A 114,268-nucleotide genomic window follows, 5' to 3' on the forward strand; every position below is an offset into this window, starting at 1 on the left:
CGCTGCAGGAAGTAATCGTAGCCGTCCGCCATGCCGTAATCGAACTCGCTCCACGTCTTCGGCAGCGGCGTCGGGTTCGGTTCCTCCGTGAATGCGGCATAGAAGTCGAAGTTGGCCGCCAGCATGAAGGCGCCGCCATGGTAGGCGTCGTCGCCCATGTACAGGTCGGTCACCGGCGCCTGCGGCGACGCGGCCTTGATGGCCGGGTGCGAATCGATGATGCTTGCCGACGTGTAGAAGCCGGGGTAGCTGATGCCGAGGATGCCCACCTTGCCGTTATTGTTCGGCACGTTCTTCAGCAGCCAGTCGACGGTGTCGTGCATGTCCTGCGATTCGTTGCCTTCGCCCGCCAACCGCTGTGCCTTCACGTGCGGCGTCATTTCCTGCCACTTTCCTTCGGACATGAAACGGCCCCGTACATCCTGCTTGACGAAGATGTAGCCGCTGTCCTCGAATTGCTTCGACGGGCCGATCTGCTTCGGCATGAAGTTCACGCCATAGCGCAATTGCTCATCCGCATACACGCCGGCGCTGTAAGGCGTGCGCTGCATCAGGAACGGGTAATTGCGGCTCGTATCCTTCGGCACATAGACGACCGTGAACAGCTTCACGCCATCGCGCATCGGCACCTGGAATTCGTATTTCGTGTAGCGCTCGCGCAGGTCGCTTTCGGCTTCCTCGGCTGCCGGTTCGTCATCGTGGACGGCCAGGCCGGCGGCATGGGTGCCGCCGCATGCAAGGAGGAGGGATAGGGCAAGGGCGCTGATTGGCCGGGGTAGGGGGCGGGACATCGTTTCCTTCGATCGGTTAACACTTGAGCATGCAAGTGTAGCCGAAGCGCCAGCGTGTCCCGTGCGCGAAGAGCCTCCGGAATGGCCGGAGTGCCCGATGTGTCCTAGTCGTCCAGCGCGCGCGGATCGACGGGCTTGCCCTGCGCATCGAAGCGCGCGGCCACGGCCACGTCATCGACGCCCAGCGTGGCCAGCGCATCGCGCACGTCGTCCACTTCCACGGCGAGGTCGCTGCCCAGTTCCAGCGGCCGCTCGCCAGTGCCGAGCAGGGGGGCGTCCGATTGCGCGCCGGCGTACAGCTGCACGCGCAGCACCATGTCGCCTTTCACGTCCGCCGGGCCGACCACGGCGCGGACCGGGCCGTCGTGGCCGTCGAGCGCCGCGCCCAGCGTGGCCATCAGCGCGAGCATCGCCTGTTCGGCCAGGCCCTGCTCGCGGGCGCCGAAGAACAGGTCCTGGTACAGGAAGTTCAGTTGCAGGTCGCGGCCGGCTGGCGCGAACAGGCGCTTCACCAGCGGCGCGGCCTCCTCGGTCCAGCGGCGGTAGCGTTCCATCCGCGCCTCGAACCAGTCTTCGGCCGCCTTCTCGCCCTCCGGCACGGCATAGAACGGATCCTCGGCGCGCTTTTGCGAGAAGCCGACGAGGAAGCGCAGTTCCACGGCCGTATCGTCGGGGCCGAACGTGGCGCCGGTCCAGCCGGCGATGCTGCGTTCCAGGGCTGGCGCCTCGGCCACCTTCTTGTTGCCGAGCATGGCGGATGCTTCGCGCGCCATCGCATGCAGCTGGGTATAGGTGATGCGGCTGGCTTCGGCGGCATCGTATGCGTGGCGCACCAGGACCAGCTTCGCGTGCGGGCTTTCCAGGCCGGCGGCCTTCATGCTGTCGAGCAGGGCGTCATAGGCGGCATCGTCCTGGAATCCCTCGGCTTCCACGAGGCCGCCGGTGCTGCCGACAAAGACGGGAATGGCAAAGGCGTCGATTTCCAGCGTGGGCGCATTCTCGCGGCGGATCTGCAGGCTGGCCGCCGCTTCCTCGACGGCGCCGCGCAGCAGGCGCCAGGCGCCGATGTCCTCGTGGCTGGCCTGGTCGATGGCGCCGTACAGCATGTCGTCGTGGTTGCCGTTCAGGTAGCGCCGCACCAGGCGGTTGAAATCGGCTTCCTTCTGGCGCAGCGCGTCGCCCAGCGTGTCGCTGTCTTCCTGCTCGGCCAGTTCGAGCGCGAGCGCGCACAGGGCGGCGATCTGCACTTCCTCCTTTTCTTCGGCGGGGAGGGCGGACTTGCGGGGGACAGGCTTTTTATTCTTGGGCATATTTTCCAATGCCCGGAAAGGGCATCGTCAGTGATCGATGTGGAAGGTGTCGTGCAATTCCTCGAGCAGGTCTTCGGCTTCCCCGGCATCCAGGCCCAGGTGGCGGCAGGCCGGCTCGCCGCCTTTTTCCCACTCCAGCGAATCGCGGTTGCCATGGTAGCGCGCAATGCCCCGTTCGGCCAGCACCGACGCCGCCACCAGCGAGCGGATCGCGTCATCGGTGGCGTCGTCGTCCAGCACCGCGTAGTCGTGGTGGTGCAGGATCGCCCACGAAACATCCGGCGACAGGCCCCAGTTGCGTGCCAGCAGGCAGCCGATGGCGGTGTGGTTGGTGCTGTGGCGCGCATCTTCCACTTCCGTGAAGCTGCGCCCCATGTCGCTGCCGGCGAGCGCGAGGGTGTCGCCATAGTCGGCGAAGCGGTCCATCAGCAAGGGCACGCCGATGTCGCAGAACAGGCCGAACGTGTGGGCGATGTCGGACGGCGCGATGCGCAGCCGGCGGGCGATGAACACCAGCGATTCGGCGCGCCGCGCGCTCGTGTCCCAGAACTGGTTGAGATCGCCGCCGCCACCGTCGATGGCCTGCCGCGCCAGCAGGCCCGTGAGCAGGGCGGCGCACTGGTTCAGGCCCAGAAAATTGATCGCCTGCTCGACCGACTTAGCCTTGCGGGCGGCACCGAAGAATGGCGAGTTGGCCAGCTTCAGCAGCGCGCCCGACATGCCCACGTCGTTGCCGATGATGCGGGCGATGCGGCGCGGCGAAGGATCGTCCTCGGCCAGCTCGGCCTGCAGGTCCACCAGCAGGCTCGGGCGCGGCGGGATGCGGATCGACCGCAGCAGGGCATCTTCTACGGTGGCTTCCTTGGCGTGAGCGGTGGCGGTGGTCATGGTTGTATACAAAAGCGGAAACAGCGACGTGGCATTATCGCTCGTTTCTGTGGAGCAATATCATCATGCGCCGTTTTTTTGTTCAGGAAGGGTGCCGCTGTTGCCGATGCGCGCCGCTTCGATAGCGAAATGGCCAGATTGCCGTTGGCGGATTGGCAAGTCTGGCGACCCCGGCGCTGACTCGCGTGCGCCGGCGCTACAATTTGCGCATGACGACTTATCTTGCAGGAATCGATTTCAATGCGCCGTCGCACGAAGTGGCACGGCTGCTGATCGGGGTGACGGTGCTGGTCGATGGCGTGGGTGGTCGCATCGTCGAAACCGAAGCCTACGACCGCGAAGACCCCGCTTCGCATACCTATAACGGTCCCACCGAGCGCAACGCCGCCATGTTCGGCCCGCCCGCGCATGCCTATGTGTACCGCTCGTATGGCATCCACTGGTGCCTGAACTTCGTGTGCCGCGAAGAAGGCCACGGTGCCGGTGTGCTGATCCGCGCGATCGAACCATTGCACGGCCTGGAGCGGATGGCCGTGCGCCGCGGGCTCCAGGACCCGCGGCTGCTGGCGTCCGGCCCGGGCCGCGTGTGCCAGGCGCTGGGCATCACGCGCGAGCACAACGGCAAGCCGCTGGCGCTGCCACCGTTCCACCTGTTGCCGCGCGACGCCGTGGCAATGGAATTGCCGGTGGTGGCCGGCCCCCGCATCGGCATCTCGAAGGCCATGGACACGCCATGGCGTTTCGGCGTGGCCCGGTCGCCTTACCTGAGCAAGCCGTTCCGCTGAGCGCGGCCTCGACCGGGCGGCGTTCGTGCCCGGGGCGCCGTCGCCGGTCAGCCACGGCGTTCGCGGCGGGTGCCGCCGGGTGCCGGCGGTTCCAGCCGCAACCCGCGCATCGGGCTGCCCTGCGCGCGGCGCTCGGCCAGCGCCAGTTCCTCGGCCGCCCGGCCCAGGTGGGCCGACCCGTCGATGGCTGCATCCAGTTCGAACACGGCGACCGCGCGCGACAGGTTCACGGCTTGCTCCTGCAGGCTTTCCGCCGCCGCCGCGGCCTCTTCGACGAGGGCGGCATTCTGCTGTGTGACGTCGTCGATCTGGCCCACCGCCTGGTTCACTTCCGAGATGCCTTGCGCCTGTTCGGCACTGGCGGCACTGATGCGGCCGATGATGTGGTTGACCTGCTGCACCGAGGAGACGATGTCGCCCATGCTGCTGCCGGCCAGGCTGACCGATGCCGCGCCATTGTCGATCGTGGAGACGGATGCGGCGATCAGTTCCTTGATTTCCTTCGCGGCGGCGGCCGAGCGCGCCGCCAGCACGCGCACCTCGCCGGCCACCACGGCGAAGCCGCGGCCCTGTTCGCCGGCGCGCGCCGCTTCGACGGCCGCGTTCAGCGCGAGGATATTAGTCTGGAACGAGATGCTGTCGATCACGCCGGTGATTTCCACGATCTTGCGCGAACTGGCACGGATCGATTCCATCGTCGTCACCGCCTGGGCGACGGCGGCGCCGCCTTTTTCCGCCATCGCGGTGGCGGTGGCCGCAAGCTGGCACGCTTCGCGGGCGCTGTCGGCGTTGTGCCGCACGGCCTTGGTGAGGGTGGCCATGGCGCTGGCCGTTTCTTCCAGCGAGCCGGCCTGGAGCTCGGTACGGCTGGACAGGTCGAAGTTGCCGACGGCGATTTCATGCGATGCCGTGTCGATCGACTGCACCGCGCCGCGGATCGTGCGCAGCGTCTGGTTCAGGTTGGCGATGCTCTGGTCCAGCACACGGGCCGTTTCCGCGATCTCCTCGCGGCCGGCGTTCGGCCTGGCCGACGTCAGCCGGCCGGCGGCCAGGCTGCGCACCACGTCGGCGATCGAGCGGATGTCGCGCAGCAGCGCCGCGCGCACCAGCATCGATACCAGCAGCGACAGCGCCACCGACAGCACGCACAGGGCCGCCATCGCGATCCCCAGCTGGCGGAACTCGGCCTTGGCCGCGGCGTGGGCCGTTTCCGACAGTGATTTTTCCAGTGCGGCCAGCCGCTGCAATTCGCCTTCCAGCTGCACGAACTGGCGCTCGGCCTGCTGCATCGCATTGGTGGCGATCGACTGGTCCATCTGCGCCATCTCGATGGTTTCCAGCACGCCCTTGCGGTAGGCGATCAGCGCCTGGCTGGACGCGTCGACCAGCTGGCGTTCTTCCGGATCCGACACGCGCGCCAGTTGCACCAGTTGCTGTTCGATGCCGCGGTGGCGCGCGTGGATGCGGTCGGTCAGCTCATCGAGCCGGTTGCGCGCAAAGCTGCCGTTGACCCATGCCAGCAGCTGGTAGATGTTGGCATGGGCGTACTTGGCCTCGCCGGCAATGTCGGCCGCGGCCTTCAGCCGGGCGGCGCGCACCTGCACGAGGTTTTCCATCGATGCGTTCTGCCGCACCATGCCGACCCACGCGCAGGCGGTGATGGCCACCAGCAGGATCAACACGATGCTGGGTGCCAGCAACAGTTTGGGACCGATACGTAATTTGTTCAGCATGACAACTCCCGCCAGGGATAAATGAATGGTTTGTACGACTGGATGGTGGGCGACGCGCGGCGGCGTGCCGCTGGTTCAAGCGCCTGGTTCGCGCTGTTAATTCTTGTAGATGCCGGCTTCCAGCACGACGTCGCCGACGCGCAGGATGTAGGTGGTCTTCGGCTCGATCTTGCCGCTGACCGGGTTCTTGTACATGTAGTCGACCCAGCCCTTGCCCTGCCTGGCGGCCAGTTCGATGATCTCGCGCCGGTACACCTTGCCGCCGGCATCGGGCACGTCCGTCAGGTTCTTGCCCACGATCGACGGATTGATCGGGTGGGCGAGCACGATGCCTGTCTTGATGTCGCGCATGTCCACATACAGCTCGCCTTGCACGAATTCCGGATCCTTCGCGGCCAGCTTCTTCATCAGCGCTTCCTTGCCGTTCGCCTTCATGAAGGCGGCACCCCGCTCGGCCATGGCGATTGCGTCTTTCTCGGTCGGTTCCGGATTGGCGAACGCGGCCGCACCGACCGTGGCAAAGGCAAGGCATGCCATGCTTCGAATCAATATTTGTTTCATGGTGGACTCCAATGGTTGGTCAAGGTCAAACCATTGTGTGCCGACGCTGCCTGGAAGAAATTGCGCTAGCGCAAGGTGTCAAGAATCACGACGAAAAATTTCCACAGGGATATTGAGATATGGCAACACGCCCTGTTGGCGCATGTCTACGATGTGCTGACCCCTTCGTTTCCTTTGATCAGGAGCAACCAAATGACCAACGACCTCGCCCCGCAAAAATTCAAGCCCTACACCCGCCAGAGCATTCGCCAGGCGCGCCAGTGGCAATGGCTGCCGCCGGACCAGCAGGAAGCCGTGCAGGTGGTCTCCCACGTACTGCCGTTCCGCACCAATGAATACGTGCTCGAGAACCTGATCGACTGGCGTAACGTGCCGGACGATCCCATCTACCGCCTGGTGTTCCCGCACCGCGACATGCTGCCGGTCGACGAGTACCGCCAGTTGCGCGACCTGGTGATGGTGAAACACGACGACGCGGCCATTGCCGCCCTCGTGCACAAGATCCGCATGCGCATGAACCCGCACCCGGCCGGCCAGATGACGCACAACGTGCCGCGCGTGAACGACCACGTGCTCAAGGGCCTGCAGCACAAGTACAAGGAAACGGTGCTGTTCTTCCCCAGCGCCGGCCAGACGTGCCACGCCTATTGCACGTTCTGCTTCCGCTGGCCGCAGTTCGTGGGCATGGATGACATGAAGTTCGATGCCCGCGAAACCACGGAGCTCGTGTCGTACCTGAAATCGCACGAGGAAGTGACGGACGTGCTGATCACCGGCGGCGACCCGATGGTCATGAATACCCGCTCGCTGGCAGAATTCATCGAACCGTTGCTGGGCCCCGACATGGCCCATATCCAGAACATCCGCATCGGCACGAAGTCCGTCGCCTACTGGCCACAGCGCTTCGTGACCGACAAGGATGCGGACGACCTGCTGCGGCTGTTCGAGAAGGTGGTCGCAAGCGGCAAGAACCTGGCGATCATGGGCCACTACAACCACGCGGTCGAACTGCGCCAGGACATCGCGCAGAAGGCCGTCAAGCGCATCGTCGGCACGGGCGCCACCCTGCGCATGCAAGGGCCGCTGATCCGCCACATCAACGAGGACCCGCACAGCTGGGCCGAACTGTGGCGCACCGGCGTGCGCCTGGGCGCGATCCCGTACTACATGTTCGTCGAGCGTGACACGGGCCCGAGCGAATACTTCCAGCTGCCGCTGGCGCGCGCGCACGAGATCTTCCAGCAGGCTTACCAGATGGTGTCCGGCCTGGCGCGCACGGTGCGCGGCCCGTCGATGAGCGCATTCCCCGGCAAGGTCGCCATCGATGGCGTGGTCACGATCAACGGCGAGAAGCTGTTCGCGCTGCAGTTCCTGCAGGCCCGCAATCCGGACTGGGTAAGGAAGCCGTTCTTTGCAAAGTACGATGAGAAAGCCACGTGGCTTGATCACCTGAAGCCCGCCTTCGGCAAGGAAAAATTCTTCTTCGAGACCGATGAGGACAGCCACGCACCGAAGGAACGCAAGGTGATCCCGATCGCCAGCGCGCGCGATTACGCATCGCGCGGCAACGCCGCCTGACGATGAAGCCGCCCGCGCCCGCGCCTGGATCCGCGCCTGTCGCCGCGCCATCCCTGCTGTCGGGCGGCGGGTTGCGCGTGCCGGGCCGGTTGTCCGGACCGGCCTTGCTGTGCCTTGTGTTCCTGCCATTCGCGCTGGGGCATTACCTGTCATGCCTGCTGCGCACGGTGAACGCGGTGCTGGCGCCGCAGCTGGTCGAAGCGGCGGCGCTGACGCCGGGCGACCTGGGCGTGCTCACCAGCGCCTACTTCCTGGCCTTCGCGGTGGCCCAGCTGCCGGTCGGCATCGCGCTGGACCGTTTCGGCCCGCGCCTGGTGCAGTTCCCCATGCTGCTGCTGGCGGCCGTGGGCACGATGGCCTTTGCGTTCAGCAGCGACTTCGCCCAGATGCTGGCCGCGCGCACGGTGATGGGGCTGGGCCTGGGCGGCTGCTTCATGGCGGCCGTGAAGGCGCTTTCCACGTGGATGCCGGCCGCCAGGCTGCCGTCGGTGCAGGGTTACCTGATCGCCGTCGGCGGGCTGGGCGCCGCGTCGTCCACGCTGCCGGTGCGTGTGTTCCTGCACCATGCTCAATGGCGCTCGCTGTTCATCGCGCTGGCGCTGGCCTGCGTGGTCGCGGCGCTGCTGGTGCTGCTGCTGGCGCCCACGCCGGCCACGCCCGAAGGGCCGGACGGGATGAACGAGCCGAAGCCGCCGGTCCGCATGGCGGTCTACGCCGAGGTGTTCCGCCACGCGGCTTTTCGCGAAACGGCCGCGGTGGTGCTGGTACCCCACACGGTGTTCTTCGGCCTGCAAGGCCTGTGGATCGGGCGCTGGCTGACGGACGCAGGCCGCTTTCCGGAGCAGGACGTGGCATGGCTGCTGGCCATCGGCATGGCGGCCGTGATCGCCGGCGCCATCGCCGTGGGCAAGGTGACGGAATGGGCGGCAAGGCGCGGCGTCGACGCGATCACCGTGGCTGCAGTGGGCGTATCGCTGTTCATCCTCGTGCAGTGCGGTTTCGCGCTGGGCTGGCAGCCCGGCTTTCCGATGCTGGCCGTGCTGTTCACGCTGGTGGGCACGATCACCGGCATCGAATACACGATCGTGGCACAGGCGCTGCCGCCAGCGCTGACGGGACGCGCTTCCACGTGCCTGAACCTGCTGATCTTTACCGGCGCGTTCATCGTGCAGGCGGGTTTCGGCCTCCTCATCGGACTGTGGCAGCCGGATGCCGCGCAGCGCTATCCCGCCGCGGCTTACCAGGCCGCGTTCTTCGTGCTCTTGCTGCTGCAGATGCCCGGCATCGCGTGGTTCGCGTGGCGCCGGCGCAGGCTGCCTTGCGCGAACCCTGTAGAATCCGTTCTTTGACTGGAAGCTCCGGCTTCCGCCGCATCATCAGCAGGAGAGAAAATGAAACTGGTTCGTTATGGCCGCATCGGCAAGGAAAAGCCTGGCCTGATCGATGAAGAGGGCAGGCTGCGCGACCTGTCCGGCGTGATCGGCGACCTCGCCGGCGCCAACCTGTCGGACAAGGTATTGAAGAAGGTCGCGAAGATCCCTTACGACACGCTGCCGCTGGTGCGCGGCAATCCGCGCTTCGGCGTGCCGGTGGGGAAGGTGGGCAAGTTCATCGGCATCGGCCTCAATTACGCCGACCATGCGGCCGAATCGAACCTGCCGGTGCCCACCGAGCCGATCGTGTTCATGAAGGCCGTCACGAGCCTGTCGGGCGCGGACGATCCGGTGATGCTGCCGAAAGGCTCGAAGAAGACGGACTGGGAAGTGGAACTCGGTGTCGTCATCGGCACGCGCGCCCGCTATGTCAGCGAAGCCGATGCCGAGAAATACGTGGCCGGCTACTGCGTGGTGAACGACATCTCCGAACGCGAGTACCAGCTCGAGCGCGGCGGCCAGTGGGACAAGGGCAAGGGCTGCGATACCTTCGGCCCCGTCGGCCCCTGGCTCGTCACGCGCGACGAAGTGTGGAACGTCGATGACCTCGACCTGTACCTGGAACTGAACGGCAAGCGCATGCAGACCGGGAACACGGCGACGATGATCTTCAAGGTGCCGCAGATCGTTTCCTACCTGTCGCAGTTCATGACGCTGGAACCGGGCGACATCATCGCCACCGGCACGCCGCCCGGCGTGGGCATGGCACGCAAGCGCTTCCTCAAGAAGGGCGATTTCCTGCGCCTCGGCATCGCCGGGCTGGGCGAGCAGCAGCAGGATGTGATCGGGTTCCAGGAGTTTTGATTCGAGTCGCTTGCTGACGATTGCATGCGTATCGATTGCTTCGACCGATAGCTGCTGGCAGCGGAACACCGGTGTCTGACACCATTTCTGGGTGAATCTTCCAGAAATGGTGTCAGACACCGGTTTTTTCATGCGCCAACGACTTGCTCAACCCGGCCGGATCGCCGTCAACGCCTGCCCCAGCGCATCCGACAGGCGCATGACGATCTGCGCAAGATCGGCCTCGCTGGCGATGAACGGCGGCGCCAGCAGGATATGGTCGCCGCGCTTGCCATCGGCCGTGCCTCCCATCGGATACACCATCAGGCCGCAGCCCATCGCCTTTTCCCGGACCGCCGCGAACAGCTTCAGGTCCGGATCGAACGGGCGCCTGGTGTCGCGGTCCTGCACCAGTTCCAGCCCCACCATCAGGCCACGGCCGCGGATGTCCCCCACATGCGGGTGGGCCCCCAGCGCATCGCGCAGCATGCGGCGCAGCGTGGTGCCGCGCACCGTGGCCGCGCCCAGCAGGCAGTCGCGCTTGATCACTTTCTGCACCGCGAGCGCTGCCGCCGCCGCCACGGGATGCGCGTTGTAGGTGTGCCCATGCTGGAAGGTGCCGCTGCCGTTTCTCAGGCGCTCCACCACGTGGTCGCGCGCCAGCACGGCGCCGATCGGCTGGTAGCCGGCCGCCAGGCCCTTGCCCAGCGCTACAAGATCCGGCACCACGCCATCCTGCTCGATCGCATACAGCGTGCCCGTGCGGCCCATGCCGCACATGACTTCGTCGGCGATGAACAGGATGCCGTACTTGTCGCACAGTGCGCGCACACCCTTGAAGTAGCCGGGCGTGGGCGGCACGGCGCCCAGCGTGGCGCCCACAACGGGCTCGGCGCAAAAGCCGATGATGTTCTGCGGGCCCACGTCCAGGATCTTCTGTTCCAGCTCGGCGATCAGGCTGGCGGTGTAGTCGTTCACGTCCTGGCCGGCCAGGCGATGCCGATATTCATAGCATGGCGACACGCGCGCCACGTCCATCAGCAATGGCTCGAACTGCTTGCGGCGCGCCTCGTTGCCGCCCAGGGCCAGCGCGCCCAGGGTATTGCCGTGGTAGCTCTGCTGGCGGGCGATGAACACGCGCCGCTCGGGTTCGCCGTTTTCCACGAAGTACTGGCGCGCCATCTTCAGCGCCGATTCCACCGCCTCCGACCCGCCGGACACGAGGTACACATTGTTCAGGTCGCCCGGCGCATCGGTGGCCAGGCGCTGCGCCAGTTCCTCGGCCACGTCGGTGGTGAAAAAGCCCGAATGGGCATAGGCCGTCGTCTTCATTTGCGCACCCATGGCGGACAGCACGTCCGGGTGGCTGTGACCGAGCGACGACACGGCGGCGCCGCCGCTCGCATCCAGGTAGGTGTTGCCATTGCTGTCGCGCAGGTACATGCCGAACGCGCACACGGCGGTTGGCGGCGTCTGGCGCAGGTTCCGGTGGATCAGTTGGCTCATGATGTCCTCGTTGTGGTTGCTTGTCGGGTCGACAGTAGCCCGCAGGAAACACGAAGACGTTGATTTTTATCTTGCCCCTGGTGAGTTTTTCTCAAATACCAGAGCGCATGCTGCTTACCCGCGCAGGCATATGACGCCGGAACAACAGGTCCCGCGCATTGGCCTGAGCTCTGCAGAAATAGAAAAACCGGTGACAGACACCAGTAATTCCGGAATAGTCGTTCCAGGAAAAAGGGTGTCTGTCACCGTACATGGACGCCCCCGGTATGCCAAGCTTTCTTTTCATGACGGCTTTAGGTAAAGATTGCACCCGTACATTCGGACTTTGATGTGGCCGATGCCACTGTCCCTGATGGGATTTGCTGGTCGACGCCCCGGCGGTTTAACGCACTCGAAGTGCTTGGTGACAGACGGGCTTAGCCAACCACGGTCTTACCTGGTTTGCCATCACTGCTTGATCGCTTGTGCAATCGGTGGAATGTACCGGCACTGCTTCCAAAAACTGTTTGCCTCCCTTCGACAAGGGACCCTTAACCGGGTCGATTACGCGGCAGCGTAATCGACCCGGAACTCTCTGTCATGTGCTAACAACGCCCACACTGTTCTTGCATTTTTGTTGGCCAAGGCCACGGCAGCGATATTCTTGTGTCGCCGGCTAAGTAGCGAATGAAGCCAGTCTTGCTTGATCTTGTTGGCTGCGTGCCGGATTACTGCTCGGGCGCCATGAATGAGCAACGTCCGCAGATACGTATCGCCTCGTTTGCTGATGCCAAGAAGGTTGGTTCGGCCGCCCGTTGAATGCTGTTTCGGCACCAGGCCAAGCCATGCAGCGAGCTGTCGGCCGTTGGCGAAGTGCTTGGCGTTACCGATCGCTGCCACCAATGCGCTCGCTGTAATCGGACCAATGCCCGGTATCTTCTCTAGTCGCTGAGACATCGAATTCGAGCGATGCCAATTCTGGATCTCCAGCTCGAATTGCTTAACTCGCTTGTCCAATACGTTCAAGTGATCAAGAAGTTCGAGGATGGTCTGGCGGAACGCGCCGGGCAGTTCATCCTTCGCTTCATCGAGCAATGTCGGCACCCGCTCCTTAAGCAGGGCCAGGCCCTTTGGCACGATCAATCCAAACTCCGCCAATAGCCCGCGAATCTGATTAGCCTGCGCCGTGCGCTGCTTGACGAATCCTGCCCGGGCCGTGTGGACAGCAAGGATCGCCTGCTGTTCGATATTCTTGATCGGCACGAAACGCATGCTTGGTCGTTGTACTGCTTCGCAGATCGCTTCTGCATCTGCTGCATCGTGCTTGTTGGTCTTCACGTACGGCTTGACGAACTGCGGAGCTATCAGCTTGACCGTGTGCCCCAGGCTTTGTAACTGCCGCGCCCAGTAATGCGCGCTCCCACATGCCTCCATCCCGATCAGGCACGGTGCCATGTTGGCGAAAAATTCCATTACCTTGCCACGCCTCAGCTGGATACGCTTCTCCACCTTGCCAGCCGCATTCACACCGTGGAATTGGAAAACTTCCTTTGCCAAATCAACACCGCATACCGTAATCTTCATGGTGACGCCCCCCTCTAGTTAAGTGGTTTCTCGACAACTCCACTTTGGCACATTGATGCCGTTTTAGGGTGGGGGCGTCCATCCCATTGGTTTTGAACTTGCATGCGTGCACCCAAAAGCAATGGCTGGGGTCAGACCCGGCGGGTCTGACCCCGGAATCTGCCTTTGGGTGTCTGTCACCCGTTTTACTTGAGCACCTTGTGCAGCCAGCCGGAGATGTCGTTGACTTCTTCCGGGCAGACGGAGTGCTGCATGTAGTAGTCGTGCCACTCGACCTGGTAGCCCAGGTTCTGCAGCAGGTCGCGCGATGCGGTGGCGCGGGCGATGGGGATCACCTGGTCGAGCCGGCCGTGGACGAGGAAGATCGGCGTGTCCTGGTTGGCGGGGTTGCGCTCGGCGGCCACCTTGTCGGCCAGCGGCACGTAGCCGGACAGGCACAGCAGCCCGCCCAGCTTTTCCTTGTAGCGCAGGCCCGTCTGCAACGTCATCGCGCAGCCTTGCGAGAAGCCGCCCAGGATGATCCGGCTGGCCGGGATGCCGCGGGATTTTTCGCGCTCGATCAGCGCTTCCACCTGCAGCTGCGAGGCACGCAAGCCTTTTTCGTCTTCCTGCCGGCCCAGGTCGGTGTGAACGATGTCGTACCAGGCGCGCATCGTGTAGCCGCCATTGATCGTCACCGGCATCGTGTTCGCATGCGGGAAGATGAAGCGGATGCCCGGCAGGCCGGACAGGTTCAGCTCGTTCACGAACGGCACGAAGTCGTTACCGTCCGCGCCCAGGCCGTGCATCCAGATGATCGCGACCTGCGGATTGTCGTTGGTGGAAACTTCGATGTTCGGTAAGACGTCGATCATGGATTCCTCGTCATTGCAGTGGGGTGGCCGCCGCCTTGTTGTCGGGTGAACTGCGGACCGCCGATTTCGGCCGGAACGCCTTGCACACGGCACCGTCGGTTTCGATGTAGGGGCCGCCGATCAGGTCGATGCAGTAGGGCACAGCGGCAAAGATGCCGGCGGCGACCACATTGCCCGCATCGTCCTTCAGGCCTTCCAGCGTTTCCCTGATGGACTTCGGCTGGCCGGGCAGGTTCATCACCAGCGCCGCATGGGCTGGCGAAGCGTCCGGCGTCTCGCGGATCACGGCCACCTGGCGCGACAGGATCGCGGTGGGCACGAAGTGCAGGCTGATCTGTCGCATCTGCTCGCCGAAGCCCGGCATTTCCTTCGTGCCGATGGCCAGCGTGGCTTCGGGCGTCACGTCGCGCCGGGCGGGGCCGGTGCCGCCGGTGGTCAGCACCAGGTGGCATTTCACGGTGTCGACCAGCTCGACCAGCGTTGCCTCGATCGTTGCGCGGTCGTCCGGAATCAGGCGCGTCTCCACGCGGAATGGCGTGGAGATCGCGCTGCCGAGCCATTCTTCCAGCGCGGGAATGCCCTGGTCCTGGTAGACGCCGCCGCTGGCACGGTCGGAGACCGACACCAGGCCGATCACCAGCTCAGCGGGCTCCGGGGTGGCATTGTTATTCGTCGCGGTCTTCATCGTCATCGTCACCTTCCTCGGCGTCGGCATCCGTGGACGCCTTGGCCGCAGCGCGCGCCTTCGCGTCCAGGTCCTTCAGGATCTGGAAGATTTCGCGGTAAGCCTTCGGCGGCTTGCTCTCGGCCTGTTCCTTGCGCGCATTGCGGATCAGCGTGCGCAGGTGCTGGCCGTCCAGTTCCTGGTGCTCGGCCAGCAGCACGGTCAGTGCCTGGTCGTCGGCCAGCAGCTTGTCGCGGCGGCGCTCCAGCGCGTGCAGCGCGGCCGTATCGGCCTTCGACGCGCCTTTCCAGCCTTCGATCGTGCGCTGGATGATGGTCACTTCCTCTTCCGACAGCGTGCGCATCTTCTTGCCGACGAACTGCAGCTGGCGGCGGCGGCCTTCGTGGTTCTTGATGTTCTGGCATTCCAGGATGGCATCCCGCACGTCTTCCGGCATCGGTACGCGCTTTACGCGGTCGCGCGGCTGGTCGATCAGTTCCTGCCCCAGCGCCTGCAGTGCGTCGGCCTGGCGCTTCATTTCGGTCTTGGAAGGCCGCTCGTATTTTTCCTGGAATTCGGAGGAATCGAAGCCGACGGCCCCGCGGTTTGCATTTGGCATGATGAAGAACGCGCCACTTCAGGCGCGCCTGTAAAAACGGTAAACGGCTGCTATGATAACTGTTTTAAAGTCCAGCCGACCAAAACACCCTATGAGCGAATCGCATTTCACCCACAGCCAGGACCAGTTGAAACAGATCGCGCGAGATGTACTGGGCTTTGCGCGCGAGACCGGCGGCACCGATGCGGCCGTCGAGATCAGCGAAGGCAGCGGGCTGTCGGTGTCGGTTCGCAAGGGCAAGATCGAAACGATCGAACAGAACAAGGACAAGGGGCTCGGCGTCACGGTCTTCGTCGGCAAGAAGCGCGGCAATGCATCGACGTCCGATTTTTCGGCCGAGTCGCTGCGCGCCACGGTGGAAGCAGCCTTCAACATCGCCCGCTTCACGGCGGACGACGAAGCGGCCGGGCTGGCCGAGGAACATCTGCTCGAGCGCGATCCCCGCGACCTGCAACTGTTCTATCCGTGGCCGATCAGCACCGAGGAAGCGGTGGTCCTGGCGCAGCGCGCCGAAGCGGCCGCGTTCCAGGTCGATCCCCGCGTGACCAATAGCGAAGGCGCCGGCGTGCACGTGCAGCAGTCGCATTTCGTGTCGGCCAATTCGCGCGGCTTCATCGGCGGCTATCCGTATTCGCGCCACACGATCTCGGCCACGCCGATCGCCGGCAAGGGTGCCCACATGCAGCGCGACGACTGGTACAGCTCGGTGCGCGATCCAAAGAGGCTGGCCACGCCCGAAGCGATCGGCCGCTATGCCGCGGAGCGCGCGCTGGCCCGCCTGCATGCGCGCCAGATCACCACGCGCACCTGCCCCGTGCTGTTCGAGGCGCCGCTGGCCGCCGGGCTGCTGGGCGCGTTCGTGCAGGCCACGTCCGGCGGCGCGCTGTACCGCAAGTCCACGTTCCTGCTCGATACGCTGGGCAAGCAGGTCTTCCCGGAGCACGTGCAGGTCAGCGAAGACCCGCACGTGGTGGGCGGCATCGGTTCGGCGCCGTTCGACGAGGAAGGCGTGCGCACCCAGTACCGCGACGTGGTCAAGGACGGCATCCTGCAAGGCTATTTCCTGTCCACCTACACGGCCCGCAAGCTGGGCATGCAGACCACCGGCAATGCCGGCGGCTCGCACAACCTGTCGCTCACGTCCACGCTCACGCGGCCGGAAGACGACTTCGCCGGCATGCTCAAGAAGATGGGCACGGGCCTGCTGGTCACGGAACTGATGGGCCAGGGCACGAACTACGTGACCGGGGATTACTCGCGCGGCGCCTCCGGCTTCTGGGTCGAGAACGGCGTCATCCAGTACCCGGTCGAGGAAATCACGATCGCCGGCAACATGAAGGAAATGTTCCGCCAGATCGTCGGCATCGGCAACGACGTGCTGATCCGTGGTACGAAACAGACGGGTTCCATCCTGATCGAAAAGATGGTGGTCGCCGGTAACTGAACCGTTGCCACGCCACCGGCGTTTCCCTACACTGTCCTGAGCAGTAGCCGTTTTTCCCTACGCTATAAAAACCTCAGGAGACCGTATGGAACGTCGACGCTTCATCGCAAAGGCCGCGGCGGGCGCGGGCGCGGGCATCATTGCCGCACCGGCCCTGGCGCAGTCCCAGCCCACCATCACCTGGCGCCTCGCCTCCAGCTTTCCCAAGTCGCTGGACACGATCTTCGGTGCCTCGGATACCCTCACGCGCCGCATCGCCCAGCTCACCAACAACAAGTTCACCATCCGCTCGTTCGCGGCCGGCGAGATCGTGCCCGGCCTGCAGGTGCTCGATGCCGTGCAGGCCGGCACCGTCGAGTGCGGCCACAGTGCCTCGTACTATTACTTCGGCAAGGATGCCACGTTCTCGTTCGACTGCGCCGTGCCGTTCGGCCTCACGTCGCGTCAGCACACGGCCTGGTATGACCAGGGCGGCGGCCGCGAACTGATGCGCGCGTTCTTCAAGGACTACAACATCGTCAATTTCCTCGGCGGGAATTCCGGCACGCAGATGGGCGGCTGGTTCCGCAAGGAGATCAAGACGGTGGCCGACCTGAAAGGCACCAAGATGCGCGTGGCCGGTTTCGCCGGCAAGGTGCTCGAGCGCCTGGGCGTGGTGCCGCAGCAGCTGGCCGGCGGCGACATCTATCCGGCACTGGAGAAGGGCACGATCGACGCGGCCGAATGGGTGGGCCCGTACGACGATGAAAAGCTCGGCTTCTTCAAGGTGGCGCCGTTCTACTACGCGCCCGGCTGGTGGGAGCCGTCCGCCTCGTTCTCGTTCTACGTGAACGTCAAGGATTGGGAAAAACTGCCCAAGGATTACCAGGCCGCGTTCGAGGTCGCAACCTACGAAGCGCACGTCGCCATGCAGGCCGAATACGACGTGAAGAATCCCACCGCGCTGGCCCGGCTGCTGAAGAATGGTGTGAAGCTGCGCACCTATCCGCGCGATGCGATGGACGCCTGCTACAAGACCGCCACTGCCGTGATGGAAGAAGAAGCGTCGAAGAACGCCAAGTTCCGCAAGATATATGACCCGTGGAAAAGGTTCCGGCAAGACCAGAACCAGTGGGCGTCGGTGGCCGAGGCGCCGATCCAGAATTACCTGATCAACGCGGGGCGGGGCAAATAAGCCGCAAGTGAGCCGTGAATCAGGATTGAATGCGACAGGCCGGCAAGATAAAACTTGCCGGCTTTTTTTATCGCCGACGTATATCGGATCGATATAGCAAATAATCATTCTGGAATAGCTGGCACGGTACAAAGAAATCATATGCATGGACGGCTTTGGTTTAATACAACACGCATCATTGCGGCCATGCGGATGGATGCTGCACTGCAAAATAACCGCGTTTCAATCAAATTCCTGAGCGATCGCTCACGTTAATGCGCATTCGCGCGCTGCATAACGATTCCACTTTGCTCATTCGCTCACGCGCCGGAAGCGGTTGCGGCCGCCGATGCTGCGCATGCGATGGATGGCATTCGATCAACTTGCTGAGCAATGGCATGTCTTGGAATTAATTCTCTACATATGCCGGTTAAATATACCCACGTTGTCAAAAGCAAGAATTCGATTAAAAGTGGAGAGAGAATGCACAGTTTTACAAAGCCCATGCGGCTCAGCACGCTGAGCGCCGCCGTGTCGCTGGCGCTGGCCTCGATGGCGGGCAGCACGCCGGCCGTGGCGCAGCAGGCAGCCGCCGAATCCGCCGAACCGATCCAGAAGGTGCAAGTGATCGCCACGCGCGCATCCCAGCAATCGGGCATCGAGCGCAAGAAGAACGCCGCCACGGCGATGGACTCGATCGTGGCCGAGGACGTGGGGGCGTTCCCCGACCGTAACGTGGCCGAGGCCATTTCGCGCATCGCCGGCGTTGCTGTGGACCGCGGCGATTTCGGCGAAGGCGTCAATGTGACCGTGCGTGGCAATGCGCCGGACCTGACCCGTGTGGAAATCGACGGCCAGGGCGTGCAGGCTGGCGGCGGCACCGACCTGAATGGTGGCGGCAGCGGCCGCGGCGTGGAGCTGCGCGAGATTTCGGCCGACCTGATCAAGAGCGTGGACATCGTCAAGGGGGCCACCGCCGATCAGACCGAAGGCGGGCTGGGTGGCAGCATCATCATCAAGACCCGCACCGGCCTCGACTTCAAGAAGCCGTTCTATTCGCTGCGCCTGTCCGGCGCGCAAAACTCGCTGAACAAGGACTGGACACCGGACGGCAACCTGGTGATCGCCCGGCAGTTCATGGACGGCCGCCTGGGCATGGTGGTGAACGGCTCCGCTTCGCAAGTGCGCAACGAGGGTCACTCCGCCCAGGTGGCCACCGGTGCCCGGCAAGGCTACGCCCGCGCGATCGACTTCGACAACTCGCCCGAGAAGACGTTTGCCTTCAATCCCGCCACCGTGTCCACGACCGATGCGACCGCCACGGAGCCGGCGCTGCGTAGCGCGCTGACCAATGGCGGCTTCTTTGACGCTTCCTCGCCACTGGACGTGGTGACGCGTTCCGCCGCGGCGCAGACCAAGGCCGACTGCGATGCAGCGTTCCCCGACCTGACGCAGGCGGAAATCAATGCGATCAAGGAAGGCAATACGCGCACCGGTGCGATCAACCACCGCGGCAACGAACGGCTCAGCTGCCTGAACCAGTGGAACGACTACACACCGTCGCTGGTGCGCTATGTGCAGAAACGGCAAATCGACAAGCGCCGCTCGCTCGACCTGCGGCTCGATTTCAAGGTGAACAATGAACTGACCGTCTACGGCAAGGGCAGTTACCAGCGCCGCCGCGTGGATGACAACTTCCTCACCTATAACCTGGGCGGCATGGCCGTCAACCCGGCATCGACCGCCGGCCCCACCTATGCCGGCGCGGCATTCACCGAAGACGTTCCAAACAATCGCCTCGTGCCGGTAGCCGGTTCCGGCTACCACAGCTACGCCACGCCCTCGTGGCGCCGGGAAAACGCACCATGGTCGAACTCGGTGGTGAACGTCGATCCCGCCTCGGTCGTGGTCGACGAGAACCACCACGTGACCAAGTTCACGATCTCCGATGGCAACGTGGGCACGGACCAGATCCACAACGTGATGGAAACCTCGGCCCGTTACCTGCAGCTGGGCGGCAGTTATCGCAAGGGTGGCCTGTTCGCCGAATTCATGGCGGGCGACGCGAAATCGGACTTCACGCGCGGCGACAAGCGTACCAGCTGGAACTACAACTACGGCCCGGCCACCATGTCCGTGCTGCCGAACGGCCTGTGGACGTACGCGTTCCCGCAGGGCGGTGGCCCGTCGGCCGTGACGCCGGCGCAGTATGCGACGTTGCGCCCCGCATCGGCGCCGCTGACCGAAGTGAAGGCTGCCAACAATGCGTATGTCGGGGTGCCGGCCTATTCGATCGCACAGCAGCCGCTGACGACATTGGCGCCACAGATCGTCTGGACGCCAAAGATCAACGAAACCGGCGAACGCACCGCAAAGCTGGACTTGACGTATGCACTACCCGAATCGATCCCGTTCCTGACCCGTTTCAAGTCCGGCTTCAATCTCCGGGATACGCGTGGTAACAGCTGGGGCGCCGGCGGCTTCGAAGCCAGGTCGATGGTGGGCGAATACGGCAAGCCCGGTTACGAGCGCTCCGTGCTGGTGCCCTCGGCCAATGTGCGCAGCACATTCGTCGGCTGCCAGGATACGCCGGGCTCGCTGGGCGCCGGCGGCAAGCCGTGCCAGTATGGCTACGTGCCGAGCAATTCGCATGCGGCCGCCTCGATCCAGTCCGGCCAGACCACGTTTACGCAGGCGCAGTTCCAGGACATCATCGCCCAGTCGATGCACACGGCCACCACGAATTTCTTCAACGGTGCCAAGGACCGTCCGGCCGAGCTGATCAACGGATGGACCGAGATCGACGTGGAGAAAGTGTTCGGCATGGTGGGTGCGCCGAACGTGAACTTCGACTGCGTGAAGGAATGCACGGGCACCGATGGCCAGGTCTACCAGCAGCCGGTGAACACGTTCCGCGAGCGCACGAAGTCCGGCTACCTGATGACCGACTTCGCGCTGGACCATGTGCCATTCTCCAATCGTCCGCTGCCGTTTGGCATGGAACTGGAAGGCAATGCCGGCGTGCGCATCGTCAACACCCGGGTCGAAGCGACGGGGCGCATGAACTTCACGTCGATCATCCCCACGGCGAACTTCGACCCGCTGCGGCCGAATGCCCCCGGTGGCACGGTCACGGCCACCGTATCGAAGCTGACTACGCTGGAGTCGAGCGAAACGGACTACCTGCCGATCTGGAACCTGGCGCTGTGGATGGTGCCGAACGAATGGGTGGTTCGCTACAACCAGGGCAAGTCGGTGGCCCGGCCGGGCATTAACCAGCTGGTGCCGTCCGGCACCTGCACGTTCGACGCTACCCAGCTGAGCTCCAACGGCGACGATGCCGACATGCGCTGCTCCGGCACGGTGGGCAATCCGGCCCTGCGGCCACAGTCGAATGTCAACCAGAACGTGACGCTGGAATGGTATCCGAACGCCGACTCGCAATTCTCGCTGGCCACGTTCCGCCAGCGCGGCAAGATCGGCCCGTCGCGCACCACGGGCGTCAGCGGCGTCAAGGTGTTCCAGGGTTCCAACCTGGTCGACCCGCAAACCGGCACGCCGCTCGATGACGTGGACTTCAGCTACAACACGTACGAGAACGGTGCCGCCACCACGCGCAAGGGCTTTGAATTCTCGTCCAAGACGGCGTTCACGTTCCTGCCATGGCGCCTGCGCTACCTGGGCCTGGACGTCAACTACACGCGGGTGCGTTCGGCCATGTCGGCGGTCAACGTGGTGGACCTGATCACCGGCGATCCGCTGCCGCCGGCGCGCGAATCGAAGTATTCGTACAACTGGTCGCTGTGGTACGACGATGGCAAGCTGTCGGCGCGCGTGGCGGTGCAGGCCGATACCGGCTACTTCACCTGCATCGCCGCATGTGGTGACACGGGGGTGAACAACTTCCCCAACGCCGCCGGTGGCCGCACCACGGTACTGCCATACAACCCCGGCTCGCCGAACTTCAAGGATGCTTCGCGCTTCATCGACGCCAAGGTCGCGTATCGCTTCAACGACAACATTGAAGTGTTCGCCGAAGCCCGCAACCTGGGTAAGGAAACCACGTCGAACAGCCAGGGCGCCTATTCAACCTTTGCCGACGGCACGCCGAGCCTGCTCGACTACGCGTACGCGGGCCGCAAGCTGATGTTCGGCATCAACCTGCGCAATTGATCGAGGAAACGTCCCAGGAAAACCGGTGACAGACACCGGTTTTTTTCGATCTGTCAGCCTTGCCGCATCAGGCCGGGCCATGCGCACTTATTCGACCCTGATCACCTTGGCCGCCGGATCCGTGTTCTGCACGAAGCGCACGATCGCCTCGGTGGTGATGGTGTCGATCTGCCCGAGCATGCGCCGGTCGAACGGGTGGTCGTCGAACGCCACGTTGGCGCGGAACATGCGTCCGCCCAGCCGCTTCACGCTGGGCACGTAGACGGTGATCGGCGCGAAGCCCGTCTGCTTCAGCCAGGCCTGCGCTTCCTCGCGCGTTTCCACCTGGCCGGCCGGCGCGCTGGCCGCCGCATAGGTTTCAAGCACCCACTGGTTCGAGTTCTGGTAGCGCGTCGAAAAAGCGTAGGACAGCATGTTGTAGTCCGCGTCGTGCAGGCGGCGCGCGGTGCGCGTCGTCACGAGCTGGGCCAGCCGCGCCTGCGCTTCGGGGCCGGGAATGAGCACCTGCGCCTCGTAGCGGAACAGGCCGGACAGGAAGAAGTTGCCCAGGCCTTCGTTGTACAGCGCCGACGAAGCCGTGCCGCATTCGTTCAGCTCGTGCACGACGGTCCAGCGCCCGGACGGGTGGTCGCGCACCACGATGCCCATGTGGGAGTAGCGCAGCCCGTACTTGCTCAGATCCTGCCCGGCACGCGAGATGAGCGCGACCTGGCTGCCGCTGGCGTCGAGCGCCTCGAACGTGCGTTGCGCGAGGTCCAGCGATTTCACCGTATCGTCCACCGCCATCGGCGCTTCCTCGCACGACCGGCCGGCCCATGCGGGGGCGGCCAGTACCAGGCAGGCGGCCAGCGCCAGCCGCCGTATCGTCTTCGCTGCCATTACGTCACCTTCTCGTGATGCAGCAGCGCCTTGCCCAATTCGTTCGGAATGAACGCCAGCACCTTGCCGGACAGGACGAGCATGTGGCCCGTCGACGTGGCCACCACGTCGAGCGTCGTGCCGGCCGCCACCGACAGCTGCTGCGCGGCCTTGCCGGACAGGCGCACCGTGGCCTTGCTCGCGTTGGACGTGTTCGTCAGCACCAGCTCCACGCCATCGCCGACCTTCTGCACGCTCTCGACGATGGTGGCGCCTGACGCCCCTGCCACGAAGACGGAGCCCAGCACGACGTAGCCGGACAGCAGGGCGCTGCCGTACGAGGCTTCGGAAGGTGCGGCGTGAATGACGGGCGTCGTGCCCAGCAGCGACGCGACCAGCGCGAGGGACAACAGGGGTTTCATCGTAACGACTCCATGGTGGTGGCCGGGTAGCCATGATGGCCGACCCGGGGGACTGCATGCAAACGTTGGAATGACTACAGAGTAGTAAGTCAGGAAGCCTTGGCACTGCGCAGCAGCGCCTTGCCCGCCTCGTTCGGGATGAAGGCGATGACCTTGCCGGATGCGACGAGCACGTGGCCGGTGGCCGTCGCCGACACGTTCACCGCCGTACCGGCAGCCACCGACAGGCCCTCGGCCGCCTTGCCCGCCAGGCGCACCGTGGCCCGGCTGCCATCGGCCGCGCTTTCCAGCAGCAGGTCGATGCCTTCGCCAGCCTTTTCCACGGCAACGACAACGATGCTGCCGCCGATGACCAGCGGTGCCAGCGAACCGGCGACGACGATGACCGACACGTCGCCACTGGCCCGGGACGGGCTGGAGGCATCGGTGGCAAGCGCCGGCACGTGGGCGGTGGCGCAGGCAAACGACAGCAGGGTGGTGAGCAGCAGGCGTTTCATGATTCGTTCCGTATAAGTGAATGTGAAGGTGCACGCATCATCCATCGACCTGGGCCGGCGGGCAACCGGTATCCGGGCAGTTGCACGGCCGCGCTGGTAAAGTATCGGAAAACGATACTTTTCAAGGGAAACTCATGACAAGCAGCGTGATGCTGGTCAACGGCCTGAAACGCGAACTGAAGGCGCGCGGCGTGACCTACGCGGAGCTGGCGCGGCGCATCGGCATGTCCGAGGCCAGCGTGAAGCGCATGTTCGCGCAGCGCAGCCTGACCTTGCAGCGGCTGGACGAGATCCTGGCTGCCGCCGGCATCGACCTGCTCGACCTCACGCGCTCGGCGCTGGACGCGCCGAAGCTGGTGGCCCAGCTGACCCACGCGCAGGAAGAGGAACTGATCGGCGACCCGAAGCTGCTGCTGGTCGCCGTGGCCGCGCTCAATGGCTTGCCGGTCGACGAAATCGTGGCCACGTTCACGCTGACGGAGGCGCAAACGGTGAAGTACCTGCTGCGGCTCGACAGGATCGGTTTCCTGGTACTCAAGCCGAACAACCGGGTCAAGCTGCTGGTGGCGCGCACGTTCGACTGGATCCCGAACGGCCCGATCCAGACCTGGTTCCGGCGCGAGGCGGCCGGCGATTACCTCGATGCGCGCTTCGATGGCGAAGGCGAGGCGTTGCGGCTGGTGAGCGTGATGCTGTCGCCGGCATCCACCGGCGCACTGCTGGCGCGGCTGCGCCAGGTGGCGGACGACTTTTCGCAGCAGCACCAGGCCGATGCCCGGCTGCCCTATGCGGAGCGGCAGTCGGTCACGTTCCTGCTGGCCGCGCGGCCGTGGATGCCGGAAGCCTTCGCCGCGCTCCAGCGGGGCAGGGAATCTGTCGTGGAAACTGCCGGCGAATTTTCCAGCACTCTTACCGGCGCAGCGCCTGCAGCACCGGCTGCAGCACCGCGGCGCCGAGCTTCATCGAGCGGGCGCCGTTCCAGCCGTTGACCGGGTCCGGATCGTTGGCGTTGTCCTTGAACGGTAGTTCCAGCGTCAGCGACAGGCAGCCGAACAGGTGGGTGATATGGGGTGAACCCATCGTCAGCACTTCCGGCGTGAATGGCGCGTCCGCGTAGCCGAACTCGCTCTGGAAGTCGGGGCTGGCGACCTTGAAGTCGGCGATGAAGGCATCCTGCGCGGCCTTCTGTTCGGGCGTGAAGTTTTCCAGCGAATCGCTGCCGGCCACGAACACGTAAGGCAGACCTTCGTCGCCATGCACGTCCAGGAACAGGTCGCAGCCCGTTTCCTGCATCGCTTCCTTCACGAGGTAGACCTCGGGGCTGCGCTCCATCGTCGGCGTGTTCCATTCGCGGTTCAGGTTCGCGCCGGCCGCGTTCGTGCGCAGGTTGCCGCGCACGGAGCCGTCCGGGTTCATGTTCGGCACCACGTAGAACACGGCTTCCTTCAGGCACTGGCTGGCGAACGGATCGGCCGGGTCGAGCAGCGCCTCGACCATGCCTTCGACGAACCACTCGGCCATCGTTTCGCCCGGGTGCTGGCGCGCGATGACCCACACCTTCTTCGGCGCATCCGGGTCGCCGATGACCAGCATGTTCAGGTCGCGGCCATCCACGGTGGAACCCAGGTCGACCAGCTCGGCCAGCGGCGACAGCTGGGCATTGTCCAGCAGCGACAGGTGGCGTTCCCACGAATACGGCTCGAAGTAGGCGTAATACACGCTGTCGTACTCCGGCGCGTGCTCGATCGTCATCACTTCGCCATCGAAGCTGGTGGGCACGCGGAACCATGTATCGCGATCGTAGCTGGCCACGGCCTGGTAATCCTTCCAGCCATCGGGGTAGGCGGCCTTGCCGGCGTTCAGGAAGCGGATCGTGAGCGGCATGCCGCTTGCGCCCTGCACGCGGAAATAAAACCACTGGGTGATGTCGGCATGGGAATCCTTGCGGATGTTCAGGTCGATATCGCCAACGCTGGTGGCGCTGACGAAATCGATGGCGCCAGCGTCGAACTGGCTGCTGATCTTGATAGACATTGTGTGTCCCTGTTATGGATTGGAGCGCCGTGGCGCGAGGTCGCCATGATAACGGCTTTGCCCGGGGCTCGTCACCGAACGGCTACAATGCCTCATCCATTCCTAGGAGACCGACGATGCAGCGCCGTTCCTTCCTCACCCGCTCCGCCGCCGCGGCGGGCACCGCCACCGTGGCCGCGCCGGCCTTCGCGCAGGCCCAGCCAGCCGTCAGCTGGCGGCTGGCCTCGAGTTTTCCCAAGACGCTCGACACGATCTACGGCTCGGCCGACGGTTTCGTGAAACGGGTGGCCCAGCTCACCAACGACAAGTTCCAGATCCGCCAGTTCGCCGCCGGCGAAATCGTGCCCGGCCTGCAGGTGATGGACGCCGTGCAGGCCGGCACCGTGGAGATCGGCCACACGCCGGCCTACTACTATTTCGGCAAGGACCCCACGTTCGCCTTCGACTGCGCGGTGCCGTTCGGCCTCACGTCGCGCCAGCAGACAGCCTGGTTCGACCAGGGCGGCGGCCGCGAACTGCTGCGCGAGTTCTACCGCGGCTATGGCATCGTCAACTTCATGGGCGGGAATACCGGCGTGCAGATGGGCGGCTGGTACCGCAAGGAGATCCGCTCGGTGGCCGACCTGAAGGGCCTCAAGATGCGCGTGGCCGGCTTCGCGGGCCGCGTGATGGAGCGCATGGGCGTGGTGCCGCAGCAGATCCCCGCCGGCGACGTGTATGCCGCGCTGGAAAAGGGCACGATCGACGCGGCCGAATGGGTGGGGCCCTACGACGATGAAAAGCTGGGCCTCGTGCGCGTGGCGCCCCATTACTATTCGCCGGGCTGGTGGGAAACGGGCCCGCAGCTGTCGTTTTACGTGAACAGCAAGCACTGGGACAAGCTGCCGAAGCAGTACCAGGCCGCGCTCGAGGCGGCAACGTACGAATGCCACGTGCGCATGCAGGCCGACTACGATGCGAAGAACCCCGGCGCGCTGGCCCGGCTGCTGAAGAACGGCGCCAAGCTGCACAATTTCAGCAAGGACGTGATGGATGCCGCCTACAGGCAATCCACGGCCGTGATGGAAGAGGAAGCGGCGAAGAACGCGAAGTTCAGGAAGATCTACGAGCCCTGGAAGCGGTTCCGGCATGACCAGAACCAGTGGGCTTCGGTGGCCGAGGCGGCCATGCAGAATTACCTGATCGCGGCAGGGCGGCGCTGAGCGGTGCTTGGTGATCAGCGCGGGCGGCGCATCACCTTCGCGACATGGGTCGGCAGGTCCCATGTGCCGTCGAGTCCCACCGGCTGGCATATGCCCGTGTCGGAGACGAGCGTCGGCACGAAACGGTTGCCATCCCACACCCACTCCCTGGTTTCCCGGCAACTGCCCATGCCGTGGCCGGCGGAGATCTTGCCGGCTTCATGATCGCTGCCGTCGGTCGTCACCAGCACCGGCTTGAACGGCGCAGTGTTATTGGCGACCCAGTAGGCAGTGCCTGTGCCTGCGGCGCCGGCCCAGCATTGGCCGTAGACCAGCAGCCTGGCGGTCGTGAGCCGCCGTATCGACAGGTCGTCCGGCACCAGGGCTTCGCAGTCGCCTTCGCCAAGCGTGCCGCGCAGCTCGCGCAACAGCGCGGCTCGGGCAGCCGGCGGCAGGTTCACCTCGGCATTCCCGGCCGGTGCCGCCAGTACCTCGGGCATCGGCGGTGCTGCCGGCACGCTGTTCTCGGCCCGGGCGCCCTTGCGCAGCAACGCGCCCGGGGTGCCGAGGCGGCCCTGGAATTCATCCATCTTCAGCAGCACGGCGGCCGCACCGGCGCCGGACAGCGCCCATGCACGCGCGCCATCACGCCATTGCACGGCCCCGGTGCCGGCAACCGTCGCCACCAGGGCCTGTATCTGCGCGGGGGAGAGCTCGCCTGTCAGGTATTCGCTGCCGATCGCTACGTGGCCCAGCGCGCGGCCGTCGACATGCATCGTCACGCCCGTTTTCGGCACCCATTCCTTTTCATCGCGGATGCCGAGCCTCAGCGTTGCCTTCACGGGCTGGCCCGGCCCGGCCGCGCGTTCCAGCACCACGGAAACCTCCGGCGTATCGTCATCCTCGCCACGATGATGGTAGCCGGCGGCGCGGCAGGTGCGCGTGTTGTCGCAGGCAATTTCCCAATCGTGATGGGCGAAATGGAAGCCGGCCGGCGCACCGGCAAAGGCGGCGAGGGCGCAGGCGCCGAGCAGCGCGGTGACAAGGATCTTCATGCCGTGACGATAACAAAATCCTGCGCTCGCCGCAGCGCAAGAAGTGGCTTCAAGCATGCCGAGCCGGCGGCTGCGCTATAGTGCGAGCCACATCGAATTACCAATCAACTGTCACCGATCAACCGTGAACCAAGTGACCCGATGACGATGCCTGCCCTGCTTCGATATGCCTCCCTCGCCGCAGCCCTGTCGGCACCACTCCTCTGCGCCGCGCAGGAATACGAAGACTGGACCGTGCAGTGCGATAACGTCAACCACTGCGAGGCGGTCGGTTACGGACCGGATCGCGAGACCGCGCGATGGCTTGCCGTGCAACTGGTGCGCGATGCGGGGCCGGGGACAGCGGTGCGGGCCAGGATCGTCCTCGCCGAAGACGGGCCTGCAAAGCCCGTCGACCTCACCCTGACGTTGGACAGGCACCCGCCAGCCACGTTTCGCGCAAACCAGCCGCTGCCGCGGGCAGCGGCACAGGTGCTGCTGGACAGGATGATCGACGGCAGGGAAGGACAGGCCAGCGACGGCCAGCAGCAATGGCCCCTGCCGCTCGCGGGTATGAAGGCGGCGCTGTTGCGGATGGATGTCCTGCAAGGGCGGATCGGCACTCCCGGCGCACTGGTACGGCGCGGCAGCCGTGCGGAATCTTCCGTTCCGCCAGCGCCGGCCATGCCGGTGCTGCGCGCGGTGCAGCCCGCGAAGCGGATCAACGATCGCGTCATCGAGGCGGCATTGCTCGCGGAGATCGGCCCGCCGCAGGAAGAATGGATCGACCGCCATGACCTGTATCGCCTCTCGAATGGCCGGCTGCTGTTCCTGTTCGAATCGAGCCGCGGCCCGACGGCGAGTTTCTACGAAGCCTGGCTCGCCAACGGGCGGCCTCCGTACCGGCCGCGCCGGCTCGAACTTCCCACCAACGGCTTGCCGGCCGATGTCCTCGTCAACGCCGATTTCGATGGCCAGGTGCTGGCTTCCTACAGCGGGCGCACCCTGGCCGATTGCGGCCATGCCACCAGGTGGCTGTGGACGGGTGAGAAATTCGAGTTGCTGGCGATGAGCCATGCCGATCACTGCCGCGGCATGCTGGACCTGATCGACCACCGCAAGTGGGTGGGGCGCAAGGTTCCCTAGCTCCGGCGGAGCCAGGCTGACACAGGCGCCAGCGCACGGATTTCATGCCACCGCCGCGACGCCGCGCTTGCGGTGATGCGGTTGCAGGAACGGGGTCGTTGCCACCATGATGCCGATGACGGCCACGAGCAGCCACAGCGAGGAAGCGAAGTCGCCGCTGGCATCGCGCAACTGGCCCATCGCCAGCGGACCGGTGGCAGCGACCGTGTAGCTGACCAGCATCACGAACGCATTCCAGGCGCCCGCTTCCTCCGGCCCCCGCGTATTGTCGAGGGGGAGCGTCATCGACAAGGTGAACGAGCCCCCGGTGCCGAATGCGAGAACCGCCACCGCCACGAAGGGCGACACCGTCGGTGCGAGCGCGATCGCCAGCATGCCCGCCAGGGCGGTAGCGGCGCCGAGCGCGAGGGGCAGGCGACGGTCTTCGTCGCGGCTCAGGAAGCCGAACACCGGATTGGCCACCATGAATGCCAGGGTGAACGTCGCCAGCAGCAGCCCGGCATGCGCGGGTGTCCAGCCGGCTTCCACGTACATCGGCGCCAGCCAGGAGATGCAGGAATAGAACAGGAAGTTATTGCAGGCGAAGAACAGGGCGATCAGCCATGCCGTCCGGTTGCGAAGGGGCATGCCATGGCGTTGCGTGGCCGCGCCGGCACCGGCAGGCGCCGGACTGCGTTTCGCGACGAACAGCCAGGCCAGCAGGGCGAACACGCCAGGCAAGGCCCACACGCCCGAGGCCCAGCGCCACCCGCCGGTGTATGCGGCAATCGTTCCCGTGGCGGCGGCAGACAGCGTGCTGCCCAGGGCCAGTGCGGTGGCATACACGCTCATGAAGATCGCTACCTGCCGTGGAAAGCCCGCCTTCACGAAGCCCGCGATCAGGACTCCTGCGATGGCGATGCCGGCACCGATGCCGACGGTGGTGGCGAACAGCATCGCCACTGAGCCGGCAAGCGCGCGTACCAGGCTCGACACGGTGAGCAGCGCCAGGGCCGCGAACATGACACGGTCGCGGCCATAACGCCGCGTCAGCCAGGGCACCGGCGCTGCGAGCAGCCCCATCAGCAATGTCGGAATCGCCGTCAGCAATGCCGCCTGCGTGTGGGACAGGCCGAATTCCCGGATGATCGATGGCAGCAGGGGGCCCGTGGACACGATGGCAGGCCGCAGCTCCATTGCCACGAGCACGAGGCAGACGATCGCGGCCACCATCGACAGGGAACCGCCGGCGGGCGCCGCGGCGGGTTGGTGCGGCATGCCGGCGGTCGAAGCCGTGCCAGCGGCACCGGCCATCGGCAGGGGCGCATGGACGGGGGGAGGCGTTGGGCAAGACATGGGGACGTTCTCCTTGCTGGCCCGGGCGGTGCCCGGGCATGTTTTATTTATGGATGAGGATGGTCTTCGGATTGGTGAAGAGCTGCCGGCCTTCGTTGCCGTGCTCGGTACCAAGGCCCGACTGCTTGTGGCCGCCGAACGGGATGTCGACGCCCTGGGTGTGGATCTCGTTGACCCAGACCATGCCGGTTTCCAGCCGGTTCGCGATGGCGACGGCGGCTTTCGTGTCGCGGCCCCAGACCGAGCCGCCGAGGCCGAACGGGCTGTCGTTGGCGCGCTCGACCACGTCGTCGACATCATCATAGGCGATGATCGGCACGATCGGCGCGAACTATTCTTCCCGCACGATCAGCGAGTCTTCCGGCGGGTTGTCGACCACGGTCACGGGAATGAAGTAGCCGGGGCGGTCGATGTCGACTTCACCGCCCAGCACGACCTTGTAGCCCCTGGCCCTGATATCGTCGAGGATGGCCTTGACCTTCTCGAACTGCATGCGGTTCTGCACCGGTCCCACCGTCACGTCCGGGTCCAGTCCGTTGCCGAGCTTCTGCCGGCGCGCATAGGCAACGAAGGCGTCGACGAATCGCGCATGGAAGGAACGGTGCACGTAAAGCCGTTTGATGCCCACGCACCACTGCCCCGAGTTGCCGACCGCACCCCAGAACAGCTGGGGAACGATCGCTTCCCAATCTGCATCCGGCATCACGATGGCGGCATCGTTGCCGCCCAGCTCCAGCGTCACGCGCTTCATCGTGCCGGCCGCCGAACGGATCACATGCTTGCCGGTCGCCGTCGACCCGGTAAAGCTGATCTTGGCGATGTCCGGATGCGCCGTCATGTGCGGCCCCAGTTCGTCATTGCCCGAGACGACCGACAGCACTCCCGGCGGCAGCACCGACTGCGCGATCTCGCCGAATCGCAGCGACGTCAACGGGGTGAAAGGGGAAGGCTTGATGACCATGGTGTTGCCGGTGATGAGCGCTGGAGCGACCTTCCACAAGGCGAGCAACACGGGGAAGTTCCACGGCGTGATCGCGCCGATGACACCCAGCGGCGTATGGTGCAGTTCGACGACATGGTGGTCCGTCTCCTCGACGATCTCCACCGGAATGCGACGCGCGGCGATCTGGCGGATCCAGGCAATCGCCTGGTCGACTTCCGGCTCGGCCATCGACTTGAGCGGCTTGCCCTGTTCCAGCACGAGCAGGCGCGCCAGTTCGTCGCGGTGCATGGCGAGAGCGTCGGCATAGGCGTCGAGATAGCGCTGGCGTTCGTCATGACCGAGCGCGGACCAGGACTTGAACGCGGTCCGGGCGGCGGCGATCGCGTCGTCGAGCTGGCCGATGCTCGCGGCAGGTGCGCGGGCCACCGGCGCGCCCGTGGCTGGATTGATGACGTCGAATGTGTTTTCCGATGACACCAGCTTGCCGCCGATGCTCAAGTGGTAGGCGCCGTCGAACGGCGTGCGTGGTTGCGTGGCGATTGCGTTGGACATGATATTCCTTGATGGATGACTATGAAATAGACCGGTCGTCTACTTATCGATCGAAAAAAAAACACTTCAGTAAAAGTGTTCGCACTGCCCGGTCAGTGAGGCAGATGCAGCATCTGGCGCGTAACGGCCATCGCCGAGTCGAATGGCGCGGTGCCGCGCACGATCTTGACCATGACGCTGGCGCCCAGCCACAGCTGGTACAGGCTTTCGGCCACCTGCCGGGGGCTGTCGCCGATCGTCAGCGAACCCTCGTCGACGCCTTGCTCGAGCGCCGTGGCCAGCCTGGCGATGATCGCCGAGGTGCCCTGGTTCAGCACCGCGCGCATCGCTTCGGACAGGTCGGCCACTTCCGCGGCAAGCTTGACGGCCAGGCATTTGCCCTGGCAATCCAGGAACGACTGGTTGGCGCGCCACATGTCGAAGTATTGCAGCAGCCGCTGCGCCATCGTCAGTCCCGGCTGGGCCATCACGGCATCGATCTCCGCCAGGTAGTCGTCGAAGTAGCTCGACAGCAGAGCCTCGCCGAACGCATCCTTCGATGCGAAGTAGTGATAGAAGGAGCCTTTCGGCACCTTGGCTTCCGTCAGTATTTCATTCAGTCCGACAGCCGAAAAGCCCTTGCCGGACATGATGCGCTGTCCCACCGCAAGGATATTGTCGCGGACGTCGGAGGAATCGTTGGTGTGTGCTTTGGCCATGGCTGCACTATACGTCTCATTAGACCAGTCGTCTAGATTCGGGGCGAAATTTTCCCGCACTTCACCGTGCTCCCGCTGCGACGGCAGCCTCTTCGATCACCTTCGCCACCCGGGCGGGATGCGCAATGAACGCGGCATGGCTGCCATCGATCTCGATCGCCGTACTGCCGGCGCGTTTCGCCATGAAGCGCTGCAGGTCGGGATGGACAGTGCGGTCGGCCGTCGAGACGATCGCCCAGCTTGGCTTGCTCTTCCACGCCGCCTGCGACACGGCCGCCGTTGCCGCCTGCACGGCGGGCATCACCTGGGACAGCGCCATGAAGCGGGCATCCGCCGCCGGCAGGTCCGCCGCGAAATCGGCGTGGAACAGCGCCGGGTCGAAATACAGGTGGCCATCGGCCGTGGCCTTGATGCCTTTCGTGGCCGGCGCCATGCTGTCGGCGAGATCCTTCAGGCTTTCACCGGCGTCGGGCTGGAATGCCGCGACATACACGAGGCCAGCCACCTTGCGATCGTTGCCGGCCTGGGTGATCACCATGCCGCCATAGCTGTGACCGACCAGGATGCTGCGTCCTTCCTGGGCGTTCACCGCCCGGGTGGTCGCCTTCACATCGTCGTCGAGCGAGGTTTCCGGCTGCTGCACGACGGTGACGTTGAAGCCGTCGCGGGCCAGGATGTCCGCCACGCCCCGCCAGCCGGAACCGTCGGCGAAGAAGCCGTGGACGAGGACGACGTTCTTGACGGGGGCCTGGGTGGCGACCGGGATGGCGGCCTGGGCGGCCATGGCGGCGAAAGACAAGGCGAGGGCCGAGACGATGCGGTTCAGTTTTCTCATGATGCGCTCCTGTAGGGGATATGGGTTTGCTTCAAGACGCTTGCGTGGCCGGCGGCTGCGCGAGGAATGGCGACGCCCGCCGGCCAGGCTGCCGGGCGCCGCATCGGTGCGTCACGCCAGTTGCTGGAGCAGCAGTGTGGCGGCTTCGGCCGACGAGGCCGGATTCTGGCCGGTGATCAGCAGGCCATCGCGCACCACGTAAGAACCCCAGTCCGGGCCGCTGGAGTACACGCCACCCTTGGCCTTGAGCTCATCCTCGACGAGGAAGGGCACCACCTCGGTCAGGCCGACGCCTTCTTCCTCGGTGTTGGTGAATCCGGTAACGTTCCTGCCCTCGACCAGTGGCCGGCCGGCCGGCGTCTTCACGTGGCGCAGCACGCCCGGCGCGTGGCAGACGAGCGCCACCGGCTTGTTCGCCGCCAGGAACGATTCGATCAGCGCGATCGAATGCCTGTCTTCGGCCAGGTCCCACAGCGGACCATGGCCGCCCGGGTAGAACACGGTATCGAAGCCGGCCTGGTCGATACTGTCCAGGCGCAGGGTCGTGGCCAGCTGCGCATTGGCGGCGGCATCGGCTTCGAAGCGGCGCGTCAGGTCGGTCTGGAACGACGGCTCATTGCTTTTCGGATCCAGCGGCGGTTGGCCGCCCAGGGGCGAGGCGAGCACGACTTCGGCGCCGGCATCCTTGAAAGCGTAGTAGGGCGCCGCCAGCTCTTCGAGCCAGAAGCCGGTCTTGCGGCCGGTGTTGCCGAGTTGGTCGTGCGAGGTCAGAACCATCAATACTTTTTTCATGCTGTTTCTCCAATAAGTAAGTAGTCAATTAGACCGGTCGTCTTGAGATCTGGCGTATGCGACTGGCTTCTCGGTACAGTGGGTAGTGGCTTCTGCATCGATGGAGTTCAAGATAACATCAAGTAGACCAGTCGTCTACAAGTTTTTTTATTCATTTAGAAATTGGATCTTGGGAATATTGCCCGGAAAATGGGGTACGTCCCCATTTTTGAAGCAACTTTTGCTTCCTCGACAGCGCTGGCCAGGGAGGCGTCTGCTATGGCAATGGCTTGCTTGCCGCCTGCTATCGTTTCATCGCCATGTCATATCGGCAACCTACACTTGCCTGCTTTCAGATCACCGGAGCAAGCATGACATCATCCATTTCGCGCCGCCGTTTCCTTTCCCAAAGCGGCGTCCTGGCGGGCAGTTCGGCACTGGGCGGTTCCCTGCTGCTGCAAGGTTGCGGGGGCAGCAGCACGTCTGTGGGCGTCAGCGAAAACGAGCGGCCGAAAATGCCGTCGGGCATACAGTTCGGCGACATCACGGACAACAAGGCGATCATCTGGGGCCGCAGCGACCGCAATGCGCAAATGATCGTCGAATACGATACGAGCGAGCGCTTTGCCAATGCCAGCCGCATCGTCGGCCCGTATGCCAGCGCGGCCACCGATTTCACCACCCGTGTCGACCTGAGCGGCTTGCCGGCCGGGCAAACGGTGTTCGTGCGCGTGCGCTACGTGGATCCCGACAATGCAAGGATCGAAAGCGAAACCCTGTCGGGGCAATTCAGGACCACGCCCGCCGATGGCAGCAGGGCCGTGCGCTTCCACTGGAGCGGCGACCAGTGCGGCCAGGGCTGGGGCATCAACACCGCTTTCGGCGGCATGAAGATCTACGAGGCGATGCGCAAGCGCGACCCGGATTTCTTTGTCCACAACGGCGACACGGTCTATGCCGACGGCCCGATCCTGGCCGAAGTGAAGGCGGAAAACGGCCAGGTCTGGCGCAACGTCGTCACGGAAGAAGTCAGCAAGGTCGCGGAAACGCTGAAGGAATTCCGCGGCCGCCATGCGTACAACCTGATGGACGAAAACTACCGCAGGTTCGCCGCCCAGGTGCCGCAGGTATGGCAGTGGGACGATCACGAAGTGACGAACAACTACAGCGACGCCAAGAACCTGTCGGGCGACGCGCGCTACACGGAAAAAAGCATCGCCACGCTCACGGCCCGCGGCCGCCAGGCCTTCCTCGAATATGCGCCGATGCGCTACTACAAGCAAAGCGAGCCGCAGCGCATCTACCGCACCATCTCGCACGGCCCGCTACTCGACGTGTTCGTGGTGGACATGCGCAGCTACCGCGGCCCGAACAGCACCAACCTGCAAACCGCCGAAGACGCCAGCTCGTCCTTCCTGGGTCTCGAGCAGGTCGAATGGCTGATCGCCGGGCTGAAGGCTTCGACCGCGACCTGGAAAGTCATCTCCGCCGACATGCCCATCGGCCTGAACGTGGGCGACGGCAAGGATGGCCAGGGCAACGCACTGTGGGAAGCGGTTGCGAACGGCAACGACGGCGTGCCGCTCGGCCGTGAAATCGAAATGGCCCGCCTGCTCAGCAGTATCAAGGCCGTGCCCAATGTGGTCTGGATCACTACCGACGTGCACTACTGCGCCGCCCACTATTATGACCCCGCCAAGGCCCTGTTCACGAACTTCTCGCCGTTCTGGGAATTCGTTGCCGGCCCGATGAATGCCGGCAGCTTCGGCCCTGGGGTGCTCGACCGGACCTTCGGCCCGAGCGTGGTCTTCTCGAAGGCGCCGCCGATCCAGGCGTCGTCGCCGTTCGCCGGCTACCAGTTCTTCGGGGAAGTGAACATCGACCCGCGCACAAAAGCGATGACGGTCGAACTGTTCAACCTCGATGGCGTATCGCAGTTTGCGCAGACGCTCCCGGCGGTGGGCACCTGAATACCCTGGCCGTACACCATCGCGGCTACATACAGAATATAGGCTGGCGCCGATAGCCGCGCATCGCACGTTGCCCTAGAGTACGCATTTTCAACGTGTATTCCGGGAAGATGTGCGATGGCGATTGCAAAACGTCTGGCGGCTGAATTCATCGGCACGGCCCTGCTGCTGGCAATCGGCAGTGGCGCGGGCATTGCCGCGCAGCGCCTTGCCGGAGGCGATGCCGCGATGGCGCTGCTGGTCAGCGCGGCGGTCGGCGCGACCGGGCTGGCCGTGCTGATCCTCACGTTCGGCAATATCTCCGGCGGCCTGTTCAACCCGGTGCTCACGCTGTCCGAGGCATGGCGCGGCAACCTGCGTGCCGACTATGTGGCGCCGTATATCGCGGTGCAATCGCTGGGTGCCGTGGCCGGCGTCGCGGCCGTGCACGCCATGTATGGGCTGGACCTGATGATGGCCACGCCGCATGTCCGCACCGGCACCGGCCTGTGGCTGGGCGAGTTCGTTGCCACCTTCGGCATGCTGTGCGTGTTCATCGGCTGCGGCCGGGCCCGGCCCGTGGTGGCGCCGTTCGCCGTGTCGGCCTATGTGATGGTGGCCTGCTGGTTCAGTTCTTCCTCGGCGTTCATGAACCCGGCACTGACCCTGGCCAAGGCGATCGGCCAGGCCGGCGCGCTGCGCCTGGCCGATGCCCCGGCCTTCGTGCTGGCGCAACTGGCCGGCGCCGGCGCCGCGACGGCCCTCTTTATCTGGCTGCACGGCACGGCGCGCCGCGCGGTGCGCACCTGACCTTTCAATCCTGCGTAGTTGTGGGACATCCGGCCACGGCATGTGGCCGCTCCAGTTCGTGTTCCCCTGATATCCTTGGCCTCCATGCTGCATGCCCATGCCGGGCATGAGCTGCCACGAGGAGAATGCGATGTCCGATGCGAACAAGCGTGTCCTGCAACAGGCGAATGCGGCGGTGTCCGCCGGCGACAATGAAGGCTTCCTGTCGTTCTGCACGGACGATATCGTCTGGTCCACCGTGGGGGTGAAACCCTGCATGGTAAGGAGGCCGTGCGCGCCCTGATGGCGAAGGAATACGTGCAGCCACCCACGTTCACCATGCGCGAACTGGTGGCCGAAGGCGATTACGTGGTGGCGCTCGGCGACATCGAAAGCCGGGACGATGCGGGCAAGCCGGTGCGAAACGCCTACAGCGACGTGTGGCGCCTGCGCGATGGCAAGCTGGCCGAGCTCAGGGCGTTTGTCATCCCGGTCGGCGCGGCCAGCTGAACCTTGCTGATGGCGCTACACCCGGTTCACTGACGACACGGTGTCCCGGGCATTCAGGATGTCCGATTTCGGCCAGCGCCGCCCGATCGCCGCATCGGGGAAACACTGCCATCACGGCAGGGCAGCCCACGCTCTTTGCCATCACGGAAAGGCCAGGTCCAGGCCGATCCACTTCATCAGGAAGTGGGTTAGGAGCCCCAGAGCCAGCAGCGCCAGCATGAAGACCGCGGTCACCTTGGCGGCCGCGCGCAGCACCGCGCGCCTCTCCTTTTCCCAGTCCTGCCGATCGGCCTGCGCCTTCTTCCCCCGGTCGTAATGCCACTTGATCGCGAAGAACATGCCTGTGCCCAGCACGAGAACCTTGAAGGTAACGAAGACTATCGGGATCCAATCCATCTTTGCGCCTTTCCAGGCTATTACTTGACACTATCATCGTGCTGAGCAGGGCGTCCACACACTGCTTCAGCAGCTTCATTTCTTGTTCAACCATCGTTGAAATCGCTGTAAGGCATACTACTCGAAAGCATTTTCCATACATTGAGGCAAAATGTCGCAGTTGAGAACCATACAAGATGAGCATTTGCCAATCTGGCTACCGCGTTTGGCCATGCACGGCGGGCCACGGTTCCTGCAGATCGCGGATGCGTTGCAGGCGGCGGTGGCGGATGGATCGCTGAGCCCCGGTGATCGCCTGCCTCCGCAGCGCCACCTGGCAGCACAGCTGGGCGTCGACCTGACGACGATCACGCGCGCCTATGATGAAGCGAGACGGCGCAATTTGCTGGAAGGCCGCGGCGCCCGCGGCACTTATGTCGCGGCGCCGAAGGTCGAATTGACCGCGATCCTCGACCTGAGCATGAATACCCCGCCACCGCCGGATGGCGTGGACTTCGACGACATGCTGAAACAGGGTTTGTCCCAGGTACTGATGCGGGCAGACAATGGACCGCTGATGACTTACCACCTGGGCGGGGGAAGCGACGCCGATCGCAAGGCGGGTGCCAGATGGCTCGAACCGATGTTTGGCCAGTTCGATGCCGGGCAGCTCCTTGTCTGTCCGGGGGCGCAAGCGGCGATTGCCGCATTGATCCTGGCGCTGACGGAGCCGGGCGACGTTATCCTGGCCGAGCCAACGACGTATCCCGGCTTGCGTGCCGCGGCGACCCAGTTCGGCCGGCACATCGTGGCGGTGGAAGCGGACAAGCACGGAATGGTGCCCGGGATGCTCGAGCAGGCGTGCCACCAGCACAAGCCCGGGCTGGTCTACCTCAATCCGACATTACAGAATCCGACCGCCGCCACCATGCCGGAACGCCGGCGCAAGGAGCTCGCCGGCATCGCGAAGCGCTGCAATCTACGCATCGTCGAAGACGATCCCTACTGGCTCCTTGCCGATGCCCCGCCACCGCCCATCGCCACGTTTGCCCCGGAACAGGTGGTCTACATCTCGACCCTGTCGAAATGCCTGACGCCCGGCTTGCGTGTCGCCTTCGTCGTCATCCGCAACCCGCACGAACGGGAACGGTTCCTGGTTGCGCTCAGATCGTTCGCGCTGATGGCCGCGCCGCTGACGGCCGCATTGGCCACCCAGTGGATCGTCGACGGTTCGGCTGACCGATTGATGGAAGGCGTGCGCACCGAAGCGCGCCTGCGCCACCGGATGGCCCGGCATATCCTGGCGGGGCGGTACAGCGGCGTCGGAGACGGCCTGCACGCATGGCTCGAGTTGCCGGCTTACTGGAACACTTCACAGTTTGCCCGTGCTGCTGGCAGTGAGGGCATCGCGGTCACGCCGGCGGAGGCCTTTGCAACCGGCAGCACGACCGTGAATGCGGTGCGGATCTCCCTGGGCAGTATCCAGGACCGTGGACGCTTGCAGGCGGGTCTTCAACGGCTGTCGGATCTGCTTGCACGGCGGCCCGAGCCGTTCAGCGCTGCCGTGGTTTGACTGTCCGGGAAACACTGTGCTTCATGCGGGAGTTCTTGCAATGCGGCCGTACATTGGGCGGAAAGGCTGAGTGCAGCAGGAAGATTTCCCCGCCTGAAAGAATTCAACGAATCATCGGGGGCGAGGTGACTGGCGCCGGGTAAATGCAGAATGATGTCGCTAGCCGGCTCTCCGTAACTCCCATGAAAATTCCGTCGTGCGTGCCGGACAAAACGGCCCGGTTGAGCCATACTGGAGCGATGGAAAAACGTCGAGACATACTTACCGCGCGCTACATTGACGCCGTGCTCAATGGCCAGCCAGGCTTCGAGCCGTCCCGCTGTCTGCAAGCCCTTCTCGACGTCGGCATCTCGCGGATCACTGCTGAACGCTTGGTTGCGCAAGAGAAAGTAAGGCGCCGATCGCCGGCTGTGCCGCTGCCGTCGGTGGAATAACGACCAAGAATGAAAAACGCACTCTTCATCTGCAGCCAGAACCGGTTGCGAAGCCCTACCGCCGAGCAAGTGTTTGCAAGCTGGCCAGGTGTCGAAACGGATTCCGCAGGGCTGGGCGGAGACGCGACGGTACCGCTGTCGTCGGAACAGATTGCATGGGCCGACATCATCTTCGTGATGGAAAAAGCCCACCGGACCCGGCTCTCATCCCGATTCAAACGGTATCTGAATGGGAAACGTGTCATTTGCCTGGATATACCGGACGACTATGACTACATGCAGCCCGAACTTGTCGCGATCCTCGAGATCAAAGCCGGCAAGTTCTTGCGTGGATCCACTTGAGCTGACGTTCCCGGCCAGCGTCCATGCTGGATGCCGAAGCGGCCCCCCGGCGTCTACCGCAACCCGCCAAACCGTTCAAAGAATGCCGGTTCCGCATCGGGTACGTCCGCCTGCTCCCGCCGCAATGCCTCCAGCACATGCTCCTCGGCCGGCGCAAACGTGAGCAGATACAGCGCGCGCGCCAGCTCGTAGGCAGCGGCCCCGGGCCACGGCTCGGGCAGCAGCTCCACGGGCAACTGGGGATCGTGCAGCTGCACGCGCCGGTAGGCGTGGATCAGCAGCGTGCGCACGACAAAGGCCCGCTCTGGCGTCACGCCGTCGGCCAGCAGGGCGCGCAGCGGCGCGAACGTGCCGATGAAACGCTCGTAGCCGGCCGCCACTTCCCGCAAGTCCCATCCTTCGGCCACCAGGTCCGCCAGCGGCTTGCCCTGCACGCCTGGCAACTGCGCCGCCTGCACCACGTAGACCTTGCCGCGCATGCCCAGCCGGCCCAGTAAGTCGTCCAGCGCCTCGGCATCGCCGGCGGGGTGCCCGGCGATGCCCTGCGCCACCACGCTGTAGCCTTCCCACAGCAATTCCTTGCGCAGCGCCGCACGCTCGGCCGGTGTGATGCCGTTCGTGCCCAGCACGAATGTCCAGCTGCCTTGCCAGTGCACGTGAGGCGCCGCGTACACACGCCGGAACGCGCGGGCGAAGCGTTGCGCCGCCTCGGGCGTGATCGTGTAGTGGCTGCGCCGGCCATCGCGCTGCGATACGAGCCAGCCTTCCTGCGCCAGCCGGAACACGGACGTGCGCAGCAGCCGGTCGTTCACGCCGAACGGCGCCAGCAGGTCGATCAGGCTGCCCAGCCAGGCCAGGCCGCCGTGCGGCACGATCGCGTCGCCGAAGACCGTCATCACCAGCGATTTCGAGCGGGGCGGTTCGTCGGCCAGGAAACGGTCGATCCACTTGTTCAAGCTTGCATTGGTCAAATCATTGTTCATGCCGCCATTGTACTCAGCCGAACAAGATACGGAACTTGGATATGACACAGAAAAACAGCTTGCAAATAAAATTGTGTATCGTATTATGGCTGGAACGGGAGCAAACAGAGGAGACAGACCATGTATGCGCAGATGGTGGAGACGGGGCTGAAGAACGTGCAGACGGCCGAATCGATGAGCGAGCAGGAGCGCGCCTTCCAGGCGCGCATCGACGACGGCATCAGGATCGAGCCGAAGGACTGGATGCCGGAGGCGTATCGCAAGACGCTGATCCGCCAGATTTCCCAGCATGCCCACTCGGAAATCGTGGGGCAGCTGCCGGAGGGGAACTGGGTCACGCGCGCCCCCACGCTCAAGCGCAAGTCGATCCTGCTGGCAAAGATCCAGGATGAAGCGGGCCATGGCCTGTACCTGTACAGCGCGGCCGAAACGCTGGGCGTGTCGCGCGACGAGCTGCTGCAGGCCCTGCATTCCGGCAAGGCCAAGTATTCGAGCATCTTCAACTACCCCACGCTGTCGTGGGCTGACATGGGCGCCATCGGTTGGCTTGTCGACGGTTCCGCGATCATCAACCAGATCCCGCTGTGCCGCTGCTCGTATGGCCCGTATGCGCGGGCGATGATCCGCGTCTGCAAGGAAGAATCGTTCCACGCCCGGCAGGGCTACGACATCATGCTGGCCCTGTGCAACGGCACCCCGGAACAGAAGGCGATGGCGCAGGATGCGCTGAACCGCTGGTGGTGGCCGTCGCTGATGATGTTCGGCCCGTCGGACGCGCACTCCGTCAACAGCGCGCAATCGTCGCAATGGCGCATCAAGCTGTTTTCCAACGACGAGCTGCGCCAGCGCATGGTCGACCAGACCGTGCCGCAGGCCGAATTCCTGGGCCTGACGATTCCCGACCCCGACCTGAAGTGGAACGAGGAGCGCGGTCATTACGATTTCGGCGAGATCGACTGGCAGGAATTCCACGACGTTTTAAAGGGCAACGGCCCGTGCAACCGCGAGCGCCTGCGCACGCGCGTCAAGGCCTGGGACGATGGCGCGTGGTTCCGCGAAGCGCTGGTGGCGCATGCGGACAAAGCGGCAGCCAAAACACAAGAAGCAGCGTGAGGAGACAGCAATGAGCAAGGAATGGCCCCTGTGGGAAGTGTTCATCCGCAGCCAGCATGGCCTGGCCCACAAGCATGTGGGCAGCCTGCATGCGCCGGATGCGGAAATGGCGATCAATAACGCGCGCGACGTCTATACGCGGCGCAACGAGGGCGTGTCGATCTGGGTCGTGCGCGCGGCGGACATCGTCGCCAGCAGCCCGTTCGACAAGGGCGCGCTGTTCGAGCCCGCCAACAGCAAGGTGTACCGCCATCCCACCTTCTTCCCGATGCCGGAAGAAGTGAAAAACCTGTAAGGCCGGACAATGGACGCGAGAATCCCGTATCTGCTGCGCCTGGGCGACAACGCCCTCGTGCTGAGCCAGCGCCTGTCCGAATTGTGCGGCAAGGGCCCTGCGCTGGAAGAAGACATGGCGCTGACGAACGTCGCGCTCGACCTGCTGGGCCAGGCGCGCCTGTGGCTCACCTATGCCGGCGAGCTGGAAGGGCAGGGGCGCGACGAGGATGCGCTGGCCTACCGGCGCGACACGCAGGATTTCCACAACGTGCTGCTGGTCGAACAGCCGAACGGCAATTACGCGCACACGCTCGTTCGCCAGTTCTACTTCGATACGTGGCACTACTTCCTGATCGGCGCGCTGGTGAAATCGGCCGATCCGCGCATCGCGGAAATCGCCGAAAAGTCGCTGAAGGAAGTCACGTACCACCTGCGCCGCAGCGGCGACCTGGTCGTGCGCCTCGGCGACGGCACGGCGCTCAGCCACGACTACACGCAGACCGCCGCCGACGAGCTGTGGATGTACACGGGCGAGGTGTTCAACTACGACACGGTGGATGAAGCAATGGTCGCCGCCGGCATCGCGCCGCCGGCCGCCGAACTGCGCGCGCAATGGCTGGCCCACGTGGGCGACATCTTCGCCGAGGCCACGCTGGCGATGCCGTCGCCGGATGCGTGGATGCAGAAGGGCGGCAAGCAGGGCCGGCACAGCGAGCACCTGGGCTACCTGCTGGCGGAAATGCAGTTCCTGCAGCGCGCCTACCCGAACGCAAGCTGGTGACGGCCATGATGACCACCGCACTGGATGAAGCCATTGTGTGGACGTGGCTCGCGGACGTGGCCGACCCCGAGATTCCCGTGATCTCGGTCGTCGACCTCGGCATCGTACGCGCCGTCGATGTGGACGACGCCGCCGTCACCGTCACGCTCACGCCCACGTACTCCGGCTGCCCGGCCACGCACGTGATCGAAGCGGCCGTGCGCGAGGCATTGCAGGCGCATGGCGTGGAAGACGTGCGCATCGTCACGCAACTGTCGCCGGCGTGGACCACGGACTGGCTCAGCGCGGAAGGAAAACGCAAGCTGCAAGGCTACGGCATCGCCCCGCCCGCGCAGCAGGTGATCGATATCTCCGGCCTGCGCGGTGGGCTGGCTGCGGCGGTATCTCGTTCCAACCTGCGTCGAGCCAGCATCGCACCCGCGATCGCCTGCCCCCACTGCGGCTCCACGCACACGGAGCTCACGAGCCAGTTTGGTTCCACCCCGTGCAAGGCGCTGTACCGGTGCCGCGATTGCCGGGAACCGTTCGATTACTTCAAGTGCCACTGACCCGGTAAGGAAATGAGTAACGCAGATGAGCAAGTTCCATCCAGGGCAAGGAAAGAGTAACTGAGATGAGCAAATTCCATTCATTGACCGTCGCCCGCGTGCACAACGAAACGCGCGACTGCATCGCCGTCACGTTCGCCGTGCCGCCCGAGCTGCGCGACAGTTTTCAATACCAGCAGGGCCAGCACCTGACCCTGCGGGCGAAGATCGGCGACGAAGACGTGCGCCGCTCGTATTCCATCTGTTCCGCCGTGCAGGATGGCGCCCTGCGGGTGGCCATCAAGCGCACGCCGGGCGGCATGTTTTCGTGCTGGGCCAACGAATCGCTGAAGCAGGGCGCCGTCATCGACGTGATGCCGCCGATGGGCCACTTCAACGTGCCGCTGGCCGCGGACAATGAGCGGAACTACCTGGCCTTTGCGGCCGGCAGCGGCATCACGCCGATCCTGTCGATCGTGAAGACCACGCTGATGACGGAGCCGCGCAGCCGGTTCACGCTGGTCTACGGCAACCGCTCGTCGTCGTCGATGATGTTCCGCAACGAACTGATGGAACTGAAGGACCTGTACCTGGGGCGCCTCAACCTCGTCTACGTGATGAGCCGCGAACAGCAGGACATCGAACTCTTCAACGGCCGCATCACAAAGGAAAAGACCGCGGCCTTCCTGCAACAGTGGATCGACATCGCCGACTACGACACCGCCTTCATCTGCGGGCCCGAAGACATGATGCTCGGCGTTTCCGAAGCGCTGCAGGAGGCGGGCATGCCGAAAGCGGCCATCAAGGTCGAGCTGTTCGCCGCATCGATCCCGAAGCACCAGCACAAGCCGCGCGCGCAGTTCGACGCGCAGGCGGCGCAACACCTCACCGAAGTCACCGTGATCCAGGATGGCAACGCGGCCACGTTCACGATGGAAAAGGACAAGGAATCGATCCTCGATGCTGGCCTGCGCGCCGGCCTGGAAATGCGCTATTCGTGCAAGGGCGGCGTGTGCTCCACATGCCGCTGCAAGGTGGTCGACGGCAAGGTGGACATGGACGTCAACTATGCGCTGGAAGACTACGAGATCGCCCGCGGCTTCGTGCTGAGCTGCCAGAGTTTTCCCGCCACGGACCGGGTGATTATCGATTTTGATCAGGCGGAATAAAGAGCCTGCAACGCAATTACAACCCAAGACAAAGGCCGGGGTCAGACCCGGCGGGGCGTAGCCGGGGTTTCAAGGAGCATTGCTCCTTGCCGGCGAAGCGGTACTGGCCTGCAGGCCAGTACTCCTTGACCCTTTCGTACCCTGAATTTAACAAGGAGCCAGCGAATGACCTACCAGAACATCCTGTTCCACATCGAGGCCGGCATCGCCACGCTGACGCTGAACCGCCCCGATAAACTGAACAGCTTCACGCAGGCGATGCATTTGGAAGTGCGCGAAGCCTTCGACCAGATGCGCGCGGACAAGAGCGTGCGCGTGCTGGTGCTGACCGGTGCAGGCCGCGGCTTCTGCGCGGGCCAGGACCTGTCGGACCGCGCGGTATCCGCCGGCGACCAGCCCGTGGACCTGGGCGACTCCGTGGAAAAATACTATGCGCCGCTGGTCATGGCGATCCAGGAGCTGCCGATGCCGGTGATCTGCGCCGTCAACGGCGTGGCGGCCGGTGCCGGCGCTAACCTGGCGCTGGCGTGCGACATCGTGCTGGCGGCGAAATCGGCATCGTTCATCCAGTCGTTCTGCAAGCTGGGCCTGATCCCCGACACGGGCGGCACGTGGCACCTGCCGCGGCTGGTCGGCCCGGCGCGGGCGAGGGGCCTGGCCATGCTGGGCGACAAACTGTCCGCCGACCGTGCGGAAGAATGGGGGCTGATCTGGAAGGCGCTGCCGGACGATGCGCTGATGACGGAGGCCATGGCCATGGCCGAACACTTCGCGTGCGCACCCACGAAAGGTCTGGCCTACACCAAGCGGGCCATGCAGCTCAGTGCCTGCAATGGCCTGCACGCCCAGCTGAAGCTGGAGACCGACATGATGCGCGAACTGGGCAACAGCCACGACTACCGCGAAGGTGTCGATGCCTTTGTCTCGAAACGTACGCCGCACTTCAAGGGGAATGATGGCCGCACTGACCCGTGATTCCATCATCGCCGTCGTCGGCTGTGGCGCCATGGGCGCCGGCATCGCCCAGGTGGCGGCCGCCGCCGGCCACGTCGTGAAACTGTACGATGCCCGCCCCGATGCCCTGAACAAGGCGATCGACGACATCGCCGGCACGTTCGGCAAGCTGTCCGCGAAAGGAAAGATGAGCGTGGCCGATGCCGAAGCCGCGCGCGGCCGGCTGCACGCCGTGGCAACCATGGCGGAGCTGGGCGACGCGGCGCTCGTTATCGAAGCGATCGTCGAAGACCTGGGTGCCAAGCGTGCCCTGTTCGCGGAACTGGAAGGCATCATCGCCGACGATGCGATCCTCGCCACCAACACGTCGTCGATCTCGGTCACGGCGATCGCCGCGCCGCTGCGCCGCCCGGAACGGCTGGTGGGCATGCATTTCTTCAATCCGGTGCCGCTGATGGCGCTGGTGGAAATCGTCAGCGGCCTGGCCACCGGCCATGCCGCCGCGCAAACCGTGCACGACACGGCGGCGGCCTGGGGCAAGAATCCGGTGCACACGAAGTCCACGCCGGGCTTCATCGTCAACCGCGTTGCGCGGCCCTACTATGCCGAAGCGTGGCGGCTGCTGGGCGAAGGCGCCGGGGACACGGCCACGCTCGACGCCCTCATGCGCGAAGCGGGCGGTTTCCGCATGGGGCCTTTCGAGCTGATGGACCTGATCGGCCACGACGTGAACTACGCCGTCACGAAATCCGTGTTCGACGCCTATTACGGCGACCCGCGCTTCACGCCTTCGGTGCTGCAGCGTGAAATGGTCGATGCCGGTTTCCTGGGCCGCAAGTCGGGCCGCGGCTTTTACCGTTATGCCGAGAACGCGGTGCCGCAACCGGCGAAATCCGAACCGAACTGCCCGCGGCCGGAATACGTGGGCTACAGCCTGGAAGCGGGTGCCAGCGGCGCATTGACGGCGCCGATGCTGGCCCGTTTAGAAGCGCACGGCCTGCACGTCACGCGGCGCACGTCCGCGGAAGGGCACCAGCACGGCGAAGCGCCGGCCTTCCACTGCAACGGCGCCGCCATTTACCTGACGGATGGCCGCACCGCCACGGCGCGCGCCCGCGCCAACCGGCATGACGACACCGTGGTGTTCGATCTCGTGCTGGACGCCGCCCATGCGACCCGCATCGCCATCGCCCGTGCGGACCAGTGCGGCGAAGCCGCCTACCAGGCCGCGGTGGCGCTGTTCCAGGCCGCCGGCTTCACGGTGACGCGGCTGGACGACGTGCCTGGCCTGGCCGTGATGCGCACCGTGGCGATGCTCGCCAACGAGGCGGCGGACACGGTGTACCACGGCGTGTGCAGCGCGCAGGCCGTGGACATGGCGATGCAGAAAGGCGTCAATTATCCGAAAGGCCCACTCGCATGGGCCGAGGCGGTCGGCACCGATCACGTCGTCAAGGTGCTCGACAACCTGGCGGCCACCTATGGCGATGGCCGCTACCGCGTATCACCGCTGCTGCGCCGCCGGCAGGCCGGTCGAAAGGCGCTCCATGCCGAATGATTCCGCAATGCAGATGAGCGCACAGGTCCTCGCCGAGGCGGCCGGCGCGGCGATGTTCGGCCGCGATCCCGCCAGCCAGGGCCTGGGCATGACCTTGGACGAGATCCGCCCCGGTTATGCCCGCATGTCGATGCAGGTACGCTGCGACATGCTCAACGGCCACCGCACCTGCCACGGCGGCTTCATCTTCGCCCTGGCGGACAGCGCATTCGCCTTTGCCTGCAACAGCCATAACCACAACACCGTGGGCGCGGGCTGCACCATCGATTACCTGGCGCCGGGGCGCCAGGATGACCTGCTCACCGCCACGGCGGTCGAGCGGGCGCTCGCCGGCAGGACCGGCATCTACGACGTCGACGTCGTCAACCAGGATGGCCTGCTGGTCGCCACGTTCCGGGGCAGGTCGCACCGCGTGGCGGGCACGGTCGTCTGACGATGACAGCCTGACGATCACTGAATCCGCAGCCTGAAACTGGAGAAGACAACATGGTTCAACGTAATCCGGCTCCCGGGGACCTGGAGCCGATCGAGCGCGCCAGCCGCGACGAGCTGCAGGCCCTGCAACTGGAACGCCTGAAGAAAACGCTGCGGCACGCCTACGAGAACGTGCCGCACTACCGCGCCGCCTTCCATGCGAAAGGCGTGCACCCGGAAGACCTGCGCACGCTGGCCGACCTGGCGAAATTCCCGTTCACGGACAAGAAGACGCTGCGCGACAACTACCCGTTCGGCCTGTTCGCCGTGCCGCGCGAACAGGTGGTGCGCATCCACGCCTCGAGCGGCACCACCGGCAAGGCGACCGTTGTCGGCTACACGCAGAACGATATCGACACGTGGGCCAATGTCGTTGCCCGCTCGATCCGCGCCGCCGGCGGCCGCGCCGGCGACATGGTGCACATCTCGTATGGCTATGGCCTGTTCACGGGCGGCCTCGGGGCGCACTACGGCGCCGAACGGCTCGGCTGCACGGTGATCCCCATGTCCGGCGGGCAGACGGAAAAGCAGGTGCAGCTGATCCGCGATTTCGCACCGTCGATCATCATGGTCACGCCGTCGTACATGCTCAACATCATCGAGGAATTCCAGAAGCAGGGCATCGACCCCGCCGAATCGTCGCTGAAGGTGGGCATCTTCGGTGCCGAACCATGGACGGACGCGATGCGCGGCGAGATCGAACAGCGCGCCGGCATCGATGCGGTCGATATCTACGGTCTGTCCGAAGTGATGGGCCCCGGCGTGGCCAGCGAATGCATCGAAAGCAAGGATGGCCCGGTGATCTGGGAAGACCATTTCTACCCGGAGATCATCGACCCGGAAACGGGCGAAGTACTGCCGGACGGTTCGGAGGGCGAGCTGGTATTCACGTCGCTGACGAAGGAGGCGATGCCGGTGATCCGCTATCGGACGAAAGACCTCACGCGCCTGCTGCCGCCCACGTCGCGCGCCATGCGCCGCATCGGCAAGATCACGGGCCGGTCGGACGACATGCTGATCATCCGCGGCGTGAACGTGTTCCCCACGCAGATCGAGGAACTGATCCTGAAGATGCCGGACCTGGCGTCGCAGTACCAGCTGGTGGTTACCCGCGACGGGCACCTGGACAAGCTGGAGGTGATCGCCGAGCTGCGCCCGGACGTGCGCGAAACGGAAAGCCTCGCCCTGGCGCGCGAGCTGGAACACTGCATCAAGACCCATGTGGGCGTTTCCACCCGCGTCAGCGTGGTGGCCCCCAACGGTATCGAACGCACGCTGACGGGCAAGGCCCGCCGCGTGGTGGACAAACGACCGAGGAACTGAACAGGAATCGAACAGGAAATGAACATGAACGAGGCTTACATCATCGATGCCATCCGTACGCCGTTCGGCCGCTTCGGCGGGGCATTGTCCGCCGTGCGCGCGGACGACCTGGCGGCGATCCCGATCCGCGCGCTGGTCGAGCGCAATCCCGGCGTGGACTGGCGCAGGGTCGACGACGTGCTGTACGGCTGCGCCAACCAGGCCGGTGAGGACAACCGCAACGTGGGCCGCATGGCCGCGCTGCTGGCCGGCCTGCCGCCGGAGGTGCCGGGCAACACGATCAACCGCCTGTGCGGCTCCAGCCTCGATGCCATCGGCACCGCGGCGCGGGCGATCCGGGCCGGCGAAGCGCACCTCGTCATCGCCGGCGGCGTCGAGAGCATGACGCGCGCGCCATTCGTGATGGGCAAGGCCGACAGCGCGTTTTCCCGCACGGCGAAGATCGAGGATACGACGATCGGCTGGCGCTTCGTGAACCCGAAGATGAAGGAATTGCACGGCATCGACAGCATGCCGGAGACGGCGGAAAACGTGGCGCAGGAATTCGGCGTGAACCGTGCCGACCAGGATGCGTTCGCGTTGCGCAGCCAGCAGCGGTGGGCCGCGGCCCATGCCGCCGGCCTGTTGAACGACGAGATCGTGCCTGTCACGCTGCATTCGAAGAAGGGCGAATCGACGGTGTTCGATACGGATGAGCATCCGCGCCCGGGTACGACGCTCGAGCAGCTGGGCAAGCTGAAAGGCGTGGTGCGGCCGGATGGCACCGTCACCGCCGGCAATGCATCGGGCGTCAACGATGGCGCGTGCGCGCTGCTGCTGGCATCGCGTGAGGCGGTCGAGCAGTATGGCCTGACGCCGCGTGCAAAAGTGCTGGGCATGGCAGTGGCCGGGCTGGCGCCGCGCATCATGGGCTTCGGGCCGTCGCCGGCATCGAAGAAGGTGCTGGCGCAACTGGGGCTGACGATCGACCAGATGGATGTGATCGAACTGAACGAAGCATTCGCGGCGCAGGGCCTGGCCGTGATGCGCGACCTGGGCCTGGCCGACGATGCAGCGCACGTGAACCCGAACGGCGGCGCGATCGCCATCGGCCATCCGCTGGGCGCCTCCGGCGCGCGGCTCGTCACGGCGGCCGTCAATCAGCTCGAACGCGCCGGCGGGCGGTACGCGCTGTGCACGATGTGCATCGGCGTGGGCCAGGGCATTGCGCTCGTCATCGAACGGGTGTGACGCGCATGGTCAAGGTATTCGAAATCAATGGCGTACGGCCGGTCGTGCATCCGACCGCCTACGTGCACCCGACCGCGGTGCTGATCGGCGACGTGATCGTCGGCCCGCGCTGCTATGTCGGCCCGCTCGCATCGCTGCGGGGCGACTTCGGCCGCATCGTGCTGGAAGAAGGTTCGAACGTGCAGGACAACTGCGTGATGCACGGGTTCGAGAACACGGATACGGTCGTCGAAGTGGATGGGCATATCGGCCACGGGGCCGTGCTGCACGGTTGCCGCATCGGCCGCAATGCGCTCGTCGGCATGAACGCGGTCGTGATGGACAACGCGGTGGTGGGCAGTGAAAGCATCGTGGCGGCGATGAGCTTCGTGAAGGCGAACATGGCGATCCCGCCGCGCAGCATGGTGATGGGCACGCCGGCGCGGGTCGTGCGCGACGTCACGGATGCGGAGATCGCGTGGAAAAACGTCGGTACCGCGCAGTATCACGAGCTTGCGGTGCGTTCGCGCGAAACGATGCGCGAAGTCGACGCTTTCACGGCATTGGAACCGGACCGGCCGCGCATCGCCTGGGACAGTTCGGTCCCGCTGCACGTGCACAAGAAAACAACCTGAACGGAGACGGACATGGGAACGTTGCAAAGTTTTATCGGCGGCCGCTGGCACGGCAAGGAAGCGCACCAGCCGCTGCACAGCGCATTGAACAACAGCCTGATCTATCACACGCACGCCGAATCGATCGATTTCGGCGAAGTGCTGGACTATGGCCGCAAGACGGGCATCCCGGCACTGATGGCGCTGGACTTCCAGCAGCGCGCCGCGCGGCTGAAGGCGCTGGCCCTGTACCTGATGGAGCGCAAGGAGCAGCTGTATGAAATCTCGCGCTTCACGGGGGCCACGCGGCCGGACAGCTGGGTCGACGTGGAAGGCGGCATCGGCACGCTGTTCGCGTATGCCGGCATCGGCAGCCGCGAGCTGCCGTCGTCGAACGTGCTGCATGAAGGGCCGGCCATGGCGCTGGGCAAGCGTGGCGGTTTCTCCGGCACGCACATCCTCGTGCCGCGCGGCGGCGTGGCGGTGCACATCAATGCGTTCAACTTCCCCATCTGGGGCTTGCTGGAAAAATTCGCGCCCAGCTTCCTGGCCGCGATGCCGTGCATCGGCAAGCCGGCCACCGCCACGAGCTACCTGACGGAGGCGCTGGTGCGCATGATGCACGACTCGGGCCTGCTGCCCGACGGCGCGCTGCAACTGGTGATCGGCAGCACGGGCGACCTGCTGGACCGGCTGACGGGCTTCGATGCCGTCACGTTCACCGGTTCCGCGGACACGGCACAAAAGCTGCGGTCCAATCGCAACCTGATCGCGAACTCCGTGCCGTTCACGGCGGAAGCCGATTCGCTGAACTGCGCGATCCTGGCGCCGGACGTGACGCCCGACGACCCGGAATTCGACCTGTTCGTGAAGGAAGTGGCGCGCGAGATGACGGGCAAGGCGGGCCAGAAATGCACGGCGATCCGCCGCATCATCGTGCCCCGCACGCAGGCGGACGCGGTGGCGGAACGGCTGCGCGACCGGCTCTCGAAAATCACGATCGGCGATCCGTCCGTCGAGGGTGTGCGCATGGGTTCACTGGCCTCCAAGGACCAGCAGCGCGACGTGGCGGCCCAGGTCGAGCGGCTGCTGTCCGGGAACGAACTGCTGCATGGCGGCGAACTGAAACTGGTGGGCGACGGCGTGCACGAAGGCGCGTTCTTCGCGCCCACGCTGGTCATGTGCCGCAACGCGATGGACAACGATGCCGTGCACGACGTGGAGGCGTTCGGCCCGGTCAGCACCCTGATGACGTACGACGGGATCGACGAGGCGCTGGCGCTGGCCGCGAAAGGCAAGGGCAGCCTCGTGTCCACGCTGGTGACGAAGGATCCTCGCACGGCGGCGTATGCGGTGCCGGTAGCGGCATCCCATCACGGCCGCGTGCTGGTGCTGGAGCGCGAGGCGTCGGTCGATTCGACGGGCCACGGTTCGCCGCTGCCGCAACTGAAGCACGGCGGGCCGGGCCGCGCCGGCGGCGGTGAGGAGCTGGGCGGCATCCGCGCCGTCAAGCATTTCCTGCAGCGCACGGCCGTGCAGGGTTCGCCGACGATGCTGTCCGCGATCACTGGGGAGTATGTGCGCGGTGGCGCCGTGCGCGAATCGGAAGTGCACCCGTTCCGCCGCCATTTCGAGGACCTGCAGGTGGGCGACTCGCTGCTGACGCACCGGCGCACCGTCAGCGAGGCGGACATCGTGAACTTCGGCGGCGTCTCCGGCGATTACTTCTACATGCACTTCGACGACATCGCCGCGAAGGACACGCAGTTCGGCAAGCGCATCGCCCACGGCTACTTCGTGCTGTCGGCGGCGGCCGGGCTGTTCGTGTCGCCGGCGCCGGGGCCCGTGCTGGCCAACTACGGGCTGGACAACCTGCGTTTCATCACGCCGGTGGGCATCGGCGACACGATCCGCGCGCGCCTCACGTGCAAGCGCAAGGTCGACCGCAACCGCACCGACGACAAGGGCGTGGGGCAGGGTGTCGTCGCGTGGGACGTGCAGGTGACGAACCAGAATGATGAGCTGGTGGCCAGCTACGACATCCTGACCCTGGTTTCAAAGAAGGCCTAGCCGCCGAACGGATCGTCGATCGAGCGGGCCGGCTGCGTAAACCAGCGCGGCCCGTCTTCCGTCATGTAGAAATGATCCTCGTGGCGGATGCCGAATTCGCCCGGCACGCAGATCATCGGTTCGTTCGAGAAGCACATGCCCACGTCCAGCGGCGTCCTGTCGCCACCCACCAGGTACGGCCATTCGTGGATGTCCAGGCCGATGCCGTGGCCCGTGCGGTGCGGCAGGCCAGGCAGCTTGTAGCCGGGGCCGAAGCCATTCGCCTCCAGCGAGCGCCGCGCCGCGGCATCCACCTCTTCGCAGGGCACGCCCAGCTGCGCCGCATCGAACGCCGCCTGCTGCGCCGCCTTTTCCGCGTTCCACACCGCCCGCTGGCGCTCGGTCGGCGTACCGAACACGTAGGTGCGCGTGATGTCCGAGATGTAGTCGTGCAGCTTGCAGCCGGTGTCGATCAGCACCGTGTCGCCATCTTTCAGCGTCTGCACGTACGACACGCCGTGCGGGAACGCTGTCGCCTCGCCGAACAGCACGATGACGAAGTAAGAACCGGCCGGTGCGCCCACCTTGCGATGTGCGCGGTCGATGAAGTCTTCCACTTCCTTGGTGGTGATGCCTGCGTGCAGGATGCTGGCGGTGGCCACGTGCACGGCCATCGTCATGTCCTTGGCGCGCTGCATCAGCGCGATCTCGTTTGGCGACTTGCGGGTGCGGCAGTGCGCCGTCACTGCCTTGGCGTTTTCCAGCGTGTAGCCATCCGCCTGCTGGCGAATGCCGTCGGCCGTGAAGAACGGCGTGCTCTCGTCGATGCCGATGCGCGCACCTGCTTCGATGCCCAGGGCCTCGAGCGTGTCGACGAACAGGGCGCACGGGTTCTCATGCTCGTGCCACGTGTGGATCGGGCCATCAACCACCATGAAGTCACGCAGCGTGGCTTCCTCGAACGCCGGCGCCAGGTAAGCCAGCCCGCCCTCGGCCGGCAGGATCGCCCCGACCATCCGTTCGCTCGCATGCCACTTCATGCCGGTGAAGTACAACAGGTTCGTGCCCGCGTTCAGCCACACCGCCGCAATCCCCTGCGCCCGCATGAACGCCTGCGCCTTTGCAATGCGCGCCACGTGTTCCCCGCGCCCGATCGGCACCGCGCCCGCCGTCATGTCCGACAGCGTCGCCAGTGCCTGTTCGATGGTGTTTCCGCCGATGCCCATGCTTGCTCCTTCCGATTCGAAGCGGGCATGATATCAGTGCTATGCCGAAACATTTCCTAAAACCGGGGTCAGACCCCGGTTCCTGGAAATACATTCACCCCAAAACCAACTGCTGGGGTCAGACCCGGCGGGTCTGACCCCGGAATTGCAGTTGGGGCTGTTCGATCAAATTACTACTGCGCCACGACACTCACCTTGTCGACCACGAACGAGGTTTGCAGCGAGGAGTCTTCGGTCATTGCGAACGACAGCCGCACGGTCTGCCCCTTCCAGGCGGCGAGGCTGAAGCTGCGTACCTGGTAGCCGGCGGCGGCGTTGGCGTTCGAGTACGTGGCGAGCGTGCCGAGCGTGGTGCCGGACGTGTTCTTCACCGTGACGGCCAGCCTGTCGTAGGCGGTGGAGCCGGTTTCGGCGGTGTCGATGTGCAGCGCGAAGGTCAGCGTGGCGGTGGTGGCCGTCGACGGGATCGACACGTCCTGCGTCAGCGTTTCGGTCGACGTCTTGCCGTTGCCGCCCAGCCAGGCGTAACGGCTGCCTTCGTAGGCCGTCTGGCCGGAGAAGGTGCCGATGGCGCCGGTGCTGCCGGCCCAGCCGATGGCGCCCGATTCGAAGCCGCCGTTCGTGACGCGTTCGCTGCCCGTGCCGCCGCCGGTGCCGCTGACGGTCAGCGTGGCATTGCCCGACGTGACGGTGGCTGGCGTGGAAGCCGAGTCGGTCACGGTGGCCTTGAAGACGGCACCATTGTCGGTCGCCTGCGCGGTGAACGAATACGTGGCCGACGTGGCGCCGCTGACCAGCGCATTGTTGCGGTACCACCGGTAGCTGTAGGGCGCCGTGCCGCCGGTCGCGGCCACGGTGAAGCGCGCGGTGCCGCCGGCGGAAACGGTCATGCCCGCCGGCTGCGTGGCGATCGCCAGGGCGCTGCCGCCGGTGCCGCTTTCCGCCACGTCCGTGCCCACGTTGATGGCGGCATAGGCGCGCTTGACGGCGATGGCTTCGCGGCTGCCGGCACCATACAGCTCCTCGGCCGAGGCGATCATCTTGGCGCGGGCATCGGCGTAGTTGGACGATGACGTGAGCTTCGTCGTATTCGCCTTGAACCAGATGCGGAAAGCCTTGTCGTTGCCGATGCCGGTCATCGCCCGCGGCTGCTGCGTGAGGTAGGAGCTGTAGTACTCGCTGGTGCTGGTGGCGTTCGAGCCCTGCGACAGGAAGTAGAACATGCGGTTGTTCGGCCCGGAGCTGTAGTGCACGTTCAGGTTCTTCAGCGTCGACGTCCACGCGTTCGGGCTGCTGCCATCCTTGCTCGGCTTGTACATGTAGCGCAGCGGCTGGCCGGTGCGGCTGATCTCGCGCCCCATCACCCAGTCGTTGCCGGTGGCGGGGATCGCGCTGCCGGTGCCGCCGGCGCGCGCATAGGCCTCCGTCATCTCGCCGCCGATGTCGGACGACGATTCGTTCAGGCCGCCCGATTCACCCGAGTAGATCAGGTTCGACGTCGCATCCGTCACGCCATGGTGCATCTCGTGGCCGATCACGTCGATCGAGCCCAGGTTGTAAAAGGCGCTGCCGCCGTCGCCGATGTACATGCACTTGCAGCCCGGTTCAAAGAACGCGTTGTCGTACTGGTTGTCGACGTGGACGGCGATATACGTGGACGTATTGTTGCCGTCCAGGCTTTGCCAGCCCAGCACGTTCTTCATCGCATCGTAGGTGTTCATCAGGCCCCACAGCGCGTTCACGGCCGCGGTCTGGCCGTTGGCGTTCGTCGTGCTGCCGCCGTTGACGTACTGCAGGCCGTCGCCCCACGTATTCGTGGTGTTGGTGTAGATGCTGCCGGGATTAGGATTGGTTTCCGGGCTGTGGTTCGCATTGGTGATCGCCATGCCGCCGTAACGGCCGCCGGTTCCGCGCGAACCGTCCAGCATCTGGTACGTGCTGCCCGAGAGCGTGGTATTGATCGGTACCGTGCCATTGTACTGGCTCTTGCCGGTGCCGGCCACCGTCTGCAAGGCATCCCATTCGGCGATCAGCTCGCCCGTGTGCGCGTCGACGATGCTGTCGCGGTACACCAGCTTCTTGTTGACGGCCATGCGCGTCTGCACCAGGTAAGCCAGCGCATAGCGGTCGACCACTTCCTCCACGTCCAGCGCGTTCAGCGCGCTTTCCGCCTTGTTTTCGGCGCCGGCCACGCGCACCGTCTTCATCACCGGGTAGATCAGCAGCTCCGCTTCCGGCTTCCAGCGGTGCTTGCCCACCGGTGCGACGCGGCGCACCACGCTGGCGACGGCGTCTTCCTTCGAGATCGTGGGCGTCACGTCCGGCGCCGGCTTCGCGCTGGCCGCGCCGGCGCGCGAACCGTCGAGTCCATCGCGGCGGTTCGACGCGGATTCGCTGACGATTTCGCCATCGTCGTCCGTGGCGACCACCGATTCGGAGCCGAACACCCGCAAGCCTTTCCATGTGTGCTGTGCGCGCACGATGCGCATGCCGTGCGCGCCAGGGTGCTGCCGGCCGACCTTGAAGCCATGGTCTTCGTCCAGGCCCGCCGCTGCGCGGCGCGAAGCCAGCCGGTTTTCAAGGCTGGCTTTGGCGGCGGCCGTCATTTCCTGGGCCGGCGCGGCCATCAGGCTGTCCGGCAGGATGCCGCGCGATTGCGCCGAGGCGCCGCCAAACGGAAGAATGGCGATCGTGGCCGCCAGGATGCTCAAGCGAAGATTCATTTCTTCTCCAATGTGAAGTGACAGGCCCGCTGTGACCGCGGGTGAATCGCGACACTATGCAACCGGCATGTGGCCTGTCAAAAATCTTCCGAAATGAGTCGCCAGGCTCCCGTTTGTTAAAAATAAGACATTCCTGGAGGCACGAACGACCGTGCTATGGCGCACGATTGGCGGGCTTGTCGACAGCGTGCAACGGTCGAGAATTGTGGCGTGCTTTTTCGCGCCTGCGCAACAATTGCGCTTACACTAGAGCTGCACCGGCATGCCACGCATGCCTGCCGGGCCAACGATACAGCGCACGGGCAGGTACGACATTTTTGGACAAGCGCTGACGCACACTTCGGGAATGCAAACATGACCAAGCAAGTACACCGCCGCTTCACCCTCGCTCCGCACCGTCCTCCTCCAACGTAGGCAGCCCCTTTCTTCGCCTTTCCGCGCGTCCATCCCAGCCGCCATCCAGGTCGGCGGTGCGACGCATGACATTTCAAGGAGCGCCCTCGCGGGCGAAGAGCCATGTTGTCCATCGCAAACAGAGTTGAACATATCGTCATGGATTCGCCCTTCCTCAGCGAAGGGCTGCGCCGTGGCCTCATCAATCTTTCGGAACTGGCGCGCCAGTTGCAGCCGCAACTGGAAAGCGACCTGTGGAAGCCCGTCGGGCAGGCCGCCGTCGTGATGGCGCTGCGGCGCCTGGCGGAACGCCTGCCGGGGCAGGGGAGCGACAGCGCGCAAGACATCGCGCTGGCGCAGAAAAACGGCCAGCTGACGGCGCGCACCGATCTCGTCGAACTGACGTGGCGGGAGTCAAGCCGCACGGACGGCTGCTACCGCGAACTGCTGGCGCAAGCCGACCGCCGCGGCGACATGTTCCTGGCCGTCACACGCGGTGTCAACGAAGCGATGGTGATCTGCAGCCGGCCGCTAATCCCGCTAGTGGAAGCCGTGTTCGAAGGCGAATGCCTGCTGGCGCGGCTGGAAAACCTGAATGCCGTCACGCTGCAACTGGCGGCCGACTCGCATCGCACGCCCGGCATCTACCATGCGATCCTGAAAAAGCTGGCATGGGACAAGGTCAATCTCGTCAATCTCATTTCCACGCACACGGAATTGACCCTGGTGCTCGACCGGCAGCACACGGGCGCGGCGTTCGCCGTGCTGGCGGGGTTGGTGCAGCATTGAGATGCCGCGGCGGACCGACCGGTTTTCGCATGATGTGCCGATATCTGCGCGGAAAACCGGTGTCCGACAATTTTTCCGGATGAAGCGCCCGGAAAAAATGTCCGACACCGGTACACCACCGCCGCTGGCTGACCGGTAGTGCCTACTTCTTCTCCGCCTCGTCCGTCGAGAAGTTCAGCTGCGGGGCCTCGCCTTCCTTGGGTTCCTCCGCCGGGGTGCCGTAATCGGCGGGCGCGTCGATCTTGAGCTCGACGTTCTCGGTCATGTCGGTGCGCGTTTCCACGGACACCAGCTGTGGGAACGCGATGATCAGCGTCACCATCAGCACCTGGATGCAGACGAACGGGATCGCGCCCCAGTAGATGTCGGACGTCTTCACGGCCTTCGGCGCCACCGAGCGCAGGTAGAACAGCGCGAAGCCGAATGGCGGGTGCATGAACGAGGTCTGCATGTTCACGCCCAGCAGCACGCCGAACCAGATCAGGTCGATGCCGAGTTTTTCCGCCACCGGCCCCACCAGCGGCACGAGGATAAAGGCCAGCTCGAAGAAGTCGAGGAAGAACGCCAGCACGAAGAACAGGATGTTCACGGCGATCAGGAAGCCCGTCGACCCGCCGGGCAGGCTGGTCAGCAGATGCTCCACCCACAGGTCGCCGTTCACGCCGCGGAACACGAGCGCGAACACGGTGGAGCCGATCAGGATGAAGATCACGAAACACGACAGCCGCGTGGTCGACATCATCGCCTGGCTCAGGAGCGTCCACGAGAGGCGCCGGTTCATCAGCGCCAGCGCGATCGCGCCCACGGCGCCCATGCCGCCGCCTTCGGTGGGCGTGGCCAGGCCGATGAAGATGGTGCCCAGCACGAGGAAGATCAGCGCCAGCGGCGGAATCAGCACGAACACCACTTTCTCGGCCATGCGCGACAGCAGCCCCAGTTTCATCTGGCGGTTGGCCAGCGCAAACAGGAAGGCGCCGATGATGCCCAGCGCGGCGGAGAAGATGCCCACTTCATCGCGGTGGGCGTCCGGATGCGCGGCGTCGTACCAGTGCGCGAACGCATATGAAGTGGCCACCGTCACCACCACCAGCACCAGCAGCGAGCGCACGCCGGAGTCACCGTTCGGCTCGCGCAGGTTGCGCGCTTCAAGGGGCAGCGCGGGCGCCTTGTGCGGCTGGAAGATCGACACGGCCAGCACGTAGCCGGCATACATCGCCGTCAGCAGCAGGCCGGGGCCGAACGCGGCCTTGTACATGTCGCCCACCGAGCGGCCCAGCTGATCGGCCATCACGATCAGCACGAGCGAGGGCGGAATGATCTGCGCCAGCGTGCCGGAAGCGGCGATCACGCCGGAGGCGAGCCGCTTGTCGTAGCCATAGCGCAGCATCACGGGCAGCGAAATGAGCCCCATCGAAATGACTGAAGCGGCAACGACGCCCGTGGTGGCGGCCAGCAGCGCGCCCACGAAGATCACCGCGTAGGCAACGCCGCCGCGGATCGGGCCGAACAGCTGGCCGATCGTGTCGAGCAGGTCCTCGGCCATGCCGGACCGTTCGAGAATCAGCCCCATCAGGGTGAAGAACGGGATGGCCAGCAAGGTGTCGTTGGCCATGATGCCGAAGATGCGGTTCGGCAGCGCCTGCAGCAGTTCAGGCCGGAGCAAGCCCAGTTCGATGCCGACGAGGCCGAAGAACAGGCCGTTGGCCGCCAGCGCGAACGCCACCGGGAAGCCGCACAGCAGGAACAGCACGAGGGTGCCGAACATGATCGGCGCGAGGTTGGCGATGATGAATGCTTCCATGTGCGCGTCTCCTCAATCGATCCGGTTGGCTTGCTTGATCGCTTCGATCTCCTGCTGCGGCCCGTGCGCCTGCTTCACGAACGCGCTTTCGTGCAACCGCCCGCGCAGGTATTCGATGCGCTTGATGATTTCGGAGAAGCCTTGCAGGATCATCAGCGCGAAGCCGACCGGCACGAGGATTTTCGCGGGCCAGACGATCAGGCCCCCGGCATTGCTGGACATCTCGGCGCTGCGCAGGGACTCCAGCCCGAACGGAATGCCGTAATACAGGATCACGGAGCAGACCGGCAGCAGGAACAGGAAAAAGCAAATGAGGTCGATCCAGACCTGGGTACGGCGGGAAAAGCGGCCGACGACCACGTCGATGCGAACGTGTTCGTCACGCCGCAGGGTGTGCGGCGCCGCCAGCATGAAGACCGCGGCGAACAGGTACCACTGGATCTCCAGCCAGGCGTTGGAACTGAGGTTGAACGAATACCGGATCAGCGCATTGACCGCGCAGATCAGCACCGCAGCCAGCAGGCCCCAGGCCACTACCGACGCGATCCGGTCGTTCAGTCCATCGATTGCCCTTGAAATTGCCATCAACATCGTTGTCTCCCATGCTTATCAGATGGGCGCTGCACTGGCGCCCGCATTGCTCAGGTGATGCGGTGACGAGGGCGATCGGTTACATGGTTTTCTCCTTGGGGCGTTCGCTGGTGATTGACTCAGTTGCCGCCGAGCTGTGCACGCACGCGGGCGATCGCGGCGCGCACCTGATTCGGCGCGGTGCCGCCCACGTGGTCACGCGCGGCCACGGAGCCTTCCAGCGTCAGCACCTCGAAGACGTCGTCGCCCACCAGCGGCGAGAATGCGCGCAGCTGGTCCAGCGTCAGGTCGGCCAGGTCGCAGTTCGCATCCACGCAGGTGCGCACGGCATGCGCCACGGCTTCGTGCGCGTCGCGGAACGGCAGGCCTTTTTTCACGAGGTAGTCGGCCAGGTCGGTGGCGGTGGCATAGCCTTGCAGCGCCGCGGCGCGCATGGCTTCCGGCTTGACGGTGATGCCGCCGGCCATGTCGGCGAAGATGCGCAGGGTGTCGACCACGGTGTCCACCGTGTCGAACAGCGGTTCCTTGTCTTCCTGGTTGTCCTTGTTGTAGGCCAGCGGCTGGCCCTTCATCAGCGTGAGCAGGCCCAGCAGGTGACCATACACGCGGCCCGTCTTGCCGCGCGCCAGTTCCGGCACGTCCGGGTTTTTCTTTTGCGGCATGATCGACGAGCCGGTGCAGAAGCGGTCGGCGATGTCGATGAAGCCAACACGCGGGCTCATCCAGATCACCAGCTCTTCGGACATGCGCGACACGTGCGTCATGATGAGCGAGGCGGCGGCAGTGAACTCGATCGCGAAGTCGCGGTCCGACACGGCGTCCAGCGAGTTGTGGCACACGTCGTCGAAGCCCAGCGTTTTTGCCACGCGCAGGCGGTCGATCGGGAACGTGGTGCCGGCCAGCGCGGCCGAACCCAGCGGCAGGCGGTTCACGCGCTTGCGGCAGTCGGCCATGCGCTCGGCATCGCGGCCGAACATCTCGACGTACGCCAGCATGTGGTGGCCGAACGTGATCGGCTGCGCCACCTGCATGTGCGTGAAGCCGGGCAGGATCGTGTCGGCATGCTGTTCGGCCAGGTCGACCAGCGCCGTGCGCAGCTGGTTCAGCAGGCCGGTGATGTCGTCGATGGCCGAGCGCACGTACAGGCGGATGTCGGTGGCCACCTGGTCGTTGCGCGAACGGCCCGTGTGCAGCCGCTTGCCCGCATCGCCCGCCAGTTCGGTCAGGCGCTTCTCGATGTTCAGGTGCACGTCTTCCAGGTCGAGCAGCCATTCGAACTGGCCGCCTTCGATTTCGCTGGTGATCTGCGCCATGCCGCTGCGGATCGCGTCCAGGTCGGCGGTGGGAATGATGCCTTGCGCGGCCAGCATTTCAGCATGCGCCAGCGAGCCTTCGATGTCGGCTTTCCACATGCGTTTGTCGAAAAACACGGAGGCCGTATAGCGCTTGACGAGATCGGAAACGGGTTCGGAGAAGCGGGCCGACCAGGCCTCGCCTTTTTTGGAGAGTTGTTCAGTCATGATGAGATGGGTGCGGGTAATCGAATGATTATAAACGGGTAAGTATGTGCAAGAGCGATCCCTGCCTCCGCCGGGTCTCCCGGATGCCGGTGATATTGTTGTGTTTTTGACGACAGGAGGCCTGGATGCGCAAATCGATCGCCATGGTAGCGCTGCTCGCCGGGATGGCGGGCGGGGTGTTTGCGAAGCCGGCCGCGGTCAAGCCAGCCGCCGCGGCGGACGTCGCCACCGTCGATGCCGTGATCGGCGCGCTGTACGACACGATTTCCGGCCCGGCCGGCAAGGCGCGCGACTGGGATCGCCTGCGCGGGCTGTTCCGGGCCGATGGCAAGCTGATCGTCCATGCCCGCAACAAGGAAGGCATATTCAGCACCCGCGTGCTGTCGGTGGACGATTACATCGCCGGTGTTACGCCACTGTTTGCCAAAAAAGGGTTCTTCGAGTCGGAACTGACACGCAAGAGCGAGCAGTTCGGGCAGATCGCCCACGTGTTTTCCACCTACGAGTCGCGTCACGCGAAAGAGGCAAAGCCATTCCAGCGCGGGATCAACAGCATCCAGCTGGTCAACGACGGCAGGCGCTGGTGGGTGCAGTCGCTCGTATGGCAGGCGGAAACGGACCACAATCCGCTACCACAGCGCTACCTGAAATGAGGGTGGAACACCGTTGAAAACAGCACCGACGGCATAAACGACGTTTGTGCGCCACGTCCGACCCGCGTTAGTTTGAATTTTGCTGCTGACCTGCGTACATTATGGCCGAATGAAATTTTGTCAAATAATCATCGGATATCAGCTATGAAGTGGAGCGCGGGAAGCATGGGCAAGCATCAAAAACACAAAACACAAAATAAAGTTCAGTATCGGGACAATGCATTGCATCGCGTGGGGCCACGGCTCGCCGCGGGCGCGGTGCTGGCCTTCGCGGTGCATGGCGCCTGGGCGCAGGATTCGGCGATCGCGAAAGTCCTTCCGCGCGTGAAAATCACCGGTTCGGCGATCAGGCAGATCGAATCGGAAACGCCGCTGCCCGTGCAGGTGATCACCCGCGCGGAAATCGACAAGGCCGGCGTGACCACGGCGGCCGAGCTGATGACGCGCATTTCCGCCAACGTGGGCGGGCTGACGGACGGCGTATCGATCAACGTGGGCGGTGTCGACCAGCGTGGCATGAACAGCGCCAACCTGCGCGGCATCGGCACCTCGTCCACGCTGGTCCTGCTGAACGGCCGCCGCATGGCCAATTTCGCGTCCCCCGGCGACGAGACCGGCGTGGACCTGAACAACATTCCCGCCGCGGCCATCGCCCGCGTGGAAGTGCTGCTCGATGGCGCGTCGGCGCTGTACGGCACCGATGCGATCGGCGGCGTGATCAACTTCATCACGCGCAAGGATTTCCAGGGCCTCGAACTCAATGCCTATGGCCTGGGCACCGATGAAGGCGGCGCATCGAAGCGGCAGGCCACCATCACCGGCGGCATCGGCAACCTGCAGCAGGATGGCTACAACATCTTCGCCACCTTCGATGCGCAAGGCACGCAGGGCCTGCGCTCCTCGCAGCGCAAGTTCATCGGCGAGCTGCGCATTCCCGAGCGGCTGGGCCACCTTCTGTCGGGGTTCACGAGTCCGGCCAACGTCCGGCTGACGGGCGCCCAGCGCGACTACCTCGTCGACAGCGGCTGGACGCTGAATGGCCGTGCCCTGACGAACCGCACGTTCAACCCGTCCATCCCGGGCTGCAACCCGCCGGCCAACCTGTACCTGCCGGCAGGCACCGGCGGCGTCGACGGGTGCACCTACGACTACATGGGCGATACCGAGCTGTATCCGAAATCGAACAAGCAGAGCTTCCTGTCGCGTGGCGTACTGGACCTGGGCGGCGGCCACCAGCTGTATGGCGAAGTGGTCCTGAGCCGGGCGCGCACCAGCTACGTGGGCTCGTCGACCCGCGTTCGGGGGGATATCGACTACAGGCTGGTACCGGCGCTGGCGGGGACCGGGCTCGACACGGTGGTCGAGGAAGATGCGGTGCCCGGCGAGGTCGAAGTGCGCATGCGCCTGTTCGAGGCGGGCAACCGCACCAGCGAGCTCACGAGCATCGGCCAGCGTTATGTGGTGGGCGTGAACGGCGTGTTCGGGGCATGGGATTACGACGTGGCCTACAACCACAGTGTGAACACGGTGAAAGACCGGGACATGCATGGCTACGTGCTGTACAACGAGCTGATCGAAGGCATCTCGGCGGGCCTGATCAATCCGTTCGGCCCATCGAGCGCCGAAGGGCGCGCCTACCTCGAGAGCATCCAGGTCGACGACGTGGTGCGCCATGCCAAAGGCGTGATGGACTCCGTCGACTTCAAGGCCTCGCGCACGCTGATGGCGCTGCCCGGCGGCGATCTCGCCGTGGCGGTGGGCGGCGAATGGCGCCGAGAGAAAACCGACTTCACGCCATCCGAGCTGCTCCTGTCGGACAACATCAACGACGATTTCGCGCCGGAAGGCGGCCGTGCCACGCACGACAGCCGCAAGGTGGCCGCCGTGTTCGGCGAGCTGCAGGCCCCGTTCGCGAAGGCGTGGCAGGCGCAGCTCTCGGCGCGCCTTGACCATTACGAAGCCGTGGGGCGCGCGTTCAGCCCGAAGGCGGGACTGTCTTACACGCCGGTGAAATGGGCGATGCTGCGCGCCTCGGCGGGCCGCGGGTTCCGCGCGCCGTCGATGAACGACCTGCACCGGCCCACCATCTACAGCGCCACGGCCACGCTGCCCGATCCCGTGCTGTGCGCGGAGGTGGAGTACAACTATGCCGACTGCGCGTTGAACTGGAATACGCGCCGCTACAGCAACGCGAACCTGAAGCCGGAGCGCAGCCGCCAGTATTCGATCGGCGCGGTACTGGAACCGACCCGCAACATCACCACCACCATCGATTACTGGAAGATCAAACGCACGAACCTGATCAGCGAAATCGGCGATGACGTGATCCTGTCCAACCTGGACAAGTACGGCGACCTGGTGCACCGCGACGAAGACAATGAAATCGAGTGGATCGACCTGTTCAAGGAAAACCGCGGTGCGCAGGTGGCCAGCGGCATCGACCTGGTGGTCGACGTGCACGGTGTCGACACCCCGGTCGGGCGCCTGGGCGGCCGGCTGTCGGGCACCTACGTGATCGATTCGAAGATCCAGACGGCGCAAGGCGATCCTTTCATCAGCAACCTTGGACGCTTCGTCACCGATGGCGTGGTGCAGCGCTGGCGCCACACGATCACGTTCGACTGGGAGCGCGGGCCGTTCTCGGCCAGCCTGTCGAACACGTTCTCGTCGTCGTACGAAGACCAGAATTCGGCCATCAACACCGATGATGGCAGCGTGGTGGCGCCGAATCACGTGACGTCGTACTCGCTGTGGGACATGTCCGCCGCATGGCAGGCGAGCCGCGCGCTGAAGATCCGCGCCGGGGTGCAGAATATGTTCGACCGCAGTCCGCCGTACTCGAACCAGGCGTACCACTTCCTTTCGGGTTACGACCCGACTTACACGGACCCGCGCGGCCGCCGTTTCTATGCCAGTGTGAATTACGCTTTCAAATAGGAGGGCCGATGTTCAAGCCGATGCTCAAGCCGATCTTCGCCACGACTTTCGCCACGAGTTTCGCCATGGGTTTCGTCACACTGCTGGCCTTCACCGGCCCGGCGGCCACCGCGCAGACGCTCGAGAAGGTTCCGGAAGAACCCGTGGAGGCGCGTGCGCCGCTGCCCGTCGCCAAGGGTTCGCTGGTGATCATCGGCGGCGGCCTGCGGGCCGACAACGCCGACGTGTGGCAGAAGATCGTCAGCCTGGCGGGCGGCAAGGGCGCCCGGATCGCCGTGTTTCCATCGGCATCGGGCAATCCCGAGCGCGCGGCCGCGACCAGTATCGCCTACCTGAAGAAATACGGCGCCGAGCCGTTCGCGGTGCCGGTGGCGCAGCGGCTGGCCAACAGCGATTACCGCAAGGCGGCGGACGATGCGGCGCTGGCGGAAAAGATCCGCAAAGCCGATGGCGTGTATTTCGCCGGCGGCGACCAGGCCCGCATCACGCAGGCGCTGATCCGCGAGAACGGCACCCGCACGCGGGCACTCGAAGCGATATGGGACCTGTACCGCCGCGGCGGCGTGGTGGCCGGCACCAGCGCCGGCGCGGCCATCATGAGCAGCACCATGTTCTACCGGCCCGACGCGATCCTGGCGATGCTGCGCGGCGGCGTCAAGGACGGGCAGGAAATCGCGCCCGGCCTGGGCTTCATCGGCGACGACGTGTTCGTCGACCAGCACCTGCTGGTGCGCGGCCGCTTTGCCCGCATGATCCCGGTCATGCTGGCCAAGAACTACAAGCTCGGCCTGGGCGTGGACGAGGACAGTGCGATGGTCATCAATGCCCAGCGCGAAGTGGAAGTCATCGGCTACACGGGTGCGCTGCTGATGGACCTGTCGCTGGCGGTCACCGATACCAGCAAGCCCGATTTCAACGTCAGCAACGTGCGCATCAGCTACCTGGACCGCGGCGACAAGTTCAACATCATCACGCAAAGCTTCACGCCGTCGCCGGACAAGGCGGGCGGGCGCATGGACCCGGCCCGCACCGCGCTGCGCGGTCCCGTGTTCAGCAACGACATCCTCGGCAATAACGCCGTGGTGAATATCATGGAACGGCTGATCGACAGCGACCAGGAGGAGGCGATCGGCATCGCCAGCGGCAACCCGCGCTCGACCACGCCGGAAGTGGGCTTCGAATTCCGCTTCACGAAGACGCCCGAAACCGTGGGCTACCTCTCGAACACGGTGGAAGCGTATTCGGTGCTCAACATCCGGCTCGACATCCGGCCGATCGATATTCCCCGGCCGCTGTACCGTTACCGCTGAGGTCGATTCTGCCAGGGCACACGGCGAAAGCCGTTGCTTTTCAGACATATCACGATAACTTAAAAATAATTGAATCCGCCCGGCGCGCCGGTGCGTATAAGGCCACGCTGCACTCCATTTCAACCAGGGGGATATCGTGGTCAAACTGATTCAGCCTCACTTTCAACATGTCTTGCCGGCGGTATTGCCCGCCGTGTTGACCGTTGCCTTGTCACTGGCGGCATCCATGGCGGTGGCCTCGAGCCACCGCGAAGCGCCGTTCATCGCCGGCATGCCGCGCGCCGATGCGACGGACTTCTACATGTTCCGCAGTTACGAGCCCGGCCGCGAAAAATTCGTGACGCTGGTGGCGAACTACCTGCCGCTGCAGGATGGCTACGGCGGCCCGAACTACTTCCAGCTGGACCAGCACGCGCTGTACGAGATCCACCTCGACAACAATGGCGACGCCAAGGAAGACATCACGTTCCAGTTCCGCTTTGCCAATGCGAACATGAACGACGCGTTCGTCGTTGGAGGAAAGAAAGTACCGATTCCGCTGATTATCAACGGCGGTGCCATCGACGATGTCAATCCACCTGGCCTGAACGTGCGCGAGACGTACACGGTGACGATGGTGCGGGGCGACCGCCGCACCGGCACGCGCGAGCGCATTGCCGCGCCCCGTGGTGCGCCGGGCTTCGACAAGCCCGTCGACAATATCGGCAACAAGGCCATTCCCGACTATGCCGGCTATGCGGGGCGGCACGTCCACGACATGATGCTGCCCGGGTGCGCCGTGCCCGCGCGCGTGTTCGTGGGCCAGCGCAAGGATTCGTTCGCCGTCAACCTCGGTGAAACGTTCGACCTCGTCAACTACAAGTCGCCGGCCGTGGAATTCGATCCGAATGCCGAAAGCAGCGCGCGCGACGACCTGGCCGACAAGAACGTGACCATGATCGCGCTGGAAGTGGCGGCGAGCTGCCTGGTGGCGCCGGGCGGCGCCGACCCGGTCATCGGCGGCTGGACGACGGCCAGCGTGCCGCAGGCGCGGGGCAACAGTCCGGCATCCGCCGGCAACGGCAATGGCAACGGCAGCGTGGGACGCGAGGGCGGCGGGTGGACCCAGGTATCGCGCCTGGGCATGCCGCTGGTAAACGAGGTGGTGATCGGCCTGAAGGACAAGGACCGCTTCAACCAGAGCCGCCCCGGCGACGACACACAATTCCTCACGTATGTCACCAATCCCACCTTGCCGGCCCTGGTGGAAACGCTGTTCGCCGGCGCCGGCGTGAAGGCCCCCACGAACTTCCCGCGCAATGACCTGGTGACCGTGTTCCTGACCGGCGTGCCGGGCCTGAACCAGCCGGCGAAGGTGACGCCATCGGAAATGCTGCGGCTGAACACGGCCATCGCGCCGGTGCCGAAGGGATCGCAGAAACGCCTCGGCGTGATCGATGGCGACAACGCCGGCTTCCCGAACGGCCGCCGGCCCGGCGACGACGTGGTGGACATCGAACTGCGCGTGGCGATGGGCAAGCTGTGCACGCTGAACCTGGGCTGCGCACCGGCCAGTGCGCCATCGGGAGCGATCCGCTTCACCGATGGCGCCTTCCTCGACGACAGCCCGTTCACGGCCGCGTTCCCGTACCTGGCCACGCCGATCCCCGGTTCGCCGCAATCGGTCGCCGGGCGATAAGCGACGGGAGCCGGCGATGACACGCAAGATCGCGGTGGTGCTGGCGCTGCTGGCATGGCTTCCTTCCATGCAGGCGGTGGCGGCGCCACGCACGCCGGCTTCCGGCAACGAGGTAATCGCCACGCTGCCACGGCAGGACGACGGCCTGCGAGCGTTGCGGGCGGCCGCGGCCGCCGCGCCGGCCGACCCGCTGCCGGCGCTGGCGCTGGCCCGGCGCTACGTGGCGCTGGGCCGCGGCAGCGCGGACCCGCGTTACTACGGGCAGGCGCAAGCCGTGCTGGCGCCGTGGTGGGGCCGGCCCGACGCGCCGAACGACGTGCGGCTGCTGCGCGCGACGCTGCTGCAGAACGGTCACCAGTTCGACGAAGCGCAGGCCGAACTGCGCCACATCGTCGGCACCGATCCGCGCAATGCCCAGGCGTGGCTGACGCTGGCGACGATCCAGTCGGTGCAGGGCGACGTACCCGGGGCGATCGCCAGTTGCGGGCGCCTGTCGTCGCTGGCGGCGCAGCTGGAAACGTTCGCCTGCCTGGCCGCCGCCGGCGCCAACACGGGCCGCATGCGGGGCAGTGAACAGTTGCTGGAGCTGGGCCTGGAACGGGCCGGCGACACCGCGCCGGAAACGCGCACGTGGGTACTGACGATGCTGGCGGAACTGGCGGCGCGGCGCGGCGACAAGGCAGCCGCGCAACAGCGCTTCCTGACCGCGCTGCGCGTGGCGCCAACGGACAGCTACCTGCTGGGCGCGTATGCCGACTTCCTGCTCGACCAGGGCAGGGCGGCGGACGTGCCGGCATTGCTGCGCGCGCACCACCGCAACGATGCGCTGCTGCTGCGCCATGCGCTGGCGCTGCGGGCGATGGGCCGGCACGAGGCACTGGCGCCGGCACGGGCGGAACTGCAGGCGCGCTTCGATGCCGCGGCGCGGCGCGGCGATGCCGTGCACCTGCGCGAGCAGGCCCGCTTCACGCTGCATCTGCTGGGCGATGCGCGGGCAGCGCTGGCGCTGGCGCAGCGCAACTGGCGCGTGCAGAAGGAACTGGCCGATACCCGCATCCTGCTCGAGGCGGGCCTGGCCTCGCGCGACAGGGCGGCGCTGCAACCGGTGCTGCGCTGGATCCGGGCCCAGGGGCTGCAGGATGTCGTCGTGACGCGGCTCGTGGAGCGCGCATCGTGAAGGCCCTTGCAACCTTGCTGGCCATGCTGCTCCTGTTATGGGCACTGCCGGCGGCCGCGCACAAGCCCAGCGACAGCTACCTGGCACTGGCCGTCGAGGGCAAGCACATCGAGGGCCGCTGGGACATCGCGCTGCGCGATCTCGACGTGGCGCTGGGGCTGGACGCCGATGGCGACGGCCAACTGACATGGCAGGAAATCCAGGACCGCCACGGGGCGATCGCCGCCTATGCGCTGTCGCGGCTGAGCATTGCCGCCGGCGGCGCGCCATGCACGCTGGTCGCCGGGCCGCAGCAGGTCGACGACCACACGGATGGCGCCTACACGGTGCTGCCGCTGCGGGGCACCTGTGCCGTGATACCCCGCGAACTGACCATCGCCTACCGGCTGTTCGGCGACACCGACGCGCAGCACCGCGGCCTGCTGCGGCTCGGAGAGGGCGACAACCCGCGCACGGCGATCCTCGGTGGCGAACGGCCGGTGCAGACGGTGCCGCTGTCGCAGGCCGGCGCGGACGGTCACGCATTGGCCCAATTTGTCGCTTACCTGCGCCATGGCGCCTGGCATATCTGGATCGGCTACGACCACGTGCTGTTCCTTGTCTCGCTGCTGCTGCCCGCCGTGCTGGTGCGGCGCGACGGCGCCTGGCAGCGCGTGCCCGCGTTCCGTGGCGCCGCCACCGACGTGCTCAAGACGGTCACCGCGTTCACCGTGGCCCACTCGGTAACGCTGGCGCTTGCCGCGCTGGGCGTGCTGGCGCCGCCATCGCGCTGGGTCGAGTCGGCGATCGCCGCTTCCGTGGTCGTGGCCGCGCTGAACAATGTCTGGCCCCTGGTCCCGGGACCGCGCTGGGCCGCCGCGTTGATCTTCGGTCTCGTGCATGGCTTCGGCTTTGCCGGCGTGCTGGCCGACCTGGGCCTGCCGCGCGGTGCGCTGGCCGTTTCGCTGCTGGGATTCAACCTGGGCGTGGAACTGGGCCAGCTGGCCATCGTGGCCGCGGTGCTGCCGGCAGCCTGGCTGCTGCGCGACACGTTTGCCTACCGCCGGGTGCTGCTGCCGGCCGGTTCGCTGGCGATCGCCCTGGTCGCCATGGTCTGGCTGGGCGAGCGCGCCTTCGATGTGAAATTGCCGGGAGTCTGATCATGTTGCGAACCATTGTCACCGCGGGCGGCGTGCTCGCGACGGCCTGCTGCGCGGCCGCCGAACCCGGCATGGCGTTCGTCCCCGTCGTGGAGGTCGTCGGCCAGCGCATCGGCGGCATCGACACCGCCAGCGCCGGCAGCGTGGGGGCGGCGGAGATCGCGGCCCGGCCGCTGCTGCGTACCGGCGAACTGCTGGAATTCGTGCCGGGCCTTGCCGTGACCCAGCACAGTGGCGACGGCAAGGCCAACCAGTACTTCCTGCGTGGCTTCAACCTCGATCACGGCACCGATTTCGCCACCTTCGTCGACGGCATGCCCGTCAACATGCGCAGCCATGCGCATGGCCAGGGCTACTCGGACCTGAACTTCGTGATTCCCGAACTGGTACGGCGCATCGACTATCGCAAGGGGCCGTATGCGGCGGCCGACGGCGATTTTGCCTCCGCCGGCAGTGCGCGCATCGGGCTGGCCGACACGGTGCCCGATGCCGCCACTGTCACCGTCGGCCGGCACGGTTACCGGCGCGTGCTGCTGGCCGGCACGATCAGGGAAAGCAATACCGGTCGCCTGCTGTATGGCCTCGACGTGCAGCGCAAGGACGGACCATGGAACGTGCCGGAAGATGTGCGCCGGCTGTCGGGCGTGCTGCGCTGGAGCGACGGCGGTGGCGACGATGGCTGGCACGTGACGGCGATGGCCTACCGCAACCGCTGGCAGGCCACGGACCAGATACCGCTGCGCGCCGTGGCGCAGGTCGGCCGCTTCGGCAGCCTCGATGCCAGCGATGGCGGGCGCGCGTCGCGCTACAGCCTGTCCGCCGGGCGGTATGGCCCATGGGGCGGCGGCCGCGTCGAACTGAACGCCTACGTGGTGCGCTCGGCGCTCGACCTGTACAGCAATTTCACCTACGCGCTGGACCGCCCGGAAGAGGGCGACCAGTTCCGCCAGAGCGAGCGGCGCACGACCGTGGGGCTGGACGCGGCATGGTCGTGGCGCGGCACGCTGGCCGGACTGGACCTGGCCAACCGCGCCGGTGTGCAGGTACGCGGCGACCGGCTGTCCCCTGTCGGGCTGTACACGACGGTGGCGCGGCGCACCACGGCCACGGTGCGCGAGGACCGCGTGCGCGAAACCAGCGCGGGCGTGTTCGCCGAAACCTCGGCACACTGGACGCCATGGCTGCGCACGGTGGCCGGGCTGCGCGGCGAAGCCTTCCGTTTCAGCGTCACCGGGCGCCGCGAGGAGGCCACGATCGTCACGCCGAAGCTGTCCATCGTTGCCGGGCCATGGCAGGGCACGGAACTGTTCTTCAATGCCGGTCACGGCTTCCACAGCAACGATGCGCGCGGCGTGGTCGATGGCGTGACGCCGCTGGTGCGCACGCGCGGCGTGGAGGCCGGCGTGCGCAGCGAACTGGCGTGGGGACTGGAAACGTCATTGACGGCGTGGCGCCTGGCGAGCGGCTCGGAACTGGTGTACGTGGGCGACGCCGGTACCACGGAACCGAGCCGCGCCAGCCGGCGGCATGGCATCGAATGGAATGTGCACTATGCGAAAGGACCGTGGCGGGCCGACATGGACGTGGCCGCGTCGCGGGCCCGCTACACGCAGCCGGCGGAGGAGGGCGACCGGGTGCCCGGCGCGCTGGCCCGGATGGCGGCGCTGGACGTGAGCTACGTGCCGGCGGGCGGGGGCTGGTCCGGCGGGGTCAACCTGCGGCACCTGGGGCCGCGCGCGCTGGTGGAAGACGGCAGCGTGCATTCGCGGGCGTCCACGCTGGCCGGCGCACGGGTCGGCTACCGCTTCGGCGGGGGTGCGCAGCTCACGCTCGACGTGTTCAACCTGTTCGACCGCCGTGCCAGCGATATCGAGTATTACTATGCCTCCCGGCTGCCGGAAGAGGCGCGGGCGGGGAGCGAAGCGCAGGATGACGTGCACTTCCACCCCGTCGAACCGCGCACGGTGCGGCTGACCCTGGCCTACGCCTTCTGATCACGCCGTTCGATCACAAATGTACCCAGGCCCCCTTGTAGAGCACGGGCCCGGTGGGCGCGTTCGGATTGGGCGAACCGCCCTTCGGCTCCAGGCTGACGGCCAGCAGCGCGACATCCGGCCCCAGCGCCCGGTCGGTGATTGCGATCGCGGCGGTGCCCCGCTCGTCGAGGATGCCCAGCGAGCGTGGCGTGCCGGCCTGCGTGATGGCCCACAGCTGCAGCGTGCGGTCGTCCGGCACCGGCGTGCCGTTGACGGCGCGGATTGCGATCACGTTGTTGCGGCGGTCCGCCGTCACGACCAGCGCGGCCCGCGCGCTGTCGTCCGTCAGCGCGGCAAAGGTGTCGATGCGCTGTGCCGGCTCCTGCACCGCCAGTACCACTGCCAGGGCCAAGGCCGCGGCCGTCGAGGCACCCGCCAGCATGCGCCACCATTGCAGCGGCTCGCGGTACCACGGCTGCGCCGCATCCTGCAGGCGCAGCCGCCGGGCGATGCCCTGCCAGACGCGCGCCGGCGGCTGCCGCGATGGGGCGAATTCGGCCAGCGGCATCAGCCTGTCCTGCCACTCGGCCACGGTGCGGCGCAATGCCGCATCCCCGTGCAGCCAGCCTTCGAAGCGGCGCCGTGCGCCGCCGCGCAGCGTGCCGAGCACGTATTCGCCCGCCAGGCGGTCGCACAGGTCGGGATGGTCGCGGTGGTTCATGCGACCTCCCCGCGCGTGAGACACGTCTTGAGCTTGTCCAGGCCGCGGCGGATCCACGTCTTGACGGTGCCCAGTGGCAGCGCCAGCTGCTGCGCCACTTCGCCGTGGGTCAGGTCATGGAAGAACGCCAGGCCGATCGCCTGCCGGTGGCGGCGCTCCAGCGTGTCCATGCAGCGCGCCAGTGCCTGCGCGTCCACCGAGCATTGGTGCGCCTCGGCCGGCCCGTTGGCCGTTGCGGCCAGCGCTTCGACCACGTCGCGGTCGAAGGCCGCGGCATCGATTTCCACCGTGCCTTCATCGCCCTGGCGGCGGCGCACGTCGAGCGCCTTGTTGCGCACGATCGTTGCCATCCATGTCATCGGCGCGGCCAGGCCAGGCTGGTAAGTGGCGGCTGCGTGCCAGATGGCCACGAAGCCATCCTGCAACGCCTCTTCGGCCAGCTCGTGCTTGTGCAATACGCGCAGCGCGAAGCCGAACAGTTTCGGTGACGTGGCATCGTACAGTGCACGGAACGCGTGGGCGTCGTGGCGGGCGGTGTCGCGCAGCAGTGCGCGTAACTGGTCGGGATCGGTGTGGGCGTCGTAGGGCACGGGGGCCTTGTGCTGGTAATGGAGGGTGATAACATTTTTGTAAGTTCAGGGTAACGCGGTTCGCCCGGCCCGGCAAGCACTGGCACGCTTTACAATGGCCGCCTCTCATTCCGATCGGAGCCTGCATGCGCCTCTTTTCCCTTGCCGCCCTGGCCTGCCTCGCATCCCCGGGCGCGTTGTTTGCCCAACCCTTGGCCCAGCCTGCAGCCCAACCCGCGACCGTGCGCGTCGACTACCTCCACAGCGGCAATGCGCTGTCGGAAGGGTATGCGCTGGACCGCGTGGTGATCGAACCGCTGCCGTGGCCGGGCGACATGACGCGCACGCTGGACGACACGGACCGGGGCATCAACAAGGTCGAAGTGGTCGACGCGAAAACGGGCAGGCTGCTGTACTCGCGCGGCTTCTCGACCGTGTTCGGCGAATGGAAGACCACGGAAGAAGCGGCGAAGGCCACGCGCGCGTTCGGCGAATCGGTGCGCTTCCCGAAGCCCGATGCGCCGGTCAGGGTGCGCATCCTGAAACGGGACGAGCGCAACCAGTTCTCGATCGTGTGGACGGCCGACATCGACACCGATGCGCTCGACGTCGTGCGCAAGCAGCCGCCGGCGCCGGCGAAACCGATACCGATCCGCGTCAGCGGCCCATCGCCGGCGAAGGTCGACCTGCTCATCCTCGGCGATGGCTACACGCAGGCCGAGCTGGGGAAATTCGAACGGACGGCGAAGAAGCTGGCCGATTACCTGTTCACCGTGTCGCCTTTCAAGGAACGGGCGCAGGATTTCAACGTGTGGGGCCTGGCGGTCCCCACGGAAGCCTCGGGGTGAGCCGGCCGTCGACGGGCACGCACCATGCCTCCGCGCTGAACACGCGCTACGATATCTTCGGCAGCGAGCGCTACGTGCTGACGACCGATAACCGCGCACTGCGCGACATCGCCCAGCATGCGCCATACGAGTTCATCGAAATCCTCGTCAACAACGATACGTATGGCGGTGGCGGCATCTACGGCCAGTTCAGCACGGCCGCGGCGAACAATGACTGGGCCAATTACCTGTTCGTGCACGAGTTCGGCCACCACTTCGCCGGGCTGGCGGACGAGTACTACACCTCGCCCGTCGCCTATGCGGCCAGTCCCGGCCGGCCCGAGCCGTGGGAACCGAACGTGACGGCGCTGCACGACCCGGCCAACATCAAGTGGAAGCATTTCGTGAAGGCCCGCACGCCGCTGCCGACGCCATGGCCGAAGGCCGAATACGAGGCGCATTCGCGGGAATACCAGAAAGTGCGTGCGCAACTGCGCAAGGACAACCGGCCCGAAAGCGAGATGAGCAAGCTCTTTGCCGACGACCTGGCCTGGACCGGCCGACTGTTCTCGAAGGCCCCGCATGCCAGGACCGTGGGGGCGTTCGAAGGCGCGAACTACGAGGCGCAAGGTTACTACCGCTCGCAGCAGCAGTGCCTGATGTTCGACCGCAGCGAGGCGTTCTGCGCCGTGTGCGCGGCGGCGGTGGAGCAGACCATCGACCTGTATTCACGGCCGGGCTCGCCTCGGTAGGTTCGTAAGAAAGATAACAAAATGTTACTACGTTCGCTGGCGCACAGTGGATAGCGGCAGGAAACTTTATTCTGGATACGTGACAAGACAGAACGCATTCAAATAAAACCACTGGAAAGGTGTCAATCATGAACAAACTGCTCGCAACCCTGATCGCCGGCGTCTTTGCTACTTCCGCTTACGCCCAGTCCAACGATGTTGCCGAGGCACGCGCCGAAGCCCAGCACGACATCGCCAAGGCGCAGGAAAAAGAAGCGAAGAAAGTGGCCAACGCAAACGAAGATGTCGCAAAAGCGCAATCCAAGGCCAACGAAAAGGTCGCCAAGGCCCAGAACAAAGCCAACAAGGAACACCTGAAGGCCGGCGAAAAAGTGGCTGACGCCGATCCGGAAGACCGCCTGAAGGCTGAAGCCAAGGCCGACAAGAAAATCGCCGGCGCCGATGCCAAGGCCGCGAAAACCATCGCCAAGGCCGATGCCAAGGTAGCCGAGAAAGCGGTCGAAGCGGACAAGGAAAAAGCCCTGGCCGCCGCGAAAACCCAGGAAGCCATCGCCAAGGCCAATGCCGACGTGAAGAAGGAAGCTGCCAAGCACTAAGCTGACAGCGGACAGCTGAACCGTCCAACGGCCGAGCCCGTGTCCACCCTGGGGTCAACCCCGGAAGTGGACACGGGCTCGGCCGTTTTTGTTTCCGGCGCGGATTCTGCTGCGGTTGGCTGCTTGATGTCGGCCACCGGTTTTTACATGATGTTGCCGATTTCCGAGCAAAAACCGGTGTCCGACATATTTTCCGGATGAAGCCCGGAAAAAATGTCCGACACCAAGCGCGCGGTTGGCTGCTTGATGTCGGCCACCAGCGCGCAGGCGCTGCCGCAATGAAAAAAGCCCGGGCATCGACCCGGGCTTTGACCATCGGCAGCGCCAGCGCGGCGACCGTGAATCAGTTCGGCACGAGCCCCGTCGGCTTGATGCGCGTCGGCATCGGCTTGCCCTTCTTCGCGCGCTTGCCGAAGTGTTCGCCCTCGGCCAGCGCGTTCGGCGTCATGCGTTCTTCCTTGGCCTTCTGCGCATTGCCGATGCCCTGCACGGTCACACCCTTTTGCGTGATCGCGCAGGCCGCCACCAGCTTTTCCTTCGGGTCCAGGTCCATCAGGATCACGCCGCGGCCGCCGTTCGACAGCACCTTCATCTCGTCCATGCCGAACACGAGCAGGCGCGATTTCTCGGAGATGACGGCGATCGCGCTGGCATCGGCCACCACCACGCTCGGCGCCAGCGGCTTCGCGCCATCGTCCAGCGTGAGGAAGGCCTTGCCGCTCTTCTGGCGGCTGACCATGTCGCCCGCCTTCGTGATGAAGCCGAAGCCGGCGTCGGAGGCCATCAGCAGCTGTGTCGATGCAGGGCCGGCGAAGTAGTGCAGCAGGCGTGCGCCGCCGGACAGGTCCACCAGCGTGGTGATTGGCACGCCGTCGCCGCGGGCGTTGGGCAATGCCGCCACGGGCACCGAATACACGCGGCCGTTGTCGCCGAAGCCGAGCAGGGTATCGACGGTGCGGCATTCGATCGCATCGTGCAGCGCGTCGCCCGCCTTGAACGTGAACTGGCTCCGCTCGTGGCCGATGCCGGTGCGTGCGCGCACCCAGCCTTTCTGCGAAATGATCACGGTCACCGGTTCGTCGACGATCTTCTGTTCCACGGTGGCGCGCTGTGCTTCCTCGATCAGCGTGCGGCGCGCGTCGCCATACTGTTTTGCATCGGCCTCGATCTCGCGGATGATCAGGCGCTTCATCGACGAAGGATTGTCGAGCAGGTCCTGCAGCGTGCCCTTTTCCTTGCGCAGCTCGGCCAGTTCCTGCTGGATCTTGATCGCTTCCAGGCGCGCCAGCTGGCGCAGCCGGATCTCGAGGATATCCTCGGCCTGCCGGTCGGAGAGGTTGAAGCGGGCGATCAGTGCCGCCTTCGGCTCGTCCGAATTGCGGATGATGTGGATCACCTCGTCGATGTTCAGCAGGATCGTTTCACGGCCTTCCAGGATATGGATGCGGTCGTCGACCTTGGCCAGGCGGTGCTGCGTGCGGCGGGTAACGGTGGCAAAGCGGAAGGCGATCCACTCGCCGAGGATGTCGCCCAGGCCCTTCTGGCGCGGCCGGCCGTCGCCGCCGATCATCACGAGGTTCATCGGCGCCGACGTTTCCAGCGATGTATGCGCCAGCAGCATCAGCATGAATTCGTTCTGGTCCTGGTTCTTCGATTTCGGTTCGAACACGAGGCGCACGGGCGCGGCGCGGCCCGATTCGTCGCGGATCGTGTCCAGCGCGCCGAGGATCTGCTGCTTCAATGCCAGCTGTTCCGGCGACAGCGCCTTCTTGCCCAGCTTGACCTTCGGATTCGTCAGTTCCTCGATTTCCTCCAGCACCTTCTGCGACGACGTGCCCGGCGGCAGTTCATACACGACCGCCTGCCACTGGCCGCGCGCCAGCTCCTCGATCTTCCAGCGTGCCCGCACCTTCATGCTGCCACGGCCGGATGCGTACATGTCGGCGATCTGCGCCTGCGGCGTGATCAACTGGCCGCCGCCCGGGAAGTCCGGGCCCGGCACCAGTTCCATCAGCTCGCCGTGCGTGATCTTCGGATTGCGGATCAGTGCCACGGTGGCGGCGGCCACTTCGCGCAGGTTGTGCGACGGGATCTCGGTGGCCATGCCCACGGCAATGCCGGATGCGCCGTTCAGCAGCGTCATCGGCAGGCGGGCCGGCAGCAGCGCCGGTTCTTCCGTCGAGCCGTCGTAGTTCGGGATGAAGTCCACGGTACCGTGGCCGATCTCGTCGAGCAGCAGTTTCGCGATCGGCGTCAGGCGCGCTTCGGTATAGCGCATCGCCGCGGCGCCGTCGCCGTCGCGCGAGCCGAAGTTGCCCTGGCCGTCGATCAGCGGATAGCGCAGCGAGAAGTCCTGCGCCATGCGCACCAGCGCGTCGTACACGGACTGGTCGCCGTGCGGGTGCAATTTGCCCAGCACGTCGCCGACCACGGTGGCGCTCTTGCGCGGCTTGGCCGTGGCGTTCAGCCCCAGTTCGTTCATCGAATACAGGATGCGGCGCTGCACCGGCTTCTGGCCGTCGCACACGTCGGGCAGGGCGCGGCCCTTGACGACGGAAATCGCGTAGTCGAGGTAGGCGCGTTCGGCAAAGGTGGACAGGGTCAGCGATTCGCCGCCGTCGCCGCCATTGCCGTCGTTCCCGTTATTGCCGGGGTTTTCGTCGAAGAGGTTTGCTTGATTGGACATCGTTTCGTATTCGGTGAAAAGTATTCGGAATCAGTCGGCGCGCCGGTCCCGCCACAGCGACAGGGCCATGTAGACCGCCGCCGCCAGCAGCAGCGACTGCAGGGCCACGACGGAGGGCTCGGGCGGCACCGCCATCGAGTACCGTCGTGCGCTGGCCAGGACCCACAGCACGACGTAGGCCGGCAGGGCGATGAGCGCCCGGGCCGAGAAGCTGCCGATCACGACGCCGCCCAGGACCCACAGCCACAGAAAGGGCACGGCGCCCGCCGGCAGCGTCATGAAATAGGGTGCCAGGAACAACGCGGCACTGCCCAGCAGCCAGCCGGCGCGCACGGCGCCCAGCCGGGGCATTGCCACGCCCAGGTCATGCTGCCGCATGCCGCGCGACTGCAGCAGCGTTTGCAGGCAGATGGCCATGCCGACGGTGGCGACAACGTGGTGACCCGGGAACATGTTATTCATGAAGCCACTGAGCAGCATGCCAAGGAACGCCACCATCGCGTACCCCTGCATTGTCAGCGCCGGCGAGGCGCCATACAGCGCCGCGATGGCGCAGGCCACCATGCCCACGGCGGTCGCCGTGACCAGGATGGCGCCCGGTTCCGGCACGAACATCGCCAGCGACACGACGGCGAACGGCACCAGCCAGCCATAGCGGCCCAGCAGGTGGCGGTCCCCGAACAGGAGCCGGTCGGCATGTTCAGCCTTGAAGCGCAGCAGTGCGCCGGCCAGGGGCCGCGCCTTGAAGGTCATCCAGACACCGGCCGCCAGCGCGGCCGCTTCGCAGCCCAGGAACTGCCACCAGCCCCATTCATCCAGTGTTTCGGCGGTAAATCCGGCGGAGATACCGAACAAGACCAGGCCGGCAACCAGGCACAGGACGATCAGCTGCAGCGTGATGCGCGGTGCAAGAACCCGCTGCTCCCACCATTCGAACACGGTGGGGTCCAGCCGGAAGTGCAGCAGTTCCGGCGCCTGCCAGCGCACCAGCTGCACCGCCTGGCGCATGCCGTTGACGAAGCTGCTGTCGGCCAGCCGCCAGGCAAAGCGCGGCGGTTCGTTCGCGATCAGGGCGCCCAGCACATGGGCGTCGCAGTGCGCATACAGCTTCAGGAGTGCCTGGTCCGCCCGGTAGCGGCCCAGCACATGATGCACGGTATCGCCATCGATGCGCTCCAGGTGGCGGCAATCCTCGTGCCAGCCGAAGTATTCGACGACGGTTTCGCGCAGGCCGGGATCGCAATCGTCCGTTGCGCAGCAGCGCGCTGCCATCACTTCCAGCGCCTCGTGACCCAGCAGGGAAAGGGGCGAGCCGCCGCCGGCGATACGGTCGAGCTTCAGCCGCGGGCTGACGCGCCAGTGTTCCAGGAAATCCTGCCACAGCGGCGCGGCATCGTTCCACGCTTGCCGGCGCAATGCCATTTCGTCCGGCATGGCCGGCGCGACCGACGCTTCGCGGGCTTCCACATCAGCGGCTGCAACCTCCGGGGCTTCCACCACGGCGGCTTCCACCACGGCGGCTTCGGCCACCGGTTCCGCCTGTGCGGCATGGCGGCGCGCCAGGGCCAGCGCGTGATCGTAGGTTTCGCGCAGCCGCTGGTAGCCTTCCGGATCGTCTTCCGGCCGCGTCTTCTTCAGCAGCGCGGCATAGGCGCGCTTGACGCTGCGCTCGTCCGCATCGGGACGCAGGCCGAGCAGTTCCCAGGGACCGGCATTCATAGGAAGTGCTCGTCCTCGAAATGCTTCAGTACTTTCGCGAGGATCGCGCGCGCTTCGCGCACGCGCACAGGATCCTGCGTTTCCAGCGCCGCATGGAAGAGGGAAATCTGGTTTGCCAGGTATTGCCGGGCATCGCCCAGCAGTTGCTCATACATGCGGTCGGCGCGGGCCGCCAGCGTGCGGTTCTCGATCTGGTCGCGCGGGTGGATCTTCAGCGCCGCCAGTTCCTCCAGCCGCTGCGCCACTTCCTGCTCGCTCATCACGCCGGCGTTGTCGGTAATGACGACACGGTGTTTTTCCTGCGTTTCCAGTACCGTGACTTCCGCTTCCAGCACGCCGCTGACGTCATACGTGAACCGCACGTCGATGGCGACGCCGCCTGCCTTGCGGGCCGGGATCGGGAACTCGACCTTGCCCAGGTAGACATTGTCCGCCACCATCCGTGCCTCGCCCTGGTAGATCTGCAGCAGCAGCGTTTTCTGGTAGTCGGACACCGTATTGAACCCCTCGGTGCGCGACACCGGCACCGGCGAGTTGCGCTCGATGATGGGCTGGTAATGGCCGTGGCTGATCTGGTTCGGCCCCATCTGGCGCGATACCGCCACGCCCATCGAGTACGGTGCCACGTCCGTCATCACCACTTCGTCCAGGGCGCTGTCGCGCATCTTCAGGCCCGCCTGCACGGCCGCGCCCAGCGCGATCGCCTCGTCCGGATCCAGGTGAATGGCGGGGAACCGGCCGAACATGCGCGAGACGAGCTTGCGCACGACCGGCATGCGCGTGGCGCCGCCCGCCAGCACCACGGTATCGAGTTCGGGGGCGCGGATCGTGGCGTCGCGCAGTGCCCGTTCCACCGGTGCGCGCAGGCGCGCCAGCAGTGGCTCCCACAGGCGGGTGACGGCTTCCTCGTCCACATCCCAGCGGTATTCCTGGTCGCCGTGGCGCACGCTCATCGTGGCCGATGCCTGGTCGGTCAGCACCCGCTTGATGCGCTCTGCTTCGGCGCGCAGCCGCTGGTCCAGCGCCACGTCCACCGCGATGCCGGCCTTGGCCAGGCCGCTGCGGGCGCGGAACGCGTCGACCAGCATGGTTGAAAAATCCTCGCCGCCCAGGAAATTGTCGCCGGCCGACGCGCGCACTTCCATCACGCCTTCGAACAGTTCCAGGATCGACACGTCGAACGTGCCGCCGCCCAGGTCGAACACGAGGAACTTGCTTTCCTGTTCCCGGTCGCGGATGCCATAGGCCAGCGCCGCGGCGGTGGGTTCGTTGAGCAGACGCTCGACCTTCAGGCCCGCCAGCTTGCCGGCCGCCTTCGTGGCCTTGCGCTGCGCATCGCTGAAATAGGCCGGCACGGTGACGATCGCTTCCTCGACCGGGTGACCGAGGAACGCTTCGGCATCTTCCTTCAGGGCGCGCAGCACCATCGACGACAGTTCTTCCGGGCGGAATTCCTTGCCACCCAGGCGGATGCGCTTGTCCGTTCCCATGTAGCGCTTGAACGTGGCCGCCGTCAGGTGCGGATGCGTGTGCAGGCGCTCGCGCGCCGCGCGGCCGACGAGGATGGTGCCGTCTTCGTCCAGGCTGACGCACGATGGCGTCAGGTGCTCGCCCAGCGCATTGGGCACGATCACGCTCTGCCCGTCGCGCCAGACGGCGACGAGGCTGTTGGTGGTGCCGAGGTCGATCCCGATGATCATTCGATGCCCGTCCTCAGATATCCGCTTCGACTTCGTTGCCATGCTCCTCGATCCAGGCGCGGCGGGCGGCGGCTTCGCCTTTCCCCATCAGCATGTTGAAGCGGGCCGCGGCCTCGGTGTGGGCGAAGTCGCCCAGCGCCACGGGCAGCAGGCGCCGCGTGTCCGGGTTCATCGTGGTTTCCCACAGCTGTTCGGCATTCATCTCGCCCAGGCCCTTGAAGCGGGAAATGCTCCAGCTGCCTTCCTTCAGGCCATCCTTGCGCAGCTTGTCCTCGATGGCGGTCAGTTCGCCGTCGTCCAGCGCATACAGCTTCTGGATCGGCTTCTTGCCGCGCGCCGGCGCATCCACGCGGTACAGCGGCGGGCGCGCCACGCAGATATTGCCGTTCTGGATCAGCGCCGGGAAGTGGCGGAAGAACAGCGTGAGCAGCAGTACCTGGATGTGCGAGCCGTCGACGTCCGCATCGGACAGGATGCAGATTTTCCCGTAGCGCAGGTTCGACAGGTCGGGCGTGTCGCCGAAGCCGTGCGGGTCGACGCCGATCGCCACGGCGATGTCGTGGATCTCGTTGTTGGCGAACAGGCGGTCGCGATCCGTTTCCCAGGAATTGAGCACCTTGCCGCGCAGCGGCAGGATCGCCTGGAATTCCTTGTCGCGGCCCATCTTCGCCGAGCCGCCCGCCGAGTCACCCTCGACGAGGAACAGTTCCGTGCGCGTCACGTCGGTCGATTCGCAATCGGTCAGCTTGCCCGGCAACACGGCCACGCCGGATGACTTCTTCTTTTCCACCTTCTGCGCGGAGCGCAGGCGCGACTGGGCCTGCTTGATGACCAGTTCGGCCAGCTTCTTGCCCCAGTCGATGTGCTGGTTCAGCCACAGTTCCAGCGCCGGCTTGCTGAACGTGGACACGAGGCGCACGGCATCGCGCGAGTTCAGGCGCTCCTTGATCTGGCCCTGGAACTGCGGGTCCAGCACTTTCGCGGACAAGACGAACGAAGCGCGCGCAAACACGTCTTCCGGCAGCAGTTTCACGCCTTTCGGCAACAATGAATGCAGTTCGACGAAGTTCTTCATCGCCCCGAACAGGCCTTCGCGCAAGCCCGATTCATGGGTGCCGCCATTCGGCGTGGGGATCAGGTTGACGTAGGATTCGCGCATGATCGCGCCTTCCTCCGTCCACGCCACCACCCACGAGGCGCCTTCGCCTTCCGCGAAGCCTTCCGCATCGGGGCCGGCGAACTGCTCGCCCTCGAACAGCGGCACGAACGTTTCGCCATTGCCCGTTTGCGCCAGCGCCTCCTTCAGGTAGCCGCGCAGGCCGTCGTTGTATTGCCACGTCTGCACGTCGCCCGTCTTGCCGTTCTTCAGCGTGACGGTCACGCCCGGCAGCAGCACGGCCTTCGAGCGCAGCAGGCGCTGCAGCTCGACCTGCGAGATCAGCGGCGAGTCGAAATACTTCGCGTCCGGCCAGGCGGTAACGCGGGTACCGGATTTCTTGCCATCCTTCGGCGCCGGGCCGGACGTGAGGGGCTGCACCAGGTCGCCGTTCTCGAACGCGAGCGTGTGGTAACCGTTGCCCTTGTCGTCCTTGCGCCAGACATTGATTTCCAGGCGCTTGGACAGCGCGTTGGTGACGGACACGCCCACGCCGTGCAGGCCGCCCGAGAACGCATAGGCGCCGCCCGAGCCCTTGTCGAACTTGCCGCCCGCGTGCAGCCGCGTGAACACGATTTCCACCGTGGGCACGTTTTCCTCGGGGTGCAGGCCGACGGGGATGCCGCGGCCGTCATCCTCGACGGTGATGCTGCCATCGGCGTTCTGGATGACGACGATGTTCCGGCAATGGCCGCCCAGCGCCTCGTCCGACGCGTTGTCGATCACCTCCTGGATGATGTGCAGCGGATTCTCCGTGCGGGTATACATGCCGGGGCGTTGCTTGACGGGCTCGAGGCCTTTCAGCACGCGGATCGATGATTCGCTGTAGTCGGAAACTGGTTTTTTGGTGGCCATACGTGAATATTGCTGAGTGTTTTGCTGAGTAAGTGCGCTCGGTTGACGCAATGGCTGAATGGGTTAGTCCAGCATGTTAGTCCGGCATTCTAGCCGAGGCGCCGGGCAAGGAAGCAAGCATCACCGAAAACATCTGTATAAATATACAGTAAAACGACCGTTTTTACACCTTGTTTACAGCCAACCAGCCAGTCTTTACCCTGTTTTTAGGCCCCCGTCGATAAGCTGCTTTCCATCACAACACCTGGAGAAGGTAGCGATGGATATCGTATTTTTAGCCGCAATCGGCGCCTTCGCGGCGCTCGTATGCGGCATGGCGGCCGGGTGCGACCGGCTGGGGAAGAAGCCATGAACGCCGCCGGCAATCTCGTCTACCTGGGCGGCGCGCTGGTCGCGGCCGCGTTATTGGCATACCTGCTCGTCGCGCTGTTGAAGGCGGAGGACCTGTGACCGCCCAATCCCTGATCCTGCTGGCCGCCTTCCTGCTCGTGCTGCTGGCGCTGGCCTGGCCGCTCGGCGCCTTTCTCGCCAAAGTCGCGGACGATGCGCCCGTGCCCGGCCTGGCCTGGCTGCGCAAGCCCGAGGCATTCCTGTACCGCGCCGCCGGCCTGCCGGAAGACCGCGCCATGGGCTGGAAAAGCTATGCGATCGCGCTGATTGTCTTTAACACGCTTGGCACACTGTTCGTCTACGCCGTGCAGCGGCTGCAGGCGTGGCTGCCGCTGAACCCGCAGCACCTGCCGAACGTGGGCCCGGATTCGTCGTTCAACACGGCCGTGAGCTTTGTCGCCAACACGAACTGGCAGGGCTATGCCGGCGAGCAGACGATGAGCTACCTGACGCAGATGGTGGCGCTGGCCGGACAGAATTTCCTGTCGGCCGCCACGGGCATCGCCGTCGTGTTCGCGCTGGTGCGCGCCTTTGCCGCCCGCTCGACGGGCGCGATCGGCAACTTCTGGGTCGATGTCACCCGCGCCACGCTGTACGTGCTGCTGCCGCTGTCGCTGCTGCTGGCCGTGCTGCTCATGGGGCAAGGCGTGATCCAGAACTTCGACGCCTACCGCCAGGTCGCCACGCTGGAGGGTGGCGTACAGACCATCGCCATGGGCCCGGTCGCCTCGCAGGAAGCGATCAAGCTGCTGGGCACGAACGGCGGCGGCTTCTTCAACGCCAATTCCGCCCACCCGTTCGAGAACCCGACGGCGCTGGCCAATTTCATGCAGCTGATCGCCATCTTCCTGATTCCGGCCGCGCTGTGCTTCGCATTCGGCCGCATGGTGGGCGACATCCGCCAGGGCTGGGCCGTGCTGGCGGCGATGACGATCGTGTTCTGCCTGGCATCGCTCGCCATCTTCGCTGCCGAGCAGCAGGCCCACCCGGCATTGCAGGCGCTCGGCGTGGACCAGGCGGCGGGCGCGCTGCAATCGGGCGGCAACATGGAAGGCAAGGAAACCCGCTTCGGCATCGGGGGATCGGCGCTGTTCGCCGCCGTGACCACGGCCGCCTCGTGCGGCGCCGTCAACGCGATGCACGATTCGCTGATGCCGCTGGGCGGCGCGGTGCCGCTGCTGCTGATGCAGTTCGGCGAAGTGATCTTCGGTGGCGTGGGCTCGGGGCTGTACGGCATGCTCGTGTTCGCGATCCTGGCCGTGTTCGTGGCCGGGCTGATGATCGGCCGCACGCCGGAATACCTGGGCAAGAAGATCGGCCCCTACGAGATGAAGATGACGTCGCTGGCGATCCTCGCCACGCCGCTGCTGGTGCTGGGCGGAACGGCGGTCGCCGTCGTGGCGGGTGCCGGCACGGCGGGCATCGCCAACCCGGGGGCGCACGGTTTCTCCGAGGTCCTGTATGCCTTCACTTCGGCCGCCAACAACAACGGCAGCGCGTTTGCCGGGCTTTCCGCGAACACGCCGTTCTACAACACGATGCTGGCGATCGCCATGTGGTTCGGCCGCTTCGCCGTGATCGTGCCGGTACTGGCGATCGCCGGCTCGCTGGCGGCCCAGGCGCGGTTGCCTGTCACCGGCGGCACGATGCCCACCCACGGCCCGCTGTTCGTGTTCCTGCTGATCGGCACCGTCGTACTGGTCGGGGTGCTGAACTACGTGCCGGCCCTGGCGCTCGGCCCCGTCGTCGAACACCTGCAGCTTTTCAACTAGGAGTTTTCATGTCACGCACACCGCTGGCACTTTTCGATGCGCGGCTGGCCATTCCCGCGCTGGGCGACGCTTTCCGCAAGCTGCACCCGCGCGTGCAGCTGCGCAGCCCCGTCATGTTCGTCGTCTACGTGGGCAGCATCATCACCACGCTGCTGGCCGTGGCTGCGGCAACCGGGGGCGAAGGCAAGGCCGGCTTCACCGCGGCGATCGCCACCTGGCTGTGGTTCACCGTGCTGTTCGCCAACTTCGCCGAGGCGCTGGCCGAAGGGCGCAGCAAGGCGCAGGCCGCGTCGCTGCGGGCGCTGAAGACCACGGTCACGGCGAAGAAGCTGGCCACGCCAGTCCACGGCACCGCGTGGCTGCCGGTGCCGGCGAGCGACCTGCGCAAGGGCATGGTCGTGCTGGTCGAAGCGGGCGACGTGGTCCCGGCAGATGGCGAAGTGATCGAAGGCGTCGCATCCGTCGACGAAAGTGCGATCACGGGCGAATCGGCACCGGTGATCCGCGAATCGGGCGGCGATTTCTCGTCCGTCACCGGCGGTACCCGCGTGCTGTCGGACTGGCTCGTGGTGCGCATCGCCGTCAACCCGGGCGAGGCCTTCATCGACCGCATGATCTCGATGGTGGAGGGCGCGAAGCGGCAGAAGACGCCGAACGAGATCGCGCTGACCATCCTGCTCGTGGCGCTGACGATCGTGTTCCTCGTGGTGACGGTGACCCTGCTGCCGTTCTCGTTGTTCGCCGTGGGCGCGGCCGGCAGCGGCACGCCGGTGACGGTGACGGTACTGATCGCGCTGCTCGTGTGCCTGATCCCGACGACGATCGGTGGCCTGCTGTCGGCCATCGGCGTGGCCGGCATGAGCCGCATGATGGGCGCGAACGTCATCGCCACGTCCGGCCGGGCCGTGGAAGCGGCCGGCGACGTCGACGTGCTGCTGCTCGACAAGACCGGCACGATCACGCACGGCAACCGCCAGGCCGCGGCCTTCCTGCCCGCGCCGGGCGTCACGGAGGAGCAACTGGCCCGCTCGGCGCGGCTGGCATCGCTGGCCGACGAGACGCCGGAAGGGCGGAGCATCGTAGTCCTTGCGCGCCAGAAGTTCTCCATCGATGAAAGGGAACACGAACTGGCAAGGGAACACGAGCTGGCGCTGGCCGACGGTGGCAACGAGATCACGTTCGTGGCCTTCACGGCGCAGACGCGGATGAGCGGCGCCGACATCGGCGATCGCCAGCTGCGCAAGGGTGCCATGGACACGGTGCGTCGCTACGTGGAAGTGCAGGGCGGCCGCTGGCCGGCCGAAGTGGCCCGGCTGGCGGACGACGTGGCGCGGCGCGGCAGCACGCCGCTGGTCGTCGTTGACGGCTTCCGGGTGATGGGCGTGGTGGAGCTGAAGGACATCGTCAAGGCCGGCATCCGCGAACGCTTCGCCCAGTTGCGCAGGATGGGCATCCGCACCGTGATGATTACCGGCGACAACAGGCTGACCGCCGCGGCGATCGCCGCCGAGGCGGGCGTGGACGATTTCCTCGCCGAAGCCACGCCGGAAGACAAGCTGAAACTGATCCGCACCCAGCAGGCCGAGGGCCGGCTGGTGGCGATGACCGGCGACGGCACGAACGACGCGCCGGCGCTGGCCCAGGCCGACGTAGCCGTGTCGATGAACACGGGCACCCAGGCGGCAAAGGAAGCGGGCAACATGGTCGACCTGGATTCGAACCCGACCAAGCTGCTGGAAATCGTGGAGATCGGCAAGCAGATGCTGATGACACGGGGCGCGCTGACCACGTTCTCGATCGCCAACGACGTGGCCAAGTATTTCGCCATCATTCCCGCGGCTTTCGTGGGCACCTACCCGCAACTGGCGGCGCTGGACGTGATGCGGCTGACGAGCCCCGATTCCGCGATCATGTCCGCCGTGATCTTCAATGCGCTGATCATCGTGTTCCTGATTCCGCTGGCATTGAAGGGCGTGAAGTACCGGGCGCTGGGCGCGAGCGTGCTGCTGCGCCGTAACCTGCTCGTCTATGGCCTGGGCGGGCTCTTGCTGCCGTTCGTCGGCATCAAGCTGATCGACATTGCGCTGGCCGCGCTGTGAGTCACCCACTGCGCTGGCCGCGCTCCACCTGATCTGAAAGGTTCACCATGATTTCCCATCTCCGCCCCGCCGCCGTGATCTTCACCGCGCTGACCCTCGTGTGCGGCATCGTCTATCCCTATGTCGTCACGGGTTTCGGCCGCGTCGCCTATGCCGACCGGGCTGCCGGCGGCTTCGTTTCACGCGACGGCAAGGTGGTCGGCGCACGGCTTATCGGGCAGCAGTTCACGTCGCCCGGCTATTTCTGGGGCCGGCCATCGGCCACCGCGCCAGCGCCCTACAACGGTGCCGGCTCCGGCGGCTCGAACCAGGGCCCGACGAATCCCGCGCTGGCCGACGCGGTGAAGGCGCGCATCGCCGCCCTCAGGAGCGCCGATCCCGGCAACACGTCCCCGGTGCCGGTCGACCTGGTGACGGCATCCGCTTCCGGGCTCGATCCGGACATCAGCCTGGCCGCGGCCGGCTACCAGGCCAGCCGTGTCGCCCGCGCGCGGGGCATCGCACCCACCACGGTGCAGGCACTGGTCGAGCGCCATGCCGAGCGGCCAATGTTCGGCTTCCTCGGCGAACCGAAGGTAAACGTGCTGGCGCTGAATTCAGCCCTGGATGCGCTGTAACCTGGCTGTGACCCTTGCTGGAATCGACTACACTGCGCCCCATGCTCCCCATCGACAGCGAACGCCCCGATCCCGACGCCCTGCTGGCGCGGGTGCAGGCCGGTGAACGGCAGGCCGCGCGCGGCCGGCTGCGCATCTATTTCGGCGCCTCCGCCGGTGCCGGCAAGACGTACGCGATGCTCGGTGCCGCCCGCCAGCTGCAGGCGCAGGGCGAGCGGCCGCTGGTCGGCATCGTGGAAACGCACGGCCGGGCCGACACGGCGGCGCTGCTCGACGGCCTGGACGTGCTGCCGCTGAAGACGGTCGCGTGGCGCGGCAAGTCGCTGACCGAGTTCGACCTCGATGCGGCGCTGGCCCGGCGGCCGGCGCTCATCCTCGTTGACGAACTGGCGCACTCGAACGCGCCGGGCGCACGTCACCCGAAGCGGTGGCAGGACGTGGAAGAACTGCTCGACGCGGGCATCGACGTCTTCACCACCGTCAACGTGCAGCACCTGGAAAGCCTGAACGACGTCGTCGGCGGCATCACCGGCATCCGCGTGGCGGAAACGGTACCCGACACCGTGTTCGACCGCGCCGCCGAGGTGGTGCTGGTGGACGTGCCGGCCGACGTGTTGCTGGACCGGCTGAAGGATGGCAAGGTCTATGCGGGCGAGCAGGCCGGCCGCGCCGCCCGGCATTTCTTCAGGAAGGGCAACCTGATCGCGCTGCGCGAACTGGCACTGCGGCGCACGGCCGACCGCGTGGGCGGCGACGTGCGCGACTACCGCGTCGAGCAGTCGATCAGCCCGTTGTGGAAAAGTGGCGTTGCGCTGCTGGCCTGCGTGGGCCCGGCCGGCGGCGAAGCGGTGGTGCGCAGCACGGCCCGCCTGGCAACACAGCTCAATGCCGACTGGCAGGCCGTGTACGTTGAAACCCCGGTGCTGCAACGGCTGCCGGCCGATCACCGCGAACGCATCCTGCAAACCCTGAAGCTGGCGCAGGACCTGGGCGCCACCACCGCCGTGCTGGCCGGCGACGACATCGGCGCCGCCATCGCCCGCCATGCGCTGGAACGCAACATCGCGAAGGCCGTGCTGGGCCGCCCATCCGGCCATTGGTCATGGCGGCAACCCCTGCTGCGCCGGCTCGCCGCCCGCGCGCCGGCACTGGACCTGGTCGAAGTCGCCAGCACCGGGAAAAGTTGCCCGAAAAATGGGGGCGTAGCCGGGGTTTCAAGAAGCTTGGCTTCTTGCCGGCGCAGCGATGCAGGCTTGCAAGCCTGCATTCCTTCCGTCCCCCAATTTCTGAGCAAATTTCCCGGCGGTTTGCGCTGGTGGCGCTATGCGCTCGCGGCGCTTGCCACCGGCGTGGTGGCCGCCGTGGGCCTGCCGCTGGCGGGCGTGCTGGACATCACCAACATCGCGATGCTGTTCCTGCTGGCGGTGCTGCTGGTGGCGTTCCGGCTGGGCAGGGGGCCGGCGCTGCTGTCCAGCGTCGTCGGCGTGGCGGCGTTCGATTACCTGTTCGTGCAGCCCACGTTCTCGTTTGCCGTCAGCGATTTCCAGTACCTCGTCACCTTTGCCGTGATGCTGCTGGTAGGCCTCGTCACCAGCCACCTCGCGTCGCACCTGCGGTTCCAGGCGCGGGTGGCGTCGCACCGCGCCGAGCGGTCGCAGGCGCTGTATGAATATGCGCGCGACCTGACCGGCGTGCTGCAGACGGAGCAGGTGGTGGACATCACGCGCCGCACGCTGGCCGGCGCGTTCCGGGCTGACGTGACGCTGCTGCTGCCCGATGCGGACGGCCGCCTCGCCGAAGCGGGGGACAAGCCCGGCATTGCCGCCCCCGAGATGGCGATCGCGCAATGGGCATTCGACCATGCCGAGGCGGCCGGCATGGGCACCGGCACGCTGCCGTCATCGCCGCTGTTCTACCTGCCGCTGAAGGCGCCGATGCGCACGCGCGGCGTGCTGGCGATCGCACCGGCCGAGCCGCGCTGGCTGCTGATTCCCGAGCAACGCCGCCAGCTCGACACCTTCGCGGCACTGGCGGCGATCACGCTGGAGCGCGTGCATTACATCGACGTTGCCCAAGGCGCGTTGGTGCAGATGGAATCGGAGCGGCTGCGCAATTCGCTGCTGGCGGCGCTGTCGCACGACCTGCGCACGCCATTGACGTCGCTGGTGGGCATGGCGGAATCGCTGGCCCGTTCGCCGTTGGCCCCCGTGCAGCTGGAGCTGGCGCGGGCGCTGCAGGAGGAGAGCGTGCGCATGAGCACCCTCGTGACGAACCTGCTCGACATGGCGCGCATCGAAAGCGGTGCCGTGCGCCTGAACCTGCAATGGCAGGCGATCGAGGAGACGGCGGGCAGCGCGCTGCGGGCATGCCGCGTGCTGCTGGCCGCGCACCGCGTCGCCACCCGCCTGCCATCCGATCTGCCGCTGGTACGGTACGACGCGGTGCTCGTCGAGCGCGTGCTTGCCAACCTGCTGGAGAATGCCGTCAAGTACACGCCGGCCGGCAGCACGATCACGCTGTCGGCGCGCCGGGCCGGCGCCATGCTGGAAGTGACGGTCGCCGACAATGGCCCGGGCCTGCCCGCCGGCCAGGAAAAGGCGATCTTCGAGAAGTTCACGCGCGGGGAACGCGAGTCGGCCAAGCCTGGTGTCGGGCTCGGCCTGGCGATCTGCCGCGCCATCGTGGAAGCGCATGGTGGCGCCATCGCGGCGCGCCGCGCGGAGGAGGGGGGCGCTGCCCTCGTCTTCACGCTGCCGCTGGGCGAGCCGCCCCGCTGCCGGAGGAAAGCGAATGACCGACAAATTGATGCCGACCGCGCTGCTGGTCGAGGATGAACCGCAGATCCGCCGCTTCGTGCGGCTGGCGCTGGAAGAAGAGGGCTGGAACGTGCAGGAGGCGGCGACGATGCAGCGCGGCCTGATCGATGCCGGCACGCGCCGCCCGGACATCGTCATCCTCGACCTGGGCCTGCCCGACGGCGATGGCGTGGACCTGATCGCGGACCTGCGCAAATGGTCGCCGGTGCCGGTCATCGTGCTGTCGGCCCGCGTGGGCGAGGAAGACAAGATCCGCGCCCTCGATGCCGGGGCGGACGACTACCTGACGAAACCGTTCGGCGTGGGCGAGCTGCTGGCGCGGGTGCGGGCGCTGCAGCGGCGGCGCCGCACGCCGGAGCAGGATGCCGGCGGCGTGGTGCAGTTCGGCGACGTGAAGGTGGACCTGCAGGCGCGCATGGTCACCCGCGGCGGCCAGATGGTGCACCTGACGCCGACGGAATACCGGCTGCTGGCGGTACTCGTCAACCACGCCGGGCGCGTCGTCACCAATCCGCAGCTGCTGCGCGAAGTATGGGGGCCGTCGAACACGGAAAACGGCCACTACCTGCGTATCTACATGGGGCACCTGCGGCAGAAGCTGGAGCGCGACCCCGCCCAGCCCGCGCACCTGCTGACCGAAACGGCGGTTGGCTACCGGCTGCTGCTGGCGCCCGGCTGACTTCTTACTAAACAGCACCAGGCCAGCTGCGCCGCCGCGTTCACACGCGACGGTGAAGGCCCCGTTCACCCCATCATTTGAAAGTACTTCATGAAACGACTGATTTCAGGCATTACCCTGGCCATCGCCTTTGCAACGGCGTCGGCGCAGGTCACGTACAACGCGGCGGTGGTATCGGACTACCGTTACCGCGGCATTTCGCAGACGCGGCTTCAACCGGCGCTGCAGGGCGGTGCTGACTGGACCGCCGACGGCTTCTACGTGGGCGCCTGGGCGTCAACGATCAAATGGGTGAGGGATGCCGGCGGCGATGGCGGCGTGGAGATCGACGCCTATGCCGGCAAGCGCGGCGACATCGGCGCAGGCTTCACGTACGACGTGGGCGTGCTGGGCTACGCCTACCCGTCGAACAGCCTGCATCCCGATGCCGATACACTGGAACTGTATGGCCAGCTGGGTTATGGGCCCGCCACGCTGAAGTATTCGCATGCGGCCACGAACCTGTTCGGCTTTGCCGACAGCCGGCACAGCGGCTACCTGGATGCTTCCGTCAACCACGACCTGGGCGGCGGCTGGACCGTCAACCTGCACGCCGGCCGGCAGAAAGTGCGCAGCCACGACAGCGCCAGCTACACGGACTGGAAGGCGGGTGTGACGAAGGACCTGGGCATCATTGTCGTGGCACTGGCCTATGTCGGCACGAATGCCAACCGATCCGTTTATTCTTCGCCGGTGAACGGCAAGTTCACCGGCCGGGATGCCGTGCTGGTGACGGTATCGAAAGTCTTCTAGACGCGGAACACGCTGGCATACAGGGTTTCGTCGCCGGCGGCCAGTTCGGCGCCGGGGAGCCCGGCATGCAGCAGGGCCGCGGTGCGGCAGTCGCCGTCGGCCGGCACGATGACGATGCGCAGCCCTGGGTTGAACAGCCGCGCGTTGCCGATGCGTTCGGCCAGGCGGGCGGCCCGGGTGGCGTCGCCGTCCAGGTTTTCGGCCGGCACCACGACCACGCGGGCGGCGATCAGCGCGGCGCGGCTGCCTTGCGAATCGCGACCATCGGCATCGACGACGATGTCCTGGAAGCGCTGGCCCAGGTTTTCCAGTTCCGCGCCCACGCCCTTTCCGTTGACGCTGCGCACCGGCAAAGCCGGGCGGGCATGCGGCTGCGAGTCCGCATCCATCAGCAGCACCTTGCGGCCGGACTGGCTGCGCCGGGCGGCCAGCACCAGCTTGGCCTCGCAGGCGCGTTCGCTCACCACGGTCACGATCATGATTGCACCAAGCGGCCAAACTGTGCTGAGGGTAATGAGCGCATCACGGCGGCATCCATCAGCGCGCGCTTTGCCGACTCCGTAATGCGCAGCCATACGACCATCTTCGTCGCATGCTTGATGGGCTGCATGCGCATGAACGACAACATGCTGCCGCAATGGCGCACAACGAGGCGACGCAGGTCGAGCATGCACGCGGCGTCGACGGTAATCTGGAGAAGCAGGGTCGGGCGGGGTACGGTATCGGTCATGGCAGCCGTCGCTGGGGAGTTGGACTGGATTCACGATAGCAGCGCACTCTTAACAGGGCTGTAAAGAAGACGGCCGTTGTTGTCACGGCCGTGTAAAAAGCGTAAGTGCTATTTTGACAGCACTCCTATTCCTGTTTCAGGTGGCCTGAGTGGAGTATAGCCATGGCATCCATGGGATTTATTGCATAATTAGTTGGATTGGCAGCAGTTTATGCTGAACAGATACTATCGAGGAGCAAGTTGTGGAACCGAAAGATGTAGAGACTACGACTGCAACAACGAGCCTGGCTGGCGATATCCGCGCGCTTATCGATGAAGCACGGGCTGGGCTGGCTGCAACGGTTAACTCGGCCTTGACCATATTGTATTGGCGAATTGGCCGGCGCATAGGTGTGGAGGTACTCCAAGGAGGACGGGCTGGATACGGCGAACAGATTGTTGTTTCGCTGGCGCGGCAATTGGAAGCCGATCATGGGCGTGGTTTTGGTGCCAAGAACTTGCGCCACATGGTGCGTTTTGGTGAGGTTTTCGAGGCGGAGGAGATTGTCTACTCACTGAGTAGACAATTGAGCTGGACCCACTTGCGCAGCCTGATCTATATCGACGATCCCCTCAAGCGGGAGTTTTATCTGCAAATGTGCCGCAGCGAGGGCTGGAGCACTCGTACCTTGCAAGGACGTCTCGATTCCATGTTGTTCGAGCGAACTGCGCTCTCGCGCAAGCCTGACGAACTGCTGGCAAGTGAGCTGACAACGTTACGCGCGCAAGGAGTAATCGGGCCTAATCTCGTTCTGAAGGATCCATACGTACTAGACTTCCTGGAATTACGCGATCGCTATCTTGAAAAGGATCTTGAAGACGCCATTCTTCGCGAGCTGGAGAATTTCCTGCTTGAGCTGGGAGCCGGCTTCAGCTTTGTCGCGCGCCAAAAACGGCTGCAAATCGATAACAACGATTTTTACATCGACTTGCTCTTCTATAATCGCCGCTTGCGGCGTCTGGTCGCAATCGAGCTCAAGCTTGGTGAATTCAAGGCTGCCGATAAAGGTCAGATGGAGCTCTACCTGCGTTGGCTGGCCAAACACGAACAGGAATCTGGCGAAGCGCCGCCGTTGGGAATCATTCTATGCACTGGCAAAAATCGTGAACAGATCGAACTGCTCGAACTTGATCAAAGCGGCATTCATGTAGCTGAATATCTCGTCGGCTTACCTTCGCGGCAATTGCTGGAGCAGAAGCTGCACGAGGCGGTGGCATTATCAAGAGCGCGGCTGGAGAATCGGCCTGGGCCGCTAGGAAACGCAGCTGAATAGGATGGCGGGCTGATACGTAGTCAGCGTATGGATCTCCGTTTTTTGTTGGCTTTCCTTATTTGCTCAGCACCCGCATCGCCCGCTCCAGCCCCTCGAGCGTGGTGGGGAACATGCGGTTGTTCATGATCTGCCGGATGATGGCGATCGATTGCCGGTATTGCCAGTACTGTTCCGGCTCCGGGTTCAGCCAGACGAACTTCGGGAATGCCTGCGTGAAGCGGGCCAGCCATTCGGCGCCGGCCTCCTGGTTGTTGTACTCGACGGAGCCGCCGGCCTGCAGGATTTCATAGGGGCTCATCGTGGCGTCGCCAACGAAGATCAGCTTGGTGTCCGGCGTGTACTTGCGCAGCACGTCCCAGGTGGGGAAACGCTCGGCGTTGCGGCGGCGGTTGTTCTTCCACAGGTAATCGTAGACGCAGTTGTGGAAGTAGAAGAACTCCATGTTCTTGAATTCCGAACTGGCCGCGGAAAACAGTTCCTCAGTGCGTTCGACGTGGTCGTCCATCGTGCCGCCCACGTCGAACAGCATCAATACCATGACGTTGTTGCGGCGCTCCGGCTGCATGCGGATATCGAGCCAGCCGGCGTTGTTGGCGGTGGCGCGGATCGTCTGGTCCAGCGCCAGTTCTTCCTGGGCGCCATCGCGGGCGAAGCGGCGCAGGCGGCGCAAGGCCACCTTGATGTTGCGGGTGCCCAGCTCCTTGTCGGCGTCGTAATCCTTGTAGGTGCGCTGGTCCCACACTTTCACGGCCGTGCGGTTGCCGCCTTTGCCACCGATGCGAACACCCTCGGGATTCGTGCCGCCATTGCCGAACGGCGACGTGCCGCCGGTGCCTATCCACTTGCCGCCGCCTTCGTGGCGTTCCTTCTGTTCCTTCAGCAGCTCCTGCAGGCGGTCCATCAGCTTGTCGTAGCCGAATTTTTCCAGCGCGGCGATCTGCTCGTCCGTCAGCTCGCGCTTCATCCGCTGCAGCAGCCAGTCCAGCGGGATCGACGCCTTCGTGTCGAACGCGCCGTCGATGCCCTTGAAGTACTGGGCGAAGGCGCGGTCGAAGCGGTCGTAGTGGGCTTCATCTTTCACGAGCACGATGCGCGCGAGGTAGTAGAAATCGTCGAGCGATTGCGTGACGACGTTTTTCTCCAACGCCTCCAGCAAGGTGAGGAATTCCTTGATGGTGACGGGGATTTTCGCGTCCTTCAGCGTGAAGAAGAAGTCGATCAGCATGGACGTGGACGCTGCAATAAATAGTCGATGTGGGCGCGGATTTCCGGCCACTCGCCACGCACGATGCTGTACATGACGGTGTCGCGCACGGTGCCGTCGCGGCGCACCCCGTAGTGGCGGATCACGCCATCCTTCTTCGCGCCGAGCCGTTCGATCGCGGCCTGCGAGGCGTGGTTGAAATTGTCCGTGCGCAGGCCGACGACGGCGCAGCCCAGCGTGTCGAACGCGTGCGCCAGCAGCATGCGCTTGCAGCTCGTGTTGACGTGGCTGCGCTGGCGGCTTTTCGCATACCACGTGTAGCCGATTTCCACGCGGTCGATGGCCGGCATGATGTCGTGGTAGCTGGTCGTGCCCACGATTTCCCCGGTGGCGGCGTCGATCACCGCGAATGCCAGCCGGGCAGGGCGCATCTCGAGCGCGGTGGCGATGTACGCTTCGACATGTTTCGGTTCCGGCACGGACGTGATGCGCAGTTTCCACAGTTCGCCGTCGCGTGCCGCCGCGCGCAGGCCATCGGCGTGCTGGTAGCCCAGCGGCTCCAGGCGCACGCCGTTCAATGCCAGCGTGACGGGCTGCACGTCGATCATCGGTTCGTCCTCGACATGAACACGAGGCGTTCGAACAGGTGCACGTCCTGCTCGTTCTTCAGCAGCGCGCCGTGCAGCGGCGGCACGATGGCCTTGGCGTCCTTGCTGCGCAGGGCTTCCGGCGAAATGTCCTCGGCCAGCAGCAGTTTCATCCAGTCGAGGAATTCGGAGGTGGACGGCTTTTTCTTCAGGCCGGACACATCGCGCACTTCATAGAACGTCTGCAGCGCCTGTGCCAGCAATTCCTGCTTCAGGTGCGGGAAGTGCACCTTCACGATGGCTTCCATCGTATCCTTGTCGGGGAAGGCGATGTAGTGGAAGAAGCAGCGGCGCAGGAAGGCGTCCGGCAGTTCCTTTTCGTTGTTCGACGTGATGATGACGAGCGGGCGGTGCTTTGCCACCACCATCTCGCGCGTTTCATACACATAGAATTCCATCCGGTCCAGCTCGCGCAGCAGGTCGTTCGGGAATTCGATGTCGGCCTTGTCGATCTCGTCGATCAGCAGCACCACGGGTTCCGGCGCCGTGAAGGCTTGCCACAGCACGCCCTTGACGATGTAGTTGTGGATGTCGCGCACGCGCTCGTCGCCCAGCTGCGAGTCGCGCAGGCGCGACACGGCGTCATATTCATACAGCCCCTGCTGCGCCTTGGTGGTGGATTTGATGTGCCATTGCAACAGCGGGCGGTCCAGCGCGGCGGCCACTTCCTCGGCCAGCATCGTCTTGCCGGTGCCCGGTTCGCCCTTCACGAGCAGTGGCCGCTGCAAGGTGAGCGCCGCATTGACGGCCAGTTTCAGGTCATTGGTGGCAACGTATTGGGCGGAGCCTTCAAAACGTTTATTCTTGTGGTCAACGGTCATGGACAAACTTCCGGTGGCGGGAAAAAAAGCCAGTATACGGTAGTTCTACGCAGGTTAGTACGTACTGGAAACGTGGTGGACGACCGGAAATACCTGCGCTAGAATCGGCCGCTGGTAGCACGAAAAACAAGTATTTATGCAAGCAGCAAGGGGGACACGGAGACCGCGATGAAGAATGAGTCCCCTCCAATTACTCTTTTGGACTCGACTAGCCACCCATGACCAGACTCACAGCAGTGTTCCTGCTTGCCGGCGCCATGCACGCCGCCCCGGCCGCCTTCGCCGCGGACATCGTCGGCAACCCCGCCAACGTATCCGCGAACAAGCTTGAAATGTGCATCGGCTGCCATGCCATTCCGGGCTACAAGGCAACCTTCCCCGAAGTGTTCCAGGTGCCGAAGATCGGCGGCCAGAACGCCAAGTACATCGAAGCGGCGCTGAAGGCCTACCAGAAGGGCGATCGCAAGCATCCGTCGATGAAGGGCATCGCGGTCAGCCTTTCCGACCAGGAAATCGCCGACCTCGCCGCCTATTACGCCAAGCAGAAATGAGGAAGACCACGATGAAGAAAACCCTGCTCGCCGTGGCCTGCCTGATCGCGTCCGCCACCGCTTCCGCCGTCGGCGGCAACATCAACAACGGCAAGGCGCTGGCCGAAAAATATGCCTGCGCCACCTGCCATGGCAAGGACTACAACTCGCCGATCGACCCGAGCTATCCGAAGCTGGCCGGCCAGCACAAGGATTACCTGGCCCACGCGCTGGTCGCCTACAAGCGCGGCGATGGCCCGAACGGCCGCAACAACCCGATCATGGGCGGGCTCGTGAAGCCGCTGTCGAACAAGGACATCGCCGACCTGGCCGCCTACTTCCACAGCCTGCCGGGCAATATGGTCGTCAAGCGATAATCGCCAGGCAGCAAAACTGGGGACGTACCCCTGTTTAGAAGAAATTTCCTCTAAACAGGGGTACGTCCCCTGTTTTTCCCCAGGGCTATTGCTGCACGCGGCGCTTCACGGCGTCGATGTACGCGTCGCCGTCCGGTGGCAGCCCGTTGCGCTGCGACTTCCAGATCATCTCCCCCAGGCATTCCATGATTTCGTGCTGCGCGTCGTGCGTGGAGTCGAGTTTTTTCGACAGCGCCTCATAGGCGGCGCGGATGCCGCGCGGCGAGTCGATCGAGACCTGTTCGGAGATCGACAGGTGCATCGCCAGATGCAGGAAGGGGTTGGCTTCCCCGCCTTCGACGGAATAGTCGCGCGCCAGGGCCGCTTCCACGTCGGTCAGCGCATCGTCGTATTCGGGGTGCAGGCGCACCCAGTCGAGCGCCATCGCTTCGAGCGGCGTGAGGATTTCATGGGCGCGGTCCTTGCGGAACACCTCGCAGAAGAAGCGGCGTACGTCGTGGGAAGAGGGGGTGAACATGGGGCTGGCGGCGGCTGCGGAAGATGGGGCGGATATTGTACAAAGAAATGCCCGCCGGCGCAGGTTGCGCGAGAGAAGACCGGTCGGTCCGCCGCAGCGGTCGGACACCCTGCCTGGGGGCAGGATGTCCGACACCGATGCATCGAGCGTTGGCGAAACGCTAACGCTTGCCGGAGGTGGCCAGCGCCGCGCCGTCGCAGCCGACCAGTTCCTGTGGTGGCGTGGCTACCGCCTGCTGTTGCCGTTGACCCTGCTGGCCGCGGCCATGCGGCTGGCGCAGGTAGCGCGACGAGTGCCGGCGTTCGCCGTGCGCGGGCCATGACAGGAACCGCGACAGTTCCTGCAGCGCGCGCTGGTACACCTCGCGCTTGAACTCGATGACCACGTCCAGCGGCACCCAGTATTCATGCCAGCGCCACGCATCGAACTCGGGGTGGTCCGTCAGGCGCAGGTTCACTTCATTGTCACGCGCGCACATGCGCAGCAGGAACCAGATCTGCTTCTGGCCACGGTAGTGCCCGCGGATCTCGCGCTTGATGAAATGATCCGGCACTTCGTAGCGCAGCCAGTCGCGCGTGCGGCCCACGATTTTCACGTGCTCCGGACGCAACCCGATCTCTTCCTGCAGCTCCCGGTACATGGCCTGTTCGGGTGTTTCGCCGTACTTGATTCCTCCTTGCGGAAATTGCCATGAGTGCTCGCGCACCCGCTTGCCCCACCACACCTCGTTATGCGAGTTGAGCAGGATGATGCCGACGTTGGGGCGGAACCCTTCCCGATCGAGCATAGTGCACCTCAAACTTTCTGCGTGCCGACGCAGCCCTCAAGCATCTATCTTCTTACATTTTTGCCTACAAGTCCGCTTGCCTGCAGCGCCTCCGTGTTACGGAGGGTGGCGGCAAGCCCGCAGTGAACGCCGCGGTTGGACGCCGCGGTGAACGCTGCAGTTGCATGCTGCACTTGTACGAATTTATAAATGATGGATGCATCAGCCAGCTAATCCTTTAAAATTAGGTTGATTATAACCCTCTCTTTTTGAAAAGAATTCACAGATATGCGTGCGTCACGGTTTTTTATTTCCACACTTAAAGAAGCGCCTTCCGACGCCGAAATCGTCAGCCACAAACTGATGATGCGGGCCGGCATGATCAAGCGGCTGGGCTCGGGCATCTACACGTACATGCCGATGGGCCTGAAGGTGATCCGCAAGGTCGAGGCGATCGTGCGCGAGGAGATGAACCGCGCCGGCGCCATCGAGCTGCTGATGCCGCTGGTGCAGCCGGCCGAGCTGTGGCAGGAAACGGGCCGCTGGGACAAGATGGGGCCGGAACTGATGCGCGTAAAGGACCGGCATGGCCGCGAATTCGCGATCCAGCCCACGTCCGAGGAAGTCATCACCGACGTGGTGCGCAGCGAGATCAAGTCCTACCGCCAGCTGCCGTTGAATTTTTACCACATCCAGACGAAATTCCGCGACGAGCGCCGCCCCCGCTTCGGCCTGATGCGCGGCCGCGAATTCACGATGAAGGATGCGTATTCGTTCGACCGCGACCTGGAAGGCATGCAGAAGTCCTACCAGGTCATGTTCGATGCCTACACGAAGATCTTTACGCGCTTCGGCCTGAAGTTCCGTGCCGTGGCGGCGGACAATGGCGCCATCGGCGGCACCGGCTCGCATGAATTCCACGTCATCGCCAGCACCGGCGAAGATGCGCTCGTGTATTGCCCCACCTCCGACTACGCGGCCAATATGGAAGCGGCCGAGGCCGTGCCGACCGGCACCCGCGCGGCCCCGTCGGCCGAACTGGTGAAAACGGCCACGCCGAAGGCCGCCAAGTGCGAGGACGTGGCGAAGCTGCTGGGCATCGACCTGTCGAAGACGGTGAAGACGATCGCGCTGACGGCGGAAACGGAAACCGACGGCAAACTGGATAAACAGTATTTCATGCTGCTGCTGCGCGGCGACCATGAGCTGAACGAGATCAAGGCAGCGAAGGTGCCGGGCCTGCAGGGCGCCTACCGCTTCTCCACCGAAGCGGAAATCGAGGAAGTGTACGGCTGCAAGCCGGGCTACCTGGGGCCGATCGGCACGAAGGCGCCGGTCACCATCGTGGCCGACCGCACCGTGGCCAACATGGCCGATTTCGTGACCGGCGCGAACGAGGAGGATTTCCACTTCACGGGCGCGAACTGGGGCCGCGACGTGGCCGAGCCGCATGTGACGGCCGACCTGCGCAACGTGGTCGAAGGCGATCCTTCGCCGGACGGCAAGGGCGTGCTGGCCATCGAGCGCGGTATCGAAGTGGGCCACGTGTTCCAGCTGGGTACCGCGTACTCGGCAGCCATGAACGCCACCTACCTCGATGAAAACGGCAAGCCGGCACCGCTGCAGATGGGGTGCTACGGTATCGGTGTCACGCGCATCCTGGGCGCGGCGATCGAGCAGAACTTCGACGACAAGGGCATCGTCTGGCCGACGTCGATCGCGCCGTTCGAGCTGGTGCTGTGCCCGATGGGCTACGACCGCAGCGAACTGGTGAAGGAAGAGACCGACAAGTTGTACGCGGCGGCGCTGGCGGCCGGCATCGACGTCATCGTCGACGACCGCGGCCTGCGCCCCGGCGCCATGTTCGCGGACTGGGAGCTGATCGGCGTGCCGCACCGTGTCGTCATCGGCGACCGTGGCCTGAAGGATGGCAACCTGGAATACCAGGGCCGCCGCGACACCGAAGCGACGAACGTGCCCCTCGCCGACATCGTGGCCTTCATCAAGGCCCGAGTGCAGCAGTAACATGAAGGGCGGACGGGAACGGCGCCGCTGGTGGGCGCGCCCCTTGCGCTGGTGGCACACGGTGGCCTTCGCCACCGGCGTGCTGTGCGCGCCGTTCGGCTTTGCCGGCAACCAGAAAGAGGAATCGCTGGCCGACTCCGTACGGGTCGCGCTGTCCAACGCGATCCTCGATGCCCGGCCGCCGAAGCCCGCGTTTACGAACCCGGCCGACCAGGCGCGCTATGACGCCTGGGTGGCCGACATGTCCGGGCGCCTCGCGCGCAAGCTGCCGGACGAACAGCACCGCCGCGAATTCCTGGAAACCGTGTGGTACGAGGCGCGCCGCGCCGGCCTCGAGCCGTCGCTCGTGCTGGGGCTGATCCAGGTGGAATCGGCGTACCGCAAATATGCCGTATCGATCGTCGGTGCGCGCGGCTACATGCAGGTGATGCCGTTCTGGACCAACGTGATCGGCGACCGGGACCGCCGCAAGCTGTTCAACATGCAGACCAACCTGCGCTACGGCTGCGCGATCCTGCGCATGTACATCGACATGGAGCGCGGCGACCTGTTTCTCGCGCTCGGGCGCTACAACGGCAGCCGCGGCAAGCCGGCGTATCCAAACGCCGTGCTGAAGGCGTGGAATAACTGGAAATAGTAAAACCGGTGGCGAAGCCGGGGTTTCGAGGAGTACTGCTCCTTGCCGGCGTAGCGGAGATGGTTTGCAAACCATCGCTCCTTTCAGACCCCGATTTCTGGAAATGTTTCCCGAAATTTGGGTCTGACCCCGGTTTCAGGCAATAAAAAATCCCCGGATGCATTCGCGTGCCGGGGATTTTTTTGTACCGGTCGGGCCGGTACATTATCAGCTCAAATGATCGGAAATCAGCTTCGTCATTTCAAACATGGAAACCTGGGCCTTGCCGCCGAAGACAGCTTTCAGCTTGTCGTCCGCGTTGATCATGCGGCGGTTGGCGGCATCCTGCAGGTTGTGCTTCTTGATGTATTCCCAGACTTTCTTCGTGACTTCCGTGCGTGGCAGCGGGGAGGCGCCTACTACCGGGGACAGCTGGGCAGACGGAGTCATCTCTTTCATGAATGCTGCATTGGGCTTGCGTGCTGCGGGTTCTGCCTTTTTCGCTGCCGGCTTGGCTGCAGCTTTCGCTGGAGCGGCGGCCTTTTTTGCCGGAGCCGCTTTGGTTGCGGCTTTCTTGGCAGGTGCTGCCGTGGATTTCTTGGCTGTTGCCATATTCGAGCCTCCTTAACGAACACATGGAAAATTGCGCATTACAATCGCACGGCTAATATTGGTGGGCTTTTTACAAGGATGCAAGCGTTTTTCGCCTTTTTTGTGGGAAACGGCACGTAAAGAAAGGTTAATAATGAAAAAACCGCCGCTGGGCTTGCGCGCAGGGCGGTTTTGGCAGGGCGCACGGGACGGAAAGCCGCGCCGTTGCTGGTGTTCCGTGGCGTCAGCGCATGCCGGGCATCATGCCTTTCATCGAGCGCATCATCTTCATCAGACCACCACCCTGCAGCTTCTTCATCATCGTCTGCATCTGTTCGAACTGGTTCAGCATACGGTTTACTTCCTGCACCTGCACGCCGGCGCCGGCCGCGATGCGGCGCTTGCGGGCCGCCTTGATCAGGTCGGGTTTCGCGCGCTCGGCCGGGGTCATCGAATCGATGATGCCGACCATGCGGCGCACCTGCTTTTCCGCCTGGTCCATGTTCGCGTTGCCGGCCGCCTGCTGGAACTGGGCCGGCAGTTTGTCGACCAGGCCGGCCATGCCGCCCATTTTCTTCATCTGGCCCAGCTGCGCCTTGAAGTCGTTCATGTCGAACTTGCCGCCGGCCTTGACCTTCGCGGCCAGCTCCGCCGCCGCTTTCTCGTCGACGCCCTTGCGCGCTTCCTCGACGAGCGCGAGGATGTCGCCCATGCCGAGCACGCGGTTGGCCATGCGGGTGGGATCGAACGCTTCCAGGCCGTCGAGCTTTTCCGACACGCCGGCGAACTTGATCGGCTTGCCGGTGATGTGGCGCACGGACAGGGCGGCACCGCCGCGCGAATCGCCATCGAGCTTGGTCAGCACGATGCCGGTCAGCGGCAGCGCGTCGTTGAAGGCCTTCGCCGTATTGATCGCATCCTGGCCCAGCATCGCGTCGACGACGAACAGCGTTTCGATGGGCTTGACCGCGCCGTGCACGGCGGTGATCTCCTTCATCATCTCTTCATCGATGCCGAGGCGGCCGGCCGTGTCGATGATCAGCACGTCGTGGTAATGCTTCTTCGCCCAGTCCAGTGCGGCCAGCGCGATGTCGACCGGCTTGTCCTGCGCGGTGGACGGGAAGAAGTCGGCACCGGCCTGGCCCGTCACGGACTGCAGCTGCGCAATAGCGGCGGGGCGGTACACGTCGGCCGACACGGTCAGCACTTTTTTCTTCTTCTGCTCGCGCAGGTACTTGGCCAGCTTGCCGACGGTGGTGGTCTTACCGACGCCCTGCAGGCCGGCCATCAGGATGATCGCCGGCGGCTGCTGCGCAAAGCTCAGCTGCGTGGCTTCGGGGCCGAGGTCGGCGCCCATCAGCGCGCCCAGCTCGCGCTGCACCACGCCCACCAGCGCCTGGCCCGGCGACAGCGAACCGACGACTTCTTCGCCGAGCGCCTTTTCCTTGACCTTGCCGATGAATTCGCGCACCGCGGGCAGCGCCACGTCGGCCTCGAGCAGGGCAAGGCGCACTTCGCGCAGCATCTCGGCGGTGTTGGCTTCGGTCAGGCGGGCCTCGCCGCGCATGGTCTTGACGACCTTGGCGAGGCGTTGAGTCAGATTGTCTAGCATGTCGGGTGATCAGTAAGAGAGGCGGGCAACTGCCCGGAAACCGTGCCATTTTACATTAGTGCAGGGACCGCGGGTCTGTGCGCAGTGCCACGGCGATGCTCTCCAATTGTCACAGCCGTGCACACTTCATGGCGACGAATGCCATTCCTGATTGACAACGTTTCAAGGCGCCGTCATCGTTGCTCGTTCACTTTCATCACTATCATGGGGAGCAGCATGAGCAGCAATCATAGCGGCAGTGCAGCAGTAGAGCAGGTGGAGCCGCAGAGCCGGGAAGAAGGCTTTGCGTTCACCGCAACGGGCAGCGAGTATTTCCGGATCTGGATCGTCAACCTGCTGCTGACGATCGTCACGCTGGGCATCTACTCGGCCTGGGCGAAGGTGCGGACCAATCAGTACTTTTATGCAAACACGCGCCTTGCCGGCGGCGGGTTCGAATACCACGCGAAGCCGGGCGCGATCCTGAAAGGACGCATCGTGGCCGCCTTGCTGTTCGGCGGCTATAACCTCGCCTTGCAATTTTCACTGACCGCCGGCATGGCGATGCTGGCATTGGTGATGGCCGTGATGCCGTGGCTGGTCTGGAAGAGCCTGCAGTTTGCCTTGTATAACAGCAGCTATCGCGGCATCCGGTTCGGATTCGGCGGCAGCGCGAAAGCGGCCTATTTCCACTACCTCCTGCTGCCGCTTCTGGGCGTGCTGAGCCTTGGCCTGCTGTACCCGTTCGTCCACCAGCGCATCAAGCGCTTCCAGCACACGAACAGCCGCTACGGTAACGTGCCATTTGCCTTCGATGCGCCAGTGCGCGGCTTCTACAAGGTCTATTTTGGCGTGGTCGGCATGATGCTGCTGGCCATGATCGGATCCGCGATCATCACCTTCATTGTCGTTATCTCCGGCGTACACAAGGAGAGCTGGGCGGTTTGGGTACCGTTTGCAGTGGTGTATCCCTTCATGCTGTGCGTGATGTTCGTGGCCATGGCCGCGCTCCAGAACCTGATCTGGAACCACACCTACCTCGGCCAGCACGGCTTCCGCTCGACGATGACGATGAAGGGGCTGGCATCGCTGTACATCACCAACACGCTGGCGATCATCTTCACGCTGGGCATGTTCATTCCGTTCGCTGTCGTGCGCGCGGCGAAATACCGCCTCGATTGCACGTCGCTGGTCGTGAACGGCAGCCTGGACGACATTACCGCCGGCCAGCGAGCCGAGATCGGCGCGATCGGCGAAGGCGCCGCGGACCTGGGCGGCTTCGACCTGGCGCTGTGATGATGCACCAGGAACTGTCCGGCAGCTACTTCGACGGCGTCACGTCGCGCGCGCACCGCGTCACGCTGGCGGTGCACGACGGCGCGGTGCACCTGACGGGCGACGCGCAGCGCAGCACGCCGCTGGCGGAAATGCGCGTGGCCGAGCGCATCGCCCGCGCACCGCGCAAGCTGACGTTTCCCGACGAAGCCACGTTCGAGGCGGACGACCAGGCGGCGCTCGACGCGCTGCTGCACGCCACGGGCCACCGCGACAGCATCGTGGTGCGGGCCCAGCAAAGCTGGCGCAGCGCGATCGCCGCGATCTGCGTGACAGCCGGCGTGCTGGTCGTGAGCTACCTGTTCGTGCTGCCGGCCGCCGCCGACCTGGTGGCGCACAATCTCCCCGTATCGGTCGAACGCCAGATCGGGCAGGGCACGCTGGCGCTACTGGACCGGCACGTGTTCTCGCCCAGCCGCCTGCCCGAGGCGCGGCGCGGCGAACTGGCGGCGCGCTTTGCGCGGCTGGTGCCGCCCGAGACGGTCGACGGGCCGGCTCCCGAGTGGCACCTGGTGTTCCGCAAGAGCCGCATCGGCCCGAACGCGTTCGCGCTGCCGTCGGGCCACATCGTGCTGACCGACGAGATGGTGGAGCTACTGCAGGATGACGACGGCGCCGTGATGGCCACGCTGGCCCATGAACTGGGCCACCTGCACGGCCGCCACCTGACGCGGCGGCTGATCCAGGGATCCGCCGTCGCGGCGGCAGGCCTGCTGATCTCCGGTGACGCCAGTTCGCTGGTGGCCGGCCTGCCGGCGCTGGCGCTGGACCTGCATTATTCACGCGACGCGGAGCGCGAGGCCGACGATTACGCCGTGGCGCTGCTGGAGCGGAACGGCCAGCCGCTGGCGTACCTGGAACGGGTCTTCGAGGCGTTCCAGCGGCTGGAGCACAAAGGTCCCCACGTGCCGGCCTACCTGTCCAGCCACCCGGACACGGCCGACCGGCTGGCGCGCGTGCGGCAGCATGACCGGCACACACCATGAAGTCCTCACCTTTGCATGGCAGGGCTTGCTATGATGGCCCTGCTGTTCAAACAATCGGGGAGAAGCGGATGAAGCGGAAGTCGATGGTGGCAATGGTGGTGACGGCAGTGCTGGCGCTCGGCGCGGTCCAGGGCGCGCAGGCGCAGGATGTGATCAGGCTGGGCAACCTGAAATTCGCCCATTACGGGGCGGTCTCCTATATCAAGGAGATCGCGCCGAAGTGCGGCATCAAGGTCGAGGAACACGTGTTCGCCAAGGGGCTGGACGTGATGCAGGCGATCATCGCCGGTGAACTCGACGTGGGTGCCACGGCGTCCGAGGCGGCGATCTCCGGCCGCGCCGGCGGTGCGCCGATCTACGTGGTGGCCGGTTTTGCCAAGGGCGGCGCGCGGCTCGTGGGCCGCACCGACCTGGCCATGAAGTCGATCAAGGATTTGAAGGGCAAGCGTGTGGGCGTCACGCGCGGCGGCATCCAGGAAGTGCTGCTGCTGGCCGAACTGCAGCAGGCCGGGCTTACGGCCTCGGACCAGCCGGGCAAGGACGTGCGCCTCGTGTTCCTGGCCTACGCCGACCTGAACCAGGCGCTGCTGGGCAAGAACATCGATGCGATGATGCAGTCCGAACCCCAATCGTCGCAGGCGATCAACAAGGGTTTCGGCAACGAGATCATGAAGCCGTACAACACGCCGATCGGCGAGCCGGTGCGCACGATGGTGATGACCGAGAAGTTCTACAAGGAGCGCCGGCCGGTGGCCGAGAAGTTCATGCGCTGCTTCGTCGAAGCCACGAAGACCTTCATCGACAACAAGGCCGTCGCGGAAAAATACGTGCGCGAGGTGGTGTTCAAGGGCCAGATCACCAAGGACGATTTCGAGGACGCGATCGGCAATTCGCCGTACGTGTATGACATCTCGGTCGAACACATCCAGACCACGACCGACGTGATGGTCAAGACCGGTGTCGGCCGCATGAGCCGCCCGCCGGTGGCGAAGGACTGGGTGAAGACCGACCTGCTGGAGCAGGCGCGCAAGAGCCTCGGCGTCAAGTAGGGAGGCGGCATGGCGCGCATCGACTGGCGTGAAGCGGGCATCGGCCTCGTGGTGCCGGTGGCCGTGGTCGCCGTATGGCAGCTGGCGTCCAGCCTGGGGTGGGTAAATCCGCAGGTGCTGCCATCGCCGTGGGCGGTGGTGACGAAGTGGGTCGAATACCTGCTGCCGCTGCAGCCGCGCGACCCGGCCACGCAATCGTGGCTGGCGTGGGCGTTTTCCGGGGAGCTGATCCACGATTCGCTGGGCTCTCTATATAGAGTGGTGGTCGGTTTCGCCATCGGCGCCGGGCTGGCCTTGCCGATCGGGCTGTCGATGGGCGCCAGCCCGCGCATGTATGCGTGGTTGAATCCCCTGGTGCAACTGCTGCGGCCGATCCCGCCGATCGCCTACATTCCGTTGTCGATCCTGTGGTTCGGGCTGGGCAACCCGCCGGCCGTGTTCCTGATCGCGCTGGGCGCGTTCTTTCCCGTGCTGATGAACACGATCGCCGGCGTGCGCCAGGTGGATGGCATCTACATCCGCGCCGCGCGCAACCTGGGCGCCTCGGGCGGCACGCTGTTCGTGCGCGTGATCCTGCCGGCGGCCGTGCCTTATATATTGTCGGGCGTGCGGATCGGCATCGGCACCGCGTTCATCGTCGTCATCGTGGCCGAGATGATCGCCGTGAGCAACGGGCTCGGGTTCCGCATCACGGAGGCGCGCGAGTACTTCTGGTCCGACAAGATCATCGCCGGCATGTTCACGATCGGCCTGCTCGGGCTGGCCATCGACGTGGGCGTCAACCGGCTGAACAACCACCTGCTGCGCTGGCACCGCGGCCTGGAGAACTGAGATGGGTGCCGACATGAATACGGAGGAGGGCGCGCCGCACATCACCGTGGCGGGCGTGAGCAAGGTGTTTGCCACCGGCGGGCGCGAAGTGGTGGCCCTGAAGGACATCGACCTGGCCATCCCGCGTGGCCAGTTCGTCTGCCTGCTGGGGCCATCCGGCTGCGGCAAGTCGACGCTGCTGAACGCGGTGGCCGGCTTCGCGCTGCCCTCCACGGGCAGCATCAGGGCCGATGGCCAGCTGGTGACGGCGCCGGGGCCGGAACGGGGCATGGTGTTCCAGGAATATGCGCTGTTTCCGTGGATGACGGTCGAGGACAACGTGGCCTTCGGCCTGGAAATCAAGGGCCAGCCGAAGGCGCAGATCCGCGCCACCGTCGACAAGCTGCTGGCGATGCTGTCGCTGTCCGACTTTCGCCAGCGCTATCCGAAGGACCTTTCCGGCGGCATGCGCCAGCGCGTGGCGATCGCCCGCGTGCTGGCGCTCGACTCGCCGATCATGCTGATGGATGAACCGTTCGGCGCGCTCGACGCGCTCACGCGGCGCAACCTGCAGGACGAGCTGCTGCGCATCTGGTCCGAGCTGAAGAAGACGATCATCTTCGTCACGCACTCGATCGAGGAAGCGATTTACCTCGCCGACCGCATCGTGGTGATGACCTACCGGCCGGGCACGATCAAGCGCGACATCCTCGTCGACCTGCCCCGCCTGCGCGACCCGGCCGCCGCCGACTTCAACGCCCTCAAGCGCGAGCTGGGACTGCTCGTGATGGAAGAGCAGCAGCGCCACCATCACGACGAGCTGCGGCTTGCCGCGGTGGATTAGCGTTGGCTCTGGTGTCGGACATTTTTTTCTGGATGGTGTTTCCAGAAAAAATTGTCGGACGCCGGTTTTCGCACGATCGGCGCGATTGGCAGGCGCCAGGAAAACCGGTGTCTGACACCATTTTCCCTTGGAAAATGGTGTCAGACACCGAACTTCGGCGCTTTTGCCCACCCGCCGGCATGGCCGCGTTAGTGTAAACTGCGCGGATGCAGACCATTCTTTTGATCGCAGCCGCGCTGCTGTATATCGTGTGCGCTTCACTGCCCGCCGCCAGGGCGAAGCCGATTGCCGCCGTGACCGCGCTGGCATGGCTGGTGCACGGGGCCGGGCTGTGGATGGACGTGGTGGTGCCCGGGTCGCTGCGGCTCGGCTTCGCGGCCATGCTGTCGTCGGCATTGTGGATCTCGGTGGGCGCCTACTGGATCGAGAACCGCAATTTCGCGCTCGACGGCCTGCGCCGCATGGTCATGCCGGTTGCCGCCATCGCCAGCGCGCTGCAGGCATTGTTCCCGGGCGCGCTGATCGCGCTGGAAGGGCGCTCGCCGATGTTCGGCTGGCATATCGCGATCGCCACGCTGGCCTACAGCACGCTGACGATCGCCGCGTTCCACGCGGTGCTGATGGCATTGCAGGAATCGCGGCTGCATACCCGTAGCGAGCAGGTCACGTTCCTGTCGGCCGCGCTGGACCAGCTGCCCGCGCTGCTGACGATGGAAAAACTGCTGTTCCGCCTGATCGGTTTCGGCTTCGCGCTGCTCAGCCTTACCGTGCTGTCGGGTATCGTGTTTTCCGAGCAGCTGTTCGGCCAGGCACTGAAGTGGGACCACAAATCCGTGTTCACGATGCTGTCGTGGATACTGTTCGCGGCGCTGCTGGCCGGCCGCCACTTCCGCGGCTGGCGCGGCAAGACGGCGCTGTCGTTTACGCTGGCGGGATTCGCCACGCTGCTGCTGGCCTATGTCGGCAGCCGTTTTGTTCTGGAAGTAGTGCTACACCGAGGTTTCGCATGACACGTATCCTGTTCTGGCTGGCACTCGCGCTGCTGGTGTATTTCGCCATCCGTTCCAAGCTGAAGCAATCGCAGCGCCGGCAGGAGGAGGCACGGCGCCAGCAGCAGCAACAGCAGCAACCGCCGCAGCCTTCCGAGCAGCGCCAGGTCGTGGCGTCCGAGGAAATGCTGCGCTGCGCGCAATGCGGCGTGTATTTCCCCGCATCCGAAAACGTGCCGATCGAAGGGCGCGACTACTGCAGCCCCGCCCACGCGCCGCTGAAATGATGTGCGCAATGCGGTGCGCAAGATGATGTGCACAACAAGGCGGCCGGCGCGGTGACATATACGGGAGCCGAAGCGGGAGCCAAGGCGGGAGCCGATGCGGAGGCCAATTCGGGAGCCAATGCGCGCCCGGTGCCGGCGCTGTTCCCCGCGGCCCGCGACACGTTCTGGCGCTCGCTGCAAACGCTCAACGCCACGCGGGTCGTCATCGCGCTCGTGCTGCTGATTTACTTGAGCCTCGACAGCCGCGGCCTGCATTCGACGGGCGACTTCCTGTATGCGCAAACGTGCGCGGCGTACCTGTTCCTGGCGATCGTGTTCGCGCTGACGGCCGCCTGGTGGCGCCGCCGCTTTCTCGTGCAACTGCTGTCCCAGGTCACCTGCGACCTCGTCGTCATCTCGCTATTGTTTACAGCGGCCGGCGGCGTGCGCAGCGGACTGGCTATCCTGTACCTGTTCCCGCTGGCCGGCTGCGCCATCCTCGCGCCGCTCGTGCTGGCCCTGTTCTGGGCCGCACTGGCATCGCTGTACATGCTGGCCGAAAGCACCTGGCGCGCGCTGGAAGGCAACGGCGACATGGCCGTGCTGCAGGCCGGCCTGTATGGCGCGGCGTTCTTTGCCGCCGTGCTGGTGGTCAACCGGATGGCGGCGCGGCTGATCAACCAGGAAGCGCTGGCGGTCCAGCGCGGCATCGAGATCGGCGTGCAGCAGGCCGTCAACCGCCTCGTCATGTCGCAGGCCGGCGACGGTATCGTGGTCGTGGGCCCGAACGGCGAACTGCTGGCGGGCAATCCGGCCTCGCTGCAGATGCTGGGCCTGTCCGGCGCGCTGGGCCTGCGGCTGGGCGCGCTGCCGTCGCTGCACCCCATCGCGCAAGCCTACGAGGACTGGCGCGCCGACCCGGCCCGGCATACCGTGTACGTGACGATCAAGCCTTATACGGACCCGGCGCTGCAGGAGCTGACGACCGCCTGGAGCGTGCGCGCCGACCTGGCGGCACACCTGAAGGTGCGCTTCGCCGCCGCCGAGACGATGGAACTGGGCACCGAGCGCAACGTGATCTTCCTGCAGGATGTGACGGCCATCGAAAACCAGGCGCAGCAACTGAAACTGGCATCGATGGGCCGGCTCACCGCCAGCATCGCCCACGAGGTGCGCAACCCGCTGTCCGCGATCGGCCATGCCAATTCGCTGCTGGCCGAAGACCTGGATGCGCCGGTGCATGCCCGGCTGCTGAAGATCATCGGCGACAACGTGGCCCGCGTGAACCGCATGGTCGAAGATATCCTGCAGCTGTCGCGCAAGGCGCATGTGCAGGGCGAACCGCTGGCGCTGGCCGCGCTGGTGGCCGAGCTGAAGGCGGAGTTCGACGAAACCCACGGGCTCGACCCGCGCATGCTCGACATCGGCAAGGTCAGCGACGTGACGGTGCGCTTCGACCCGCTGCACCTGCGCGAAGTACTCCTCAACCTGCTCGGCAATGCGATCCGCTATGCCAGCAAGGGGCCGTCGTCGATCCGGCTGTTCGTGGTGCGGGTACAGGGTCGCCCGCCGGAGCTGCACGTGCAGGACGACGGTCCCGGCATTTCCACAGAGGTGCGGGCCCACCTGTTCGAACCGTTCTACACTACATCGTCGAAAGGCACCGGCCTGGGCCTGTACCTGGCGCGGGAGCTGTGCCTGAACAACGATGCGATGCTGGACTACGAATACCGCTTCGATGCCGGCCCGGTGGCCGCGCCGGTGTCGTCCGGCCGGTTCGTCATCACGTTCGCGCACCTGTCACGGGAAGATAAAGCATGAGCCATTCACCCCGCGGCGCCCCGCGCGTTTCGCCTCGTGTCCTGGTCGTCGACGATGAAGACGACCTGCGCGACCTGCTGGAGATCACGCTGCTGAAGATGGGGCTGGACGTGGACGGCGCCGCCGACCTGAAAAGCGCCCGCGCGCTGCTGGCGGCCCATGACCATGACCTCGTGCTGACCGACATGCGCCTGCCGGACGGCCTGGGCCTGGACCTGGTGCGCGAAATCGCCGCCAGCGGCCGCAACCTGCCGGTGGCCGTGGTGACCGCATTCGGCAGCGCGGAAAACGCCGTGGTGGCACTCAAGGCCGGCGCATTCGATTACGTGACAAAGCCGCTGCAGCTCGACCAGCTGCGCCTGATGGTGCAGTCGGCATTGAAGCTGAACGTGCCATCCGGGCCCGCCGTGCCGAGCGCGGAACCGGTGGACAGCCGCCTGAAGGGGCAATCGGCGGCCATGCAGGCGCTGCGCGCGCAGATCGCCCGGCTGGCCCGCTCGATGGCGCCGATCGCGATCACCGGCGAATCGGGCTCCGGCAAGGAACTGGCGGCCCGCGAAATCCACGCGCAGGGCGCGCGCGCCGACAAGCCGTTCATCGCCGTCAATTGCGGCGCGATCCCCGAGGCGCTGATG

100 protein-coding genes and 2 pseudogenes (2 of these 102 only partly in view) are annotated in these 114,268 nt (G+C 65.3%); 60 read left to right on the forward strand and 42 right to left on the reverse strand.

Annotated features, from left to right (window positions below; genetic code table 11):
- The 3 genes from EWM63_RS16335 to EWM63_RS16345 form a co-directional block, all read right to left on the reverse strand.
- Positions 1–791: the 5' portion of a CocE/NonD family hydrolase gene (locus EWM63_RS16335; RefSeq protein WP_130187484.1), read on the reverse strand. It extends 1,189 nt beyond the left edge of the window; 791 of the gene's 1,980 nt are visible here — the first part of the coding sequence; it begins with the start codon at positions 789–791; its stop codon lies beyond the left edge, outside the window.
- A 104-nt stretch (positions 792–895) separates the two neighbouring features.
- Entirely contained in the window at positions 896–2,101 is a 1,206-nt protein-coding gene (locus EWM63_RS16340) for a hypothetical protein (protein ID WP_130187485.1), read from the reverse strand.
- Positions 2,102–2,128: 27 nt separating this feature from the next.
- Positions 2,129–2,989, reverse strand: coding sequence for an HDOD domain-containing protein (locus tag EWM63_RS16345; RefSeq protein ID WP_130187486.1), 861 nt, complete (start codon positions 2,987–2,989; stop codon positions 2,129–2,131).
- Positions 2,990–3,198: 209 nt separating this feature from the next.
- Here EWM63_RS16345 and EWM63_RS16350 point away from each other — a divergent pair, with 209 nt between their 5' ends.
- Positions 3,199–3,774, forward strand: a complete 576-nt coding sequence (locus EWM63_RS16350; protein ID WP_130187487.1) for a DNA-3-methyladenine glycosylase — start codon at positions 3,199–3,201, stop codon at positions 3,772–3,774.
- 47 nt (positions 3,775–3,821) lie between these two features.
- Here EWM63_RS16350 and EWM63_RS16355 read toward each other — a convergent pair whose 3' ends face one another.
- Together EWM63_RS16355 and EWM63_RS16360 are read right to left on the reverse strand one after the other, a co-directional pair.
- Entirely contained in the window at positions 3,822–5,507 is a 1,686-nt protein-coding gene (locus EWM63_RS16355; RefSeq protein ID WP_130187488.1) for a methyl-accepting chemotaxis protein, read from the reverse strand.
- Positions 5,508–5,603: 96 nt separating this feature from the next.
- Positions 5,604–6,068, reverse strand: coding sequence for a cache domain-containing protein (locus EWM63_RS16360; protein WP_130187489.1), 465 nt, complete (start codon positions 6,066–6,068; stop codon positions 5,604–5,606).
- A gap of 192 nt (positions 6,069–6,260) precedes the next feature.
- Here EWM63_RS16360 and EWM63_RS16365 point away from each other — a divergent pair, with 192 nt between their 5' ends.
- The 3 genes from EWM63_RS16365 to EWM63_RS16375 are packed head-to-tail and all read left to right on the forward strand — an operon-like array spanning position 6,261 to position 9,883.
- A complete protein-coding gene (locus EWM63_RS16365) occupies positions 6,261–7,646 on the forward strand; it encodes a KamA family radical SAM protein (RefSeq protein WP_130187490.1) in 1,386 nt (461 codons plus the stop codon).
- A gap of 2 nt (positions 7,647–7,648) precedes the next feature.
- The gene (locus EWM63_RS16370; protein ID WP_130187491.1) at positions 7,649–8,995 is read left to right on the forward strand and encodes an MFS transporter; all 1,347 of its coding nucleotides are present in this window, start codon (positions 7,649–7,651) and stop codon (positions 8,993–8,995) included.
- 42 nt (positions 8,996–9,037) lie between these two features.
- Positions 9,038–9,883, forward strand: coding sequence for a fumarylacetoacetate hydrolase family protein (locus EWM63_RS16375; protein WP_130187492.1), 846 nt, complete (start codon positions 9,038–9,040; stop codon positions 9,881–9,883).
- A 147-nt stretch (positions 9,884–10,030) separates the two neighbouring features.
- Here the strand turns inward: EWM63_RS16375 and EWM63_RS16380 are convergent, their stop codons facing one another.
- The 5 genes from EWM63_RS16380 to yjgA all read right to left on the reverse strand — a co-directional run bounded on the left by EWM63_RS16380 (position 10,031) and on the right by yjgA (position 15,068).
- Positions 10,031–11,368: an aspartate aminotransferase family protein gene (locus EWM63_RS16380; protein ID WP_130187493.1), complete on the reverse strand. Its 1,338-nt coding sequence runs from the start codon at positions 11,366–11,368 to the stop codon at positions 10,031–10,033.
- Positions 11,369–11,911: 543 nt separating this feature from the next.
- Positions 11,912–12,931, reverse strand: coding sequence for an IS110 family RNA-guided transposase (locus tag EWM63_RS16385; protein ID WP_130185598.1), 1,020 nt, complete (start codon positions 12,929–12,931; stop codon positions 11,912–11,914).
- Between the two features lie 185 nt (positions 12,932–13,116).
- Positions 13,117–13,785, reverse strand: coding sequence for an alpha/beta hydrolase (locus tag EWM63_RS16390; RefSeq protein WP_130187494.1), 669 nt, complete (start codon positions 13,783–13,785; stop codon positions 13,117–13,119).
- A 10-nt stretch (positions 13,786–13,795) separates the two neighbouring features.
- The gene (gene mog, locus EWM63_RS16395; RefSeq protein WP_229487317.1) at positions 13,796–14,476 is read right to left on the reverse strand and encodes a molybdopterin adenylyltransferase; all 681 of its coding nucleotides are present in this window, start codon (positions 14,474–14,476) and stop codon (positions 13,796–13,798) included.
- Positions 14,451–15,068: a ribosome biogenesis factor YjgA gene (gene yjgA, locus EWM63_RS16400; RefSeq protein WP_130187495.1), complete on the reverse strand. Its 618-nt coding sequence runs from the start codon at positions 15,066–15,068 to the stop codon at positions 14,451–14,453. Before yjgA ends, mog begins: the two co-directional genes overlap by 26 nt.
- Positions 15,069–15,159: 91 nt before the next feature.
- Here yjgA and pmbA point away from each other — a divergent pair, with 91 nt between their 5' ends.
- From pmbA to EWM63_RS16415, 3 genes are all read left to right on the forward strand, one after another.
- Positions 15,160–16,512, forward strand: coding sequence for a metalloprotease PmbA (pmbA, locus tag EWM63_RS16405; protein ID WP_130187496.1), 1,353 nt, complete (start codon positions 15,160–15,162; stop codon positions 16,510–16,512).
- An 85-nt stretch (positions 16,513–16,597) separates the two neighbouring features.
- Positions 16,598–17,686, forward strand: coding sequence for a TRAP transporter substrate-binding protein (locus tag EWM63_RS16410; RefSeq protein WP_130187497.1), 1,089 nt, complete (start codon positions 16,598–16,600; stop codon positions 17,684–17,686).
- A 462-nt stretch (positions 17,687–18,148) separates the two neighbouring features.
- Complete coding sequence (locus EWM63_RS16415) at positions 18,149–21,838, forward strand: TonB-dependent receptor (RefSeq protein ID WP_229487319.1); 3,690 nt, start codon at positions 18,149–18,151, stop codon at positions 21,836–21,838.
- Positions 21,839–21,925: 87 nt separating this feature from the next.
- Here EWM63_RS16415 and EWM63_RS16420 read toward each other — a convergent pair whose 3' ends face one another.
- The 3 genes from EWM63_RS16420 to EWM63_RS16430 form a co-directional block, all read right to left on the reverse strand.
- Positions 21,926–22,717, reverse strand: coding sequence for a DUF2145 domain-containing protein (locus EWM63_RS16420; RefSeq protein WP_130187498.1), 792 nt, complete (start codon positions 22,715–22,717; stop codon positions 21,926–21,928).
- On the reverse strand, positions 22,717–23,118 hold the full coding sequence (locus EWM63_RS16425; RefSeq protein ID WP_130187499.1) for a hypothetical protein: 402 nt from the start codon (positions 23,116–23,118) through the stop codon (positions 22,717–22,719). Before EWM63_RS16425 ends, EWM63_RS16420 begins: the two co-directional genes overlap by 1 nt.
- Before the next feature lie 89 nt (positions 23,119–23,207).
- A complete protein-coding gene (locus tag EWM63_RS16430) occupies positions 23,208–23,615 on the reverse strand; it encodes a hypothetical protein (protein ID WP_130187500.1) in 408 nt (135 codons plus the stop codon).
- A 134-nt stretch (positions 23,616–23,749) separates the two neighbouring features.
- Between EWM63_RS16430 and EWM63_RS16435 the strand changes: the two genes are divergently transcribed.
- The gene (locus EWM63_RS16435) at positions 23,750–24,604 is read left to right on the forward strand and encodes a helix-turn-helix domain-containing protein (RefSeq protein ID WP_130187501.1); all 855 of its coding nucleotides are present in this window, start codon (positions 23,750–23,752) and stop codon (positions 24,602–24,604) included.
- Here the strand turns inward: EWM63_RS16435 and EWM63_RS16440 are convergent.
- The gene (locus EWM63_RS16440) at positions 24,525–25,649 is read right to left on the reverse strand and encodes a M14 family metallopeptidase (protein ID WP_130187502.1); all 1,125 of its coding nucleotides are present in this window, start codon (positions 25,647–25,649) and stop codon (positions 24,525–24,527) included. The genes EWM63_RS16435 and EWM63_RS16440 overlap by 80 nt on opposite strands.
- A gap of 116 nt (positions 25,650–25,765) precedes the next feature.
- Here EWM63_RS16440 and EWM63_RS16445 point away from each other — a divergent pair, with 116 nt between their 5' ends.
- Positions 25,766–26,851, forward strand: a complete 1,086-nt coding sequence (locus EWM63_RS16445) for a TRAP transporter substrate-binding protein (RefSeq protein ID WP_130187503.1) — start codon at positions 25,766–25,768, stop codon at positions 26,849–26,851.
- A gap of 14 nt (positions 26,852–26,865) precedes the next feature.
- On the opposite strand, the gene EWM63_RS16450 is transcribed toward EWM63_RS16445, so the two are convergent.
- Complete coding sequence (locus EWM63_RS16450) at positions 26,866–27,885, reverse strand: DUF1176 domain-containing protein (RefSeq protein WP_130187504.1); 1,020 nt, start codon at positions 27,883–27,885, stop codon at positions 26,866–26,868.
- Positions 27,886–28,026: 141 nt separating this feature from the next.
- Between EWM63_RS16450 and EWM63_RS16455 the strand changes: the two genes are divergently transcribed.
- Entirely contained in the window at positions 28,027–29,010 is a 984-nt protein-coding gene (locus EWM63_RS16455; protein ID WP_130187505.1) for a DUF1176 domain-containing protein, read from the forward strand.
- Between the two features lie 42 nt (positions 29,011–29,052).
- Here the strand turns inward: EWM63_RS16455 and EWM63_RS16460 are convergent, their stop codons facing one another.
- From EWM63_RS16460 to EWM63_RS16480, 5 genes and pseudogenes are all read right to left on the reverse strand, one after another.
- Complete coding sequence (locus EWM63_RS16460) at positions 29,053–30,345, reverse strand: MFS transporter (RefSeq protein WP_207221103.1); 1,293 nt, start codon at positions 30,343–30,345, stop codon at positions 29,053–29,055.
- A 43-nt stretch (positions 30,346–30,388) separates the two neighbouring features.
- Positions 30,389–31,840 (reverse strand): annotated as a pseudogene (locus EWM63_RS16465) (aldehyde dehydrogenase family protein).
- Positions 31,841–31,932: 92 nt separating this feature from the next.
- On the reverse strand, positions 31,933–32,538 hold the full coding sequence (locus tag EWM63_RS16470; protein WP_130187506.1) for a TetR/AcrR family transcriptional regulator: 606 nt from the start codon (positions 32,536–32,538) through the stop codon (positions 31,933–31,935).
- A gap of 61 nt (positions 32,539–32,599) precedes the next feature.
- Entirely contained in the window at positions 32,600–33,373 is a 774-nt protein-coding gene (locus EWM63_RS16475; RefSeq protein ID WP_130187507.1) for an alpha/beta fold hydrolase, read from the reverse strand.
- Positions 33,374–33,484: 111 nt separating this feature from the next.
- Positions 33,485–34,165, reverse strand: coding sequence for a type 1 glutamine amidotransferase domain-containing protein (locus EWM63_RS16480; RefSeq protein ID WP_130187508.1), 681 nt, complete (start codon positions 34,163–34,165; stop codon positions 33,485–33,487).
- A 350-nt stretch (positions 34,166–34,515) separates the two neighbouring features.
- On the opposite strand from EWM63_RS16480, the gene EWM63_RS16485 reads away from it, so the two are divergent.
- The 4 genes from EWM63_RS16485 to EWM63_RS32400 all read left to right on the forward strand — a co-directional run bounded on the left by EWM63_RS16485 (position 34,516) and on the right by EWM63_RS32400 (position 37,392).
- Positions 34,516–36,114, forward strand: a complete 1,599-nt coding sequence (locus tag EWM63_RS16485) for an alkaline phosphatase D family protein (RefSeq protein WP_130187509.1) — start codon at positions 34,516–34,518, stop codon at positions 36,112–36,114.
- A 117-nt stretch (positions 36,115–36,231) separates the two neighbouring features.
- A complete protein-coding gene (locus EWM63_RS16490; RefSeq protein ID WP_130187510.1) occupies positions 36,232–36,903 on the forward strand; it encodes an aquaporin in 672 nt (223 codons plus the stop codon).
- Between the two features lie 130 nt (positions 36,904–37,033).
- A complete protein-coding gene (locus EWM63_RS32395; RefSeq protein ID WP_229487321.1) occupies positions 37,034–37,186 on the forward strand; it encodes a nuclear transport factor 2 family protein in 153 nt (50 codons plus the stop codon).
- Positions 37,156–37,392 (forward strand): nuclear transport factor 2 family protein, encoded by a 237-nt coding sequence (locus tag EWM63_RS32400; RefSeq protein WP_371861246.1) that lies wholly within the window; start codon positions 37,156–37,158, stop codon positions 37,390–37,392. The genes EWM63_RS32395 and EWM63_RS32400 overlap by 31 nt, the downstream gene beginning before the upstream one ends.
- A 141-nt stretch (positions 37,393–37,533) precedes the next feature.
- Here EWM63_RS32400 and EWM63_RS16500 read toward each other — a convergent pair whose 3' ends face one another.
- A complete protein-coding gene (locus EWM63_RS16500) occupies positions 37,534–37,788 on the reverse strand; it encodes a hypothetical protein (protein WP_130187511.1) in 255 nt (84 codons plus the stop codon).
- A 151-nt stretch (positions 37,789–37,939) separates the two neighbouring features.
- Here EWM63_RS16500 and EWM63_RS16505 point away from each other — a divergent pair, with 151 nt between their 5' ends.
- From EWM63_RS16505 to EWM63_RS16515, 3 genes are all read left to right on the forward strand, one after another.
- Entirely contained in the window at positions 37,940–39,340 is a 1,401-nt protein-coding gene (locus EWM63_RS16505; protein ID WP_207221104.1) for an aminotransferase-like domain-containing protein, read from the forward strand.
- A 182-nt stretch (positions 39,341–39,522) separates the two neighbouring features.
- Positions 39,523–39,774, forward strand: coding sequence for a hypothetical protein (locus tag EWM63_RS16510; protein ID WP_130187512.1), 252 nt, complete (start codon positions 39,523–39,525; stop codon positions 39,772–39,774).
- A gap of 9 nt (positions 39,775–39,783) precedes the next feature.
- Positions 39,784–40,116, forward strand: coding sequence for a low molecular weight protein tyrosine phosphatase family protein (locus EWM63_RS16515; protein ID WP_130187513.1), 333 nt, complete (start codon positions 39,784–39,786; stop codon positions 40,114–40,116).
- A gap of 53 nt (positions 40,117–40,169) precedes the next feature.
- Here the strand turns inward: EWM63_RS16515 and paaX are convergent, their stop codons facing one another.
- Positions 40,170–41,099, reverse strand: a complete 930-nt coding sequence (gene paaX / locus EWM63_RS16520; protein WP_130187514.1) for a phenylacetic acid degradation operon negative regulatory protein PaaX — start codon at positions 41,097–41,099, stop codon at positions 40,170–40,172.
- Between the two features lie 120 nt (positions 41,100–41,219).
- Between paaX and paaA the strand changes: the two genes are divergently transcribed.
- From paaA to paaZ, 12 genes are all read left to right on the forward strand, one after another.
- Positions 41,220–42,212, forward strand: coding sequence for a 1,2-phenylacetyl-CoA epoxidase subunit PaaA (gene paaA, locus EWM63_RS16525; protein ID WP_130187515.1), 993 nt, complete (start codon positions 41,220–41,222; stop codon positions 42,210–42,212).
- Between the two features lie 10 nt (positions 42,213–42,222).
- Entirely contained in the window at positions 42,223–42,507 is a 285-nt protein-coding gene (gene paaB, locus EWM63_RS16530; protein WP_130187516.1) for a 1,2-phenylacetyl-CoA epoxidase subunit PaaB, read from the forward strand.
- 9 nt (positions 42,508–42,516) lie between these two features.
- Positions 42,517–43,269 (forward strand): 1,2-phenylacetyl-CoA epoxidase subunit PaaC, encoded by a 753-nt coding sequence (gene paaC, locus EWM63_RS16535; RefSeq protein WP_130187517.1) that lies wholly within the window; start codon positions 42,517–42,519, stop codon positions 43,267–43,269.
- 5 nt (positions 43,270–43,274) lie between these two features.
- The gene (paaD, locus tag EWM63_RS16540) at positions 43,275–43,817 is read left to right on the forward strand and encodes a 1,2-phenylacetyl-CoA epoxidase subunit PaaD (RefSeq protein ID WP_130187518.1); all 543 of its coding nucleotides are present in this window, start codon (positions 43,275–43,277) and stop codon (positions 43,815–43,817) included.
- Positions 43,818–43,882: 65 nt separating this feature from the next.
- Positions 43,883–44,965 carry a 1,2-phenylacetyl-CoA epoxidase subunit PaaE gene (gene paaE / locus EWM63_RS16545; protein ID WP_130187519.1) on the forward strand — a complete coding sequence of 361 codons (1,083 nt, stop codon included), beginning with the start codon at positions 43,883–43,885 and terminating at the stop codon, positions 44,963–44,965.
- A gap of 165 nt (positions 44,966–45,130) precedes the next feature.
- The gene (gene paaG, locus EWM63_RS16550; RefSeq protein ID WP_130187520.1) at positions 45,131–45,940 is read left to right on the forward strand and encodes a 2-(1,2-epoxy-1,2-dihydrophenyl)acetyl-CoA isomerase PaaG; all 810 of its coding nucleotides are present in this window, start codon (positions 45,131–45,133) and stop codon (positions 45,938–45,940) included.
- Positions 45,921–47,477, forward strand: coding sequence for a 3-hydroxyacyl-CoA dehydrogenase PaaH (gene paaH, locus EWM63_RS16555; protein ID WP_130190421.1), 1,557 nt, complete (start codon positions 45,921–45,923; stop codon positions 47,475–47,477). The genes paaG and paaH overlap by 20 nt, the downstream gene beginning before the upstream one ends.
- Positions 47,467–47,910: a hydroxyphenylacetyl-CoA thioesterase PaaI gene (gene paaI / locus EWM63_RS16560; protein ID WP_229487325.1), complete on the forward strand. Its 444-nt coding sequence runs from the start codon at positions 47,467–47,469 to the stop codon at positions 47,908–47,910. The genes paaH and paaI overlap by 11 nt, the downstream gene beginning before the upstream one ends.
- Positions 47,911–47,963: 53 nt before the next feature.
- Entirely contained in the window at positions 47,964–49,274 is a 1,311-nt protein-coding gene (paaK, locus tag EWM63_RS16565; protein WP_130187521.1) for a phenylacetate--CoA ligase PaaK, read from the forward strand.
- Positions 49,275–49,298: 24 nt separating this feature from the next.
- Complete coding sequence (pcaF, locus tag EWM63_RS16570) at positions 49,299–50,504, forward strand: 3-oxoadipyl-CoA thiolase (RefSeq protein WP_130187522.1); 1,206 nt, start codon at positions 49,299–49,301, stop codon at positions 50,502–50,504.
- Between the two features lie 5 nt (positions 50,505–50,509).
- The gene (locus tag EWM63_RS16575) at positions 50,510–51,118 is read left to right on the forward strand and encodes a phenylacetic acid degradation protein PaaY (protein ID WP_130187523.1); all 609 of its coding nucleotides are present in this window, start codon (positions 50,510–50,512) and stop codon (positions 51,116–51,118) included.
- A 12-nt stretch (positions 51,119–51,130) separates the two neighbouring features.
- Complete coding sequence (gene paaZ / locus EWM63_RS16580) at positions 51,131–53,167, forward strand: phenylacetic acid degradation bifunctional protein PaaZ (protein WP_130187524.1); 2,037 nt, start codon at positions 51,131–51,133, stop codon at positions 53,165–53,167.
- On the opposite strand, the gene EWM63_RS16585 is transcribed toward paaZ, so the two are convergent.
- Together EWM63_RS16585 and EWM63_RS16590 are read right to left on the reverse strand one after the other, a co-directional pair.
- Positions 53,164–54,372: a M24 family metallopeptidase gene (locus EWM63_RS16585; RefSeq protein ID WP_130187525.1), complete on the reverse strand. Its 1,209-nt coding sequence runs from the start codon at positions 54,370–54,372 to the stop codon at positions 53,164–53,166. The genes paaZ and EWM63_RS16585 overlap by 4 nt on opposite strands.
- A gap of 173 nt (positions 54,373–54,545) precedes the next feature.
- Positions 54,546–57,095 carry a M4 family metallopeptidase gene (locus EWM63_RS16590; protein ID WP_130187526.1) on the reverse strand — a complete coding sequence of 850 codons (2,550 nt, stop codon included), beginning with the start codon at positions 57,093–57,095 and terminating at the stop codon, positions 54,546–54,548.
- Positions 57,096–57,647: 552 nt separating this feature from the next.
- On the opposite strand from EWM63_RS16590, the gene EWM63_RS16595 reads away from it, so the two are divergent.
- Positions 57,648–58,277 carry a hypothetical protein gene (locus EWM63_RS16595; protein ID WP_229487327.1) on the forward strand — a complete coding sequence of 210 codons (630 nt, stop codon included), beginning with the start codon at positions 57,648–57,650 and terminating at the stop codon, positions 58,275–58,277.
- A 142-nt stretch (positions 58,278–58,419) separates the two neighbouring features.
- Here the strand turns inward: EWM63_RS16595 and EWM63_RS16600 are convergent, their stop codons facing one another.
- The 3 genes from EWM63_RS16600 to argH form a co-directional block, all read right to left on the reverse strand.
- Positions 58,420–60,078 carry a TRAP transporter large permease gene (locus EWM63_RS16600; RefSeq protein ID WP_130187528.1) on the reverse strand — a complete coding sequence of 553 codons (1,659 nt, stop codon included), beginning with the start codon at positions 60,076–60,078 and terminating at the stop codon, positions 58,420–58,422.
- A 12-nt stretch (positions 60,079–60,090) separates the two neighbouring features.
- Positions 60,091–60,663 carry a TRAP transporter small permease subunit gene (locus EWM63_RS16605; protein ID WP_130187529.1) on the reverse strand — a complete coding sequence of 191 codons (573 nt, stop codon included), beginning with the start codon at positions 60,661–60,663 and terminating at the stop codon, positions 60,091–60,093.
- Positions 60,664–60,788: 125 nt separating this feature from the next.
- Entirely contained in the window at positions 60,789–62,189 is a 1,401-nt protein-coding gene (gene argH, locus EWM63_RS16610; protein WP_130187530.1) for an argininosuccinate lyase, read from the reverse strand.
- A gap of 125 nt (positions 62,190–62,314) precedes the next feature.
- On the opposite strand from argH, the gene EWM63_RS16615 reads away from it, so the two are divergent.
- The 7 genes from EWM63_RS16615 (at position 62,315) to EWM63_RS16645 (ending at position 73,077) form a co-directional block, all read left to right on the forward strand.
- Positions 62,315–62,842: a hypothetical protein gene (locus tag EWM63_RS16615; protein ID WP_165390844.1), complete on the forward strand. Its 528-nt coding sequence runs from the start codon at positions 62,315–62,317 to the stop codon at positions 62,840–62,842.
- A gap of 165 nt (positions 62,843–63,007) precedes the next feature.
- Positions 63,008–65,779, forward strand: a complete 2,772-nt coding sequence (locus tag EWM63_RS16620) for a TonB-dependent receptor (RefSeq protein ID WP_130187531.1) — start codon at positions 63,008–63,010, stop codon at positions 65,777–65,779.
- An 8-nt stretch (positions 65,780–65,787) separates the two neighbouring features.
- Entirely contained in the window at positions 65,788–67,089 is a 1,302-nt protein-coding gene (locus tag EWM63_RS16625; RefSeq protein WP_229487329.1) for a cyanophycinase, read from the forward strand.
- A 226-nt stretch (positions 67,090–67,315) separates the two neighbouring features.
- Positions 67,316–68,767 carry a DUF4331 domain-containing protein gene (locus EWM63_RS16630; protein ID WP_207221105.1) on the forward strand — a complete coding sequence of 484 codons (1,452 nt, stop codon included), beginning with the start codon at positions 67,316–67,318 and terminating at the stop codon, positions 68,765–68,767.
- Between the two features lie 16 nt (positions 68,768–68,783).
- Positions 68,784–69,944: a tetratricopeptide repeat protein gene (locus EWM63_RS16635; protein ID WP_130187532.1), complete on the forward strand. Its 1,161-nt coding sequence runs from the start codon at positions 68,784–68,786 to the stop codon at positions 69,942–69,944.
- Positions 69,941–71,083, forward strand: coding sequence for a HupE/UreJ family protein (locus EWM63_RS16640; RefSeq protein WP_229487331.1), 1,143 nt, complete (start codon positions 69,941–69,943; stop codon positions 71,081–71,083). The genes EWM63_RS16635 and EWM63_RS16640 overlap by 4 nt, the downstream gene beginning before the upstream one ends.
- A gap of 2 nt (positions 71,084–71,085) precedes the next feature.
- Positions 71,086–73,077 carry a TonB-dependent receptor gene (locus tag EWM63_RS16645; protein WP_130187533.1) on the forward strand — a complete coding sequence of 664 codons (1,992 nt, stop codon included), beginning with the start codon at positions 71,086–71,088 and terminating at the stop codon, positions 73,075–73,077.
- Between the two features lie 13 nt (positions 73,078–73,090).
- Here EWM63_RS16645 and EWM63_RS16650 read toward each other — a convergent pair whose 3' ends face one another.
- Together EWM63_RS16650 and EWM63_RS16655 are read right to left on the reverse strand one after the other, a co-directional pair.
- Positions 73,091–73,780, reverse strand: coding sequence for an anti-sigma factor (locus EWM63_RS16650; RefSeq protein ID WP_130187534.1), 690 nt, complete (start codon positions 73,778–73,780; stop codon positions 73,091–73,093).
- Positions 73,777–74,370: a sigma-70 family RNA polymerase sigma factor gene (locus EWM63_RS16655; protein ID WP_229487333.1), complete on the reverse strand. Its 594-nt coding sequence runs from the start codon at positions 74,368–74,370 to the stop codon at positions 73,777–73,779. Before EWM63_RS16655 ends, EWM63_RS16650 begins: the two co-directional genes overlap by 4 nt.
- Before the next feature lie 125 nt (positions 74,371–74,495).
- Between EWM63_RS16655 and EWM63_RS16660 the strand changes: the two are divergent.
- Both EWM63_RS16660 and EWM63_RS16665 read left to right on the forward strand, forming a co-directional pair.
- Positions 74,496–75,928 (forward strand): annotated as a pseudogene (locus tag EWM63_RS16660) (M64 family metallopeptidase).
- A gap of 128 nt (positions 75,929–76,056) precedes the next feature.
- Positions 76,057–76,524 carry a hypothetical protein gene (locus EWM63_RS16665; protein WP_130187535.1) on the forward strand — a complete coding sequence of 156 codons (468 nt, stop codon included), beginning with the start codon at positions 76,057–76,059 and terminating at the stop codon, positions 76,522–76,524.
- Between the two features lie 343 nt (positions 76,525–76,867).
- On the opposite strand, the gene parC is transcribed toward EWM63_RS16665, so the two are convergent.
- The 4 genes from parC to EWM63_RS16685 are packed head-to-tail and all read right to left on the reverse strand — an operon-like array spanning position 76,868 to position 84,640.
- Positions 76,868–79,210 carry a DNA topoisomerase IV subunit A gene (parC, locus tag EWM63_RS16670; RefSeq protein ID WP_130187536.1) on the reverse strand — a complete coding sequence of 781 codons (2,343 nt, stop codon included), beginning with the start codon at positions 79,208–79,210 and terminating at the stop codon, positions 76,868–76,870.
- Positions 79,211–79,240: 30 nt separating this feature from the next.
- Positions 79,241–80,929 (reverse strand): J domain-containing protein, encoded by a 1,689-nt coding sequence (locus EWM63_RS32060; RefSeq protein WP_207221106.1) that lies wholly within the window; start codon positions 80,927–80,929, stop codon positions 79,241–79,243.
- Positions 80,926–82,629, reverse strand: a complete 1,704-nt coding sequence (locus EWM63_RS16680) for a molecular chaperone HscC (protein WP_130187537.1) — start codon at positions 82,627–82,629, stop codon at positions 80,926–80,928. Before EWM63_RS16680 ends, EWM63_RS32060 begins: the two co-directional genes overlap by 4 nt.
- Before the next feature lie 13 nt (positions 82,630–82,642).
- Entirely contained in the window at positions 82,643–84,640 is a 1,998-nt protein-coding gene (locus EWM63_RS16685; protein ID WP_130187538.1) for a DNA topoisomerase IV subunit B, read from the reverse strand.
- Positions 84,641–84,988: 348 nt separating this feature from the next.
- Between EWM63_RS16685 and EWM63_RS16690 the strand changes: the two genes are divergently transcribed.
- The 7 genes from EWM63_RS16690 (at position 84,989) to EWM63_RS16720 (ending at position 93,805) form a co-directional block, all read left to right on the forward strand.
- Positions 84,989–85,090: a potassium-transporting ATPase subunit F gene (locus EWM63_RS16690; RefSeq protein ID WP_130187539.1), complete on the forward strand. Its 102-nt coding sequence runs from the start codon at positions 84,989–84,991 to the stop codon at positions 85,088–85,090.
- Positions 85,087–86,802 carry a potassium-transporting ATPase subunit KdpA gene (kdpA, locus tag EWM63_RS16695; RefSeq protein ID WP_130187540.1) on the forward strand — a complete coding sequence of 572 codons (1,716 nt, stop codon included), beginning with the start codon at positions 85,087–85,089 and terminating at the stop codon, positions 86,800–86,802. Before EWM63_RS16690 ends, kdpA begins: the two co-directional genes overlap by 4 nt.
- 8 nt (positions 86,803–86,810) lie before the next feature.
- Entirely contained in the window at positions 86,811–88,901 is a 2,091-nt protein-coding gene (kdpB, locus tag EWM63_RS16700; RefSeq protein ID WP_130187541.1) for a potassium-transporting ATPase subunit KdpB, read from the forward strand.
- 47 nt (positions 88,902–88,948) lie between these two features.
- Positions 88,949–89,518, forward strand: a complete 570-nt coding sequence (kdpC, locus tag EWM63_RS16705) for a potassium-transporting ATPase subunit KdpC (protein ID WP_130187542.1) — start codon at positions 88,949–88,951, stop codon at positions 89,516–89,518.
- Positions 89,519–89,559: 41 nt separating this feature from the next.
- Complete coding sequence (locus EWM63_RS16710; RefSeq protein WP_130187543.1) at positions 89,560–92,352, forward strand: DUF4118 domain-containing protein; 2,793 nt, start codon at positions 89,560–89,562, stop codon at positions 92,350–92,352.
- Entirely contained in the window at positions 92,309–93,013 is a 705-nt protein-coding gene (gene kdpE, locus EWM63_RS16715) for a two-component system response regulator KdpE (protein WP_130187544.1), read from the forward strand. The genes EWM63_RS16710 and kdpE overlap by 44 nt, the downstream gene beginning before the upstream one ends.
- Positions 93,014–93,103: 90 nt before the next feature.
- On the forward strand, positions 93,104–93,805 hold the full coding sequence (locus EWM63_RS16720; RefSeq protein WP_130187545.1) for a TorF family putative porin: 702 nt from the start codon (positions 93,104–93,106) through the stop codon (positions 93,803–93,805).
- Here the strand turns inward: EWM63_RS16720 and EWM63_RS16725 are convergent.
- Both EWM63_RS16725 and EWM63_RS16730 read right to left on the reverse strand, forming a co-directional pair.
- Positions 93,802–94,284, reverse strand: a complete 483-nt coding sequence (locus tag EWM63_RS16725; RefSeq protein ID WP_130187546.1) for a P-loop NTPase family protein — start codon at positions 94,282–94,284, stop codon at positions 93,802–93,804. The two genes, EWM63_RS16720 and EWM63_RS16725, sit on opposite strands and share 4 nt — an antisense overlap.
- Positions 94,281–94,535: a hypothetical protein gene (locus tag EWM63_RS16730; RefSeq protein WP_130187547.1), complete on the reverse strand. Its 255-nt coding sequence runs from the start codon at positions 94,533–94,535 to the stop codon at positions 94,281–94,283. Before EWM63_RS16730 ends, EWM63_RS16725 begins: the two co-directional genes overlap by 4 nt.
- A 242-nt stretch (positions 94,536–94,777) precedes the next feature.
- Between EWM63_RS16730 and EWM63_RS16735 the strand changes: the two genes are divergently transcribed.
- Positions 94,778–95,848 carry a PDDEXK nuclease domain-containing protein gene (locus EWM63_RS16735; RefSeq protein ID WP_130187548.1) on the forward strand — a complete coding sequence of 357 codons (1,071 nt, stop codon included), beginning with the start codon at positions 94,778–94,780 and terminating at the stop codon, positions 95,846–95,848.
- Positions 95,849–95,903: 55 nt separating this feature from the next.
- Here EWM63_RS16735 and EWM63_RS16740 read toward each other — a convergent pair whose 3' ends face one another.
- From EWM63_RS16740 to EWM63_RS16750, 3 genes are read right to left on the reverse strand one after another with little or no spacing between them, the layout of a single operon-like run.
- On the reverse strand, positions 95,904–97,073 hold the full coding sequence (locus tag EWM63_RS16740; RefSeq protein ID WP_130187549.1) for a vWA domain-containing protein: 1,170 nt from the start codon (positions 97,071–97,073) through the stop codon (positions 95,904–95,906).
- A complete protein-coding gene (locus tag EWM63_RS16745; RefSeq protein ID WP_130187550.1) occupies positions 97,067–97,660 on the reverse strand; it encodes a GNAT family N-acetyltransferase in 594 nt (197 codons plus the stop codon). The genes EWM63_RS16740 and EWM63_RS16745 overlap by 7 nt, the downstream gene beginning before the upstream one ends.
- Positions 97,657–98,520, reverse strand: a complete 864-nt coding sequence (locus EWM63_RS16750; RefSeq protein ID WP_130187551.1) for an AAA family ATPase — start codon at positions 98,518–98,520, stop codon at positions 97,657–97,659. Before EWM63_RS16750 ends, EWM63_RS16745 begins: the two co-directional genes overlap by 4 nt.
- 218 nt (positions 98,521–98,738) lie before the next feature.
- Here EWM63_RS16750 and EWM63_RS16755 point away from each other — a divergent pair, with 218 nt between their 5' ends.
- Entirely contained in the window at positions 98,739–99,071 is a 333-nt protein-coding gene (locus tag EWM63_RS16755; RefSeq protein WP_229487335.1) for a c-type cytochrome, read from the forward strand.
- A gap of 11 nt (positions 99,072–99,082) precedes the next feature.
- Positions 99,083–99,427, forward strand: a complete 345-nt coding sequence (locus tag EWM63_RS16760) for a c-type cytochrome (RefSeq protein ID WP_130187552.1) — start codon at positions 99,083–99,085, stop codon at positions 99,425–99,427.
- 85 nt (positions 99,428–99,512) lie between these two features.
- Here EWM63_RS16760 and EWM63_RS16765 read toward each other — a convergent pair whose 3' ends face one another.
- Together EWM63_RS16765 and EWM63_RS16770 are read right to left on the reverse strand one after the other, a co-directional pair.
- Positions 99,513–99,944: a DUF1841 family protein gene (locus tag EWM63_RS16765; RefSeq protein ID WP_130187553.1), complete on the reverse strand. Its 432-nt coding sequence runs from the start codon at positions 99,942–99,944 to the stop codon at positions 99,513–99,515.
- 160 nt (positions 99,945–100,104) lie between these two features.
- The gene (locus EWM63_RS16770; protein WP_229487337.1) at positions 100,105–100,731 is read right to left on the reverse strand and encodes an RNA pyrophosphohydrolase; all 627 of its coding nucleotides are present in this window, start codon (positions 100,729–100,731) and stop codon (positions 100,105–100,107) included.
- Positions 100,732–100,998: 267 nt separating this feature from the next.
- On the opposite strand from EWM63_RS16770, the gene EWM63_RS16775 reads away from it, so the two are divergent.
- On the forward strand, positions 100,999–102,735 hold the full coding sequence (locus EWM63_RS16775; protein WP_130187554.1) for a proline--tRNA ligase: 1,737 nt from the start codon (positions 100,999–101,001) through the stop codon (positions 102,733–102,735).
- Between the two features lies 1 nt (position 102,736).
- Positions 102,737–103,372, forward strand: coding sequence for a lytic transglycosylase domain-containing protein (locus EWM63_RS16780; protein WP_130187555.1), 636 nt, complete (start codon positions 102,737–102,739; stop codon positions 103,370–103,372).
- Between the two features lie 207 nt (positions 103,373–103,579).
- Here the strand turns inward: EWM63_RS16780 and EWM63_RS16785 are convergent, their stop codons facing one another.
- Both EWM63_RS16785 and ffh read right to left on the reverse strand, forming a co-directional pair.
- Positions 103,580–103,963, reverse strand: coding sequence for an SWIB/MDM2 domain-containing protein (locus EWM63_RS16785; protein ID WP_130187556.1), 384 nt, complete (start codon positions 103,961–103,963; stop codon positions 103,580–103,582).
- A 223-nt stretch (positions 103,964–104,186) separates the two neighbouring features.
- Positions 104,187–105,554, reverse strand: coding sequence for a signal recognition particle protein (gene ffh, locus EWM63_RS16790; protein ID WP_130187557.1), 1,368 nt, complete (start codon positions 105,552–105,554; stop codon positions 104,187–104,189).
- 216 nt (positions 105,555–105,770) lie between these two features.
- Here ffh and EWM63_RS16795 point away from each other — a divergent pair, with 216 nt between their 5' ends.
- The 9 genes from EWM63_RS16795 to EWM63_RS16835 form a co-directional block, all read left to right on the forward strand.
- Positions 105,771–106,829, forward strand: a complete 1,059-nt coding sequence (locus EWM63_RS16795; protein WP_130187558.1) for a YjgN family protein — start codon at positions 105,771–105,773, stop codon at positions 106,827–106,829.
- Positions 106,829–107,854, forward strand: a complete 1,026-nt coding sequence (locus EWM63_RS16800) for a M48 family metallopeptidase (protein WP_307720779.1) — start codon at positions 106,829–106,831, stop codon at positions 107,852–107,854. The genes EWM63_RS16795 and EWM63_RS16800 overlap by 1 nt, the downstream gene beginning before the upstream one ends.
- Before the next feature lie 68 nt (positions 107,855–107,922).
- Positions 107,923–108,903 carry an ABC transporter substrate-binding protein gene (locus EWM63_RS16805; protein WP_371861097.1) on the forward strand — a complete coding sequence of 327 codons (981 nt, stop codon included), beginning with the start codon at positions 107,923–107,925 and terminating at the stop codon, positions 108,901–108,903.
- Between the two features lie 9 nt (positions 108,904–108,912).
- A complete protein-coding gene (locus tag EWM63_RS16810; RefSeq protein WP_130187559.1) occupies positions 108,913–109,734 on the forward strand; it encodes an ABC transporter permease in 822 nt (273 codons plus the stop codon).
- Between the two features lies 1 nt (position 109,735).
- On the forward strand, positions 109,736–110,557 hold the full coding sequence (locus EWM63_RS16815; RefSeq protein WP_229487339.1) for an ABC transporter ATP-binding protein: 822 nt from the start codon (positions 109,736–109,738) through the stop codon (positions 110,555–110,557).
- Positions 110,558–110,763: 206 nt separating this feature from the next.
- Positions 110,764–111,567 carry a cytochrome C assembly family protein gene (locus EWM63_RS16820; RefSeq protein WP_130187560.1) on the forward strand — a complete coding sequence of 268 codons (804 nt, stop codon included), beginning with the start codon at positions 110,764–110,766 and terminating at the stop codon, positions 111,565–111,567.
- Positions 111,564–111,833: a PP0621 family protein gene (locus tag EWM63_RS16825; protein WP_130187561.1), complete on the forward strand. Its 270-nt coding sequence runs from the start codon at positions 111,564–111,566 to the stop codon at positions 111,831–111,833. The genes EWM63_RS16820 and EWM63_RS16825 overlap by 4 nt, the downstream gene beginning before the upstream one ends.
- A gap of 129 nt (positions 111,834–111,962) precedes the next feature.
- A complete protein-coding gene (locus EWM63_RS16830; RefSeq protein WP_130190432.1) occupies positions 111,963–113,633 on the forward strand; it encodes a sensor histidine kinase in 1,671 nt (556 codons plus the stop codon).
- Positions 113,630–114,268, forward strand: the beginning of a protein-coding gene (locus EWM63_RS16835) for a sigma-54-dependent transcriptional regulator (RefSeq protein WP_130187562.1). 846 nt of this gene lie beyond the right edge of the window; the window shows 639 of its 1,485 coding nt (coding positions 1–639); its start codon is at positions 113,630–113,632; its stop codon lies beyond the right edge, outside the window. Before EWM63_RS16830 ends, EWM63_RS16835 begins: the two co-directional genes overlap by 4 nt.

Origin of the sequence: Pseudoduganella lutea, assembly GCF_004209755.1 — a bacterium.
GTDB lineage: Bacteria > Pseudomonadota > Gammaproteobacteria > Burkholderiales > Burkholderiaceae_D > Rugamonas > Rugamonas lutea.

Bases quoted from the DNA above. Each gene is read 5' to 3' on its own strand.
- EWM63_RS16340 (WP_130187485.1), bottom strand. From the start codon at position 2,101: ATGCCCAAGAATAAAAAGCCTGTCCCCCGCAAGTCCGCCCTCCCCGCC.
- EWM63_RS16345 (WP_130187486.1), bottom strand. From the start codon at position 2,989: ATGACCACCGCCACCGCTCACGCCAAGGAAGCCACCGTAGAAGATGCC.
- EWM63_RS16350 (WP_130187487.1), top strand. From the start codon at position 3,199: ATGACGACTTATCTTGCAGGAATCGATTTCAATGCGCCGTCGCACGAA.
- EWM63_RS16355 (WP_130187488.1), bottom strand. From the start codon at position 5,507: ATGCTGAACAAATTACGTATCGGTCCCAAACTGTTGCTGGCACCCAGC.
- EWM63_RS16360 (WP_130187489.1), bottom strand. From the start codon at position 6,068: ATGAAACAAATATTGATTCGAAGCATGGCATGCCTTGCCTTTGCCACG.
- EWM63_RS16365 (WP_130187490.1), top strand. From the start codon at position 6,261: ATGACCAACGACCTCGCCCCGCAAAAATTCAAGCCCTACACCCGCCAG.
- EWM63_RS16370 (WP_130187491.1), top strand. From the start codon at position 7,649: ATGAAGCCGCCCGCGCCCGCGCCTGGATCCGCGCCTGTCGCCGCGCCA.
- EWM63_RS16375 (WP_130187492.1), top strand. From the start codon at position 9,038: ATGAAACTGGTTCGTTATGGCCGCATCGGCAAGGAAAAGCCTGGCCTG.
- EWM63_RS16380 (WP_130187493.1), bottom strand. From the start codon at position 11,368: ATGAGCCAACTGATCCACCGGAACCTGCGCCAGACGCCGCCAACCGCC.
- EWM63_RS16385 (WP_130185598.1), bottom strand. From the start codon at position 12,931: ATGAAGATTACGGTATGCGGTGTTGATTTGGCAAAGGAAGTTTTCCAA.
- EWM63_RS16390 (WP_130187494.1), bottom strand. From the start codon at position 13,785: ATGATCGACGTCTTACCGAACATCGAAGTTTCCACCAACGACAATCCG.
- mog (WP_229487317.1), bottom strand. From the start codon at position 14,476: ATGACGATGAAGACCGCGACGAATAACAATGCCACCCCGGAGCCCGCT.
- yjgA (WP_130187495.1), bottom strand. From the start codon at position 15,068: ATGCCAAATGCAAACCGCGGGGCCGTCGGCTTCGATTCCTCCGAATTC.
- pmbA (WP_130187496.1), top strand. From the start codon at position 15,160: ATGAGCGAATCGCATTTCACCCACAGCCAGGACCAGTTGAAACAGATC.
- EWM63_RS16410 (WP_130187497.1), top strand. From the start codon at position 16,598: ATGGAACGTCGACGCTTCATCGCAAAGGCCGCGGCGGGCGCGGGCGCG.
- EWM63_RS16415 (WP_229487319.1), top strand. From the start codon at position 18,149: ATGCACAGTTTTACAAAGCCCATGCGGCTCAGCACGCTGAGCGCCGCC.
- EWM63_RS16420 (WP_130187498.1), bottom strand. From the start codon at position 22,717: ATGGCAGCGAAGACGATACGGCGGCTGGCGCTGGCCGCCTGCCTGGTA.
- EWM63_RS16425 (WP_130187499.1), bottom strand. From the start codon at position 23,118: ATGAAACCCCTGTTGTCCCTCGCGCTGGTCGCGTCGCTGCTGGGCACG.
- EWM63_RS16430 (WP_130187500.1), bottom strand. From the start codon at position 23,615: ATGAAACGCCTGCTGCTCACCACCCTGCTGTCGTTTGCCTGCGCCACC.
- EWM63_RS16435 (WP_130187501.1), top strand. From the start codon at position 23,750: ATGACAAGCAGCGTGATGCTGGTCAACGGCCTGAAACGCGAACTGAAG.
- EWM63_RS16440 (WP_130187502.1), bottom strand. From the start codon at position 25,649: ATGTCTATCAAGATCAGCAGCCAGTTCGACGCTGGCGCCATCGATTTC.
- EWM63_RS16445 (WP_130187503.1), top strand. From the start codon at position 25,766: ATGCAGCGCCGTTCCTTCCTCACCCGCTCCGCCGCCGCGGCGGGCACC.
- EWM63_RS16450 (WP_130187504.1), bottom strand. From the start codon at position 27,885: ATGAAGATCCTTGTCACCGCGCTGCTCGGCGCCTGCGCCCTCGCCGCC.
- EWM63_RS16455 (WP_130187505.1), top strand. From the start codon at position 28,027: ATGACGATGCCTGCCCTGCTTCGATATGCCTCCCTCGCCGCAGCCCTG.
- EWM63_RS16460 (WP_207221103.1), bottom strand. From the start codon at position 30,345: ATGTCTTGCCCAACGCCTCCCCCCGTCCATGCGCCCCTGCCGATGGCC.
- EWM63_RS16470 (WP_130187506.1), bottom strand. From the start codon at position 32,538: ATGGCCAAAGCACACACCAACGATTCCTCCGACGTCCGCGACAATATC.
- EWM63_RS16475 (WP_130187507.1), bottom strand. From the start codon at position 33,373: ATGAGAAAACTGAACCGCATCGTCTCGGCCCTCGCCTTGTCTTTCGCC.
- EWM63_RS16480 (WP_130187508.1), bottom strand. From the start codon at position 34,165: ATGAAAAAAGTATTGATGGTTCTGACCTCGCACGACCAACTCGGCAAC.
- EWM63_RS16485 (WP_130187509.1), top strand. From the start codon at position 34,516: ATGACATCATCCATTTCGCGCCGCCGTTTCCTTTCCCAAAGCGGCGTC.
- EWM63_RS16490 (WP_130187510.1), top strand. From the start codon at position 36,232: ATGGCGATTGCAAAACGTCTGGCGGCTGAATTCATCGGCACGGCCCTG.
- EWM63_RS32395 (WP_229487321.1), top strand. From the start codon at position 37,034: ATGTCCGATGCGAACAAGCGTGTCCTGCAACAGGCGAATGCGGCGGTG.
- EWM63_RS16500 (WP_130187511.1), bottom strand. From the start codon at position 37,788: ATGGATTGGATCCCGATAGTCTTCGTTACCTTCAAGGTTCTCGTGCTG.
- EWM63_RS16505 (WP_207221104.1), top strand. From the start codon at position 37,940: ATGTCGCAGTTGAGAACCATACAAGATGAGCATTTGCCAATCTGGCTA.
- EWM63_RS16510 (WP_130187512.1), top strand. From the start codon at position 39,523: ATGAAAATTCCGTCGTGCGTGCCGGACAAAACGGCCCGGTTGAGCCAT.
- EWM63_RS16515 (WP_130187513.1), top strand. From the start codon at position 39,784: ATGAAAAACGCACTCTTCATCTGCAGCCAGAACCGGTTGCGAAGCCCT.
- paaX (WP_130187514.1), bottom strand. From the start codon at position 41,099: ATGAACAATGATTTGACCAATGCAAGCTTGAACAAGTGGATCGACCGT.
- paaA (WP_130187515.1), top strand. From the start codon at position 41,220: ATGTATGCGCAGATGGTGGAGACGGGGCTGAAGAACGTGCAGACGGCC.
- paaB (WP_130187516.1), top strand. From the start codon at position 42,223: ATGAGCAAGGAATGGCCCCTGTGGGAAGTGTTCATCCGCAGCCAGCAT.
- paaC (WP_130187517.1), top strand. From the start codon at position 42,517: ATGGACGCGAGAATCCCGTATCTGCTGCGCCTGGGCGACAACGCCCTC.
- paaD (WP_130187518.1), top strand. From the start codon at position 43,275: ATGATGACCACCGCACTGGATGAAGCCATTGTGTGGACGTGGCTCGCG.
- paaE (WP_130187519.1), top strand. From the start codon at position 43,883: ATGAGCAAATTCCATTCATTGACCGTCGCCCGCGTGCACAACGAAACG.
- paaG (WP_130187520.1), top strand. From the start codon at position 45,131: ATGACCTACCAGAACATCCTGTTCCACATCGAGGCCGGCATCGCCACG.
- paaH (WP_130190421.1), top strand. From the start codon at position 45,921: ATGGCCGCACTGACCCGTGATTCCATCATCGCCGTCGTCGGCTGTGGC.
- paaI (WP_229487325.1), top strand. From the start codon at position 47,467: ATGCCGAATGATTCCGCAATGCAGATGAGCGCACAGGTCCTCGCCGAG.
- paaK (WP_130187521.1), top strand. From the start codon at position 47,964: ATGGTTCAACGTAATCCGGCTCCCGGGGACCTGGAGCCGATCGAGCGC.
- pcaF (WP_130187522.1), top strand. From the start codon at position 49,299: ATGAACGAGGCTTACATCATCGATGCCATCCGTACGCCGTTCGGCCGC.
- EWM63_RS16575 (WP_130187523.1), top strand. From the start codon at position 50,510: ATGGTCAAGGTATTCGAAATCAATGGCGTACGGCCGGTCGTGCATCCG.
- paaZ (WP_130187524.1), top strand. From the start codon at position 51,131: ATGGGAACGTTGCAAAGTTTTATCGGCGGCCGCTGGCACGGCAAGGAA.
- EWM63_RS16585 (WP_130187525.1), bottom strand. From the start codon at position 54,372: ATGGGCATCGGCGGAAACACCATCGAACAGGCACTGGCGACGCTGTCG.
- EWM63_RS16590 (WP_130187526.1), bottom strand. From the start codon at position 57,095: ATGAATCTTCGCTTGAGCATCCTGGCGGCCACGATCGCCATTCTTCCG.
- EWM63_RS16595 (WP_229487327.1), top strand. From the start codon at position 57,648: ATGGATTCGCCCTTCCTCAGCGAAGGGCTGCGCCGTGGCCTCATCAAT.
- EWM63_RS16600 (WP_130187528.1), bottom strand. From the start codon at position 60,078: ATGGAAGCATTCATCATCGCCAACCTCGCGCCGATCATGTTCGGCACC.
- EWM63_RS16605 (WP_130187529.1), bottom strand. From the start codon at position 60,663: ATGGCAATTTCAAGGGCAATCGATGGACTGAACGACCGGATCGCGTCG.
- argH (WP_130187530.1), bottom strand. From the start codon at position 62,189: ATGACTGAACAACTCTCCAAAAAAGGCGAGGCCTGGTCGGCCCGCTTC.
- EWM63_RS16615 (WP_165390844.1), top strand. From the start codon at position 62,315: ATGCGCAAATCGATCGCCATGGTAGCGCTGCTCGCCGGGATGGCGGGC.
- EWM63_RS16620 (WP_130187531.1), top strand. From the start codon at position 63,008: ATGGGCAAGCATCAAAAACACAAAACACAAAATAAAGTTCAGTATCGG.
- EWM63_RS16625 (WP_229487329.1), top strand. From the start codon at position 65,788: ATGTTCAAGCCGATGCTCAAGCCGATCTTCGCCACGACTTTCGCCACG.
- EWM63_RS16630 (WP_207221105.1), top strand. From the start codon at position 67,316: ATGGCGGTGGCCTCGAGCCACCGCGAAGCGCCGTTCATCGCCGGCATG.
- EWM63_RS16635 (WP_130187532.1), top strand. From the start codon at position 68,784: ATGACACGCAAGATCGCGGTGGTGCTGGCGCTGCTGGCATGGCTTCCT.
- EWM63_RS16645 (WP_130187533.1), top strand. From the start codon at position 71,086: ATGTTGCGAACCATTGTCACCGCGGGCGGCGTGCTCGCGACGGCCTGC.
- EWM63_RS16650 (WP_130187534.1), bottom strand. From the start codon at position 73,780: ATGAACCACCGCGACCATCCCGACCTGTGCGACCGCCTGGCGGGCGAA.
- EWM63_RS16665 (WP_130187535.1), top strand. From the start codon at position 76,057: ATGAACAAACTGCTCGCAACCCTGATCGCCGGCGTCTTTGCTACTTCC.
- parC (WP_130187536.1), bottom strand. From the start codon at position 79,210: ATGTCCAATCAAGCAAACCTCTTCGACGAAAACCCCGGCAATAACGGG.
- EWM63_RS32060 (WP_207221106.1), bottom strand. From the start codon at position 80,929: ATGAATGCCGGTCCCTGGGAACTGCTCGGCCTGCGTCCCGATGCGGAC.
- EWM63_RS16680 (WP_130187537.1), bottom strand. From the start codon at position 82,629: ATGATCATCGGGATCGACCTCGGCACCACCAACAGCCTCGTCGCCGTC.
- EWM63_RS16685 (WP_130187538.1), bottom strand. From the start codon at position 84,640: ATGGCCACCAAAAAACCAGTTTCCGACTACAGCGAATCATCGATCCGC.
- EWM63_RS16690 (WP_130187539.1), top strand. From the start codon at position 84,989: ATGAACGCCGCCGGCAATCTCGTCTACCTGGGCGGCGCGCTGGTCGCG.
- kdpB (WP_130187541.1), top strand. From the start codon at position 86,811: ATGTCACGCACACCGCTGGCACTTTTCGATGCGCGGCTGGCCATTCCC.
- kdpC (WP_130187542.1), top strand. From the start codon at position 88,949: ATGATTTCCCATCTCCGCCCCGCCGCCGTGATCTTCACCGCGCTGACC.
- EWM63_RS16710 (WP_130187543.1), top strand. From the start codon at position 89,560: ATGCTCCCCATCGACAGCGAACGCCCCGATCCCGACGCCCTGCTGGCG.
- kdpE (WP_130187544.1), top strand. From the start codon at position 92,309: ATGACCGACAAATTGATGCCGACCGCGCTGCTGGTCGAGGATGAACCG.
- EWM63_RS16720 (WP_130187545.1), top strand. From the start codon at position 93,104: ATGAAACGACTGATTTCAGGCATTACCCTGGCCATCGCCTTTGCAACG.
- EWM63_RS16725 (WP_130187546.1), bottom strand. From the start codon at position 94,284: ATGATCGTGACCGTGGTGAGCGAACGCGCCTGCGAGGCCAAGCTGGTG.
- EWM63_RS16730 (WP_130187547.1), bottom strand. From the start codon at position 94,535: ATGACCGATACCGTACCCCGCCCGACCCTGCTTCTCCAGATTACCGTC.
- EWM63_RS16740 (WP_130187549.1), bottom strand. From the start codon at position 97,073: ATGCTGATCGACTTCTTCTTCACGCTGAAGGACGCGAAAATCCCCGTC.
- EWM63_RS16745 (WP_130187550.1), bottom strand. From the start codon at position 97,660: ATGATCGACGTGCAGCCCGTCACGCTGGCATTGAACGGCGTGCGCCTG.
- EWM63_RS16750 (WP_130187551.1), bottom strand. From the start codon at position 98,520: ATGACCGTTGACCACAAGAATAAACGTTTTGAAGGCTCCGCCCAATAC.
- EWM63_RS16755 (WP_229487335.1), top strand. From the start codon at position 98,739: ATGACCAGACTCACAGCAGTGTTCCTGCTTGCCGGCGCCATGCACGCC.
- EWM63_RS16760 (WP_130187552.1), top strand. From the start codon at position 99,083: ATGAAGAAAACCCTGCTCGCCGTGGCCTGCCTGATCGCGTCCGCCACC.
- EWM63_RS16765 (WP_130187553.1), bottom strand. From the start codon at position 99,944: ATGTTCACCCCCTCTTCCCACGACGTACGCCGCTTCTTCTGCGAGGTG.
- EWM63_RS16770 (WP_229487337.1), bottom strand. From the start codon at position 100,731: ATGCTCGATCGGGAAGGGTTCCGCCCCAACGTCGGCATCATCCTGCTC.
- EWM63_RS16775 (WP_130187554.1), top strand. From the start codon at position 100,999: ATGCGTGCGTCACGGTTTTTTATTTCCACACTTAAAGAAGCGCCTTCC.
- EWM63_RS16780 (WP_130187555.1), top strand. From the start codon at position 102,737: ATGAAGGGCGGACGGGAACGGCGCCGCTGGTGGGCGCGCCCCTTGCGC.
- EWM63_RS16785 (WP_130187556.1), bottom strand. From the start codon at position 103,963: ATGGCAACAGCCAAGAAATCCACGGCAGCACCTGCCAAGAAAGCCGCA.
- ffh (WP_130187557.1), bottom strand. From the start codon at position 105,554: ATGCTAGACAATCTGACTCAACGCCTCGCCAAGGTCGTCAAGACCATG.
- EWM63_RS16795 (WP_130187558.1), top strand. From the start codon at position 105,771: ATGAGCAGCAATCATAGCGGCAGTGCAGCAGTAGAGCAGGTGGAGCCG.
- EWM63_RS16800 (WP_307720779.1), top strand. From the start codon at position 106,829: ATGATGCACCAGGAACTGTCCGGCAGCTACTTCGACGGCGTCACGTCG.
- EWM63_RS16805 (WP_371861097.1), top strand. From the start codon at position 107,923: ATGAAGCGGAAGTCGATGGTGGCAATGGTGGTGACGGCAGTGCTGGCG.
- EWM63_RS16810 (WP_130187559.1), top strand. From the start codon at position 108,913: ATGGCGCGCATCGACTGGCGTGAAGCGGGCATCGGCCTCGTGGTGCCG.
- EWM63_RS16815 (WP_229487339.1), top strand. From the start codon at position 109,736: ATGGGTGCCGACATGAATACGGAGGAGGGCGCGCCGCACATCACCGTG.
- EWM63_RS16820 (WP_130187560.1), top strand. From the start codon at position 110,764: ATGCAGACCATTCTTTTGATCGCAGCCGCGCTGCTGTATATCGTGTGC.
- EWM63_RS16825 (WP_130187561.1), top strand. From the start codon at position 111,564: ATGACACGTATCCTGTTCTGGCTGGCACTCGCGCTGCTGGTGTATTTC.